Annotated in this window: 85 protein-coding genes (2 of these 85 only partly in view); 59 read left to right on the forward strand and 26 right to left on the reverse strand. The window is 68.8% G+C overall.

Annotated elements, in window-relative coordinates:
* Positions 1-217, reverse strand: the beginning of a protein-coding gene (locus tag OHB23_RS07475; protein WP_231476216.1) for an acyl-CoA dehydrogenase family protein. The gene continues 959 nt to the left of window position 1, outside the view; the window shows 217 of its 1,176 coding nt (coding positions 1-217); it begins with the start codon at positions 215-217; its stop codon lies beyond the left edge, outside the window.
* A 299-nt stretch (positions 218-516) separates the two neighbouring features.
* On the opposite strand from OHB23_RS07475, the gene OHB23_RS07480 reads away from it, so the two are divergent.
* Both OHB23_RS07480 and OHB23_RS07485 read left to right on the forward strand, forming a co-directional pair.
* A complete protein-coding gene (locus tag OHB23_RS07480) occupies positions 517-1,803 on the forward strand; it encodes an aminotransferase class I/II-fold pyridoxal phosphate-dependent enzyme (protein ID WP_081821120.1) in 1,287 nt (428 codons plus the stop codon).
* Between the two features lie 4 nt (positions 1,804-1,807).
* Positions 1,808-2,314, forward strand: coding sequence for a DUF2505 domain-containing protein (locus tag OHB23_RS07485; protein ID WP_307091273.1), 507 nt, complete (start codon positions 1,808-1,810; stop codon positions 2,312-2,314).
* A gap of 6 nt (positions 2,315-2,320) precedes the next feature.
* On the opposite strand, the gene OHB23_RS07490 is transcribed toward OHB23_RS07485, so the two are convergent.
* From OHB23_RS07490 to OHB23_RS07500, 3 genes are read right to left on the reverse strand one after another with little or no spacing between them, the layout of a single operon-like run.
* Positions 2,321-3,961 carry an NAD-dependent epimerase/dehydratase family protein gene (locus OHB23_RS07490; protein WP_222645483.1) on the reverse strand — a complete coding sequence of 547 codons (1,641 nt, stop codon included), beginning with the start codon at positions 3,959-3,961 and terminating at the stop codon, positions 2,321-2,323.
* Complete coding sequence (locus OHB23_RS07495; protein WP_056441696.1) at positions 3,958-5,592, reverse strand: MFS transporter; 1,635 nt, start codon at positions 5,590-5,592, stop codon at positions 3,958-3,960. Before OHB23_RS07495 ends, OHB23_RS07490 begins: the two co-directional genes overlap by 4 nt.
* Positions 5,589-7,295, reverse strand: a complete 1,707-nt coding sequence (locus OHB23_RS07500) for an MFS transporter (protein WP_307108257.1) — start codon at positions 7,293-7,295, stop codon at positions 5,589-5,591. The genes OHB23_RS07495 and OHB23_RS07500 overlap by 4 nt, the downstream gene beginning before the upstream one ends.
* 455 nt (positions 7,296-7,750) lie before the next feature.
* On the opposite strand from OHB23_RS07500, the gene OHB23_RS07505 reads away from it, so the two are divergent.
* The 14 genes from OHB23_RS07505 (at position 7,751) to OHB23_RS07570 (ending at position 28,524) form a co-directional block, all read left to right on the forward strand.
* The gene (locus tag OHB23_RS07505) at positions 7,751-8,974 is read left to right on the forward strand and encodes an ABC transporter ATP-binding protein (protein WP_051613163.1); all 1,224 of its coding nucleotides are present in this window, start codon (positions 7,751-7,753) and stop codon (positions 8,972-8,974) included.
* A 9-nt stretch (positions 8,975-8,983) separates the two neighbouring features.
* A complete protein-coding gene (locus OHB23_RS07510; RefSeq protein WP_027504566.1) occupies positions 8,984-9,778 on the forward strand; it encodes an MlaE family ABC transporter permease in 795 nt (264 codons plus the stop codon).
* A 3-nt stretch (positions 9,779-9,781) separates the two neighbouring features.
* Entirely contained in the window at positions 9,782-10,642 is an 861-nt protein-coding gene (locus tag OHB23_RS07515; RefSeq protein ID WP_027504567.1) for an MlaE family ABC transporter permease, read from the forward strand.
* Positions 10,639-11,970 (forward strand): MCE family protein, encoded by a 1,332-nt coding sequence (locus tag OHB23_RS07520; RefSeq protein ID WP_027504568.1) that lies wholly within the window; start codon positions 10,639-10,641, stop codon positions 11,968-11,970. Before OHB23_RS07515 ends, OHB23_RS07520 begins: the two co-directional genes overlap by 4 nt.
* On the forward strand, positions 11,967-13,031 hold the full coding sequence (locus OHB23_RS07525) for an MCE family protein (RefSeq protein ID WP_222639268.1): 1,065 nt from the start codon (positions 11,967-11,969) through the stop codon (positions 13,029-13,031). The genes OHB23_RS07520 and OHB23_RS07525 overlap by 4 nt, the downstream gene beginning before the upstream one ends.
* Complete coding sequence (locus OHB23_RS07530) at positions 13,028-14,047, forward strand: MCE family protein (protein ID WP_037184706.1); 1,020 nt, start codon at positions 13,028-13,030, stop codon at positions 14,045-14,047. Before OHB23_RS07525 ends, OHB23_RS07530 begins: the two co-directional genes overlap by 4 nt.
* 56 nt (positions 14,048-14,103) lie before the next feature.
* Positions 14,104-15,333, forward strand: a complete 1,230-nt coding sequence (locus OHB23_RS07535) for an MCE family protein (protein ID WP_442973035.1) — start codon at positions 14,104-14,106, stop codon at positions 15,331-15,333.
* Between the two features lie 2 nt (positions 15,334-15,335).
* Positions 15,336-16,598 (forward strand): MCE family protein, encoded by a 1,263-nt coding sequence (locus OHB23_RS07540; protein WP_328811209.1) that lies wholly within the window; start codon positions 15,336-15,338, stop codon positions 16,596-16,598.
* Entirely contained in the window at positions 16,595-17,845 is a 1,251-nt protein-coding gene (locus tag OHB23_RS07545; RefSeq protein ID WP_027504573.1) for an MCE family protein, read from the forward strand. The genes OHB23_RS07540 and OHB23_RS07545 overlap by 4 nt, the downstream gene beginning before the upstream one ends.
* A 70-nt stretch (positions 17,846-17,915) precedes the next feature.
* Positions 17,916-18,662: a hypothetical protein gene (locus OHB23_RS07550; RefSeq protein WP_222649764.1), complete on the forward strand. Its 747-nt coding sequence runs from the start codon at positions 17,916-17,918 to the stop codon at positions 18,660-18,662.
* Between the two features lie 60 nt (positions 18,663-18,722).
* A complete protein-coding gene (locus OHB23_RS07555) occupies positions 18,723-19,484 on the forward strand; it encodes a hypothetical protein (RefSeq protein ID WP_328811210.1) in 762 nt (253 codons plus the stop codon).
* Between the two features lie 440 nt (positions 19,485-19,924).
* A complete protein-coding gene (gene rpoB / locus OHB23_RS07560) occupies positions 19,925-23,431 on the forward strand; it encodes a DNA-directed RNA polymerase subunit beta (protein ID WP_027504574.1) in 3,507 nt (1,168 codons plus the stop codon).
* A 97-nt stretch (positions 23,432-23,528) separates the two neighbouring features.
* Positions 23,529-27,485, forward strand: a complete 3,957-nt coding sequence (locus OHB23_RS07565) for a DNA-directed RNA polymerase subunit beta' (RefSeq protein WP_027504575.1) — start codon at positions 23,529-23,531, stop codon at positions 27,483-27,485.
* Positions 27,486-28,134: 649 nt separating this feature from the next.
* Complete coding sequence (locus OHB23_RS07570) at positions 28,135-28,524, forward strand: VOC family protein (protein WP_307108261.1); 390 nt, start codon at positions 28,135-28,137, stop codon at positions 28,522-28,524.
* Positions 28,525-28,540: 16 nt separating this feature from the next.
* Here OHB23_RS07570 and OHB23_RS07575 read toward each other — a convergent pair whose 3' ends face one another.
* The gene (locus OHB23_RS07575) at positions 28,541-28,867 is read right to left on the reverse strand and encodes a hypothetical protein (protein ID WP_027504577.1); all 327 of its coding nucleotides are present in this window, start codon (positions 28,865-28,867) and stop codon (positions 28,541-28,543) included.
* A gap of 99 nt (positions 28,868-28,966) precedes the next feature.
* Here OHB23_RS07575 and OHB23_RS07580 point away from each other — a divergent pair, with 99 nt between their 5' ends.
* A complete protein-coding gene (locus tag OHB23_RS07580) occupies positions 28,967-30,604 on the forward strand; it encodes an alkaline phosphatase D family protein (RefSeq protein ID WP_328811211.1) in 1,638 nt (545 codons plus the stop codon).
* Here OHB23_RS07580 and OHB23_RS07585 read toward each other — a convergent pair.
* Positions 30,601-32,184: a GMC oxidoreductase gene (locus tag OHB23_RS07585; protein ID WP_328811605.1), complete on the reverse strand. Its 1,584-nt coding sequence runs from the start codon at positions 32,182-32,184 to the stop codon at positions 30,601-30,603. The genes OHB23_RS07580 and OHB23_RS07585 overlap by 4 nt on opposite strands.
* Positions 32,185-32,389: 205 nt before the next feature.
* Between OHB23_RS07585 and OHB23_RS07590 the strand changes: the two genes are divergently transcribed.
* Entirely contained in the window at positions 32,390-33,352 is a 963-nt protein-coding gene (locus tag OHB23_RS07590; protein ID WP_328811212.1) for an MsnO8 family LLM class oxidoreductase, read from the forward strand.
* 4 nt (positions 33,353-33,356) lie between these two features.
* Here the strand turns inward: OHB23_RS07590 and OHB23_RS07595 are convergent, their stop codons facing one another.
* The 3 genes from OHB23_RS07595 to OHB23_RS07605 all read right to left on the reverse strand — a co-directional run bounded on the left by OHB23_RS07595 (position 33,357) and on the right by OHB23_RS07605 (position 36,443).
* The gene (locus tag OHB23_RS07595; RefSeq protein ID WP_328811213.1) at positions 33,357-34,463 is read right to left on the reverse strand and encodes an endonuclease/exonuclease/phosphatase family protein; all 1,107 of its coding nucleotides are present in this window, start codon (positions 34,461-34,463) and stop codon (positions 33,357-33,359) included.
* 64 nt (positions 34,464-34,527) lie between these two features.
* Positions 34,528-35,877 (reverse strand): MFS transporter, encoded by a 1,350-nt coding sequence (locus OHB23_RS07600; protein ID WP_027504582.1) that lies wholly within the window; start codon positions 35,875-35,877, stop codon positions 34,528-34,530.
* A 182-nt stretch (positions 35,878-36,059) separates the two neighbouring features.
* The gene (locus OHB23_RS07605) at positions 36,060-36,443 is read right to left on the reverse strand and encodes a VOC family protein (RefSeq protein ID WP_328811214.1); all 384 of its coding nucleotides are present in this window, start codon (positions 36,441-36,443) and stop codon (positions 36,060-36,062) included.
* A 153-nt stretch (positions 36,444-36,596) separates the two neighbouring features.
* On the opposite strand from OHB23_RS07605, the gene OHB23_RS07610 reads away from it, so the two are divergent.
* Positions 36,597-37,490: an SDR family oxidoreductase gene (locus OHB23_RS07610; protein WP_027504584.1), complete on the forward strand. Its 894-nt coding sequence runs from the start codon at positions 36,597-36,599 to the stop codon at positions 37,488-37,490.
* On the opposite strand, the gene OHB23_RS07615 is transcribed toward OHB23_RS07610, so the two are convergent.
* Genes OHB23_RS07615 through OHB23_RS07635 form a run of 5 tightly spaced genes read right to left on the reverse strand, consistent with a single transcriptional unit; the run spans position 37,469 to position 42,008 of the window.
* A complete protein-coding gene (locus OHB23_RS07615) occupies positions 37,469-37,966 on the reverse strand; it encodes a SixA phosphatase family protein (protein ID WP_328811215.1) in 498 nt (165 codons plus the stop codon). The genes OHB23_RS07610 and OHB23_RS07615 overlap by 22 nt on opposite strands.
* Positions 37,967-37,975: 9 nt before the next feature.
* Positions 37,976-38,773 carry a glycosyltransferase family 2 protein gene (locus OHB23_RS07620; protein WP_328811216.1) on the reverse strand — a complete coding sequence of 266 codons (798 nt, stop codon included), beginning with the start codon at positions 38,771-38,773 and terminating at the stop codon, positions 37,976-37,978.
* 30 nt (positions 38,774-38,803) lie between these two features.
* Positions 38,804-39,796 carry a hypothetical protein gene (locus OHB23_RS07625; RefSeq protein WP_328811217.1) on the reverse strand — a complete coding sequence of 331 codons (993 nt, stop codon included), beginning with the start codon at positions 39,794-39,796 and terminating at the stop codon, positions 38,804-38,806.
* Positions 39,793-40,926 carry a glycosyltransferase gene (locus tag OHB23_RS07630; RefSeq protein ID WP_328811218.1) on the reverse strand — a complete coding sequence of 378 codons (1,134 nt, stop codon included), beginning with the start codon at positions 40,924-40,926 and terminating at the stop codon, positions 39,793-39,795. The genes OHB23_RS07625 and OHB23_RS07630 overlap by 4 nt, the downstream gene beginning before the upstream one ends.
* Entirely contained in the window at positions 40,923-42,008 is a 1,086-nt protein-coding gene (locus tag OHB23_RS07635) for a hypothetical protein (RefSeq protein ID WP_231476217.1), read from the reverse strand. The genes OHB23_RS07630 and OHB23_RS07635 overlap by 4 nt, the downstream gene beginning before the upstream one ends.
* A 194-nt stretch (positions 42,009-42,202) precedes the next feature.
* On the opposite strand from OHB23_RS07635, the gene OHB23_RS07640 reads away from it, so the two are divergent.
* Genes OHB23_RS07640 through OHB23_RS07655 form a run of 4 tightly spaced genes read left to right on the forward strand, consistent with a single transcriptional unit; the run spans position 42,203 to position 46,710 of the window.
* Positions 42,203-43,156, forward strand: a complete 954-nt coding sequence (locus OHB23_RS07640; protein WP_328811219.1) for a WcbI family polysaccharide biosynthesis putative acetyltransferase — start codon at positions 42,203-42,205, stop codon at positions 43,154-43,156.
* Positions 43,153-44,151, forward strand: a complete 999-nt coding sequence (locus OHB23_RS07645) for a glycosyltransferase (RefSeq protein WP_328811220.1) — start codon at positions 43,153-43,155, stop codon at positions 44,149-44,151. Before OHB23_RS07640 ends, OHB23_RS07645 begins: the two co-directional genes overlap by 4 nt.
* Positions 44,148-45,479 carry a glycosyltransferase family 2 protein gene (locus OHB23_RS07650; protein ID WP_328811221.1) on the forward strand — a complete coding sequence of 444 codons (1,332 nt, stop codon included), beginning with the start codon at positions 44,148-44,150 and terminating at the stop codon, positions 45,477-45,479. The genes OHB23_RS07645 and OHB23_RS07650 overlap by 4 nt, the downstream gene beginning before the upstream one ends.
* 40 nt (positions 45,480-45,519) lie before the next feature.
* Positions 45,520-46,710: an NAD(P)/FAD-dependent oxidoreductase gene (locus OHB23_RS07655; RefSeq protein WP_328811222.1), complete on the forward strand. Its 1,191-nt coding sequence runs from the start codon at positions 45,520-45,522 to the stop codon at positions 46,708-46,710.
* 1 nt (position 46,711) lies between these two features.
* On the opposite strand, the gene OHB23_RS07660 is transcribed toward OHB23_RS07655, so the two are convergent.
* On the reverse strand, positions 46,712-47,341 hold the full coding sequence (locus OHB23_RS07660) for a TetR/AcrR family transcriptional regulator (RefSeq protein ID WP_328811223.1): 630 nt from the start codon (positions 47,339-47,341) through the stop codon (positions 46,712-46,714).
* 89 nt (positions 47,342-47,430) lie between these two features.
* Between OHB23_RS07660 and OHB23_RS07665 the strand changes: the two genes are divergently transcribed.
* Positions 47,431-48,774 carry a cytochrome P450 gene (locus tag OHB23_RS07665; RefSeq protein ID WP_222649754.1) on the forward strand — a complete coding sequence of 448 codons (1,344 nt, stop codon included), beginning with the start codon at positions 47,431-47,433 and terminating at the stop codon, positions 48,772-48,774.
* Here OHB23_RS07665 and OHB23_RS07670 read toward each other — a convergent pair.
* Positions 48,716-49,144 carry a DUF1707 SHOCT-like domain-containing protein gene (locus OHB23_RS07670; protein WP_328811224.1) on the reverse strand — a complete coding sequence of 143 codons (429 nt, stop codon included), beginning with the start codon at positions 49,142-49,144 and terminating at the stop codon, positions 48,716-48,718. The two genes, OHB23_RS07665 and OHB23_RS07670, sit on opposite strands and share 59 nt — an antisense overlap.
* A 115-nt stretch (positions 49,145-49,259) precedes the next feature.
* On the opposite strand from OHB23_RS07670, the gene OHB23_RS07675 reads away from it, so the two are divergent.
* Positions 49,260-49,778, forward strand: a complete 519-nt coding sequence (locus OHB23_RS07675; RefSeq protein WP_328811225.1) for a PadR family transcriptional regulator — start codon at positions 49,260-49,262, stop codon at positions 49,776-49,778.
* Positions 49,779-49,838: 60 nt separating this feature from the next.
* Here the strand turns inward: OHB23_RS07675 and OHB23_RS07680 are convergent, their stop codons facing one another.
* Together OHB23_RS07680 and aroQ are read right to left on the reverse strand one after the other, a co-directional pair.
* The gene (locus tag OHB23_RS07680; RefSeq protein ID WP_442973027.1) at positions 49,839-50,663 is read right to left on the reverse strand and encodes an acyl-[acyl-carrier-protein] thioesterase; all 825 of its coding nucleotides are present in this window, start codon (positions 50,661-50,663) and stop codon (positions 49,839-49,841) included.
* Between the two features lie 14 nt (positions 50,664-50,677).
* Positions 50,678-51,172 carry a type II 3-dehydroquinate dehydratase gene (gene aroQ, locus OHB23_RS07685; protein WP_056441753.1) on the reverse strand — a complete coding sequence of 165 codons (495 nt, stop codon included), beginning with the start codon at positions 51,170-51,172 and terminating at the stop codon, positions 50,678-50,680.
* 32 nt (positions 51,173-51,204) lie between these two features.
* Here aroQ and OHB23_RS07690 point away from each other — a divergent pair, with 32 nt between their 5' ends.
* On the forward strand, positions 51,205-52,497 hold the full coding sequence (locus OHB23_RS07690; protein WP_328811226.1) for an MFS transporter: 1,293 nt from the start codon (positions 51,205-51,207) through the stop codon (positions 52,495-52,497).
* On the opposite strand, the gene OHB23_RS07695 is transcribed toward OHB23_RS07690, so the two are convergent.
* Positions 52,445-53,662, reverse strand: a complete 1,218-nt coding sequence (locus OHB23_RS07695) for an MFS transporter (RefSeq protein WP_027504599.1) — start codon at positions 53,660-53,662, stop codon at positions 52,445-52,447. The two genes, OHB23_RS07690 and OHB23_RS07695, sit on opposite strands and share 53 nt — an antisense overlap.
* Positions 53,663-53,710: 48 nt before the next feature.
* Here OHB23_RS07695 and OHB23_RS07700 point away from each other — a divergent pair, with 48 nt between their 5' ends.
* The 4 genes from OHB23_RS07700 (at position 53,711) to OHB23_RS07715 (ending at position 57,215) form a co-directional block, all read left to right on the forward strand.
* The gene (locus OHB23_RS07700) at positions 53,711-54,739 is read left to right on the forward strand and encodes a LacI family DNA-binding transcriptional regulator (protein WP_261781494.1); all 1,029 of its coding nucleotides are present in this window, start codon (positions 53,711-53,713) and stop codon (positions 54,737-54,739) included.
* A gap of 112 nt (positions 54,740-54,851) precedes the next feature.
* Positions 54,852-55,811, forward strand: coding sequence for a lysophospholipid acyltransferase family protein (locus tag OHB23_RS07705; protein ID WP_222630405.1), 960 nt, complete (start codon positions 54,852-54,854; stop codon positions 55,809-55,811).
* Positions 55,812-55,827: 16 nt separating this feature from the next.
* Positions 55,828-56,211, forward strand: a complete 384-nt coding sequence (locus tag OHB23_RS07710; protein ID WP_056441761.1) for a MerR family transcriptional regulator — start codon at positions 55,828-55,830, stop codon at positions 56,209-56,211.
* 8 nt (positions 56,212-56,219) lie between these two features.
* Positions 56,220-57,215 carry an aldo/keto reductase gene (locus OHB23_RS07715; protein ID WP_328811227.1) on the forward strand — a complete coding sequence of 332 codons (996 nt, stop codon included), beginning with the start codon at positions 56,220-56,222 and terminating at the stop codon, positions 57,213-57,215.
* 92 nt (positions 57,216-57,307) lie between these two features.
* On the opposite strand, the gene OHB23_RS07720 is transcribed toward OHB23_RS07715, so the two are convergent.
* The gene (locus OHB23_RS07720; RefSeq protein WP_156380458.1) at positions 57,308-58,048 is read right to left on the reverse strand and encodes a giguanylate cyclase; all 741 of its coding nucleotides are present in this window, start codon (positions 58,046-58,048) and stop codon (positions 57,308-57,310) included.
* A 245-nt stretch (positions 58,049-58,293) separates the two neighbouring features.
* Between OHB23_RS07720 and OHB23_RS07725 the strand changes: the two genes are divergently transcribed.
* The 14 genes from OHB23_RS07725 to tuf all read left to right on the forward strand — a co-directional run bounded on the left by OHB23_RS07725 (position 58,294) and on the right by tuf (position 73,953).
* Positions 58,294-59,106, forward strand: coding sequence for a TIGR03084 family metal-binding protein (locus OHB23_RS07725; RefSeq protein WP_328811228.1), 813 nt, complete (start codon positions 58,294-58,296; stop codon positions 59,104-59,106).
* A 5-nt stretch (positions 59,107-59,111) separates the two neighbouring features.
* Entirely contained in the window at positions 59,112-60,815 is a 1,704-nt protein-coding gene (locus OHB23_RS07730) for an acyclic terpene utilization AtuA family protein (protein ID WP_328811607.1), read from the forward strand.
* The gene (locus tag OHB23_RS07735) at positions 60,812-61,960 is read left to right on the forward strand and encodes an acyl-CoA dehydrogenase family protein (protein WP_328811229.1); all 1,149 of its coding nucleotides are present in this window, start codon (positions 60,812-60,814) and stop codon (positions 61,958-61,960) included. The genes OHB23_RS07730 and OHB23_RS07735 overlap by 4 nt, the downstream gene beginning before the upstream one ends.
* A complete protein-coding gene (locus OHB23_RS07740; RefSeq protein ID WP_222639320.1) occupies positions 61,957-63,555 on the forward strand; it encodes an acyl-CoA carboxylase subunit beta in 1,599 nt (532 codons plus the stop codon). The genes OHB23_RS07735 and OHB23_RS07740 overlap by 4 nt, the downstream gene beginning before the upstream one ends.
* Before the next feature lie 5 nt (positions 63,556-63,560).
* Positions 63,561-65,531, forward strand: a complete 1,971-nt coding sequence (locus OHB23_RS07745; RefSeq protein WP_328811230.1) for an acetyl/propionyl/methylcrotonyl-CoA carboxylase subunit alpha — start codon at positions 63,561-63,563, stop codon at positions 65,529-65,531.
* Positions 65,528-66,688, forward strand: coding sequence for an acyl-CoA dehydrogenase family protein (locus OHB23_RS07750; protein WP_027504609.1), 1,161 nt, complete (start codon positions 65,528-65,530; stop codon positions 66,686-66,688). The genes OHB23_RS07745 and OHB23_RS07750 overlap by 4 nt, the downstream gene beginning before the upstream one ends.
* Before the next feature lie 62 nt (positions 66,689-66,750).
* Complete coding sequence (locus tag OHB23_RS07755) at positions 66,751-67,536, forward strand: enoyl-CoA hydratase family protein (protein ID WP_328811608.1); 786 nt, start codon at positions 66,751-66,753, stop codon at positions 67,534-67,536.
* Between the two features lie 5 nt (positions 67,537-67,541).
* A complete protein-coding gene (locus tag OHB23_RS07760; protein WP_328811231.1) occupies positions 67,542-68,216 on the forward strand; it encodes a TetR/AcrR family transcriptional regulator in 675 nt (224 codons plus the stop codon).
* A gap of 65 nt (positions 68,217-68,281) precedes the next feature.
* Positions 68,282-68,815 (forward strand): DUF3558 domain-containing protein, encoded by a 534-nt coding sequence (locus tag OHB23_RS07765; RefSeq protein WP_307091346.1) that lies wholly within the window; start codon positions 68,282-68,284, stop codon positions 68,813-68,815.
* Positions 68,812-69,333, forward strand: a complete 522-nt coding sequence (locus OHB23_RS07770) for a DUF3558 domain-containing protein (RefSeq protein WP_222645506.1) — start codon at positions 68,812-68,814, stop codon at positions 69,331-69,333. The genes OHB23_RS07765 and OHB23_RS07770 overlap by 4 nt, the downstream gene beginning before the upstream one ends.
* Before the next feature lie 291 nt (positions 69,334-69,624).
* Positions 69,625-69,999 carry a 30S ribosomal protein S12 gene (gene rpsL, locus OHB23_RS07775; RefSeq protein ID WP_027504614.1) on the forward strand — a complete coding sequence of 125 codons (375 nt, stop codon included), beginning with the start codon at positions 69,625-69,627 and terminating at the stop codon, positions 69,997-69,999.
* Position 70,000: 1 nt separating this feature from the next.
* Positions 70,001-70,471, forward strand: a complete 471-nt coding sequence (rpsG, locus tag OHB23_RS07780; protein WP_027504615.1) for a 30S ribosomal protein S7 — start codon at positions 70,001-70,003, stop codon at positions 70,469-70,471.
* A 90-nt stretch (positions 70,472-70,561) separates the two neighbouring features.
* Positions 70,562-72,664: an elongation factor G gene (fusA, locus tag OHB23_RS07785; RefSeq protein ID WP_027504616.1), complete on the forward strand. Its 2,103-nt coding sequence runs from the start codon at positions 70,562-70,564 to the stop codon at positions 72,662-72,664.
* A 98-nt stretch (positions 72,665-72,762) separates the two neighbouring features.
* Complete coding sequence (tuf, locus tag OHB23_RS07790) at positions 72,763-73,953, forward strand: elongation factor Tu (protein ID WP_027504617.1); 1,191 nt, start codon at positions 72,763-72,765, stop codon at positions 73,951-73,953.
* A gap of 61 nt (positions 73,954-74,014) precedes the next feature.
* On the opposite strand, the gene OHB23_RS07795 is transcribed toward tuf, so the two are convergent.
* Complete coding sequence (locus OHB23_RS07795; protein ID WP_328811233.1) at positions 74,015-74,680, reverse strand: hypothetical protein; 666 nt, start codon at positions 74,678-74,680, stop codon at positions 74,015-74,017.
* A 100-nt stretch (positions 74,681-74,780) separates the two neighbouring features.
* Positions 74,781-75,065 carry a hypothetical protein gene (locus tag OHB23_RS07800; RefSeq protein WP_027504619.1) on the reverse strand — a complete coding sequence of 95 codons (285 nt, stop codon included), beginning with the start codon at positions 75,063-75,065 and terminating at the stop codon, positions 74,781-74,783.
* 113 nt (positions 75,066-75,178) lie between these two features.
* Between OHB23_RS07800 and OHB23_RS07805 the strand changes: the two genes are divergently transcribed.
* Genes OHB23_RS07805 through OHB23_RS07815 form a run of 3 tightly spaced genes read left to right on the forward strand, consistent with a single transcriptional unit; the run spans position 75,179 to position 78,357 of the window.
* Complete coding sequence (locus OHB23_RS07805) at positions 75,179-75,943, forward strand: glutamate racemase (protein WP_328811234.1); 765 nt, start codon at positions 75,179-75,181, stop codon at positions 75,941-75,943.
* A 51-nt stretch (positions 75,944-75,994) separates the two neighbouring features.
* Complete coding sequence (locus OHB23_RS07810) at positions 75,995-77,212, forward strand: MFS transporter (RefSeq protein ID WP_328811235.1); 1,218 nt, start codon at positions 75,995-75,997, stop codon at positions 77,210-77,212.
* Between the two features lie 44 nt (positions 77,213-77,256).
* Positions 77,257-78,357 carry a HoxN/HupN/NixA family nickel/cobalt transporter gene (locus tag OHB23_RS07815; protein ID WP_056441783.1) on the forward strand — a complete coding sequence of 367 codons (1,101 nt, stop codon included), beginning with the start codon at positions 77,257-77,259 and terminating at the stop codon, positions 78,355-78,357.
* 10 nt (positions 78,358-78,367) lie between these two features.
* On the opposite strand, the gene OHB23_RS07820 is transcribed toward OHB23_RS07815, so the two are convergent.
* The gene (locus OHB23_RS07820) at positions 78,368-79,870 is read right to left on the reverse strand and encodes a UDP-N-acetylmuramoyl-L-alanyl-D-glutamate--2,6-diaminopimelate ligase (RefSeq protein ID WP_328811236.1); all 1,503 of its coding nucleotides are present in this window, start codon (positions 79,868-79,870) and stop codon (positions 78,368-78,370) included.
* 65 nt (positions 79,871-79,935) lie between these two features.
* On the opposite strand from OHB23_RS07820, the gene OHB23_RS07825 reads away from it, so the two are divergent.
* Both OHB23_RS07825 and OHB23_RS07830 read left to right on the forward strand, forming a co-directional pair.
* Complete coding sequence (locus tag OHB23_RS07825) at positions 79,936-80,445, forward strand: GNAT family N-acetyltransferase (RefSeq protein WP_222639331.1); 510 nt, start codon at positions 79,936-79,938, stop codon at positions 80,443-80,445.
* Positions 80,442-81,188: a GTP pyrophosphokinase gene (locus tag OHB23_RS07830; protein WP_081821128.1), complete on the forward strand. Its 747-nt coding sequence runs from the start codon at positions 80,442-80,444 to the stop codon at positions 81,186-81,188. Before OHB23_RS07825 ends, OHB23_RS07830 begins: the two co-directional genes overlap by 4 nt.
* Here OHB23_RS07830 and OHB23_RS07835 read toward each other — a convergent pair.
* Positions 81,162-82,748 (reverse strand): NCS1 family nucleobase:cation symporter-1, encoded by a 1,587-nt coding sequence (locus tag OHB23_RS07835; RefSeq protein ID WP_056441786.1) that lies wholly within the window; start codon positions 82,746-82,748, stop codon positions 81,162-81,164. The genes OHB23_RS07830 and OHB23_RS07835 overlap by 27 nt on opposite strands.
* 133 nt (positions 82,749-82,881) lie before the next feature.
* A complete protein-coding gene (locus OHB23_RS07840) occupies positions 82,882-83,583 on the reverse strand; it encodes a GntR family transcriptional regulator (protein WP_056441789.1) in 702 nt (233 codons plus the stop codon).
* A gap of 436 nt (positions 83,584-84,019) precedes the next feature.
* Between OHB23_RS07840 and mftF the strand changes: the two genes are divergently transcribed.
* From mftF to OHB23_RS07860, 4 genes are all read left to right on the forward strand, one after another.
* Positions 84,020-85,426 carry a mycofactocin biosynthesis glycosyltransferase MftF gene (mftF, locus tag OHB23_RS07845; RefSeq protein WP_027504628.1) on the forward strand — a complete coding sequence of 469 codons (1,407 nt, stop codon included), beginning with the start codon at positions 84,020-84,022 and terminating at the stop codon, positions 85,424-85,426.
* A gap of 118 nt (positions 85,427-85,544) precedes the next feature.
* Positions 85,545-86,807, forward strand: coding sequence for a transcriptional regulator (locus tag OHB23_RS07850; protein WP_222650055.1), 1,263 nt, complete (start codon positions 85,545-85,547; stop codon positions 86,805-86,807).
* 104 nt (positions 86,808-86,911) lie between these two features.
* On the forward strand, positions 86,912-88,435 hold the full coding sequence (gene adh, locus OHB23_RS07855; RefSeq protein WP_027504630.1) for an aldehyde dehydrogenase: 1,524 nt from the start codon (positions 86,912-86,914) through the stop codon (positions 88,433-88,435).
* Positions 88,436-88,491: 56 nt separating this feature from the next.
* A complete protein-coding gene (locus OHB23_RS07860; protein ID WP_037184728.1) occupies positions 88,492-88,986 on the forward strand; it encodes a DUF779 domain-containing protein in 495 nt (164 codons plus the stop codon).
* A 21-nt stretch (positions 88,987-89,007) separates the two neighbouring features.
* Here the strand turns inward: OHB23_RS07860 and OHB23_RS07865 are convergent, their stop codons facing one another.
* Entirely contained in the window at positions 89,008-89,871 is an 864-nt protein-coding gene (locus tag OHB23_RS07865; RefSeq protein WP_328811237.1) for a type IV toxin-antitoxin system AbiEi family antitoxin domain-containing protein, read from the reverse strand.
* Between the two features lie 166 nt (positions 89,872-90,037).
* On the opposite strand from OHB23_RS07865, the gene eat reads away from it, so the two are divergent.
* The 6 genes from eat to OHB23_RS07895 all read left to right on the forward strand — a co-directional run.
* Positions 90,038-91,468 carry an ethanolamine permease gene (gene eat / locus OHB23_RS07870; RefSeq protein WP_222649740.1) on the forward strand — a complete coding sequence of 477 codons (1,431 nt, stop codon included), beginning with the start codon at positions 90,038-90,040 and terminating at the stop codon, positions 91,466-91,468.
* Positions 91,465-92,877: an ethanolamine ammonia-lyase subunit EutB gene (locus tag OHB23_RS07875; protein ID WP_328811238.1), complete on the forward strand. Its 1,413-nt coding sequence runs from the start codon at positions 91,465-91,467 to the stop codon at positions 92,875-92,877. The genes eat and OHB23_RS07875 overlap by 4 nt, the downstream gene beginning before the upstream one ends.
* Entirely contained in the window at positions 92,874-93,599 is a 726-nt protein-coding gene (gene eutC, locus OHB23_RS07880) for an ethanolamine ammonia-lyase subunit EutC (protein ID WP_328811239.1), read from the forward strand. The genes OHB23_RS07875 and eutC overlap by 4 nt, the downstream gene beginning before the upstream one ends.
* Positions 93,600-93,625: 26 nt before the next feature.
* Positions 93,626-95,131, forward strand: a complete 1,506-nt coding sequence (locus OHB23_RS07885; RefSeq protein ID WP_328811240.1) for an amidohydrolase — start codon at positions 93,626-93,628, stop codon at positions 95,129-95,131.
* A 500-nt stretch (positions 95,132-95,631) separates the two neighbouring features.
* Positions 95,632-104,214 carry a non-ribosomal peptide synthetase gene (locus tag OHB23_RS07890; protein ID WP_328811241.1) on the forward strand — a complete coding sequence of 2,861 codons (8,583 nt, stop codon included), beginning with the start codon at positions 95,632-95,634 and terminating at the stop codon, positions 104,212-104,214.
* Positions 104,215-104,425: 211 nt separating this feature from the next.
* A protein-coding gene (locus OHB23_RS07895) for a non-ribosomal peptide synthetase (protein ID WP_328811242.1) crosses the window boundary here: on the forward strand, positions 104,426-115,343 show its 5' portion. 9,275 nt of this gene lie beyond the right edge of the window; the window shows 10,918 of its 20,193 coding nt (coding positions 1-10,918); it begins with the start codon at positions 104,426-104,428; the stop codon falls past the right edge of the window.

Below are 115,343 nucleotides of genomic sequence, written 5' to 3' on the forward strand. Positions count from 1 at the left end.
GCGAGGTGGGTGCGATGAGTCCGCACCCGCCCGCGTCGCGGAACGTCGCGATGGCGTCGCTGCCGGGCGCCTCGAGCACGGACAGCGGCGTGGCCTCGAGGTAGGTGGCGAGGGCGGGCAGCAAGCGACGGAGCGTGGCGCGTTCGGTGGACATGAGCCGCGACGGCTGCGCGGTCCCGTCGGACGCGAGAGCTGCTCTGTCAGCGAGAACGGACACGTACCGGCCTTTCGTCGAAGAAGGGTGACCGTGGCTGGGACGGGTGTGGGACACGTGCCAGCACGTCACTCGATACCGCAGTATTCGGGGTCGGCGACGGCCTCGATGGCGCCCGTCTCAACTGCTGTTGCATGACACAAGTGCAGTCGTGTTCGTTGGCAACTACTCACAGGTCGCGGCACCCTCGGGCCGCCTGTGCTGACCGTAGGCTCGAATCACAGACGTCTCCCGTCGCACGGGTCTCCCGGACCGGCGAGCGCACTCGCGTCACGTACCGATCCCCCAATCTTGGAGCGAACATGAGCTCGCAGAGAATGCTCGACCGAATCCGCCACGACAAGAGGATCTGGGCCCATCGTGTGCTGACGAAGCACGACCAGAACCCGTTCTTCCGCGTCATGAAATCGGTCAACGCGCCGGTCGTCGACGTGGAGGACCGCAGCGTCATCATGCTCGGTTCCAACAATTACCTCGGCCTCGCCGACCACCCGCTGGTGCGCGCGGGAGCCGCTGCGGCACTGGACAAATACGGCGCAACGGTCACGGGCAGCCGGTTGCTCAACGGCACCATCTCGCTACACACGGAACTCGAGGAAGCACTCGCCGACTGGCACGGGACCGAGCAGGCGCTGGTCTTCACGACCGGCTACCAGGCGAACCTGGGCGGTATCAGCGCGCTGTGCGGTGTCGGTGACACCATCATCGTCGACTCGGCAGCGCACGCGTCCATCTACGATGCCTGCCGCCTCTCACGTGCGACCATCCGCGCCTTCCGTCACAACCGGGTGGACCTGTTGGAGGAGAAGCTCTCCCGCTCCACCGGCGTCGTCATGGTGGTGGTGGACGGCCTCTACTCGATGCACGGCGACCTGGCCCCGCTCGACGAGATCGCCGCGGTCTGCGAGAAGTACGACGCGGCACTGTTCGTCGACGAGGCGCACAGCGTCGCGGTCATGGGCGCGAAGCGCACCGGTGCCGCCGAGCTGTTCGGTATCGAGGACGACATCGACGCCCGGATGGGCTGCCTCTCCAAGGGACTCGGGTCCTCGGGCGGTTTCGTGGCCGGCTCGAAGGACATCGTGGACGCCATGCGCGTGCATGCGCGCACGTTCCTGTTCACCACCGCGGGCGTGCCTGCTGCCCTCGGCGCGGCGCTCGCCTCCGTGCAGCTCATGCAGACCGAGGAGGGCGCCGAGCGCGCCACCCGCACACTCGCGAACGCGCGCTACCTGCACGACGGGCTCGTGGCGGCCGGTGTCGACGTGCACGCGCCGAGTCCTCTCCCGGACGGTACGGACATGGTCTCGCCCATCGTCCCCGTGAACGTCCGTGACGACCTGCGCACCGTCAACACGTGGCGGAAGCTGTGGGACGCGGGCATCTTCGCATCCGCCGCCATGTTCCCGGCTGTGGCCCGCGACGGTGCACTCCTGCGTCTGTGCGTCCAGCCCGATCACACCACCACCCAGCTCGACTACGTGGTGGAGCAGATGGGCCTGTTCCTCGGCGAGAACTCGTCCACGTCCGAGGTGGCGTCGGCCGAGGTGGGGGCAGCGCTCGCCGCGCCGGCGCCGGCATCGGTCTGACCCGGTGGTGACACAGGTCGACCAGCGCACGACGTACGACTGTGCCGCCGCGGTGCTGCACGCGACCCTCACCGACGAGAGATACTGGCAGGACCGGATCGCCGAGATCGGTGGCGGCAGTCGAGTGGTGGAGCATCGCGTCGAGGAGGGCCTGACCACCTCGGTGGTCGACCAGGACCTCGAGGCCGCGGCACTACCGAAGGCGTTGCAGCGCTTCGCCGGAGCGTCGATGTCGGCACGGTGCACCGAGTCGTGGCAGTCGGTGCGCGAGGACGGGTCCGCGCAGGGCCACTACACCCTGCGGGTCGCCCGGATGCCCGTGGTGATCGACGGGGAACTCGAACTTCTCGCGACCGGAGCGCAGCAGTGTGTGCTCCAGTTCGTCGGTACGGTCGACGCGTCGATCCCGGTGATGGGTCCGGTGGTCGAGAAGATCATGGTCGGCGAGATCGACAAGAGTTTCTCCGCCGAGCGCGAGTTCACCCAGTCGTGGCTCGCCCTCCGGACCTGAGCCCTCTCATCTGCGGCGCGGGAGTGCGCGCAGGATCGCCTCCAGCACCTGGCGCTGACCACGGCCGGACGTGACGGTCGTTCCGCGCGGCACCGACACGGTCCGGTAGGAACCCGAGACCGGCTGTGGTGCCTGATGTTCGACTGCTCGTAGACGTCGGGGCAGGCGCGGTCCGTTCCGTGCGGCGAGCAGACCGTCCGTGCCCGGTACCGCCGTCAGCGTGTCGTCTCCCCGGCGGAGGGCCGCGGCCGTCCGTCGGGTCCTGGTGCGCGGAACCCGCACGAGGAGAACGTCGGTCCCCGCGAACTCACCGGCGGCAGCGTCGATCGCCTCGGCTCGTGCCCGGCGTCCGGCGCGCCCGCGGATGCCGGTACCGAGACCGTGGCCGGGGGCGTCGAGCAGCACCACCCGCGGGCCGTGATCGGCCAGTGTCCGTGCCAGACCGGTGGCGTATCGCGCATGGGAGCCGCGGGGCAGCGCGAGAACGACCGTCGGGGCCGAGGTGTCGGTCCCCTCGTGGATCTCGGCGTGCACCGAGCCCGTCGACGTGCGGATCTGGCGGTGCTCGCACGAGGAGACCGCGCGATCGAGCTCGGCGCTGAAGGGCTTCATGTCCGGGTCAACGTCGCCCCACGTCCGTACGCGGCGAGTGGCGCCGTCCAGGGCCGCCTCGCACACGTGATGACGGACCGGCGCGTGGCGGGTCGACAGGATGGGGCGCCCGTTGAGCAACACCATGACGGCCGCGGCCTCGGCGGACGACATCGTCGGGGTCCACCCGGTGGCGCGTTCGAAGGCCGTCGAGTCGACGGCCGCCTCGCCCGAGGAGATCCAGTGGCTGGAGAACGGCAGGATGCGGAGCGCGTACGCGAGATCGACCACGGTGCGCAGGACTCGACGCGGGATCGGCAGCACCAACTGGCCCTGCATCGCACCGAGTTCGCGCACCCCGAGCCAGTCGCGCGGACCCAGGTTGAAGGGGCCGTTCACGGGTGTCCGGACGGCCCGGTGGAAGGCGTCGGCCAGGTCGTCCTCGTGCAGGAACTGGTAGCGGGACTGCGCCGGATCGGGGAAGGCCACCACGGACTGCGTGAGGGTGTCGATGCCGTCGTTCGAGAAGTGGGTGCCCACGATGTAGGTGGGGCGCAGCATCGAGATGGTCATGCCGCCCTCGTGCCGGCGCAGCCACCACTCGACGAAGTGTTCCACCTCTGCCTTGTCGAAGAAGTAGTAGCGCAACGGATCCGACGTCGGGAACTCCTCCTCGGTGACGGGCACCGGAAGGTCCTCGCGTCCGTAAGCGCTGACACTCGAGGCGATGACCATCGACCGCACACCGGCCCGGTGCGCGCACTCGACGGCGTTGCGCGAGCCCTCCAGATTGGTCTCGTGGATCGCGGCCTTGTCGCGCTGCTCCTCCACGACGAAAGCCAGGTGGATCACCACGTCACAGCCTGCGAAGGCAGTCTCGAGTTCGGGGGAGCGGATGTCCATCGCGATCGAGCGGAGTTTCGGGTGCCGCACGCGCGGTGCCCGGCGACCCAGCCCGATGACCCGGTCGATCTCCGGATCATCCAGCAGCACAGGGAGAATGACAGCACCGAAATCGCTCGTCGCACCGGTGACGGCGACGGTCAGGCCGCTCACCGTTCGTCCGAGCTGAACTGTCGGGTGGTGTCCTGTGGGTCCGTCATGACGACTCCTGTGGTGCGGTGGTGGCGGGGAAGCAGGACCGCGACGACGACGGCGCAGGCGAAGACGGCCGCGGCGGCGAGGTAGGACGCCACCTCGGACCCGGCCATCGCGGCTTCCTTCATGGACAGGACGAGGTTGTCGCGCACCGCGGAGAACATCTCGGGGAGCGGGTACTGCTGGATCTGCTGCACGCTGAGGAAGCTGCCGTTCACGTACTCCCGGTCGCGGTCCGAGAGGATTTCCGACGGAATGGTCGCGACGAGTGGGCCGACGGTGGTGTTGTAGTACGACGCGGTCACGGATCCGAGCACCGCGACACCGAGAGTGCCGCCGAGTTCCCGCGTCGTGTCGTTCACGGCCGAGCCGGCGCCGGCCTCGTCGATGGGCACGGAGGACATGATGGACTCGGTCGCGGGACCCTGGATCACGGCGATGCCGACTGCGAGCACGATCATCGTGGGCAGCAACAGCCCGACGTACGAGCTGTCGATGCCGACCTGACCCGCCATGATCATGCCGATGCCCACCAACAGCAGGCCCGCGACGATCACCGGCATGGTGCCGATCCGCTGTGCCAGCGAGGTCGCGGTCGGTGCGCTCACCGCGAGGGCCACCGCGAACGGCAGTGTGGCGACACCGAACTCGAGCGGCGAGTAGCCGCGGACGCCCTGGAAGTACTGGGTGATGAGGAAGACGTACCCGAAGAGCGAGAAGTAGGCGACCGAGATCGCGAGCGCCGGCATCGCGAAGGGTCGCAACCGGAACAGGCGCACGTCGAGGATCGGGCTGGACACGCGCGACTGGCGTACGACGAAGGCGGACAACAGAACCAGGGACACCGCGATCCCGCCGAGCGTGGGCACGGTCACCCAACCGTGACCCGGCGCTTCGATGAGTGCGTACACCAGGAGCGAGACCCCCGAGAAGGACAGGGCGACACCGGGCAGATCGAGCGGACCGGTGGCCGCAGCACGTGATTCGGGCACCACGGCGACGATGCCGATCACCGCGACGACGGCGACCGGCACGTTCAGCCAGAACACGGAGTGCCAGGTGAAGTGTTCGATGAGCCACCCACCCGAGACCGGCCCGATCGCGATGGCGACACCGGCGATCGAGGCCCACACCCCGATGGCCACGGCGCGGTCCGCGGGAGTGCGGAACAGGTCGATGATCACCGCCAGGGTCGCGGGCAGCGCGGCGGCGGCGAAGACCCCCATCAGTGCGCGCGAGGCGATCAGTTGCGGCAGGTCGTCGGCCACCGCGCCCACCACCGACATCGCGGCGAGACCCACGACGCCGATCAGCAGCATGCGGCGCCGCCCGATGCGGTCGGTGATGTTGCCGAACGCCAGCAGCAGACCGCAGAACGTGAGGATGTACGCGTCGACGATCCACTGCAGCCCCGTGAAGCCGGCGCGGAGGTCGGTGGAGATGTCGGGCAGAGCGACGTTGACGACGGTGTTGTCGAGCACGACCAGCAGCTCGACGAGACAGATGACGAGGAAGGCGATCATCCGCCGCGGTGACGAGAGGAGGTGGGACGACGACCGCGGCGGCGGCGCGGCGTGTCGGCCGGTCATGACGGCGAGTCCGGGCCGCCGCCCGGTGCGGAGCCGACGTCCTTCGTTGCGGCGAGACGGTCCACCGCGCGCTCGTCCGAGGTCTGCGGTGCCAGCATGCCCGTGGTGCGGTACGAGGCGGGGAAGAAGAAGAAGACCAGTGCGGCACAGACGAACACGGCTCCGGCCGCCACGTACGCGGCGATGGACGATCCGCGCAGAGCGGCTTCCTTCATCTCCAGGATCAACTGTGCGCGTTGCGGTTCGAACATCGCGGGCAGGTCTCGCTTCTGGATCTCGATGACACTGAGCACGCTGGACTGCGCGTAGCCCTTCTCGGTCTCGCTCATGATGGCGGTGGGGATCCGTTCGACGAGCGGCCGCACCGTCGACACGTAGTAGGAGGCGACGATCGACCCGAGCACCGCGACACCGAGAGTGCCGCCGATCTCGCGGGTGGTGTCGTTCACCGCGGCACCGGCTCCGGCCTCGTCGAGGGGGAGCGAGGACATGATGGATTCCGTCGCGGGGCCCTGGATGATCGCGATGCCCACCGCGAGCAACAGCATCGCGGGCAGGACGAGCGTCAGGTAGGAGCTGTCGATCTCGACGCGGCCCGCGACGAGCAGTCCCGCGCCGATGAGGACGAGCCCGGTCACGAGAACCGGCATCGTGCCGATCTTCTGCGCGACGATCGTCGACACCGGGGAGCTGACGGCCAGCGCCGCGGCGAAGGGCAGTGTCGCGATGCCGAATGCGAGAGGTGAGTACTCGCGCACTCCCTGGAAGTACTGGGTGATGAGGAACAGGAAGCCGAAGAGACTGAAGAATCCCACCGCGATCGACACGGCCGGCCACGCGAACGGACGGATGCGGAAGAGCGACACGTCGAGCACGGGGGACGAGATGCGTCGCTCCCGCTGGACGAACAGCACGAGGAACACCGCGGCGAGCACGAGACCGCCGATCGTCCGCCACGACGTCCAGCCGAAGTTCGGTGCCTCGATGACCACGAACACCAGCAGGGTGACGCCGGCGATCGACAGGATCACGCCGGGCACGTCGAGCGGGCCCACCGCCGAGGCCTTCGACTCGGGGACGATCAGCACCACGAGCACGACGGCGACGAGGGCGACGGGGACGTTCATCCAGAACACCGAGTGCCAGGAGAAGTGTTCGAGCAGCCAGCCGCCCGACACCGGCCCGATCGCGACGGCCACGCCGGCGATGGACGACCACACGCCGATGGCGAGGGCACGCTCCTGCGGCTTCGGGAACAGGTTGGTGATGACGGCCAGGGTCGCGGGCAGGACCATCGCGGCGAAGACGCCCATGACCGAGCGTGAGGTCAGGACGTGGGCGAGGGAGTCGCCGAGCGCACCGATCACCGACGCGGTGCCCAGGCCCGTGAGGCCGACGACGAGGAACAGCTTGCGCCCGTACCGGTCACCGAGGTTGCCGAACGCCAGGAGCAGGCCGGAGAAGGTGAGGGTGTACGCGTCGACGACCCACTGCAGGCCCGAGATGCCCGTCGCCAACTCGATGCCGATGGACGGCAGCGCCACGTTGATGATGGTCATGTCGAGCACGATGAGGAGTTCGGCTATGCAGATGACGCCGAAGGCCGCGAGTTGGCGACGCCGACCGATCTCGGTGCGGACCCCGAACGTCGAGTGCCCCCTCGACCCGGGCGTGCCCGTGTCGTCCCTCGAGCTGCTGCCCATGGCGTGATCCCCCGTATTCCCCCCGGACCCCGCCCGCGGATGCAGCGCGGCGAGTGTCGTGCGCGAGCGCAACGCTAGGTGTCACGACGGCACTGTCGACGCTAACGGCGGGAGCGCGGGAGAAGTCGGTGTGACGTCACAGAGTTGCGTCAACGAGCCGGTGACGCCGTACGACGCTGCAGGTGGGAGCGCCCGTCCCGCGCCACGCGGCGTGAGCCCGGGCCACCCGCGCGTGCACCGCCGCCACCAATTTCGGCCTTGTCGGCTCCGTTCCCTCGTGAATCGGGCGTTCATGGGTCACACTTCTATCCGGAGACTGCGGCCAGGTCGGGGGACGTGTTACTGGGCGGTAAGGTCCGTGGTCGTTGCGACCACTCGGCTGGGTTAGAGTGACGCGACGCACACAGGTGTCGACGCGTTCGCGTCGTGTGCGACGAGCAGTGGGAGGGATCCACATGGGTGTCGAGGTTTCGGTCGAGGGATTGACCAAGTCGTTCGGTGTGCAGAAGATCTGGCAGGACGTCACGTTGACGCTCCCGAAGGGTGAGGTCAGTGCTCTTCTGGGGCCGTCCGGTACCGGTAAGTCCGTCTTCCTCAAGTCGCTCATCGGCCTTCTCCGACCGGAGGAGGGTTCGATCGTCGTCGACGGCACGGACATCATGGAGTGCTCGTCCAAGGAGCTCTACGAGATCCGCAAGTTGTTCGGCGTGCTCTTCCAGGACGGCGCCCTCTTCGGCTCCATGAACCTGTACGACAACACCGCCTTCCCGCTTCGTGAGCACACGAAGAAGAAGGAGGACGAGATCCGCAGCATCGTCATGGAGAAGCTCGAGCTGGTCGGTCTGACCGGTGCCGAGAACAAGCTCCCCGGCGAGATCTCGGGCGGTATGCGCAAGCGTGCCGGTCTGGCGCGTGCGCTCGTCCTCGACCCCGAGATCATCCTGGTGGACGAGCCCGACTCGGGCCTCGACCCGGTGCGCACCACCTACATCAGCCAGCTGCTGCTCAACATCAACGCCCAGATCGACGCGACGATGCTGATCGTCACGCACAACATCAATCTCGCGCGCACGGTGCCGGACAACATCGGCATGCTGTTCCGCAAGAACCTCGTCATGTTCGGTCCGCGCGAGGTGCTGCTCACCTCCGACGAGCCCGCCGTGAAGCAGTTCCTGAACGGCACGATGATCGGGCCGATCGGCATGAGCGAGGAGAAGGACGAGGCGCAGATGCGCCAGGAGCAGGCCCTCTCCGATGCCGGCCACAACCTCGGCGGTGTCGAGGACGTGGAGGGCATCATGCCGCAGATGGATCCCACGCCCGGCATGCCGCGTCGTCAGGCCGTGGATCGTCGTCGCGACCGGGTGCGCAGCATCATGCACACGCTGCCCGAGCACGCACAGCACGCCATCCAGCAGAGCCTCGACGAGGCGGACGGCCAGGACGGCCGTCAGGCGGAGCCGGCGTACGCGGGTGCTCAGCAGGGCTACCAGGAGTCGTACGGTCAGCAGTCGGGCCACGACCAGCAGCCGGCCTACGGCAACCAGAGCTACGACCAGGGCCAGAGCTACGACCAGGGTCAGACGTACGACCAGAATCAGGGCTACAGCAACCAGGGGTGGAGTGAGCCCGGCCAGGACCGGAACGACGGTTTTCCTTCCAGTGGCTCGCGGGGCTGACCGAAAACAATGGCTAAAACGAAGAACCCGATTCTCAAGTCGGGCACTGCAGCGCTGGCCCAGGCAGGAAACATCGTCGAACTTCTCGTCGATGTCGCGCGCAACACCTTCCGGCGCCCCTTCCAATTCCGCGAATTCATCGAACAGGCCTGGTTCATCGCCAGCGTCACCATTCTTCCGACCGCGCTGGTCGCCATTCCGTTCGGCGCGGTGGTCTCCCTGCAGACCGGGTCGCTGATCAAGCAGCTCGGCGCCGAGTCCTTCACCGGTGCCGCCAGCGTGCTGGCGGTGGTCCAGCAGGGCAGTCCCATCGTGGTGGCGTTGCTCATCGCGGGTGCGGCGGGATCGGCCGTGACGGCCGACCTCGGTTCACGCACCATCCGCGAGGAGATCGACGCCATGCGGGTGCTCGGCATCGATCCGGTGCAGCGCCTGGTCGTTCCCCGCGTGCTCGCGATGATTCTCGTCGCGCTGCTGCTCAACGGCCTGGTGTCGGTCATCGGCATCGCCGGTGGTTACTTCTTCAACGTGATCCTGCAGGACGGAACGCCCGGCGCGTACCTGGCGTCGTTCTCCACGTTGGCGCAGCTGCCCGACCTGTGGGTCGGTGAGCTCAAGGCCGTCGTGTTCGGTCTCATCGCCGGCGTCATCGCGTCCTACAAGGGGCTGCATCCCAATCCCGGTCCGAAGGGCGTGGGTGAAGCGGTGAACCAGACCGTCGTCATCACGTTCCTGATCCTGTTCTTCGCCAACCTGATCATGACGTTGGTCTACCTGCAGGTCGTCCCTGCGAAGGGAGGGTGAGCGATGACCATCGCTCGTGGTCGTGGAGACCGCACCCTGCTCCGGCTCCGTAGCGCGGCCTCGGCTCCGCTCGGTGTGCTGGACCGTGCCGGTGAACAGATGTCGTTCTACGGACGCGCGATCGGGTGGATCCCGAAGACGGCCGTGCACTACAAGAAGGAGACCCTCCGCCTGCTCGCGGAGGTGACGTTCGGTTCCGGCGCTCTCGCCGTCATCGGCGGCACCATCGGCGTCATCCTGATGATGTCCGGGTTCACCGGTGTCGTCGTCGGTCTGCAGGGCTTCGCGGCGCTCGAACAGCTCGGCAGCCAGGTGCTGACGGGCTTCCTGTCGGCGTACGTGAACACCCGTGAGATCGCGCCCATCGTGGCGTCCCTCGCGCTGTCCGCGACCGTCGGCTGCGGCTTCACCGCCCAGCTCGGCGCCATGCGCATCTCCGAGGAGATCGACGCACTCGAGGTCATGGCCGTTCCGTCCGTGCCGTTCCTGGTGTCGACGCGCATGATCGCCGGATTCATCGCCGTCATTCCGCTGTACATCGTCGGCCTGCTGTCCGCCTATCTCGCGTCCCGCTTGGTGAGCACCGTCTTCAACGGTCAGTCACCGGGCTCGTACGACCATTACTTCACGCTCTTCCTGCCCCCGGAGGACGTGCTCTACTCCTTCGCCAAGGTGCTGGTCTTCGCCTTCGTGCTCATCATGATCCATTGCTACTACGGCTACACCGCGTCGGGCGGACCCGCCGGCGTCGGGGTGGCCGTCGGTCGTGCCGTGCGTGCCGCACTGGTCACGGTCGCGGTGCTGAACTTCTTCCTGAGCCTCGCCATCTGGGGCACCACGACGACGGTGAGGGTCGCCGGATGAACCACGCTCCGTCGGCGACACGTCGTCGCCTCCTCGGAATCGGATTCCTGCTCGTCGTCGTTCTCTTCGTCGCCTGGAGCATCACGACCTTCAACAAGACGTTCAAGGACGTCGTCATGGTCGACCTGATCACCGACACCGTCGGCAACGCGCTGCCCGCCAACGCGGACGTGAAGGCGCGCGGGATGATCGTCGGCGAGGTGCGGTCCGCCACCACCGAGAACGGTGAGGTCACGTCCGAGCTGGCACTCGATCCCGGTCTCGTGGGCACCATCCCCTCCAACGTCACCGCCCGGTTGCTGCCGAAGACGCTCTTCGGCGAGCGCTACGTCGCGCTCCAGATCCCCGAGAACTCCGCCGGCGCCAGCCCTCTCGCCGAGGGCGCGGTGATCCGTCAGGACACCAGCGGCAACGCGGTCGAGGTCGGGCAGCTGCTCGACTCGCTGCTCCCGCTCCTCGACGCCATCCCGCCGCAGGATCTCGCCAACACGCTCGGTGCGCTGTCGCAGGCTCTCGAGGGCAACGGCGAGCGGCTCGGTCTGACTCTCGACCGGCTCGAGGAGATCTTCTCGGGTCTGAACGACGAGCTGCCGAACATCCAGCAGGATCTCGTCGGCATCGCCGACCTGTCGGAGACGTACTCGACCGCCGCTCCGGATCTGATCGACGCGCTCGACAACCTGCGCGTCACCGGGAACACGGTGGTGGAGAAGCAGAACGACGTCACCACGCTCCTGGCGAGCGCCACCGCGTCGTCGGGCTCGCTGGCCGACCTGGTGCAGACCAACGCCGAGTCCATCGTGTCCATCGCGGCGGACTCCCGCGAGGCGCTCGAACTGCTCGCCGAGTTCTCCCCGTCGTTCGGCTGCACGTTCACCGAGTTCGTCCGTGTCGCCGACGAGGCGAAGAAGATCCTCTCGGTCGACGACGCGTACCCCGGCGTCCGCGCATCGATCAACTTCGTCAACCCCAAGGGGCGCTACATCCCCAACCAGGACGAGCCGCGACTGTTCGACACCCGTGGCCCGTCGTGCTTCGAGAACGTGACCACACCCGGCAAGTTCTTCCCGCAGTACCCGGGCAGCGGCGTCAACGACGGCTCCTACCAGGTGCCGTCGCGCAACCCGGGCCCCGCGGTCGACCCCGGCGCACTGCCCAACCCGCTGCAGTCGCCCGTTCCGGCGGCCTACGCCGGATCGGACATCGAACGGGACACGCTGGCGGTGGTCTACGGCGGAGGCTCCGGCATCTCCCCGGACCAGGTCCCCGCGTGGACCACCCTGGTGGGCGCTCCGGCGCTCCGCGGCACGGAAGTGAGTGTGCGATGAGAGGCCTAGCGGCACCGCTGATCAAGCTGATCATCTTCGCGGTGGTGACCATTCTGGCGACGGCCGCCCTGGCGTTGACCATCGCCAACGGAGCCGGGTCCGGCAAGACCAAGTTCTCGGCCATCTTCACCGACGTCTCCTCGCTCAACGAGGGCGACGAGGTGCGCATCGCCGGCGTGCGCGTCGGCCAGGTGGAGAAGATCGAGATCCACGAGCGTGACCTGGCTCAGGTGGACTTCGCGCTGACCGAGCGTGAATGGCTGCCGGCCTCCACCACCGCGACCATCCGCTACCGAAACCTGATCGGGCAGCGCTACATCGCGCTCGAGCAGGGCACGGGCGACCAGGGCGAGAAGATCACTAGCGGAGCCACCATCCCGCTCGATCGGACGTCCCCCGCGGTGAACCTGACGACACTGTTCAACGGCTTCCGTCCGCTGTTCCAGACGCTGACGGCCGACGACGTGAACAAGCTGTCCTACGAGATCATCCAGGTCTTCCAGGGTGAGTCCGGCACCATCGGCGATCTGGTGCGGGACACCGCGAGCCTGACCAACACGGTCGCGGACAAGGATCAGGTCATCGGGGCGGTCATCGACAACCTCAACGGGGTCCTCGACACGGTGAACCAGCACGACAAGGAACTCGACCAGTTGATCGTGAACACCCAGGCGCTGGTGTCGGGGCTGTCGGCGGATCGTGACACCGTCGGCTCGGCGGTCACCTCGCTGGCCGGTCTGACCGACGCGACAGCGGATCTGCTCGAGCCGACCCGCCCGTCCATCCAGTCGGCCATCTCGTCGATCGACGGACTGTCGACCAAGATCAACAACCGGCAGCAGGACTTCGACAACATCCTGTCGAACTTCCCGGTCAAGCTCGAGAAGCTGATCCGCGTCGCCAGCTACGGCTCGTGGTTCCAGTTCTACCTGTGCGGCATCGACATCGTCGCCGGGCCGGGCTACGCGCCGCAGCTCAACCTCCCGACAGGACTGCCCACCATCAATCAGCCGCTGTACACCAACTCCGCGAAGCGTTGCGCCGCAGGAGGTATCTCGTGACGAAACGCAAGCCCGCGGTGCTGGGTGCCCTCGGCATCTTCATCATCCTGATGGCGACGCTGTCCGCGTTCTTCCTCGACTCGCTGCCGATCATCGGTGCCGGATCGAAGTACACCGCGAACTTCTCCGAAGCGGCCGGTCTGCGCGCCAGCAACGAGGTGCGGATCGCCGGCGTGAAGGTCGGCAAGGTCACCGACGTCGCCCTCGACGGCGACAAGGTGAAGGTCGAGTTCACGGTCAGTGACGCGTGGGTCGGCGACAAGACGTCGGCGTCCATCCAGATCAAGACGCTGCTCGGCCAGAAGTTCCTCTCGCTCGAGCCCAAGGGCGAGGAGCGGCTGAACCCGCGCGACGCGATCCCGATCGACCGCACGACGGCCCCCTACGACGTCATCGACGCGTTCTCCGACGCCGCCCGCACCACCGGCGACATCGACACGACGCAGCTCGCGACGAGCATGGAGACGCTGTCGCAGGCGTTCTCCGAGACGCCGGAGAACATCCGCGCGTCGCTCGACGGTGTCACGCGGTTGTCCGAGACCATCTCCTCCCGTGACGACGAGCTGAGCAAGCTCTTCGCCGCGACCGACAAGACGACGCAGGTCCTCGCCGACCGCAACCAGGAGTTCACCAAGCTGATCGGTGACGCCTCGGTCCTGTTGCAGGAGTTGAACAATCGGCAGCAGTCCATCTCGCAGCTGCTCATCGGCACGCAGCGGGTGTCCACTCAGCTGACCGGTCTGATCCGCGACAACGAGGCACAGATCGGGCCCGCACTCCAGTCGCTGGGTCAGGTCATCGACACCCTGAAGACCAACAACCAGAACATCGCCGAGGCGATCAAGCTGTACTCGCCGTTCGTCCGGCTGTACACCAACATCGTCGGTAACGGCCGCTGGTTCGATCAGGTCATCGTCAACACCTTCCCGCCCGGTCTCCCGGACATTCCGGGATACCGTGAGCCGATTCGCACCCTCGGTGTGGATCCCGTCCGTAGTCCGGGAGCAGGCCAGTGACCGCATCCACCGACCAGGAAGCCCCGTCGAACGGCGGCTTCTTCAGCCAGCGCAACCTGGGAATCATCGCTGCCGTCGTCGCTGTCGTGGTGCTGGTCGTGTTCGCGCTGTGGTGGGCCTTCACCCGCCTCGGTACCACCACCATCACGTCGTACTTCGACAAGACCGTCGGCGTGTACGAGGGCACCGAGGTTCGCGTCCTCGGCGTCAAGGTCGGCACCGTCACCAAGGTCGAGGGCCTGGGCGATCAGGTGCAGGTCGACATGCGCGTCGATCGCGGCGTCGACATCCCCGCCGATGCCCGCGCCGTCCAGCTCGCGCCGTCCGTCGTCGCCGACCGCTACGTCCAGCTCGCGCCGGCGTACACCGGCGGCGAGAAGATGGAGTCCGGTGCCGTGATCCCACGCGAGCGCACGGCCACTCCCGTCGAGGTCGACGAGCTGTACAAGAGCATCGACGAGCTGTCGGCCGCGCTCGGACCGAACGGTGCCAACCAGAACGGCGCCGTCTCCGACCTCGTGACCACCGGCGCGCAGAACCTGGCCGGAAACGGTGAGGCGCTGAACGATTCGCTGACCCAGCTCTCCGGTGCAGTCGAGACGCTCGACTCGTACCGCGGCGATCTGTTCGGCACGATCCAGAATCTGCAGACGTTCGTCAGTGCACTGTCGGCGAACGACCAGCAGGTGCGTGCCTTCAACAATCAGCTGTCCTCGCTGACGAGCTTCCTGGCGGGGGAGCGGGAGAACCTCGGCCTCGCGCTGAACCAGCTCTCGGTCACGCTCGGTGACGTCGCCACCTTCGTGCGGGACAACCGGGATCAGCTGTCCAACGATCTCGACGACCTCGCTCCGACCACGCAGTTGCTCGCCGACAACCGCCAGAACTTGGCGGACACGTTGACGCTGCTGCCGCTGGCCGTCGCGAACGTCGCGAACTCCTACAACGCCGAGTCCGGATCCTTGGACGCGCGCCTGATCTTCCAGGAGTTCCAGGATCCGATGACGTTCTTCTGCAATCTCATCGATCTGCAGAAGCTGCGCCCGGGCGATCCGCAGTTCGAGGCGCTCGGCCGTCAGATGCAGCCGATCGTCGACAACTGCGGCGCGATCATCGACCAGGCCGTCGCCGGTGTGAAGACGCCGACGCTGGTTCTGCCGTTCGGGTTGCTCAGTGCGGACAACATCCAGCGCAACGTCGAGCCCGGCACCGTGCCCGGTGTCGAATCGCCGCGGGTCGACGACCTGCAGCTTCCGGGCCTGAACATTCCTGCGGAAGGGGAGTGACGATGAGAGTGCGCTCGCGTGGCCTGATGGCCGCCTCCGGTGCCTGCGTCGTCGCCGTGACGCTCAGTGCCTGCGGATCCAGCGGTATCTACGGGATCCCGCTGCCCGGCGGTGCCGACGTCGGATCGGATCCGATCCGGTTGACGTTGCAGTTCGACGACGTGCTGGACCTGGTTCCGCAGTCGACCGTCAAAGTCGACGGTGTCCAGGTCGGCCGAGTCACCTCGGTCTCCGTGCCGAACGACTCGTGGATCGCCGACGTCGAGGTCGAGGTCGACTCGTCCGTGGACCTGCCGGCCAACGCCATGGCGTCCGTCCAGCAGACCAACCTGCTCGGCGAGAAGTTCGTCCAGCTCAGCGTTCCGGCCGACGACGCGGCGTCCGCGCGCCTCGCCTCGGGCGACACCATCCCCGTCGAGCGGACCCGCCACGCCACCGACATCGAGCAGGTGCTCGGCGCGCTGTCGATGTTGCTCAACGGCGGCGGCGTCGCGCAGCTCGCTCCGATCGTCAAGGAGCTGAACACCGCGCTCGGCGGCCGCGAGGACCGGGTGCGGAACCTGCTCAAGGAGGCCAACTCGCTCATCGGCGGCCTCGAGGATCAGAAGGCCGACATCACGCGCGCGATCGACGGTCTCGACGTCCTCACCGGCACGCTCGACCAGCAGACCGAGAAGATCGACCGGATCCTCGTCGATCTGCCGGTCGCCACCGAGGTGCTCGAACAGCAGCGTCCGCAGCTGACACAGCTTCTCGGTCAGCTCGATCGCCTCGGGCAGGTCGGGACCGACGTCATCGAGCGTTCGAAGGACGATCTGATCGCCGACCTGCGCGCACTGCGCCCGACCCTGCAGGAGCTCTCGACCTACGGCGACGAGCTGATCACGGACCTCGCGTTCGTGCCCACGTTCCCGTTCCCCGACGGCGTCGAGAAGATCACCCAGGGCAACGCGGTCAATCTGTTCCTCAGTGTGGATCTGCAGATCGGCAACCAGCTCACCGCGCTGGGCGTCGGCCAGGGCAACCCGATCTACAGCGCGCCCCGCAACGGCGATCCCAAGCCGCGGGTCGATCCGTCGAACCCGTACTACAACGGCAACGGCCCGCGTAACTCCTTCCCGACCATCTCGCTGCTGCCTCTGCCGCCCATCATCCCGTCGCCGACCCCGGCGCCGGGTGTACCCGCCGCCGCACCGTCGGCGAACCCGTTGGACGGCATCCTGCAGCAGTTCGGGATCGTTCCTCAGAACGAAGGTGGACAGTGAGATCCAAGCTGGTCAGCACACAGCTGATCCTCTTCGTCGTCATCGCCGTGCTCGGCCTGGTGTACGTCGGTGCCAAGTACGTGCGCGTCGACCAGCTGTTCGGTTTCGGCCAGTACACGGTCACCGGTCAGTTCGCCGATTCCGGCGGCATCTTCAGCAACGCCGAGGTGACGTACCGCGGCATTCCCGTGGGGCGCGTCGGTGAGCTGAAGCTGACCGAGCAGGGCGTCGACGTCGAACTGAAGCTCGAGAAGAGCGCTCCCGACGTCCCGGCCGACACCATCGCCGTGGTGGCCAACCGCTCCGCCATCGGTGAGCAGTACGTCGATCTGCAGCCGCGCACCGATCAGGGCCCATTCCTGCAGGACGGCGACGTCATCCTGCAGGACGACACGTCCATCCCGACGCCGGTGGAGAGCCTGCTCAAGAACGTCAAGACGCTCGCGGACTCCGTGCCGGTCGACGATCTGCACACCGTGGTGACCGAGCTCGGTACCGGCTTCGCCGGCACGGGTGACTCACTGCAGCAGCTCGTCACCTCGCTGGACAGCTTCTCCGAGGACGGTCTCGCCAACCTGCCGCAGACCCTCACGCTGATCCGCGACAGCCGCGTCGTGCTGGACACCCAGTCCGAGCAGTCGTCGTCCATTCAGCAGTTCAGCTCCGATCTGGATCTGGTCACCGCGCAGTTGCGGTCGAGCGATCCGGACATCCGGCGACTGATCGACAACGGTCTTCCCGCCAGCGACCAGGTCGGCGCGCTCGTCGACCAGGCCGGCCCGGGTCTGACGACCAACCTGACGAACCTCGCGGGTGTGACCAGTGCACTGAGCCCGCGCACGTTCGCACTGCGTCCGCTGCTCCAGTTCCTCCCGGCCCTGGCGCAGGGAGCGAACTCGGCGAGTCCGGGTGACGGCACCATTCACTTCGGCATCGCGCTCGAGGTGAACAACCCGCCGTCGTGCACCCAGGGTTACGAGGGCACGCAGGCGATCCTCGACGCGGAGTACGCCAAGAATCCCGACTTCGATCCGACGCAGCAGGACTTCCCGTTGAACCTCGACGCGAACTGCACTGTGCCGCAGGGATCCCTGACGGGAGTGCGCGGCGCCAACAGCGTGCGCTTCGCCGATCCGCAGACGGTGCAGCCGTGGGACGACAAGCCCAAGGTCGCGCCGGACCCCCTGGATCTGAACCCGATCGCGACGCAGCTGGCCGCACTGCTCGGTGTGACGGTCCGCCCCTGACCATCGAGTCGGGTGAGGAGAGGTGCGCGGTGATGGCAGCGAGAAGTTACCCTCAAGTAGGGTGTCTGCTGTGACGCCAACCACCTCTCCTTCCGACCCGGACCTCGACGGCACCGACACCGGTGACGGCACGTCCGAGTCCACGCCCGCACCGGCGCCGCGCACGTCTCCGGTCGCCACGGCGGTGACTGCCGCGGCCGCCGCGATCACGTTGATCGCGGCCGTCGTGCTGAGCATCTTCTGGTTCCTCGCGTACCAGGAGTCCTCGGACGCCTCCCTGCGGGACGACGCCCTCGCCGGCGCCCGGCAGGCGGCGATCAATCTGAACTCCGTCGACTCGAACGATCTGGACAAGACGTTCGCCGACATCGAGTCCTCCATCACCGGTGACGAGCTCACCAACGGTCTGAACGACACCAAGGATCAGTTCCGCCAGCAGTTCGCGGAGACCGGTGTGGTCACCACCGCGGCGGTGCAGCACGCGTCGCTCGTCGGGTTCAGTTCCGACGACGGCACCGCGCAGTCGCTCGTGGTCCTCACCACCGACACCACCAAGCCGGACGGCAACGAGCGGTACCAGAGCACCCTGCGTCTCGAACTGCAGGACGTGGACGGCACGTGGAAGGCCACGCGTATCCAGCCCATCGGGCAGCGCATCCCCCTCGAGGTCCCGGGCGCACCCGCTGCGACGGGCGATCCCGCCGCACCCACCGATCCCGCCGCCACCGATCCCGCAGCCCCGGTCGACCCCGCAGCCCCGGTCGACCCCGCCGCGCCCGTCGATCCCGCTCCCGCACCGACCGACGGCGGTCAGTGACACCTCGCTGTCACGACGCCGTCCGTCCCGCTCGCCTCGCACCAGCCAGGAGTTCTCTCTATGCCCCCCGCACGCCGTAGACCCCCCACAGGCGCTCCCCGTGTCCCCGCCGGCAGCGTTCGTCGACCCAAGGTCGCCGGACGCTCCACGGCGCCCCCCGCGGGCGGCGACGCGATCGAGGACGAGACCACGAGCACGTCCACCGGTGCGGCCTCGACCGTCGACCTGTCGAAGTCGCCGGCCGACACCGCCGCGGTCGACAGCGTTGCCACGGACTCGGTCGTGGACGAGACGACCGAGGCGGACGACGGCGCCCCCGCCGGCCGCACGGCCTGGTGGACTCCCCGCACGATGCTGCTCGCCGCACTCGCGGTGGTGTTCGCCGTGATCGCGCTCCTCGCCGTGGTGCGCCCCGGTACGTCCGAGGTGAGCAACCAGGCGTGGGTCGACACTCCGGCCACACTCGAGGTCACGTCGGCCGGGCGCGACGCCCTGCAGACGGTGTTCAGCTACAAGTTCGACACGATCGACCAGGATCAGGCGGCCGCCCGTGCGGTGCTGAACGACGAGCGCCGCGGGGAGTACGACTCCACCGCGGAGCAGACCAAGCAGGGCGTCATCCAGACGCAGACCACCACGACGGCCACGGTCACCGACATCGGGGTGTCACTGCTCGACGGTGACCGGGCCGAGCTGCTGGCCAGCATGGACATCGCCGCGACGCAGGACACGGTCGACCAGGGAACGGTGCAGACGCCGGTCTCGGTGACCATGGAACGTGTCGACGGAAAGTGGCTGCTCGCGACCATCGACAACCGCTGATCGCCCGCTTCGAGCGGATTCGGGGGACGAAACGCCGCTCTCGCTCTTGACGCGAGGGCTTCGGGAGTCCACTCTGATTACCGGATTCATCGAACGCGGGTGCGACCCCGCTGCCATGATCGAGAACGACGCCGGAGCAAATGGAGGCACCGGGCGCCGGGATCGACGGGCAGGGGCGTACGGCAGTTCGTGGATCACGGCCCGTGCAGTCTCCGGGCCGAGCGCGCTCCCCGCGCGGACGCGGTTGCCATATCCGCCGCATTGGGGTACTTTTGGACGTTGCGCTGGGTGCCTCCTGTCCACTTCCAGACTTTGCCTGAATCGACACGTGTGTCGATCTCTGCTGAGCGAGGACTTCGTACGGGTAGTGACCAGCGAAGTTCCCACACAAAGAAGCAGATTAGCGACGGTCGCGCAGTGCACGAAGCGGCCCGCGTGAGGTGCTGGAAGGACGCATCTTGGCAGTCTCCACCCAGTCCAAGGAAAACGCCGGAACTCCCGGAGCCCCGAAGAGGGTGTCGTTCGCGAAGATTCGCGAACCCCTCGAAGTACCGGGGTTGCTCGATCTTCAGACCGATTCGTTCGAGTGGCTCGTCGGCACGCCGGAGTGGCGCGCACGTGCGGAAGCACGTGGCGACAGCTCTCGCAGCGGCGGTCTCGAGGACATCCTGACGGAGCTCTCTCCGATCGAGGACTTCTCCGGCTCGATGTCCCTCTCCTTCTCCGATCCGCGCTTCGACGAGGTCAAGGCCTCGATCGACGAGTGCAAGGACAAGGACATGACCTACGCGGCGCCGTTGTTCGTCACCGCGGAGTTCATCAACAACAACACCGGTGAGATCAAGAGCCAGACGGTCTTCATGGGTGACTTCCCGATGATGACCGACAAGGGCACGTTCATCATCAACGGCACCGAGCGCGTCGTCGTCTCGCAGCTCGTGCGTTCCCCGGGTGTCTACTTCGACCACGCCGTCGACAAGACCACCGAGAAGGATCTGCACAGCGTCAAGGTCATCCCCGGCCGCGGCGCCTGGCTCGAGTTCGACGTCGACAAGCGCGACACCGTCGGTGTCCGCATCGACCGCAAGCGTCGTCAGCCCGTCACCGTGCTCCTCAAGGCACTCGGCTGGACCACCGAGCAGATCACCGAGCGCTTCGGCTTCTCGGAGATCCTCATGGCCACGCTGGAGAAGGACAACACGGCCGGCACCGACGAGGCGCTGCTCGACATCTACCGCAAGCTCCGCCCGGGCGAGCCGCCCACGAAGGAGAGCGCGCAGACCCTGCTGGAGAACCTGTTCTTCAAGGAGAAGCGCTACGACCTCGCACGCGTGGGTCGCTACAAGATCAACAAGAAGCTGGGCCTGAACTCGGGTCTGCCCATCGAGGCGTCGACGCTGACCGAAGAGGACATCGTCGCCACCATCGAGTACCTCGTGCGTCTGCACGCGGGCGAGAAGTCGATGACGGCACCCGACGGCGTCGAGGTTCCCGTGGAGGTCGACGACATCGACCACTTCGGCAACCGTCGTCTCCGCACGGTCGGCGAGCTGATCCAGAACCAGATCCGCGTGGGCCTGTCCCGCATGGAGCGTGTGGTCCGCGAGCGGATGACCACCCAGGACGTCGAGGCCATCACGCCGCAGACCCTGATCAACATCCGTCCCGTGGTCGCTGCCATCAAGGAGTTCTTCGGAACCTCGCAGCTGTCGCAGTTCATGGACCAGAACAACCCGCTGTCGGGTCTGACGCACAAGCGTCGCCTGTCGGCGCTGGGCCCCGGCGGTCTGTCGCGTGAGCGCGCCGGCCTCGAGGTCCGCGACGTCCACCCGTCGCACTACGGCCGCATGTGCCCCATCGAGACCCCGGAAGGCCCGAACATCGGCCTGATCGGATCGCTCTCGGTGTACGCCCGTGTGAACCCGTTCGGTTTCATCGAGACGCCGTACCGCAAGGTCGTCGAGGGACAGGTCACCGACGACGTCGACTACCTGACCGCCGACGAGGAGGACCGCCACGTCGTGGCGCAGGCCAACTCGTCCATCGACACCTCGGGTCGCTTCGTCGACGAGAAGATCCTCGTCCGTCGTAAGGGTGGAGAGGTCGAATTCGTCTCGTCGATGGACGTCGACTACATGGACGTCTCGCCTCGGCAGATGGTCTCGGTCGCCACGGCGATGATCCCGTTCCTCGAGCACGACGACGCCAACCGCGCACTGATGGGCGCGAACATGCAGCGTCAGGCCGTGCCGCTGGTGCGCAGCGAGGCTCCGCTCGTCGGAACCGGCATGGAGCTGCGTGCCGCTGTCGATGCCGGCGACGTCATCGTCAACGAGAAGTCCGGTGTCATCGAGGAGGTGTCCGCCGACTACGTCACCGTGATGGCGGACGACGGCACTCGCAACACCTACCGGATGCGCAAGTTCGCGCGCTCGAACCAGGGCACCTGTGCCAACCAGCGTCCGATCGTGGACGAGGGCGCACGGGTCGAGGCCGGCCAGGTCCTGGCCGACGGTCCCTGCACCGAGAACGGTGAGATGGCGCTGGGCAAGAACCTGCTCGTCGCGATCATGCCGTGGGAGGGCCACAACTACGAGGACGCGATCATCCTGTCGCAGCGCCTCGTGGAAGAGGACGTCCTGACCTCGATCCACATCGAGGAGCACGAGATCGATGCCCGCGACACCAAGCTCGGTGCCGAGGAGATCACCCGTGACATCCCGAACGTCTCGGACGAGGTCCTCGCCGATCTCGACGAGCGCGGCATCATCCGTATCGGTGCCGAGGTTCGTGACGGCGACGTCCTGGTCGGAAAGGTCACGCCGAAGGGCGAGACCGAGCTGACCCCGGAGGAGCGCCTGCTGCGCGCCATCTTCGGCGAGAAGGCCCGCGAGGTCCGCGACACGTCTCTGAAGGTTCCGCACGGCGAGAACGGAAAGGTCATCGGCATTCGCGTGTTCTCGCGCGAGGACGACGACGATCTGCCTCCCGGCGTGAACGAGCTGGTCCGCGTCTACGTGGCCCAGAAGCGCAAGATCCAGGACGGCGACAAGCTCGCCGGCCGCCACGGCAACAAGGGCGTCATCGGCAAGATCCTCCCCCAGGAGGACATGCCGTTCCTGTCCGACGGCACCCCGGTCGACATCATCCTGAACACGCACGGCGTGCCGCGTCGTATGAACATCGGTCAGATCCTCGAGACTCACCTCGGCTGGATCGGCAAGACCGGATGGAACATTCAGGTGGCCGCGGACGGAGTCCGACCCGACTGGGCCGCGACGCTGCCCGAGGAGATGCTGGCCGCCGAGGCGGACACCAACATCGCCACCCCGGTGTTCGACGGTGCGAAGGAGGACGAGCTCACCGGCCTGCTGGCGAGCACGATCCCGAACCGCGACGGCGAGCGCATGGTCGGCGCGGACGGAAAGGCCACCCTGTTCGACGGCCGTTCCGGCGAGCCGTTCCCGTACCCGGTCTCCGTGGGCTACATGTACATCATCAAGCTGCACCACCTCGTCGACGACAAGATCCACGCTCGTTCGACCGGTCCGTACTCGATGATCACGCAGCAGCCCCTCGGCGGTAAGGCGCAGTTCGGTGGACAGCGCTTCGGCGAGATGGAGTGCTGGGCCATGCAGGCCTACGGCGCTGCGTACACGCTGCAGGAGCTCCTCACCATCAAGTCCGACGACGTGGTCGGCCGCGTGAAGGTCTACGAGGCCATCGTCAAGGGCGAGAACATCCCGGAGCCCGGTATCCCCGAGTCCTTCAAGGTGCTCCTCAAGGAGCTCCAGTCGCTGTGCCTCAACGTGGAGGTGCTGTCCTCGGACGGCGCGGCCATCACGATGGCGGACGGCGACGACGAGGATCTCGAGCGTGCCGCGGCCAACCTGGGAATCAATCTCTCCCGCAACGAGTCCGCGACCGTCGACGATCTCGCGCAGTAATCGGTGACAGGCCGGCGCGAGGCGACTCGCGCCGGCCGACTCGCGATCACTCGTAGCAGCAGAAAACTATCCCTGAGAAGGGGAAAGGAAGTACGACGTGCTGGACGTCAACTTCTTCGATGAACTCCGCATCGGTCTCGCGACCGCGGACGACATCCGCAATTGGTCCTACGGCGAGGTCAAGAAGCCGGAGACCATCAACTACCGCACGCTCAAGCCCGAGAAGGACGGCCTGTTCTGCGAGAAGATCTTCGGACCTACTCGCGACTGGGAGTGCTACTGCGGCAAGTACAAGCGCGTGCGCTTCAAGGGCATCATCTGTGAGCGCTGCGGCGTCGAGGTGACTCGCGCCAAGGTGCGCCGTGAGCGCATGGGCCACATCGAGCTGGCCGCACCGGTCACCCACATCTGGTACTTCAAGGGTGTTCCGTCGCGCCTCGGCTACCTGCTGGACCTGGCGCCGAAGGATCTCGAGAAGATCATCTACTTCGCCGCCTACGTCATCACGTCGGTCGACGACGAGCTGCGCCACAACGAGCTCTCCACTCTCGAGGCCGAGATGGAGGTCGAGAAGAAGGCCGTCGCCGATCAGCGTGACGCCGACCTCGAGGCCCGTGCGCAGAAGCTCGAGGCAGACATCGCCGAGCTCGAGGCGGAGGGCGCCAAGTCCGACGTCCGTCGCAAGGTCAAGGACGGTGGCGAGCGCGAGATGCGTCAGCTCCGTGACCGCGCGCAGCGTGAGCTGGATCGTCTCGAGGAGATCTGGACCACCTTCACCAAGCTGGCCAAGAAGCAGCTCATCGTCGACGAGCTCATCTACCGCGAGCTGATCGACCGCTACGGCGAGTACTTCACGGGTGCGATGGGCGCGGAGTCCATCCAGAAGCTCATGGAGACCTTCGACATCGAGGCCGAGGCCGAGAGCCTGCGCGAGACCATCCGCAGTGGCAAAGGCCAGAAGAAGCTCCGTGCGCTGAAGCGTCTCAAGGTCGTCGCCGCGTTCCAGTCCACGGGCAACTCGCCCATGGGCATGGTGCTCGACGCCGTGCCGGTGATCCCGCCGGAGCTGCGTCCGATGGTGCAGCTCGACGGTGGACGTTTCGCGACGTCCGACCTCAACGATCTGTACCGCCGCGTCATCAACCGCAACAACCGCCTCAAGCGACTGATCGATCTCGGTGCTCCCGAGATCATCGTCAACAACGAGAAGCGGATGCTGCAGGAGTCGGTCGACGCCCTGTTCGACAACGGTCGTCGTGGTCGTCCGGTCACCGGACCGGGCAACCGCCCGCTCAAGTCGCTGTCCGATCTGCTCAAGGGCAAGCAGGGTCGTTTCCGTCAGAACCTGCTCGGCAAGCGCGTCGACTACTCGGGCCGTTCGGTCATCGTCGTCGGACCGCAGCTCAAGCTGCACCAGTGCGGTCTGCCGAAGCTCATGGCACTCGAGCTGTTCAAGCCGTTCGTGATGAAGCGTCTGGTGGATCTCAACCACGCGCAGAACATCAAGTCGGCCAAGCGCATGGTCGAGCGTCAGCGCGCACAGGTGTGGGACGTCCTCGAAGAGGTCATCGCCGAGCACCCCGTGCTGCTGAACCGCGCACCGACGCTGCACCGTCTGGGCATCCAGGCATTCGAGCCGCAGCTGGTCGAGGGCAAGGCCATCCAGCTGCACCCCCTCGTGTGCGAGGCGTTCAACGCCGACTTCGACGGTGACCAGATGGCAGTCCACCTGCCGCTGTCCGCCGAGGCGCAGGCCGAGGCGCGCATCCTGATGCTGTCGTCGAACAACATCCTGTCGCCGGCATCGGGCCGACCGCTCGCCATGCCGCGTCTGGACATGGTGACGGGTCTGTTCCACCTGACGCGTCTCGACGACAAGGCTCTGGGCGAGTTCCAGGCCTCGACGTCCGACTCGGCGGAGCTGGGCATCTACGCCAGCCCGGCCGAGGCACAGATGGCCGTCGATCGCGGCGTCCTGACCGTGCAGTCGCAGATCAAGGTGCGTCTGACGCAGCAGCGTCCGTCGCGCGAGATCGAGGCGGAGCTGTTCCCCGACGGCTGGACCCCGGGCGATGCCTGGACCGCCGAGACGACGCTGGGCCGCGTGCTCTTCAACGAGCTGCTCCCGACGAACTACCCGTTCGTCAACGAGCAGATGCCGAAGAAGCGCCAGGCGACGATCATCAACGATCTCGCCGAGCGGTACCCGATGATCGTGGTCGCGCAGACCGTCGACAAGCTCAAGGACGCCGGCTTCTACTGGGCCACGCGTTCGGGTGTCACGATCTCCATCTCCGACGTCCTCGTGCCGCCGGAGAAGCCGCAGATCCTCGAGGAGTTCGAGGCTCAGGCCGACCGCCTGGAGAAGCAGTACCAGCGTGGCGCTCTCGACCGGACCGAGCGCAACTCGGCCCTGGTCAAGATCTGGCAGGAAGCCACCGAGCAGGTCGGTAAGGCCATGGAGGCCCACTTCCCCGACGAGAACCCGATCCCGATGATCGTGAAGTCCGGCGCAGCCGGAAACATGACGCAGGTGCGGTCGCTCGCCGGCATGAAGGGTCTGGTGACCAACCCGAAGGGTGAGTTCATCCCGCGCCCGATCAAGTCCTCCTTCAAGGAGGGCCTGACGGTCCTGGAGTACTTCATCAACACGCACGGTGCTCGTAAGGGTCTGGCCGACACGGCGCTTCGTACCGCCGACTCGGGCTACCTGACGCGTCGTCTGGTCGACGTCTCGCAGGACGTCATCGTTCGGGAGACCGACTGTGGCACCGAGCGCGGCATCACCACGGTGATCGCGGAGAAGCTGGCCGACGGCTCGATGATCCGCGACGCGCACGTCGAGACCTCGACGTACGCCCGCACCCTGGCCGCCGACGCGGTCGACGCCGACGGCAACGTCATCGTCGAGCGTGGACACGACCTGGGCGACCCGGCCATCGACGCGCTGCTCGCAGCGGGCATCACGTCGGTCAAGGTCCGTTCGGTGCTCACCTGCACCACCGGAACCGGCGTCTGCGCCACCTGCTACGGCCGTTCCATGGCCACCGGCAAGCTCGTCGACATCGGCGAGGCCGTCGGTATCGTCGCGGCACAGTCGATCGGTGAGCCCGGCACGCAGCTCACGATGCGTACCTTCCACCAGGGTGGTGTGGCCGGCGACGACATCACCGGTGGTCTGCCCCGAGTGCAGGAGCTCTTCGAGGCTCGTGTGCCCAAGGGCAAGGCGCCCATCGCGGACGTCTCGGGTCGCATCCAGCTCGAGGACGGTGACCGTTTCTACAAGATCACCATCGTCCCGGACGACGGCGGCGAAGAGGTCGTCTACGACAAGCTCTCCAAGCGTCAGCGTCTGCGTGTCTTCAAGCACGACGACGGCACGGAGCGTCTGTTGTCGGACGGTGACCACGTCGAGGTCGGTCAGCAGCTCATGGAAGGTGCTGCCGATCCGCACGAGGTCCTGCGAGTCATGGGCCCGCGTCAGGTGCAGATCCACCTCGTCAACGAGGTCCAGGAGGTGTACCGCAGCCAGGGTGTGTCCATCCACGACAAGCACATCGAGACGATCGTTCGTCAGATGCTCCGCCGCGTGACCATCATCGATTCGGGCTCCACGGAGTTTCTGCCCGGATCGCTGACCGAGCGCAGTGAGTTCGAGTCGAGCAACCGTCGCGTCGTGTCCGAGGGTGGCGAGCCCGCCGCCGGACGTCCGGTGCTGATGGGTATCACCAAGGCATCGCTGGCGACCGACTCGTGGCTGTCCGCGGCGTCGTTCCAGGAGACCACCCGAGTGCTGACCGACGCGGCGATCAACTGCCGCTCGGACAAGCTCATCGGTCTCAAGGAGAACGTGATCATCGGAAAGCTGATCCCCGCCGGCACCGGCATCAACCGGTATCGGAACATCACGGTTCAGCCCACCGAGGAAGCACGTGCCGCGGCCTACGCGGTGCCGTCGTACGACGATCAGTACTACAGCGCGGACGGCTTCGGCCAGAACACCGGTGCTGCAGTGCCGCTCGACGACTACGGTTTCTCCGGCGACTACCGCTAGCCGGTAGCGCGTCAGACAAGTCCAGCCCCGCACTCCACTTCGGTGGGGTGCGGGGCTGTTCTGTGTTCGGGGGTGCCGGGTGCCGGGTGCTGATCGTGCCGGGCGCACCGTGCCGGCCGGTTGGGGCTGCCGGGCGCACCGCGCCGGCCGGTTGGGGCTGCCGGGCGCACCGCGCGGGGTTCTGCGCAGGCTACGGGGTGCGCGCAGCACCGGGCGCTGCGCGCGGAAGGTCCGGCGGGCTGCCGACGGTCCGGCGCCCCGGATCTCTGGTGCGCGTCGTGCCGGGCGCACCGCGCGGGGTTCTGCGCAGGCTACGGGGTGCGCGCAGCACCGGGCGCTGCGCGCGGAAGGTCCGGCGGGCTGCCGACGGTCCGGCGCCCCGGATCTCTGGTGCGCGTCCTGCCGGGCGCACCGCGCGGGGTTCTGCGCAGGCTGTGGGGTGCGCGCAGCACCGGGCGCTGCGCGCGGAAGGTCCGGCGGGCTGCCGACGGTCCGGCGCCCCGGATCTCTGGTGCGCGTCGTGCCGGGCGCACCGCGCGGGGTTCTGCGCAGGTTATGGGGTGCGCGCAGCACCGGGCGCTGCGCGCGGCGCCGGGCCGGGCGCACCGCACCGCGATGAGTTCCGGGCCACCGCGGAGTCGGCACCTGTATGACCGAGACTCCCAGCACCATCACGAACATCGGCGTGGCCATGTTCACCGTTGCCGATCAGGACAAGGCCCTCGACTTCTACACCCGCGTGCTCGGGTTCGAGGTGCGCGGTGACACCCGCTTCGGGCCGAACGAGGAGTACCGCTGGCTCGAGGTGGCGCCGCCGGGGTCCACGGCGCGCCTCGCGCTGAACCCGCCGATGTACGACACGCCGGGCGGCTCGTCCATCGGGGTGGAGACGTCGGACGTCCGCGCGGAGCACGCTCGCCTGAGTGCCTTCGACGGGTTCGAGATGGAACCGCTCGGTGAGGACGACGATCCGAACGTGCCGCCGATGTTCATGCTGAAGGATCCCGACGGCAACGTCATCACCGTCGTGCAGGCGTGATCCGTTCCCTCCCGGCTCAGCGCAGAGCGAGGGTCGGGAGGGACAAGCTCACCAGCATCAGCGCGAACAGCAGCCAGGCGGCGCCCTGCCAGACGGGCCACGTCCCGCCGTGGCGGTAGGAGCGGTAGCCGATCCACAGTGCGCCGATCCCACCGAGCAGACAGACACCGGGTACGAGCGCAGCGATCGCGACGCTGGACGCGCCCGCTGCGAGGAACACGGCCACCGCGACGGCAGCGATGCCGATCACTGCCCCGTCGTACGTGGCCGCGTGCCGGATCGCGCGCGGATCGCGCCACCGCTTCTCGACGTCGCGTCTGCCCATCTCTCGCTTGTCGTCCATGTCGACTGCGTACCCGATTCGGGTGGCTTCAGCGCGAGTCCTCGCGCGCGTCGTCTCCGATCCACACGGAGTTTCCTTTCGAGGGGCACCGTTCGGTCCATGAGTCGTCGTGATCTCGTCATCGGTGCCGATCGTTCTCTGTGTGCCGGCACCACGCGTCGTTCGTTCCTCACGTGGACCGCACTGGTCGGTGCGCTCGCGATGACACCGGAACTGTCGAGCGCGACGGCGCACGCGCAGCCGCAACGCGGCACCCCGGCCGACTATCCGTTCCGCCTCGGCGTCGCGTCGGGCGATCCGCTTCCGGACTCGGTGGTGCTGTGGACTCGTCTCGCGGTCGACCCACTCGCTCCGGTCGGCGGTATGCGGCCGGGTGTGGTGCCGGTGCGGTGGGAGATCGCCGAGGACGAACGGTTCGGGCGGGCGGTGAGCCAGGGCATCGAACTGGCATCCGATGCGGACGGCTGGTCGGTGCACGTGGACGTACGGGGTCTGGCTCCGGCGCGGGGGTACTTCTACCGCTTCATGGTCGGTCCGCACGTGAGCACCGTCGGGCGAACGAGGACGGCGCCCGCACCGGGATCACCCCTCGCGTCACTGTCGTTCGCATGGGCGTCGTGCCAGAAGTGGGAGGACGGGTTCTACGGCGCCTATGCCGATCTCGCGGCGAGTGACCCGGACGTCGTGTTCTTCCTCGGCGACTACATCTACGAGTACGCGATCGAAGGTACAGGCGCCCGCGCGTCGCAGCCACGGCCCGAGTCCGCGGGACGAGAGACGCTGGCACTGAACGACTATCGCGATCGGTACGCGCTGTACAAGTCGGATCCCGACCTGGCGTCGGCGCACGCAGCGGCGCCGTGGATCACCACCTTCGACGATCACGAGGTGGACAACAACTGGGCCGGGGCGATCAGCCAGGATGCCGGCACCGCCGCTCCCGGCGATCCTGCGGGTGATCCGCGGTTGTTCCTCCTGCGCCGCGCCGATGCGTTCAAGGCGTGGTGGGAGAACACTCCCGTGCGGATGGCCCAGCGACCGACGGGACCGGATCTGACGGCGTACCGCCGCTTCAGTTTCGGTGACCTGGTGGACTTCTCGGTGCTCGACACCCGGCAGTACCGCAGCGATCAGGCCAACGGGGACGGCGAACACGCGCAGAACGCGGAGACCGCGGACCCGAGTCGCACCATCACCGGAGCGGCACAGGAGAAGTGGATCCTCGACGGTTTCGGGTCCGGTGCCACGTGGAAGTTCCTCGCACACCAGACGGTGATCTCCGACCTGGCCCGCATCAGCGACGGCGAGCGGAAGGTCGGGATGGACCCGTGGAGTGGGTACGAGGCGTCACGGCACCGCATCCTCGACGGCGCCCGCGACCGGGGAATCACCCTCGCGTCCATCGTGGGCGACATCCACCGCACCATCGTGTCGGAACTGCGCCGCGACTATCAGGACGACTCCGCCCCGGTGGTCGGAGTCGAGATCGCGTCGACATCCATCGCGTCGGGCAAGGACGGTGCGGACGTCGACACGGCCGGTGCGGACATCGCGGCCGCGTCACCGCACGTCAAATTCGGCAATGTCCGACGCGGTTACCTGCGTGCGACGCTGACGCCGACGGAGTGGCGCTCCGAGGTCCGGGTCCTGGACGCGATCTCGATTCCCGGCGCGCCGGTCCGCACGGCAGCGACCGTGACGGTGCCGGAGGGTCGGCCGGAGATCGGCCTGGCCTAGCCTCCGGCGGCGATGACGGCTGCGATGTTGCGCTCGGCGAGCGCGGTGATGGTGAGAGACGGGTTGGCGGCGCCCGTGCTGCCGGGAACGAGAGCTCCGTCCATGACGTACAGGCCGGGGTGCCCCTTCACTCGTCCGTGCGCATCGGTGACGTCGCCCAGGACCGCACCGCCGAGGGGGTGCGCGGTGAAGGTGTCGTCGACGTCGCGAGTGAACGGCTCGGCGGAGACGACGGTGCGGCCGGCCTGTGCCATCCGGTTCTGCACCGCGCGCAGTGCCTCGACGGTGTCGCGGCTGCCGCCCTTGGGCCAGGTCAAGCTCATCCCGTCCGTCGCACGGTCGTAGCGGAAATCGGCCCGCAGCGGGTCGATGGTCATACCGAGCGATCCGAGGAACCCCATCTCGGTGGGAACGCCCGGGACGTACCAGTTCTCGACGCTGAGAGGCAGGACCGTGTCGTCGACGATGCGCGAGGCGCACGGCGCCCCCTGCGGTCCGCCGCCGATGGGGCCGAGCGAGCGGGTCATGAAGGCGTCGCCGTTGGTGCCCCATCCGCGTCCGACGAACTCGTTGAGCTCCGGAAGCGCGCCGGTGGCCTGTGCGCGGACCAGCAGTTCGGTGGTGCCGATGGATCCTGCGCCGAGGATCAGCGAGTCGCAGGTCAGCGTGCGCGTCTCGAGTACGTTGCCCTCGGGATCGAGGCGCCGCACCTCCACGCGGTAGCGGCCACCGCTCTCGGTGCCGATGGCGACGACCTCGTGGCTGTGACACACCACGGCGTTGCCCGTGGCCTCGGCCTGCGGGATGTAGTTCTGCGTCAGGTCGTGCTTCGCGCCGTTGGAGTTGCCGAACGTGCTGCAACCGACGGTGGCGGACGGCCGGGACCGACCCGACATCTCGTCACGCAGCACGTTCCAGTTCCAGCCTCCGTCGACGCGCTGCGGGTCGAAACCGGCGCGGCGGGCGTGGTCGTCCCACGTCCTCGAGTGGGCGAACCCGGGGGAGGCGTAGATGTCGTCGGGCATGGTCGACGGCCGGAGCACCGAGCGAGCCTTGGGGTACCACTGCGACGCCATCTCGTCGTAGTCCACGCGGCCACCGAACGAGAGATCGAAGAAGCGCTTGTCCGGGGCGATGCTGACGCCCGTGTAGACGACCGAGCCGCCGCCCACCGCGGCTGCACGCCACACCGACAGGTTCTCGTATCGCGTGGTGTCGAGGACGCCGTTGAACCAGTCGACGGGCCCGACAGGCATGCCGGTGAGGTTGGTGAACGAGCGCTGATGCCACAGGCCGCGCCCGTCGGCCGTCATGTCGGCGGTGAAGATGTCGCGGAACGGATCGCGCGGCCAGCGGAGTCCTCGTTCGAGCACGGTGACCGACGTACCGGCCTGCGCGAGCCGCAACGCCGCGGCGCTGGCTCCGAAGCCCGATCCGATGACGAGGGCGGGTGAGTGGTCCGGTGGACGCGGAGGGTCGGCGAACAGTTCGGGCAAGAGGTTCCGGATCGAGGGGACGCCGAGCGGGAGTGCGGACGCCGTCGACCGGGTGATCGCGGGCGGGACCGCGAGGCCCACCATTCCTGCTGCGGCCAGTTGCAGCAGTTGCCTGCGCTTCACGTGCACACCCACCATCGATCGAGAACAGTCGAATGGTCAGTCTCCCGTGAATGGTGCAGGTGATGGAACCACTCGACCGGATTGTATGACTGTTACCAATCTTCGTGCTGGTTTCTCGGGCGGGTCGGGGCGGAACAGGGCGGTTCCCGCGAGGGTTGTGCAGAGTATGCGTCTGTCCCTTCTCGATCGCTCCCGTACCCGCACCGATCGGTCCGCCGCCGCCGCGGTGTCGGACACGATCGAGCGTGCGCGGTGGGCCGAGGCGGCGGGTTACGAGCGGTTCTGGGTGGCCGAGCATCACGCCGTCCCCGGCATCGCGAGCGGCTCACCCGCGGTGCTGCTCGCCGCGATCGGCGCGGCGACGTCGCGGATTCGGCTGGGGTCGGGCGGCGTCATGCTGCCGAACCACTCGCCCATCGTCGTCGCCGAGCAGTTCGCGATGCTCGACGCACTGTGTCCCGGCCGGGTCGACCTCGGTGTCGGCCGGTCGCTGGGGTTCACTCCGCCGATACGCAAGGTGCTGCGGGCGGACACCGAGGACGCCGAGCGCTTCGCCGACGACCTCGCGGATCTGCAGGACTTCCTGCTCGGCACCGGTCCGGTGACCGTGCAGCCCGCGCCCGAGCGACTGATCCCGATCCACGTTCTCGCGACGGGTCACGGGCTCGCGATCGCCGCGCAGCGCGGGCTTCCCGTCGTGGTGGGCGGTCCGATGCTGTCGGGTGACCTGGCTCCGCTGGCGGCGTATCGACGCGAGTTCGTTCCCTCGGCCTTCGCGGCGCAGCCGTCCGTAACGGTGTCGCTCGACGTCCTGGTCGCCGACACCGACGCAGAGGCTCGCCGACTCGCCATGGCGGAGGCGGTGGCCATGGCGGACTCCCGCCGTACCGGGGAATTCCCACCGTTGCGGGCGGTCACCGAGATGCCCGACGGACTCACCCCGCGGGCTCGGGAGTCGGCTCAGCGCTCCCTCGACGGCAGCGTGCACGGCAGTCCGGCGACGGTGCGCCGCCGGCTCGAGGAGCTCGTCGACCGCACCGGTGCCGACGAGATCCTGTCCTCGGCATCGACGTTCGACCGCGACGCTCTGCGCGCGTCCGACGAGGCGTTGGCCGCACTGCTGCGCTGACGGGTCAGACCTGCAGGTCCACCCACACCAGTCTGTGATCGCTCGCCGACAGCAGCTCGGCGCCCGGCTCGCCCGGCGCGGGCCAGAAGACCCCCGATCCGGTGACCGTCAGATCGGTGCTCGGCAGGACGTAGTCCACCCGCAGGTCACCCGGCACGGGATCGGCGAAATCCGCCGTGTCGGTGCCGGCGGTCGGCGAGGTGGGCGCCGGGTCCTGCAGCGCCGGGCTGTCGAGCAGTTGCGCGATGGCCCCCCGGTAGGAGTCCCCGTCGACCGGATCGCTGTTCTGGTCCCCCAACACCACGAACGAGGAACCGTTCGGCAGGCCGCCGGCGAGTCCGGTGTCGTCGACGAGGTAGTCGGCGCCGGCGATGTAGTCCGCGGTGAGCCGGATCTCGTCGTGGTTGCGTCGGCCGTTGCGGTCCTCGGGCCCGTCGAAGGAGGGCGGCGTGGGGTGCGAGACGAGCAGGTGGATCACCCGCCCGTCGATGTCCACGGGCACGTCCCAGTGCGATTTGCTCGACAGGCGCAGGGCGTCCGAGTTCGCGCCGTAGTACTCGCGCGGCAGCAGGTTGTCGGGCATGTCGGCCCAGCGGAAGGTCTGGAACGTGCGGACCGCGGCGGCGTCGAGGGGGAACTTCGAGAGGACGACCATGCCGTACTGGCCGGGGAACTGCCCGAAGCCCCAGGCATCGTTCGGTCCGTCGGACCGCCCGTCCCCGTCGAGGTCGAGCCCGGACGGCTCGCCGGTGTTGACGGGCGCCGTGTACGCGAACGGGTAGTCGATCGGTGCGTCGCCGACGGCGAGGTAGTTGTCGCGGAAGAGGTCGACGGCGCCGTCGGAGTAGTCGAATTCGTTGAGTAGCAGCATGTCCGGGGCGTTGCGCTGAACGACGTCGGCCACCGACCGGATCTGCGGATCCGTTCCGGACCGCAGTGCGGCGACCAGATCGCCGGCGGCGGGGCGGTTCATGCTGGCGTTGTACGTCGCGACGCGGACGGTACGCGGGTCACCGGGCGGCTCGTCGGCGGCAGGCGCGCTGCAGGCGGTCAGGGTGTGGACGGACGCGGCGAGGACGGACGCGGCGAGAAGCACGCGGGTGAGTCGCATGGTGCGGGACGCTATCGCGCCGCCCTGACACATGGGCGAACACGAGAGGGCGGGCAGGGGCGCGTCAGGCCACGCCGTCCAGCACCCGCTGCGCGTCCGGCGACACGTACGGGTAGGCGCAGAGGGCGAGCACGCCCCCGATCAGCAGCAGGGGCAGCAGCGGAACCATGCCGGTGGTGAGGGAGCCGTACGCGTCGGACACCGCGCCGACGAGGAGCGGTCCGACGGCGCCGCCCACGGTCGCGGCGATCTGCAGCAGTCCGTAACCCAGTCCGCGGTCGCGCGGGGCGAGCACGTCGGCGACGCACGAGGTTAGGGTGGGGATCGCCCAGGCGGTGAAGAAGCCGAACACGGTGAGCAGCACCGTGAAGGGCAGCCAGCTCTCGGAGGCCAACGCCCCGGCCATGGCCGCGGTGCCCAGCAGGATTCCGGTGCCGCCCACCAGGACGCGCCACTGCGACGGCGTCGAGAACAGGGTTCGCCGGGTGAGCAGGGATCCGACGAGCGTGCCGCCGACGATGCCGATCAGTGTCAGACCACCGCCCGCGGACGCGGCGGCCGCTTCGCCGAGGCCGAATCGGCGTTGCAACAGGCTGGGCACCCAGAACGTCAGGCCACCGACCGCGAGGCTCATGACGGTGAGCGCGCCGCCGGTGAACCACAGCGTCCGGATCGGTGCGACGCGGCGGAGTTGGACCGGCATCGGGTCGGTGGTGGCCTCCGGCGCAGGCGTGTCCGCGCTGCCCGCGGCCAGTCTGTCGGCGTACCCCCGTTCGGGCTCGCGCACGCGTGACATCAGGACGGCGACCACCACACCGGGAATCGCCATGACGAGGAAGGCGCCGCGCCACCCGAGCCACTCGGCGAGCACTCCGCCCAGCACGATGCCGGCGCCGCCGAGGTAGGCCGCGGTCCGCCACCACCCGAAGGCCGTCGGGCGGGTCGCGGGTGGGTGGAAGTCGGCGAGCATGCTGGCGCTGGCCGGGTTGTCGATGGCCTCGGCGGCGGCGAGGCCCATGCGCACCAGGTAGAAGACGGCGAAGGTGGGAGCGAGCGCGGAACCGACCGTCGCCAGGGCCCACAAGAACACGACGACGGTGATGATGCGGCCGCGGTCGTGGCGATCGGCGAGGTAGGCGGCGGGCATCGCGAGGAGGCCCGCGGCGACGGCGGCCGCGGTGGGGATGGAGCCGGCGGCGGTGTCGCCGAACCCGAACTCCGCCTGCAGCTGCGGCAGCACGGCGGCGACCAGACTGAACTCGATGCGGTCGACGAGGGAGACCAGCACCAGCACGATCGCGGGTCCCCACCCGTACGGGAGGGTGAGGGAGTCGCGCCGCGCCCCGATCGTGCGCCACCGCGGTGCCCGCGTCGCCGCCGCACCCCGCTCGGTCCGATTCTCGGTCTCCGTCACTGCCGCCCCCGTCCGACCGGCGCGCCTGCCGATTCGGGCGCAGCCTATTCCGGCGAAACGCCCGGGTACCGTCGTCGGGAGAAGCTTGGGCGGACCCACCATCGGGCCCGCCCGGACCCTTGCTCCGTCACCCCCGTGCGCCTTGTGCGTATCCCTGGATGCGCGAAAGGCGCACGGGGGCGTCAGCCCACCGGCAGTTGCTGCACCGCCCACCTGTTGCCGTCCGGGTCGGCGAAGTACGTGAACAACCCCCAGCCCTCGTCCTTCACCGGGGTGGCCTCGACGCCGGCGGACAGCAGCATCTCGTACGCGGTCTGCGCGTCCTGCACGACGACGAGCATGCCCTCGACGGATCCGGGTGCGGCGGATGTGATGTTCTTCCCGATCGCGATCGAGCACGCGGAACCGGGTGGGGTGAGTTGGACGTAGCGCACGTCCGGGAAGGGAGTGGCGTCGTGATCGGCGTGGAAGCCGATGCGCGTGTAGAACTCCTTCGCACGGTCGACGTCGGTGACGGGCAGCATGACGAGCTGGATCTCCATGGTGAGCGGGTGCGTGGCGGTCATGGTCGGCCTCTCCTCGTGTCGGATGATGACCGAGATTCTGCTTCCGATCGAGGACGATCACGGTCCGCAATGCGCCGCCGATTCCGAGGAACAGTAGGTGTCATCTCCGGTCACAGGTACTGTGACCGGACATTCGTCGTCAGGAGGACTCACATGGTCAGCGTGCGCAACAAGGTCGTGCTCATCACCGGCGCGGGCCGCGGTATCGGCGAGGCGACGGCGCGGGCTCTCGCGGCCAAGGGCGCGAAGCTGGTGCTGACCGACGTGGACGAGGCGCCGCTGACGGCACTCGTGGCCGATCTGGGCGACGTCGCCGTGGGGGTGCGCGCCGACGTACGGGATCTGGCGGACATGCAGGCCGCTGTGGACGCGGGAATCGCGCGATTCGGAGGCATCGACGTGGTCCTCGCGAACGCCGGCATCTCGAGCTACGGGTCGGTGCTCAACGTCGATCCGGAGACGTTCAAGCGCGTGATCGACATCAACACCACGGGCGTCTTCCACACCGTCCGCGCGGCGCTGCCCTCGCTCATCGAGCGCAAGGGCTACGTGCTCGTCGTGTCCTCGCTCGCCGCCTTCACCGCCTGCCCCGGACTCGCGTCGTACAACGCGAGCAAGGCGGGAGCCGAACACTTCGCCAACGCCCTGCGCCTCGAGGTGAAGTACCAGGGTGTGGACGTCGGCTCCGCCCACATGGCGTGGATCGACACTCCACTGGTGCAGGACGCCAAGTCCGACCTCACCGCGTTCCAGGATCTGCTGTCCGTGCTGCCCTGGCCGCTCGGTCGCACCCTGCCTGTCGAGGCGTGTGTCGACGCCTTCGTCCGCGCGGTGGAGCGGCGGTCACGCCGGGTCTACGTTCCCGGCATCGTGGGCGGCATCGGCTGGGTGCGCTCCGTGCTCACCACTCGGCTCGGTGAGGCCACGACGTTGCGCCACGTGCCGCGCATCCTGCCGAAGATGGACGCCGAGGTGAAGGCGCTGGGTCGCTCGGAGAGCGCGCGCAATCGCGCTGTGGTGGAGGGTCAGTCGACGCGGAGCGCGTGAGTCAGGCGGGCGCGCCCCGGCCCGAGATCCGACCAGTCGCCGGTGAACTCCAGCACCGCCAGCGCGGAGGTGGGGTAGCCCTGTCGGATCCACACCGCCGCGCCCGACTCCTGATCGTCCGCGAGTTCCAGTGCCGTGAAGGGGATTCCGGGTGCGTGGCCCACCACCAACACGGTGGCCGCCGAGTCGTCGGTCGCGATGATCTCGCGGACGATGTCGTCGGGGGAGCCCCCGTAGACGGTGCTTTCGAAGCGCACCGGCGCGTCGACGGCCGTGCGCTCGAGAGTCTGGCGAGTACGCGTCGCCGTCGAGCAGATCACCGCGTCCACGGCGCCGACGTTCGCCCGGATCCAGTCGCCGGCTGCGGCGGCCTGGCGACGGCCCCGCTCGTCGAGCGGCCGGTCGTGGTCGTCCACCCCGTCCGGGTACGAGGACTTGCCGTGGCGCATCAGGATCAGGGTGCGGGTGTCGGACATCGCTCGATGCTAGTGCCCGACCGGGCGGCGAGCGATGCTGCTGCCCTCGGGCGTCCAGTCGATGTCGCCGCGCTCGCGAAAAGCGTTCAGCCACCCGATCATCGGCCAGTGTCCCCATCTATCGTGGAAGATGGCGGCGTTGGTCACGATGTCGTCGAGATGCTCGATCGGCGGCGAGGACACGGGGTGCCACTGATGGTGCGCGTGCGCTCCGCCGACCCACAGTAGATCCAGACCCGATCGTTCCGCGACGCGGCCGACGTCGGTGTCCTCGCCGCCGTAGCCCGTGTAGTCCTCGCAGAACCCCCCGAGCGTGTGCCACGTCGCCGACGTGACCGCGAACGACAGCGACCAGAACAGATCCCAGTTCGTTCCGATCTCGACGTGCCCGGGCGCCGGATTCGGGCGCGCCGCATGGGGATTCGTCCATCCGTCGAGGTCGTCCGGGTACCCACCGGAGACCTCGGGCAGGTAGGTGACCGGCCCGCACAGCACGGCTCCGTCGCGCGCACGACGGACGTACCGGTCGATCATCCCGCGGCTCGGGATGCAGTCGACGTCCAAGAAGATCAGCAGATCGGCACCGGCCTCGAGGGCGAGGCGGGCACCCTCGTTGCGCGCCCGAGCCAGGGGGAGCGCGTCGCCGACGCGGGGAACGACGGCGGTGGCGTCCACGACCGTCGGGTCACCCATCGACACCACGACGTGCAGATCGGCTCGCCGCGTCGAGCGAGCGAGACCGCGGCGTTGCGCAGCGAGGTGCTCCGCGCGACCCGACACGATCGTCACCACGGCCACCGAAGTCATGTAAGCACCGACGTCATGTAAGCACCGACGTCACGCCCACACGTCCTCGATCGCCGCTGCCGCACGACGCGCTGCGCCGTCCACCTCGGTCCGTGCCCGGATGTCGCCGGTCAGCGCACCGGCACGGTTCAGGATCTCGGGCCACCGGTCCGGATCGGGCCACGACTCGAGCGAGATCGCCAGCCCCGCGGCCCCCAGCGCGCGAGTGGTCGCGAGTTGCTCCCCGTGCGGGCGACTCTCGGCCACGACCACCGCGGGGGCACCCGATGCGGCCACGTCGGCCACCGCGTTCTGCCCGCCGTGCGTGACCACCACGCCGGCACCGGTCAGCAGCGGCCACACGTCGTCCACCCAGGGGGTGCCGGGCGCGCCGACACCGCGCCAGGTGCGGGTCGGCGTGGCAGCACCCGCTCGGGCGAGGTGGTCCGGGGTGAGAGCTGAGCCCCCTGCGCCCGCGAGCACGACGACGGACGTCGGGTCGCGGTCGGTTCCGGCGCGGGCACGATCGGCGTGGGCACTGATCGAGCCGGCGTACACGGTCCTGTCCTCGAACTCGCGCAACCACTCCGGCCGGTACACCGAGGCCGACCACGGAGCGACGATGCGGTCGGCGATGCGATAGGCCAGCTGATGGGGCGCATCGGTGCGCTCGCCCGGCATCGCGAACACGACCACCCGAACACCCATGAGTCGCACGAACATCGCAACCTCGACGGACACGTCCACGACGACGCATCGGGGGCGAAGCTCGTCCACGAACCGCGCGAGGGCGGCCATGCGGTCGGTCATCCCGGGGACCGAGATGGGCGCCCAGTGGACGACCCCGTGAGCGGTGGGGTCGTCCGGATCGTCACCGCCGTCGGGTGTGTCTGTGGGAAGTGTGATCCAGCCCGCGAACGGGTCGATGTCCGACGGCCGGGGCCGCGAGGACAGCACCGTCACCGGCTCGGCGAGCGCCCGTGCGACGGACCGGGCGCGGGTCAGATGCCCCACGCCGTGGTGGTGGACGTAGTACCCGATCATGCAGGGACGGCGGCGGTTCGGCCCGACGTCGTCAGCAACTCGCGGTAGAGGTCGAGATAGCTGTCCACCATCGTCGCGTCCGAACAGATGCGCTCCGCGCGAGCGCGGGCGTGCGCACGGGGGAGGCGCGCAGCATCTCCGATGGCCCCGGCGAGAGCGTCGATGTCGTCGGCGGGCACCATCCGGCCACACGTGTCGTCGAGGATCTCCGGGATGCCGCCGCGACGGAAGGCCGCCACCGGTGTGCCGCACGCGAGTGCTTCGGCGACCACGAGCCCGTACGGCTCGTCCCACTGCGGCGTCACCAGTGCGACGGCGGCTCCGCCGACCAGATCGGCGAGTTCCTTCTGCATCAGGTGACCCTCGTAGGTGACGCCGTCGCCGAGGCGGGGCTCCACCGCCGTCCGGAAGTAGTCGTCGTCGGCTGCCGGTCCGGCGATGCGCAGGTGGTAGCCGGCGCGCCGGGCGGCGTCGATGGCGAGATCGACCCCCTTCTCGGGAACCAACCGGCCCGTCCACACCGCGTACTCGCCCGCCCCGCCGCGATCGCCGGTGCCCTGGCCGAACGGCCACCGGTCGAGCGGGATCCCGTTGGGAACCACGGGGATCGGACCCGCGACGGGTAGCCACTGCTGCGCCGTGTACTCGCTCACCGCGGCGTACCCGGTGTTCGGATTGAGCGGCACCGCGGCCGCCGACTCCAGCCAGGCGAGCGGTGGCGTGTGCAGCGTCGTGAGCATGGGGACCGGCACCATCGAGGACATCGCGATGGGCAGGTAGTGGAGGCTGTGATTGTGGATCACGTCGAACGACTGTGCCAGGGGCCCGGCCAGTTCGAGCATGACCGACAGATAGGCGTGATGCTCGTGCACCACCCACGACGGTCCCATGTGTTCGGTCCGCGCGTGCGGACTCATCTGGAACGTGTGGACGTCGATGACGTCGTGCGCGACGTCGGTCGACGTGCCTTCGGCACCGAAGAGCGTGACGCGATGGCCGCGCTCGGTGAGGGCATGGGCGAGATGCCACACGTGTGCCTCGAGGCCACCCGCGAACGGTTGCGCGATGGGGAAGCGCGACGATCCGAGAAGGGCGATGCGCAGTGGACGTGCGGTGGCGGCGACCGTCATACGAGCACGGCTCCGTCCGCGCGGCCCGAGGCGACGGGAGCGGACAGGGCACGGTAGAGCGCGGCGTGCTCGGCGGCGATCGCGCTCTGCTGATGGCGTCGGTAGTCGGCGAAGTCCGGGCCGGTCGGCTCGGTGCGCAGCGCCTCGCCCACCGCGGCATCGAGCGACGCGGGATCGAAGAGGCCGGGTCCGAACACGAAGGTGGGGCACGGGAACTGATCGGCGAAGTGGCCGATGTCCGGGACGACGGGGACGACGCCGAGGTCGCGGCACGCCTCCATCCAGCCAGAGTGCGTACCGAAGCGGTACGGAAGCACGGACACGTCGATCTCGGACAGGTACTGCCACAGCTCCGCGTCGGTGAACCGACGATGCACCCGCACGTCGACGTCCGGGTGATCACGGAAGGCCAGCAATCGCTCGCCGCGCTCCGGTGCGTACCAGTGGCTCGTGTGGTCGAACACGTCGTCGTCGATGTCGAGACGCACCACGGCGTCGCGTGCCGACGCGGCCGCCACGACGGTCGCCATGACCGCCTCGGGATCGAGGTTCGCGCGCAACGACTTGGCGTGCACGGCGACGACTGCGCGCTCGTGCGCCGTGGTGTCGCGTGCGGTGATGACGTCGAGCGGTGCGACGTGCGGATGCGGGATCACCATTGCCGAGCGGCCCCACAGACGTTCGATCTCCCGAGCGGCGCGGTCGGTCAGCGTGATGACGGCGGCCGCGGCGGGGACGAGGACGTCGAGCTGGGACCGGTGCATGTCGAGCTCGGCGAAGTGTGGATTGTGCAGGTCGTGCACCGTGAGAACCAGGGGGGTCGACGACTCGCGCAGCACGGAGACGACGTCGGCGAGACGGTCCGGTGTGGCGGCGTCGAAGCCGAAGTGCAGGTGCACCACGTCGATGTCGTCGATGTGCGCGCGGAGATAGTCGGGCTCGAGCAGGCGCGGCGGCCACCACTGCCCGGGCGTGGTCGCCTCGAGGGGCCGGGGATCGTCGAGCAGAAGAATGTCGTCGCCCGTGGCGACGACAGCGGCGACGTACGGGTGCGCAGCAGGGATGGATGCGACGGCGATCACGGCTCGGGTCATCCTCTCGGGGGCAGACGCGCGCGCCCGAGGGGTGGGCAGGGCGGCACGGGTGTACGAACAGGGATCGGGCCGCCTTCTGGACCACGACAAAAGAGGAATGCCCCGGGGGGCTCGTCCACAAACGCGGTGTCGTGCAGGTCTCTCACCGCTTCGCCTGCGCGCTGTGCGGGTAACCCGACGCCATGCCTCACTCTGCGTCGACCGAGCCGGACGGCCGGACGCGTCACTACGGCGAGTTCTACGGTCTCGACCCGGTGCCCGACGATCCACCGCTGTGGATCGTGCTCGGGAACTGCCAGGCCGAGGCCGTGCGAGTGATGCTCGACGAGGTGCCGGACGCGCCGTTCCGGACCGTGCGCATGCCGCCGGTGCACGAACTCGACTCGGCCGACGTGCGGCACCTCGCCGAGCTGGCCGGCCGGGCCTCGGTGTTGCTGGCGCAGCCGGTTCGCGACGACTACCGCGACCTGCCGATCGGGACGAACCAGGTGGCGTCGATGCTGCCGGAGCACGCCCGGGTCGTGCGGTGGCCGGTCTTCCGGTACAGCGGGCTGTACCCGTTCCAGGTGATCGTGCGGCACCCGAGCGACCCGTCGGCGTCTCCCGCCGGCGCTCCGTACCACGATCTGCGCACGGTGCTCGTGGCCGCAGGCAGGGTGGCATCCGAGGAGTGGCGCGCCGCTCCCGTCGCCCCTGACGCGCTGCGCGCGAACGCCGAGGCGAGCATCGCCGAACTCGCACGACGCGAGCGCCGGGACTGCGACGTCGCGATCTCGGACGTCCTGACCGCCCTCGGAGCGGACGCCGCACACACGATCAACCACCCCGGCAATCCGGTGCTGCTCGAGCTGGCCACGCGCATCCTGTCGGCAGCCGGTGTCGACGCTGCGGCGGCGGATCCGGGCCGCGTACTGCTCGATTCGGTGCACACGCCGCTGGAGTCCGCTGTCGTCGACGCGCTCGACCTCGGCGCCGCGCCCCGGCCGGACTGGGTGATCGGCGGCTCCGTCGTCGATGCCGAGGACATTCACCGTCGCCAACTGCAGTGGTACGCCGAGCATCCCGCGTTCGTGGACGCCGCGCTCACCCGACACGCGGACACACTCTCGCTGCTGCTACCGGAGGTCGCCTCGTGACGTCGGTCGCGCATCTCGTCATCGGTCCCGAGCGACACGGGGTGGTGCAGTTCGCGCTCCGCATCCGCGACGGCATCACCGACGCCGGTCTCGAGTCGACGCTCCTGCGTCACGAGTCCGCGAGTGACGTCACGTCGATTCCGGACGTCGACGTCGTGCACCTGCACGTGACGGACCGGTTGTTCGGGTCACCGGCGACGGCTGCGGCCGGGGTGGTCGAGGACCTGGCGCGGCGCATCCACGCATCGGGTTCCGCGTTCGTGGTGACGCTGCACGATCTGCCGCAGCCGTCCGACGGCCGATCCGCGTCCGCGCGCGTCGAGTGCTACCGACGGGTGGTCGCGTGCGCGGACACGGTGATCGTCAGCAGCGAGCACGAACGAGACCTGGTGCGCGAGGCCGGTATCGGTACCCCGTCCGTCGTGATCCCGCTTCCCGTGGCGACGGGGGTCGGCATCCGCACGGACAGCGGCGAGGTGACCGTCGGCGTCCTCGGGTTCCTGTACCCGGGCAAGGGACACGCCGAGGTGCTGGACGCGCTGCCCCCGGGCGCGCACCTGCTGGCACTGGGAACGCCGTCGCCGGGACACGATCATCTGCTCGACGAGCTGACCGAGTCCGCAGCGGCACACGGCACCACCGTGCGTGTCACCGGCTACATCGACGACGCCGACCTTCCGGTCGAACTCGGCCGCGTCACCGTTCCCGTGGCGCATCATCGGCACATGTCCGCGTCCGGGTCGATCAACACCTGGATCGAGCACGGCCGCCGACCGCTGGTGGTGGCCGGCGCGTACACCCGTGAGTTCGCCCGGCGCTCGCCCGGCACCGTGACCCTGTACGAGGAAGACCGTCTCGCCGAGGCGCTGGCCGACGCGGCGGGTGACCCCGAGTCGACGTGGCTGGAGGACGGGGTCGTCGCGCACCCCACGCGCGCGGAGGTCGGCGCCGCGCACGTGCGGGTGTACGCGGAGTCGGCCGTGGTGCACGCGTGATCACCACCGCCGTCCCCACCCCGCTCGGCCACGCGGTGCCCGGAAACAGGTGGGACCTGCTGCGCGACATCGATGCTCCGCGCCCGTCGGTCAGCGTCGTCGTGCCCTATTTCGAACAGCAACGGTCGCTGGATCTGGTTCTCGCGGCGCTCGAGCAGCAGACGTACCGCGCGTTCGAGGTGATCGTCGCGGACGACGGCTCGGCCACGGCGCCGCTCGTCCGCAGTGCGCTCGACGTCACGGTGGTCTCGCAGGAGGACCGTGGCTTCCGTGCCGCCGCGGCGCGCAATCTCGGGGCCCGTGCCGCGTCCGGTGACGTGCTCTGTTTCCTCGACGCCGACACGGTTCCCGAGCCCGGGTACCTCCAGGCGCTCGTGCGTCTGCCGTCGCTGGTTCCCGATGCACTCACCGTCGGTCGACGGCGACACGCGGACCTGTCCGCGCTGGGCCGACTTCCGGGGCCGGACGACGAGATCCTCGGCGAGCCGCGCTGGTTGATCGACGCGTACCGCGGTTCGCGAGATCTGCTCGATGCCGATCATCGCTCCTATCGCCACGTCATCAGCGCGGTGATGTGTTGCACCGCAGCATTCTTCGAGGAGATCGGCGGCTTCGACGAGTCGTTCGGCGGATACGGCGGAGAGGACTGGGAGCTGGCCAATCGCGCCTACCTCGCCGGCGCCCTGATCGCGCATGTGCCGGACGCCGTCGCCTGGCACGACGGTCCCGACTGGGCCGGCCGACCCGGTGAGCAACGCACCGAGCAGAAGAACACGGAGGCCCTGTCCCTGCTTCCACTCGTCACCGACCCCGCTGCGCGCACCCACGGCGTCCGGTACGCCGTTCCCGACCTCACGGCCGTCGTGCACGCCGACGGACACAGTGCCGCATCGCTGTTGGTGACGGTGGGATCGGTGCTCGCGCAGGGGGACGTCACCGTGTGGGTGGACGGGACGGACGCCGCGGATCTCGTCGCGTCGTGGCGGACCGACGACCCGCGAATCCGCCTCGGTGTCCCCGGCGGCGACGACGTACGGCGCAGCCGCTTCGGGCTCGACCTCGTCGGTCCGGTCGTCCTGGCCCCGGATGCAGCGCGGACGCTGGCGGCGTCGACGCCTCCGCAAGGCCCCGGTCTGGTGCGGTCGACCGTGCCCGGCGGCAGTGTGGAGTGGTGGTCGTGGCGCGCCGTGCGCCGGGCCCGCCGGTGGGCCGACGCACTGGATCGCACCCCGCAGCAGGCCCTCGCCGACCTGTTCGGCATCACGGACGTACCGGCCGACGAGGTCGGCATCGCCGCGGGTCCGCATCAGCCGGACCTGTCGTGGTGAGACCCCCGAACCATTCGAGTCACAGGACACCGGAGGCATCATGACCACCGAGCACGACATCGTCATCATCGGCGGGGGCAACGCGGGCATCAGCGCCGCCGCCCGTTTCCTGAACAAGGGCGTCTCCGACGTGGTGGTCATCGAACCGCAGGAGGTGCACACCTATCGGCCGCTGCTGTCCTACGTCGGCGGCGGGCAGGCGTCCCTCGCGTCCGCGCAGCGCCCCCAGCGCTCGGTGACACCGAAGGGCTGTACCTGGATCCAGGAGCGTGTCGTCTCGGTGGACACCGTGACGCGGACGGTGCGCACCGAGTCGGGCACGGAGGTGCGCTACCGCGACCTCGTCGTGGGATCCGGTCTCGTGCCCGATCACGACGCACTGCCCGGAATCGACGCGGCGCTCGCGTCGTCGTCGGTGGCGAGCAACTACCTCGACGAGGCGACGCGCACCTGGCACCTCGTGCAGACGATGCGTCCCGACGGGCACGCCGTCTTCACGGTTCCTCGTGCGCCGGTGAGCTGCACCGGGACCACCATCAAGCCGCTGTTCCTCGCCGCCGCGCACTGGCGGAAGGTGGGTGCCGCGCCGTCGATGACGCTGGTGGTCGACCGCCCGGATCTCGTGGGAGTGCCGGCGCTCGACGCCCGGCTGCGGAAGTACCTGCGGGAGCTGGATGTCCGAGTGCTTCACCGCACCGCCGTGACGGCGCTCGCGCCGGGCGAGCGATCGATCACGGTGACCGGCGCGGACGGTCGCACCGAGCGGATCGGCTACGACATGCTGCATCTGGTGCCGCCCTACCGCGGACCGCGGTGGGTCGAGGAGACCGGCCTGGCGAGCGCTGATCCCGGCACGCACGCAGTGGTGGACGTGGATCCGCGGACCTTCCGGCACCGCACACACGAGGGCGTGTGGGCCGTGGGCGACGGCGCGTCCATCGACACCGATCCCTCGGGCGGCGGACTACGGCGCCAGGTGTCGATCCTCGTCGACAACGTGCTGGCGCAACGATCGAACGAGGCGCTGGGGGAGTACGACGGCTACACGGTGGCGCCGATCCCGGTGGACGCGCGGCGTCTCATCGCGGCCGAGTTCGATCGCACCGGCGAGATCACGTCGTCGTTGCCGTCGTTCCTGGACCCGCTGAAGCCCCGTCGGCTCTCGTGGGCGGGCGACCGGTTCGGCCTGCCGTTCACGTACTGGCACCTGTTGTTGAAGGGCCATCTCTGAGTCAGCTCGTCGGGCGCAGCATTCCGGTGAGGAACAGTTGCGTCGCAGCATCGACGATCTCGTCGGGGGTCGCATCGATGTGGTCCTGCAACCGGGCGGAGACGAGTTCGGAGCAGGCGCCGATGAACATCAACGCCATGAGCCGGTCCTGCGGCGGCGGGAGTGCGCGGTCGGCCCAGAGTTCGTGCGAGCGTTCGACGACCACGTCCGCGACGGCGTCGATGGTCGCCTGACGTCGAGCTCGCAGGGTCGGTGACGCCATCGACTCGACGAACGCGATCCGGCCCTTGCGGGGGTCGGACAGCATGATCGACACCACGGCGCTCAGAGCGGCCCGCACGCGGTCGGCGACGTCTCCGTCCGTGGACGAGACGGCATGGATCGCAGCGCTTCTCACCTCGTCGGCAACGCTGTCGAGCACGGCGAGCAGCAGGTCCGACTTGGTGCGGAAGCTCTCGTAGAAATACCGCTCGGTGAGCCCGGCGGCCGCGCAGACCGCGGTCATCGTGGTCTTGTCGGTGCCCACCGAGGACATGAGGTCCAGACCCGCCTCGATCAGTGCGGCCCGGCGGCGGACGGCGCGGTCCGCCGCGTCCACTCCGCCGTAGGTCCTGCTCGCGGGTTCCGCCATGCCGTCAGTCTCGCAGGTCTTGACGAGCGCCTCTCCTGTGACGCACACTACATCTGACAGGACGCCCTGTCAGATACTCAGGAGGCCCCATGGCTCACGCGCTCGCCGCCCCACCGCTCGGCTCCGATCTCCGTCCCGTCATGGGCAGCGCGGGCATCCCCTACGTCGGCCGTTCGATGCAGTACATCCGGGACCCCCTCGCCCTGTGGCGGCAGCAGGAGCGGCGCTACGGGCAGGTCTCGTGGCACACGATGGCGGGCCGGCGCGTGGTGCTGGTGCTCGGCGCCGACGGGTGCGAGGAGATCCTGACCAACCGGGACAAGGCGTTCAGCAACGCACTCGGCTGGCGGCCGCTCATCGGGCCGTTCTTCGACAACGGGCTCATGCTCATGGACCTCGGCGAGCACCGCCACCACCGGCGGCTGCTGCAGCAGGCGTTCACCAAGGACCGTCTCGCGTCCTACGCCGCGGCGATGGAACCGCTGATCGCCCGCACCGTGCAGGAGTGGGACTCGTCGGAGCACTTCGAGATCTATCCCGCCGTGAAGTCGTTGACGCTCGGCCTCGCGACCGAGGTGTTCATGGGCGGGGTGCGGGACGGTGACACCCGGCTGGACGCCGTCAACAAGGCCTTCGTCGACTGTGTTCAGGCGGCGACGTCCATCGTCCGGCTCGACGTGCCCGGTGGTCGGTGGCGCCGGGGTCTGAAGGGTCGACGCTTCCTCGAAGACTTTCTGCGGGACTATCTTCCGGATCGGCGGCGCGGCGACGGCCGAGATCTGTTCTCGGTGCTCGCCCACCTCGAGGACGACGACGGCGAGCGCTTCTCCGACGACGCGATCATCGACCACATGATCTTCCTGCTGATGGCAGCGCACGACACGTCGACCATCACCATCTCCACGATGGTCGATCAGCTCGGCCGACACCCGCAGTGGCAGGAGGAATGTCGCCAGCAGTCGCTGGCTGCGGGCCCCGATGTCTCCGCACCCGAGGCGCGGGCGGGTCTGACGGCACTCGACGCGGTGATGAAGGAATCGCTGCGCATGCTCGCTCCGCTGCCCACCATGGCGCGATGGACGGTGCGGGACACGGTGATCCGCGGCCATCACGTGCCTGCCGACGTGATGGTGGTGGCCACGCCGCACTACACGCATCACGATCCCACCTACTGGTCGGACCCTGAGGTCTTCGACCCCACCCGCTTCGACGGTCGCGCGCTGCCCCACAAGTTCGCGTGGCAACCGTTCGGCGGCGGGGTCCACACGTGCCTGGGTCAGTTCTTCTCGGCCATCGAGATCACGATGGTGCTGCACCACCTCCTGCGCCACCACACGTGGTCGGTGCCGGCCGATCGTGCGACACCGATCGACTTCACCTCCCTGCCGTATCCCAAGGACGGGCAGCCCGTGCGGCTGCAGCGCCGCAGCTGACGGTGCCGAGGCCCTGTGTCGCCGCGGCGATGCTGTGTACGAGCAGCACCATGCCCCACGGCCCGGCCACCCAGACGGGCCAGGGGTACAGCATCGATCCCGAGGCGACGCAGGTGATCACGTAGATCGCGCTGCACAGCGCGACCACCGACGCCCACCGCAGCCACGCGGCCGCGGGCACGGTCGTCGGATGTCCGGGTGTGGACGGCGCTGGATGCAGATCGGCGGTGACGGCGGCCAGGTCTGCATCGGAGCGGGCCGAGACCACGGCCGCGGAGCGGGTGTCGAACTCGTCCAGGGTCAGGCGCCCGTCTCCCACCGCGGCGGTGAGGAGTGCGAGTGCCTGCTCGTGTGTCTGCGGTGCGGTCATCGAACGCTCGATTCGTCGGGGTGGTCGAGATCGGGGGTCGACAGTCCACTGTGGAATGTCCGATCTCAGACTGCACCGTCCACTGTGGACTGTCAAGGTGTGGGACGATGACGCCATGGCCGACACTCGTGGCACCACCGTCAACGCGACGGCGGCCTCTCTGCTGGGATTCCTGCACAGCGGGCCCATGTCCGGATGGGACCTCGTCGCCACGGCGCAGGTCTGCATCGGCGGCTTCTGGACGGTCACGCGCTCCCAGGTCTACCGCGAACTCTCCGGCCTCGCCCGCGCCGGACTGGTGGAGGAACTCGAGACGCAGGCGCGTGATCGCAAGCCGTACCGCATCACCGACGCGGGGCGAACCGAGTTCGCCGCCTGGATCTCGGTGCTCCCCGAGCCGGAGGTCATTCGTCATCCGCTGCTGCTGATGATCTCCTTCGGCGAGCACGTGCCGGCGTCCGTGCTGAGCGAGGCAGTGGCGGCGCACCGGAGCACGCACGAGGAGAACCTGCGCCGGTATCGCGAGCAGAAGGACGCCGCGCTCGACGATCCGTACGCCGCGGCCACCCTCGATTTCGGCATCGCCTACGAGACGATGGTGCTGAGCTGGCTCGACGGCCTGCCCTGGCAGTAGGCGACCGGCCTCCGGGGTTTCTGCTCTCCTCGCGCCGCCTGCGAGCGGGATCCCGCCGATTCAGTCGGTGAGAGGAGCAGAAGCGCCGCTCGCGCCGGCGCGCGCCACCACGCACGCGATCGTGCGCACCGTGTCGTCCATCATGAACCACACCGTCACCGCCGGTGCACCGTCCACGTCGTGCCGACGCCAGCGGAGCGTGACGTGATCCGGCGCCATGATCGGCGAGAGATACTCGATGACCGCGCGGTGCGGTCCGCCGGTGATCTCGCCGGACTCCGCGCGGGCGAGCACCTCCTCGACGGCCTGCCAGTAGGCGGCGTTGTTCACGTGGTTGAACGCGTCGACGTCGGTGATGCGCAGCGGGAACGCGAGATCTGTCAGTGAGGGCTCCGGGGCCGGATCGCGGAGCCACTGCTTCCACTTGAGTCTGGTCTCGCCCGCCGTGCGGGTGAGCAGCGCGAGGCCCTCGTCGGAGATGCGCGTCGGCATGCCCGTCGTCGACGAGATGCTGATCCAGAATCCCTCGGTGCGGATGTGCGCGCCCTTGTCGCCGGTGATGTCGACGCGCATGTTCGACCATCGCGTCGACAGACCGGAACACCAGCGCCGCAACGTGATCCGCTCGGGCCACACCGACGGTCGGTCGATGTCCATGACGGTGCGGCGCACGATCCAGAACGGATCCGTCTCCCCGAGTCCGGAGGCGTCGAGGTTGTCCGACCCGATGTCCTGCAGGTACCGGGCGACGGAGTCGTAGCGCAGCCGGTTCGCGGTGTCGACGTCGCCGGCGCGGATGGGCCACGCGGTCTCGAACCCCTCGCCCGTCGGCGGCTGTGGTGCGAGTTCGTGGCTGGTGACGGGGGAGAGGTCCATGGTGCTCATTTCCGACGTGATGGTCAGGACGTGCGGGCGCAGATCTCGTCGACGGCGTAGCGGTACCCGCGGACGCCGCACCCGGCGATCACCGACACGGCGATCCCCGAGACGAAGCTGTGGTGTCGGAACTCCTCGCGGGCGTGCACGTTCGAGATGTGGATCTCGACGACGGGGATCTCGGGCACGACCAGAGCATCGCGCAGAACGACGGACGTGTGGGTCAGACCGCCCGGGTTGATGACGATTCCCGACGCCGTCCCGCGCGCCTCGTGAATCCAGTCGATCAACGCGCCCTCGTGGTTGGACTGCTCGGCGCGGACAGTGCGTCCGTGGCGTTCCGCGGTCTCGCGGCACAGCGCGACCACGTCGTCGAGCGTCTCGGTGCCGTAGACCTCGGGTTGGCGGGTTCCGAGCATGTTCAGGTTCGGACCGTTGAGCACCAGGATGGGCAGCGGGGAGGCCGGAGGCCGGCCGTCGTCAGGCAGCGTGTCGTGGTGGGCGTGACCGTGGGTCATGGGTGCGGACTCTACCCGGGAGACTGAGCAGCATGCGCGCGTGGATCGTCTGGGGAACAGGTGTCCTCGCCTACATCGTCGGGGTCCTGCATCGCACGTCGTTCGGTGTGTCGGGGCTCGACGCGGCGGATCGGTACGCCGCGAGTCCGTCGGTGCTGTCGTCGTTCGTCGTCCTGCAGGTCGTCGTCTACGCGGCGATGCAGATTCCTGCGGGAGTGCTGCTCGACAGGGTGGGTCCGCGCGCCATGATCGTCACGGGAGCGCTGGTCATGGCGTCGGGGCAGATGATCCTGGCATTCACCGACTCGCTGCCGGTGGCGGTGGCGGCCCGTGCCGTCGTGGGTGTCGGTGATGCGCTGACGTTCATCTCGGTGCTGCGGCTGGTGCCGAAGTGGTTCGCGCCCCGCCGGGTTCCGCTGGTCTCGCAGCTGACGGGCATCTTCGGGCAGGTCGGGCAGGTGCTGTCCGCGGTGCCGTTCCTGACGCTGCTGCACGGCGGGGGGTGGTCCGTCGCTTACGGCGCGGCCGCGGGCAGCGGGGTGGTGGTCGCGCTGGCCGCGTTCCTCGCCGTCTCGAACTCGCCCGATCCCGGACCCGGCAGCGCGCCGCGGGTGACGTTCCGCGAGACGGTGCGCAACATCTCCGTCGTCTGGTCACGGCCCGGTACCCGGCTCGGCTTCTTCTCCCACATGGGGACGCAGTTCTCCATCACCGTGTTCGCGCTGATGTGGGGAGTGCCCTACCTCAGTTCGGCGCAGGGGGTGTCGTCCGCAGTGGTGGGCGCGCTGCTCACCACGTCGGTGGTGTCGGCCATCGTGTCGGGCATCGTCGTCGGCATCCTGACGGGGCGTTATCCCATGCGTCGGTCGTGGATGGTGCTGGCGATCATGGCCAGCAACGCCCTCATGTGGGCGTTGGTGCTCGCTCTTCCGGGACCCGCGCCGACGTGGTTGCTCTTCGTCCTGGTGATCGTCATCTCGGTCGGTGGCCCGGGGTCGGCCATCGGCTTCGACTACGCGCGCACGTTCAACCCGTCGGTCGCGCTCGGCACCGCCCAGGGCATGGTGAACATCGGCGGATTCCTCGCGTCGCTGCTGGTGATGCAGGCCATGGGCGCCATTCTGAACGCGATGGGCGGGTACACCTTCGAGGCGTTCCGCGTCGCGTGGCTCACGCAGTACGCGGTCTGGGCCGTGGCGGCGACGGGTGTGCTGGTGGCCCGCCGCAAGACCCGGCGCGACGCGGGGATCTCGCCCCGGACCTGGCGCGAGGTCAGGGAGCGGATGCGGTCGCAGCGACCGGCACGGGAGCCGTCGGAGCCGTGAAGGCCGACCGCCCGGCGAGGACGCCGAGCAGTGCCAGCAGCATGGTGACGGCCGCGAAGACCAGCACCGCCGTCACCGACAGGGTGTCGACGATGCCGCCGCCCACCAGGGCACCCGTCGCGATGGCCACCTGGAAGGTCACGACGTAGATCGCCGACGCGCGGTCCGCCGCGGCCCCGGCCGGTGCCGAGTGCAGGACGGCCGACTGGATGCACACCGGGATGGTGGTGAAGGCCATGCCCCACAGAGCGATGGCGACGATCGCCAGCACGCCGGATCCGGTGGACAGCGCCAGGACCAGCGCCGCGAGCGCGGTGGTGATGGCGGTGAGGACGACGATCGTCGAGCGCCACGGACCGCGGTCGTACGTGCGACCGATGAGCCAGATGCCGGCGACGCCGGCGAGTCCGTAGACGAACAGCATGGTCGAGAGCACGCTCCCCGATGTGCCGATGCCCTCGCCGACCACGAGCGCGAAGTACGTGTAGCCGGCGAAGTGGCCCAGCGCGGCGAGGAACGTGATGCCGCACAGCAGGACGAGCACCCGGCTGATGCCGGGGCGCGACGTGGCCGTGGTGGCGACCGGAGTCGCGACCGGGAGAGCGGGCAGCAACCGGGTCAGGGCGACGGTGATGGCCAGCGCGACGACGCCGAGCGTCGCGGCGGCGACGCGCCAGTGCGTCCACTGTCCGAGGGCGGCGGTCAGCGGATTGCCCGCGACGAGTGCCAACGACGTCCCGGCGTAGACGAGCGCGATCGCCTTCGCGCGCTTGCCCGGTGCGGCGAGTGACGCCGCGACCGGAGCCACCACGGCCCAGAACACACCGTGGGTGGCCGCGCAGATCAGTCGTGCTCCGACCAGCATCGGATAGCCGACGGACACCGCCGACACGAGTTGCGACACCGCGAGTGCGCCGGCGGTGATGACGACGACCTTGCGACGGTCCCACGACTTCACCGCCGCCATCAGCGGCAACGTGATCACGGCGACCGCGTACGCGTAGAAGGTCAGCAGCAGCCCGATGGCCGATTCGCCGACACCGAGGTCGGCGGACATCTCGGGGAGCAGTCCCACAGGCAGCGTCTCCGCCGTGACGTAGATGAACGCGGTCGCGCCGAGGACGAGCAGAGCGGGCGTGTTCGCGCGCGGAGGTGCCGTGGACATGCTGTGTAACGATACACACGGACGGGGGTGGGCGATAGAGTGGCGATGATGACCTCGCACACACGCGTCACCATGGCCGACGTCGCGGCGGCGGCCGGCGTCTCGGTCATGAGCGTGTCCTACGCGTACGGGCGGCCGGAGCGGGTCTCGGACGAGACGCGGGCGAAGGTGTTCGACGCCGCCGAGCGACTCGGCTACACCGGCCCGCACCGGGGCGCGCAGTCGCTCCGCAGCGGCCGCAGCAACAACCTCGCCGTGCTTCTGACGGAGAAGCTGACGTACGCGTTCGACGACCCGCAGGCTCGCCGGTTCCTGTCCGGAGTGGCCGACGCGTGCCTCGACACCGACACCGGCCTGGTGATCCTGCCGAACACGCGCGTCGCCCGCGACGTCGACCGGGTGCGCGACGCCGCCGTGGACGGGTACGTCTTCTGGACCACGGTCACCGGGGACCCACTGCTCGACGCGGCCGTCGCCACCGGGCGACCCGTGTGCGTGCAGGGCGGTCCGGAGCACGACGGCACGACGTTGGTCAGCATCGACGACGCCGCCGCGGCCGAGGCGGTCGCCCTGATCGCCCTCGCGGGTGCCGCGCGACCGCTGGTGCTCGCTTTTCCTGCCGACGAGCATCGGGAGCGGCGCCTCGTGCACGGACCGGATCCGGAGACGATCGACTTCCCGGTGACGAGGAACCGTCTGCGGGGCTACCGCGCGGCTGCCGAGGCGCTGGGGCTCGACTGGTCCGCGGTGCCCGTCGCGTTCGGCACCGGCAGCTTCCGCTCGGAGGGGACGCGCGCGATGCAGGATCACCTGGACGCGCTGCCGGACACGGTGCTGGCGATGAGTGACGAGATGGCGCTCGGGGCATTGTCGGTGGTGCGGGACCGCGGCCTGCAGGTGCCGGGCGACCTGGCGATGGTCGGGTGGGACGACACCGAGGAAGCGGCGGGCGCAGGGCTGACGACGGTGGCCCAGTCGCTGTACGAGCAGGGGCGCAGCGCTGCGCGGGCCGTGCTCGCGGGTGAGCCGGTCGCGACACCGGAGTGGCACGTCGTGCGGCGGACCTCGACGAGGTGAGGCGTGCGCAGGCTGCACACGAACCACCGCCCCGGGGCCGGATGTGCTGATTCGTCACGGCCTGTGTGCAACCGGGGTACGGCGCATCTGACCGTGCAGTAGGTTCGGCCTCATGAGTGGCGCCGATCACACAGACGTTTCCCCTGCCGACCATCGCGATCCCGAGCTGCAGGACCAGGCCGAGCGGGTCGCCGCCGCGGCCCGGCTGAAGATGAAGGACAAGCGCGAGAACGCGTCCGGTGGACTCAGTGGCCTGGTCGCCTCGCGCGCCGGCGACTGGGACCTCACGGACCAGGACGTCGACAGCATGCGGCGCCAGGAGAAGTTCTGGAACCCGCTCGTCGACAAGTACTTCCGCATGGAGATCGACGGGTGGGAGACCATCCCGCCGCCACCGGTGCTGCTGGTCGGCGTGCATTCGGGTGCACCGTTCGTGTGGGACGCCTGGACGGTGGGGGCGCAGTGGTGGCGACGGTTCGGCCCGTCACGCACGCTGCACGGCACCGCGCACGATGCGCTGATGGCCTTCCCTCTCATCGGCACGGTGTTCCGTTCGATGGGTGTCCTGCCCGCTGCTCCCGACTCGATGTCCACGGCACTGGCCGAGGGGCGCGACGTCATCGTGTGGCCCGGAGGTGAGGTCGACTCGCTGCGACCGTGGAGCGAACGTGACGTCGCCACCCTCGGCGGGCGCACCGGCTTCATCAAGCTCGCCATCCGCTGCGGGGTGCCGATCGTGCCGATCGCCACCGTCGGCGGCGCCGACGCCATGCCCGTGCTGGTCCGCGGTGACAAGCTCTCGAAGATGCTGGGACTGGACAAGATCGCGCGACTCAAGGTGTTCCCCATTGCCGTGTCGCTGCCGTGGATCATCGCGCCGGCCGCACTTCCGCAGATCCCGCTGCCCGCCAAGATCCGGACCCGCTTCATGCCGCCCGTCGAGGTGGATCACGATCTCGCCCGCGTGGACGACGAGGAGTACGTGGAGGCCAAGTACGAGGAGGTGCGGCGCTCCATCCAGTCCGGCATGGACGCGCTCGCCACCAAGAGGAAGTTCCCGCTCTTCCGCTGATGCCTAAGCTGACGGGGTGAGTCACAGCATCGCGGAGGCGTCCGAGCAGACCGGGCTGACCATCGACACGCTGCGGTACTACGAGCGCGACGGGTTGCTCCTGCGCGCGGTGCCGCGGTCGTCCACCGGACAGCGCCGCTACAGCGACGACGACATCACGTGGATCGTCCTCATCACCCGACTGCGTGCGACCGGGATGTCGATCGCGGAGGTGCGGCACTACGCCGACCTGGTGCGTCAGGGCGAGGGGACGGAGCAGCAGCGGCTCGACGCCCTCCGCGCGCATCGGGAACGGGTGCTGGCGCAGCTCGCCGAGGTGACCGGTCATCTGCGCGCGATCGACCACAAGATCGAGCTCTACGTCGGCAGGCTTGACCTGGAGCGCACTCCAGCACGTTGAGTGGGGGCATGACGCTCACCTCACGCACCCTCGGTACGCAGTCCCCTCTCACCGTCTCCGCCCTCGGCCTCGGCTGCATGGGCATGTCCGAGTTCTACGGCGACACCGACCGCGCCTCCGGCATCGCCACCATCCACCGCGCTCTCGAACTCGGTGTGACCTTCCTCGACACGGCCGACATGTACGGCCCGTTCGTCAACGAGGAGCTGGTCGGCGAGGCCATCGCCGGCCGTCGGGACCAGGTGGTGCTCGCCACCAAGTTCGGCAACGAGCGACTCGCCGACGGCACCCGTCTCGGCATCAACGGCACCCCCGAGTACGTCCGCGCGGCCTGCGACGCGTCGTTGTCGCGGCTCGGTGTCGACCACATCGACCTGTACTACCAGCACCGCGTCGACAAGTCGGTCCCCATCGAGGACACGGTCGGCGCGATGGCGGAACTGGTGCAGGCGGGCAAGGTGCGCCATCTCGGGATGTCCGAGGCGTCGGCCGCGACCATCCGTCGGGCGCACGCAGTGCACCCGATCACGGCTGTGCAGACCGAGTACTCCCTGTTCACGCGGGGTCTCGAGGAGACTGTGCTCCCGACGCTCCGTGAGCTCGGCATCGGGTTGGTCCCGTACTCGCCGCTCGGTCGCGGGCTGTTGACCGGCGCCATCGCGCACGAGTCGGAGTTGGCAGAGAAGGACTCGCGCCGCACCGCGTACTTCCCGCGGTTCCAGGGCGAGGCGCTCGAGGCGAACCTGACGCTCGTGGCGCGCATCCGTGAGATCGCGGACCGGCTGGGATGCACGCCCGGTCAGCTGGCTCTGGCGTGGGTGCTGGCGCAGGGCGAGGACGTCGCGCCGATCCCCGGAACCAAGCGCGTGCGCTACCTCGAGGAGAACGTGGCAGCGGCGGACGTCGCGGTGACGCAGGAAATCCTCGACGAACTCGAGGCAGCGGTGCCCGCGTCGGCCGTGGCCGGAGCACGCTACGGAGACATGTCCAGCATCGACGAGTGAGCCCCGAGGCCACCCCCCCACCGCGAGTACGTCGACAGTGTCGTGATTTCACTCGCGATCACGACAGCACGGACGTACTCGCGGAGAGTGGCTCAGGACTGGTCGAGCCGCACTGCTCGCACGAACGTATAGAGCAACGCGGGAACGGCGATGACCAGTGACATGACCGGTGCCCACACGACCAGCGCGCCCAGCGGGGGGACGTCCTCGAACAGCATGTTGTAGCCGATGATGGACGTGACGGCGACACCGGCGATCGCGATGTGAGTGGCCAGCATCCAGCGGTCGAGGAAGACACCGGCGAACAGGCCGAGCACCACGAAGAAGGTGGTCTTCCCGACGGCGTAGGCGGGCGGCATGTCGGCGCTCAGGTTCGCGGCGAGGATGCCCAGGTTGGACAGGACGACGAAGGCGAAGGCGGTGTGCAGCCGCGGCCACGAGGTCACCGTCCACCAGAGAGCGGCGGCGAACGCGAAGGCCGCGCAGCCGATCTGCACGCCCACCGTGAACGTGGTGGTGCCGCCGAAGCCGTACAGGATCTCGAGGGTGGCGCACACGCCCATCGACGCGGTGAAGAAGGCGATGATCCACCGCACGACGCGCTGATCGGTGAACGACGACATGAGGCCGACGATCCACTCGTAGCGAGCCTCGAGTTCGCCGATCGGCTCGTCGTCGTCGTACCGGGGTTCGTCGTACCCGGTCTCGTCGTGCCGCACCGGTTCCGGCACCGGGTACTCGGCTCGGGGTCCGACGCCCGGACTGAAGGCCGTGGTGAAGGCGCCCGGCGCGCTGTAGGCCTGCCCCGGTCGTCCGTCTCGTGCACTGACCATGTCGGGTCCCGTTCCCTTCGGTGCCCGCATTCGCGGGCGGCCTCGTCCCGCCCGGCGTGTCGCGAGCGTCGTGATGGGTGTCGTGCGGTAAAGCGTCCAACCGCCTGTGGGATTCACCGTAAACCAGGCTTTCGGACCTGCGCTGCGGATGGATGGTGCCACGGATTGTTTTGGAGTTCGTCACAACGTCCAAGAACAAGCAAGCATGCTTGCTTTTTTGGCCCGTGGGTGCGACCGTTCCAGGCATGGCTGCTCTCGAGGTGTTGCTGCAGGACCTGCGTGCGGAGGGCGACGCGCTGGACGCGCTGGTCGCCGATGCCGACGACGCCGCGTGGCGCACGGACACCCCGGCGGCCGGCTGGACGGTGGCGCATCAGATCGCTCACCTGCACTGGACCGACCACGTCGCCGCGCTGACGACGGCCGGCGCCTCCGGTGACGAGGACGCCGAAGCGGCCTTCGACGCGGTGATCGCCGACGCGATGGGCAGTCCGGACTCGTTCGTGGACTCCGCTGCCGACGCACTCGCCGGAGAGCAGGTCAGCACCCTGTTGTCGCGATGGCGGCTCGGCCGAGTGCAACTGCTCGACGTCCTGACACACGTGCCCGACGGCGTGAAGATCCGCTGGTTCGGCCCGCCGATGAGCGCGATGTCGATGGCCACCGCGCGCATCATGGAGACCTGGGCACACGGTCAGGACGTCGCGGACGCCCTCGGCGTGGTTCGCGAACCCACGGCTCGGCTGCGTCACGTCGCGCACATCGGCGTACGCACCCGCGACTTCGCCTACGCGATCCGCGGCCTGACGCCGCCGTCGGCACCGTTCCGCGTCGTGCTCACCGCTCCCGACGGGAGTGAGTGGTCGTGGGGGCCGGAGGACGCGGAGCAGACTGTCACGGGTTCCGCTCCGGACTTCTGCCTGCTCGTCACGCAGCGCGTGCACCGTGACGACACCGACCTCGTGGCCGTCGGCGACGACGCGGCGACGTGGCTGGGTCTCGCGCAGGCGTTCGCGGGGGCTCCCGGCGGTGGCCGGGACGTGCGGGTGGCGTCGTGACGGAGATGATCAGGGTCGGGAACTGCTCCGGCTTCTACGGTGACCGGGCGTCGGCCATGCGCGAGATGCTCGACGGCGGTGATCTCGACGTCCTCACGGGCGACTACCTGGCCGAGCTGACGATGCTCATTCTCGGACGCGACCGGATGAAGGATCCGACGCGCGGCTACGCCAGGACGTATCTGCGGCAGCTCGAGGAGTGCCTGGGCACTGCGCTCGACAAGGGCGTCACCCTGGTCAGCAATGCCGGTGGGTTGGCGCCCGCACGACTGGCGCACGAGATCCGGTCCCTCGCCGACCGTCTCGGTCTGACCGTCTCGGTCGCCCACGTGGAGGGAGACGATCTGCACGACCGCGCCGAGGAACTGGGCCTCGGCTCCCCGCTGACCGCCAATGCCTATCTCGGCGCCTTCGGTGTCGCGGCGTGCCTGGACGCCGGGGCGCAGGTCGTGGTCACCGGACGCGTCACGGATGCGTCGGTGGTGGTGGCCCCGGCGATCTCCCGGTTCGGGTGGACCCGCGATCACCTCGACGAACTCGCGGGCGCCGTCGTCGCCGGCCACATCATCGAATGCGGAACCCAGGCGACCGGCGGGAACTACTCCTTCTTCGGTGAGATCGAGGATCTGCGTCGACCGGGGTTCCCCCTCGCGGAGATCCGGTCGGACGGGTCGTCGGTGATCACCAAGCACGAGAACACCGGCGGCGCCGTGACGGTCGGAACGGTGACGGCGCAGTTGATGTACGAGATCACCGGCCCGCGCTACCTCGGCCCGGACGTGACCGCGCGGCTCGACACGGTGCGGGTCTCGCAGGACGGACCCGACCGCGTGCTGGTCACGGGGGCTCGCGGCGAGGCGCCGCCGCCCACCCTCAAGGTCTCCCGGAACACGCTCGGCGGGTTCCGCAACGAGATGACCTTCGTGCTCACCGGGCTCGACATCGAAGCCAAGGCCGACCTGGTGCGCACCCAGATGACCGAGGCGCTGACGCCGCCGCCGCGCGACGTCGACTGGACTCTGGCGCGCACCGACCACCCTGACGCCGGCACCGAGGAGGCCGCCAGTGCGGTGCTCCGTGTCGTCGTCCGCGACGCTGATCCGCAGCGTGTGGGTCGCGTGTTCAGCGCAGCCGCAGTGGAACTCGCGCTGGCGAGCTACCCCGGTTTCTGTGTGACGACGCCTCCGGGTCAGGGATCGCCCTACGGCGTCTTCGAGGCCGGGTTCGTCGATCAGGCGGTGCCGCGGCACGTGGCGGTTCTCGCGGACGGCACGCGCGTCGACGTCGCACCGCCCACCGTCACCACGGCTGTCGAGGCGGACCCGTCCGACGCGCCCGCAGGCCGCCCGCCGGCCGAACCCACACGCACGCTGCCGCTCGGCACGGTGGCGGCGGCGCGCAGCGGTGACAAGGGCGGCAGCGCCAACGTCGGGGTCTGGGTGCGCGGCGACGCCGCGTGGGCCTGGCTCCGGTCGACTCTCACCACCGAGCTGGTCACGACGCTGCTCCCGGAGACGGCGGGCCTGCGCGTGCACCGGTACGAGTTCCCGCACCTGCGGGCCGTGAACATCGTCGTCGACGGGATTCTCGGAGAGGGCGTCGCATCCGGCGCCCGCTTCGATCCCCAGGCCAAGGGCCTGGGGGAGTGGCTGCGATCGCGGCACGTCCCGATACCCGAATCAGTACTCGCAGAAAGTGGACTCGCATGAGCACCTGGGGTGGCCCCGACCGAGCGCAACTCCGTAAGACGGTCCGGGGGTTCGTGGACCGGGAGGTGCTGCCGCACCTCACCGAGTGGGAGCGTGACGGCGAGATTCCCCGCAGCCTGCACCGCGCGGCAGCCGAGATCGGTCTGCTCGGGGCGCCGTTCCCCGAGGCGGTCGGCGGTGGCGGCGGCTCGCTGGTCGACGCCACGGTCATCTGCGAGGAGATGCACGAGGCGGGTGCGTCCGGCGGCCTGTTCGCGTCCTTGTTCACCTGTGGGATCGCGTTGCCGCACATGGTCGCTGCGGGCAACCCCGACCACCTCGAGAAGTGGGTCCGGCCCACGCTCGACGGCGAGCTGATCGGGTCGCTGGCCATCACCGAGCCCGGCGGCGGATCCGACGTGGGACACCTGCGCACCCGAGCGGTGCGCGACGGGGACCACTTCGTCGTCAACGGCGCGAAGACCTACATCACCTCGGGGTGCCGGGCCGACTTCGTGCTCACCGCCGTCCGCACCGGGGGAGACGGCGCGGCCGGCGTCTCGCTGCTCGTCGTCGAGCGCGGCACACCGGGATTCGAGGTGTCCCGCAAGCTCGACAAGATGGGATGGCGGGCCTCCGACACCGCCGAACTGTCGTACACCGACGTGCGCGTGCCCGTGGAGAACCTGGTGGGCCCGGAGAACTCCGGGTTCGCCCAGATCGCGCAGGCCTTCGTCTCCGAACGCGCTGCGCTGGCCGCGCAGGCCTACTCCTCGGCGCAGCGGTGCCTCGATCTGACGGTGGCGTGGACGCGGGACCGCTCGACGTTCGGCAAGCCGCTCATCGCCCGTCAGGCGGTGCAGAACACGCTCAGCGAGATGCACCGCAAGATCGACGTGGCCCGCACGTACACGCACGCACTGATCGATCGCCACGTCGAGGACGGCGACGACTGCATCGCCGAGGTGTGCTTCGCGAAGAACACCGCGGTCGAGGCCGGTGAATGGGTCGCCTCGCAGGCGGTACAGCTGTTCGGTGGACTCGGCTACATGGCCGAGAGCGAGGTCGAGCGTCAGTACCGCGACATGCGCATCATCGGCATCGGCGGCGGCACCACCGAGATCCTCACCTCGCTGGCCGCGAAGCGACTGGGGTACACCGCATGACGACTCTGACCTCCCGACTCGACAGCTCCGGTGACGCGTACGTCTCGGCCGCCGACACCATGATCGCGAAGCTCTCCGAGGTGGAGACCGAACACGCCAAGGCACTGGGCGGCGGGGGCGAGAAGTACGTCGCACGGCACCGCGGCCGCGGCAAGATGACCCCGCGCGAGCGCATCGAGATGCTCGTCGACCCGGACTCGCCGTTCCTCGAGCTGTGCCCGCTCGCGGCCTGGGGCACGGACTTCCCGGTCGGCGCCAGCGTGGTCGTCGGCATCGGTGTCGTCAGCGGCGTCGAGTGCCTGATCGTCGCCAACGACCCCACCGTGCGGGGCGGCACGAGCAATCCGTGGACCCTGCGGAAGACGCTGCGAGCGAACGACATCGCGATGCAGAACCGGCTGCCGGTCATCTCACTGGTCGAGTCCGGCGGTGCCGACCTCCCCACGCAGAAGGAGGTGTTCATCCCGGGTGGCCGCATCTTCCGTGATCTGACGCGCCTCTCCGCGGCCGGCATCCCCACCATCGCCCTCGTGTTCGGCAACTCCACCGCCGGCGGCGCCTACATCCCCGGCATGTCCGATCACGTCGTCATGATCGAGGAGCGGTCCAAGGTGTTCCTCGCCGGACCGCCGCTGGTGAAGATGGCCACCGGCGAGGAGACCGACGACGAATCGCTCGGCGGCGCCCGCATGCACGCCCGGACCTCCGGTCTCGCAGACCATCTCGCCGTGGACGAGAAGGACGCCATCCGCATCGGCCGCGGCATCGTGAAGCGGCTCAACTGGCACAAGAAGGGTCCGGCGCCGCGCACCGAGGTGCTCCCGCCCCGGTACGACGAGGAGGAACTGCTCGGTATCGTGCCGGCCGACCTCAAGATCCCGTTCGACCCCCGCGACGTCATCGCGCGCATCGTCGACGACAGCGACTTCGACGAGTTCAAGCCGCTCTACGGCTCGTCTCTGGTCACCGGATGGGCGGAACTGCACGGGTATCCGGTCGGCATCCTCGCCAACGCCCGCGGCGTCCTCTTCAGCGAGGAGTCCCAGAAGGCGACGCAGTTCATCCAACTGGCGAACCGTTCGAACACGCCACTGCTGTTCCTGCACAACACCACCGGCTACATGGTGGGCAAGGAGTACGAGGAGGGCGGGATGATCAAGCACGGGTCGATGATGATCAACGCCGTCTCCAACTCCACCGTCCCGCACATCTCGGTACTGCTCGGTGCGTCGTACGGCGCCGGGCACTACGGCATGTGCGGTCGTGCCTTCGACCCGCGCTTCCTCTTCGCCTGGCCCAGCGCGAAGTCCGCGGTCATGGGCGGTGCCCAACTCGCGGGCGTCATCTCGATCGTCTCCCGCGCCTCCGCCGAGGCCCGCGGACAGGCGTTCGACGAGGAGGCCGACGCGGGTCTGCGCGCGATGATCGAGCAGCAGATCGAGGCCGAGTCGGTTCCCATGTTCCTGTCCGGACGCCTGTACGACGACGGCGTGATCGACCCCCGAGACACCCGCACGGTGGTGGGGATGTGCCTGTCGGCCATCGCCTCCGCCCCGATCGAGGGCACCGCCAACTTCGGTGTCTTCCGGATGTGACCGTCATGACCATTTCGTCAGTACTCGTTGCCAACCGCGGCGAGATCGCCCTCCGCGTGTTCACGACCTGCCGCGCAGAGGGCATCGACACGGTCGCCGTGTTCTCCGATCCGGACTCCGCGTCACCGCACGTCGCCGACGCCGACGTCGCCGTCCGGTTGCCCGGTTCCGCGTCGTCGGAGACGTACCTCCGCGGAGACCTGATCATCGAGGCGGCGCAGCGCGCCGGCGCCGACGCGATCCACCCCGGTTACGGGTTCCTGTCCGAGAACGCGGAGTTCGCGCGCGCCGTGCAGGATGCGGGCCTCACCTGGATCGGTCCGCCGGTGAAGGCGATCGAGTCGATGGGGTCGAAGGTCGAGTCCAAGGCCATGATGCAGAGCGCCGGTGTGCCGGTGCTCGATCGGCTCGACCCCGCGTCCGTCACGCAGGACGATCTGCCGGTGCTCGTGAAGGCGTCCGCCGGTGGTGGTGGTCGCGGTATGCGCGTGGTGCGTGAACTCGACGCACTGCAGGACGAGATCGACGCGGCGTCGCGGGAGGCGCTGTCCGCCTTCGGTGACGCGACGGTCTTCTGCGAGCGCTATCTCGAGACGGGCCGCCACATCGAGGTCCAGGTCATGGCGGACCGCCACGGCACGGTGTGGGCGGTGGGCGAGCGAGAGTGCTCCATCCAACGACGCCACCAGAAGGTGGTCGAGGAGGCGCCGTCTCCGCTCGTCGAGCGCGTTCCGGGTATGCGGGAGAAGCTGTTCGAGGCGGCGCGCATCGCCACCGAGGCGCTCGACTACGAGGGGGCCGGCACCGTCGAGTTCCTCAGCGACGAGCGCGGCAACTTCTACTTCCTCGAGATGAACACGCGCCTGCAGGTCGAGCACCCGGTGACCGAGTGCACCACCGGTCTCGATCTGGTGGCACTGCAGATCCACGTCGCCGCGGGCGGAGCGCTCCCGGCCGAGCAGCCCACCACGCGCGGACACTCGATCGAAGTGCGTCTGTACGCGGAGGATCCGGCGCGCGACTGGCAGCCGCAGAGCGGCGTCGTGCACCACGTCGAGTTCGACGGAGCGCGAGAGTTCGAGGTGCTCACGCGGACAGGCCTGCGGGTGGACTCGGGCATCGTCGACGGCAGCGTGGTGGGGACCCACTACGACCCGATGCTCGCCAAGGTGATCTCGTACGCGCCCACCCGGGAGCAGGCGGCCGGAATCCTGGCGAAAGCGCTGCTGCGCGCGCGCATTCACGGGGTGCGCACCAACCGCGACCTGCTCGTCACGGTGCTTAGACACCCCGCGTTCCTCGCGGGCGACACCGACACCGCGTTCTTCGCGACGCACGATCTCGCGGTCCTCGCTCGGCCGCTCGTCGACGACCGGGGTGTGCGGCTGTCCGCACTCGCCGCAGCGCTCGCGGACGCCACCCGATCGAGAGAATCGGCGACGGTGGGCCGATCCCTCCCCAGCGGCTGGCGCAACCTCGCCTCCGTGCCGCAACGCAAGACGTACGCGGTGAACGGCACCGAGATCGTCGCCGAGTACCGGCTGTCGCGCGGAACGCTCGTCACCGACGTCGACGACTGCGCGCTGGTCCGGGCCGAGTCCGACCGGGTGGTGCTGCTGGCCGACGGTGTGCGACGCGAGTTCCACGTCGCGGTCCACGGCGACGCCGTGTTCGTCGACTCGTCGCTCGGACCGGTACGGCTCGAACGGGTTCCGGTGTTCGTCGATCCGAGCGAGATCGTCGCCGCCGGATCGCTGCTGGCACCGATGCCCGGCAGCGTCGTGCGGATCGGTGCTGCCGTCGGCGACACCGTCACCGCCGGCCAACCGATCCTGTGGCTCGAGGCCATGAAGATGGAACACACGATCACCGCACCCGCGGCGGGCGTGCTGACCGAGCTCACGGTCACCGTGGGACACCAGGTGGACGTCGACGCCGTACTGGCGGTCGTCGCAGCAGAAGGAGATCAGGCATGAGCTTCATCGAGACGGACGAGCAGAAGAGCCTCCGCGCCGCGGTGGCCGGACTGGGCAAGCGCCACAACTACATCGACTACGTGCTGCCCAAGGCACGCAAGGGTGAGGCACTCACCGAACTGTGGCACGAGGCCGGGCAGTTGGGCTTCCTCGGGGTGAACCTCCCCGAGGAGTACGGCGGCGGCGGTGCCGGCATCTACGAGCTCGCACTGGTCCAGGAGGAGATGTCCTCGTTCGGTGCGGGCCTGCTGCTCGTGGTCGTCAGCCCGGCGATCTGCGGCACCATCATCGCGAAGTACGGCACCCCCGAGCAGAAGCAGTCCTGGCTGCCCCGCCTCTCGGACGGCTCCGCGATCATGGCGTTCGGCATCACCGAGCCCGACGCCGGCTCCAACTCCCACCAGATCACCACCACCGCGCGACGCGACGGTGACGAGTGGGTGCTGCGCGGCAGCAAGATCTACATCTCCGGCGTCGACCAGGCCGACGCGGTGCTCATCGTCTCCCGTACGGAGGACGCGAAGACCGGGAAGCTGAAGCCGGCGCTGTTCATCGTGCCGACCGATGCACCTGGCCTGAACAAGACGCAGATGCGCATGGACATCATCGAGCCCGATCATCAGTTCACGCTGTTCCTCGACGACGTCCGGCTGCCGGCCGAGGCGCTGGTCGGTGAGCCCGACGCGGCGTTGATGCAGTTGTTCGCGGGTCTCAACCCCGAGCGCATCCTCGGTGCGGCGATGGCCGTCGGCATGGGCCGCTACGCCCTCGACGCCGCCGTGAAGTACGCGAACGAGCGCACCGTGTGGAAGAGCCCCATCGGGGCGCACCAGGGAATCGCGCATCCGTTGGCGCAGTGCAAGATCGAGCTCGAACTGGCGAAGCTGATGATGCAGAAGGCCGCGGTGCTCTACGACAGCGGTGACGATTTCGGTGCGGCGGAAGCGGCCAACATGGCGAAGTACGCGGCCGCCGAGGCCAGCATCAAGGCCATCGACCAGGCCATCCAGACGCACGGCGGCGCAGGCCTGACCGAGGAGTACGGCCTCGCGTCCATGCTCGGTGCGGCGCGCATCGCCCGCGTGGCTCCCGTCAGTCGGGAGATGATCCTGAACTTCGTGTCCCAGCACTCGCTGGGCCTGCCGAAGAGCTACTGATGGCGGGCAGGCCGGAGGCCGGTCGGGGCCAGGGCAGGCCGGAGGCCGGGCGGGGCGACGGAATATCTGTGCGGGTCGATCGGTCGGAGGGCGTGGTGACTCTGACACTCGACACCCCGCACAACCGCAATGCCCTCTCCACCGCCCTGGTCGACGACCTGACGGCGGGGCTCCGCGACGCGGGCGCGGATCGGGACGTCCGCGCCGTGGTCCTCACTCACACCGGCGGAACGTTCTGTGCTGGTGCCGATCTCACGGAGGCGGGCAGTTCGGTCTCCTCGCGCACCGAGCAGATGCTGACGCTGCTGCGGGCGATCCTCGAGACGCCGAAGCCGGTGATCGGCAGGATCGACGGGCATGTGCGTGCCGGCGGTATGGGCCTCGTGGGCGCGTGCGATCTGGTGGTGGCCGGGCCGAAGAGTTCGTTCGCGCTGACGGAGGCGCGGCTGGGGTTGGCCGCGTCCATCGTCTCCTTGACGGTGGTGCCGAGGATGACCTCGCGTGCGGCGAGCCGGTACTTCCTGACGACGGAGACGTTCGGCGCGCACGAGGCGGAGGCCATCGGGCTCGTCACCGAGGCTGCGGCCGACACCGGGGCCACGGTGGCCGAACTCGTCGCGGCGATCCGTCCGTCGTCACCGCAGGGTCTCGCGGCGTCGAAACGCCTCACCACCGCCGCGATGCTCGAGGAGTTCGACCGCCGGGGCGCGGACCTGGCGGAGGAGTCCGCGAGGCTGTTCGCATCGGACGAGGCGCGGGAGGGGATGATGGCCTTTCTGCAGAAGCGCAGCCCGTCGTGGGCCGCACCGGCGGAGTCGTCCGGTGCCGCTGTGGGGAAGGAGACGTGACGGCCATGACCGTGCCCACTCGTCACCGGGTCGGTGACACCCGCAGCCCGAAGCAGGATCGCAGCCGCGCCACGCGACTGCGTCTGCTCGAGTCCACGATCGACGCGCTCGCCACCGAGGGATGGGCGGCGACGACGGTCGCTGTCGTGGCCGAGCGGGCCGGCGTCTCTCGCGGTGCCGCCCAGCATCACTTCCCGACGCGGGAGGACCTCATCACCGCGGCGCTCGAGTACATGTTCGACACGCGCATGGGGGAGGCGCGAGCCGAGAGCAGTGCGCTCCCGCAGGGCGCCGGGCGGACCGAGGCCGTGGTCACCCGGCTGGTCGACTACTACACGAGCCCCATCTTCCGTGCCGCGCTGCAGGTCTGGACCGCCGCGGCCGCGGATCCGGAGATGCGAGCCCGGGTCCTGCCCCTCGAGGAGAAGTTCGGTCGCGTGGCGCACCGCACGGCGGTCGATCACCTCGGCGCCGACGACAGTGATCCGCGCACCCACCGACTCGTACAGGCCACCCTCGACCTGGCCCGCGGGCTCGGTCTCGCCGACGTGCTCAGCGACGACTCGCGCCGCCGCGCCGAGATCGTGAAGGTGTGGGCCTGGGTGCTCGACGCGTCCCTCGCCCTCGATACCCCCACCACCAGCACCAGCACCCCCGCGAGTACGTCCGAACTGTCGTGATCGGCGCTCGCATCACGGCACTTTCGGCGTACTCGCGACAGTCCGCACTCCGATAGGCTGCCGCCATGAACTCCGTGCGGTGGGCCGGCGTGGCAGCAGTGGTGCTGCTCGGGCTCACCGGTTGCGGATCCGACTCCGACGCCGCCACCGACGACGCGCCGTCCACGTCCGCGTCGCAGGGACCCGGCCCGTTCTTCGGCGTCTGCGGCGGTCTGTCCGACGAGGAGGTCCGCACTGCGTTCGCCGTGCCGTCGTTCGCGATCGTGACCCGCAACTCGGTGGGCTGCGAGTGGGAGGTGTCGGGTCCGACCGGCCCGTCGGTCAGCTTCTCCTGGTACCGCGGGAGCCCGATCGGGCGTGAGCGCATGGGGTCGGAACTGATCGGCCGACCGGCAGCGGACATCGAGATCGAGGGTCGGCCGGGGTTCGAGGCGCGATCCGAGAACGCGACGGGTGTGACGTACCTCTGCGAGAACGGTCTGCAGTACGGCGACGACTTCGTCCACTTCTCCGTCATGTACGCCGACAGCGCTCCCACCGCGGATCCGTGCGCCGTCGCCGAGAGGCTGATGACGCTCGTCGCGGAGCGCGCGCAGTGAGGGCCGGACGCGTGCTGGCGGCGCTGTCGGTCACCGCGGTGCTCGCCGGATGCGGGTCGACCATCGAGGGCACGCCCGTGGCAGCGGGCGTGAGTGGCGCGGACGGCGAGTTCCGCTCGCTCCTCGAGGAGTGCGACACGGTGACGCCGGAGCAGATCGCCGATGTCGTGGGCGGCGACGCCATCGACCAGGGCTTCATCGGCGCCATCTGCCGGTGGGACCTGACCGGCCCGGGCGGCGCGGTCAAGGTGACGTTCGACTGGTTCGAGACGGGGTCGCTCGCGGCCGAGCGCGAGGCGAACGAACGTATGGGGTGGACGGTGAGCGACGTCGAGGTGTCCTCGCGGAAGGCCCTCGAGATCCGTCAACCGGACGATCCGGCATCGTGCGGCGTGGCGGCGCAGTCGCCCGATTCCGGGGTCATCGGCTGGTGGGTGCAGTATCGGCCGGGGAACCCGACCGACCCCTGTGAGTCGGCCACGCGGTTGATGCAGCTCTCGCTCAATCTGTCGGCGTGACGACGGAAGGGTGAACTCCTGTACCCGATGCAGGGGCGTTTTGACCATCAGGCGCGCCGCCGGGTACCGTTACAGGTCGTGCCCGGCCCAGCCGGTACGTCTGTGTGCCTATGCGAGGTACAGCCGTGTTCGAGTTCACCATCGAGCAAGAACCGCGGCTGCCGTGTGGGGGTATGCGACACACCCGACCGCGGGGTGCACGAAGCCCGCGGAAGCACTACTGGGTGAGGGGCAGCGTTCTCTTGCCCCAACTGCTAGATCCCTGTTTCTCGACACGAAGAAAGCCGGTTCATGCCAACAATCAACCAGCTGGTCCGCAAGGGTCGCACCGACAAGGTCGCGAAGCTGAAGACCGCTGCCCTGAAGGGCAGCCCGCAGCGCCGTGGCGTGTGCACTCGCGTGTACACCACCACCCCGAAGAAGCCGAACTCCGCGCTTCGTAAGGTCGCTCGCGTCCGCCTGACCACGTCCGTCGAGGTCACCGCCTACATCCCCGGTGAGGGCCACAACCTGCAGGAGCACTCCATGGTGCTCGTGCGCGGTGGTCGCGTGAAGGACCTCCCGGGTGTCCGTTACAAGATCATCCGTGGCTCGCTCGACACGCAGGGCGTGAAGAACCGCAAGCAGGCTCGCAGCAAGTACGGCGCCAAGAAGGAGAAGAGCTGACATGCCACGTAAAGGCCCAGCACCCAAGCGCCCGCTGATCAACGATCCCGTCTACGGTTCGCCGCTGGTCACCCAGCTGGTCAACAAGATCCTGCTGGACGGCAAGAAGTCGACCGCGGAGCGCATCGTGTACCAGGCTCTCGAGCAGGCACGCGAGAAGACGGGCACCGATCCCGTCGTGACGCTCAAGCGCGCACTGGACAACGTCAAGCCGGCCCTCGAGGTCCGCAGCCGTCGTGTCGGTGGCGCCACCTACCAGGTTCCGGTCGAGGTTCGTCCGGGCCGCTCCACCACGCTGGCTCTGCGCTGGCTCGTCTCGTTCTCCCGCGCTCGTCGCGAGAAGACGATGGTCGAGCGTCTGGCCAACGAACTCCTCGATGCCAGCAACGGTCTCGGCGCAGCAGTCAAGCGTCGCGAGGACACGCACAAGATGGCGGAAGCCAACAAGGCATTCGCGCACTACCGCTGGTGATCGCGTCTCGGGGGCGCCGGGAAACATCCGGCGCCACCCGAGCGTTGAACCTTCGACTCACTTCTTCCAACACCAAGGCGGGATGAATTCGTGGCACAGGACGTGCTGACCGACCTGAACAAGGTCCGCAACATCGGCATCATGGCCCACATCGATGCCGGTAAGACCACCACTACCGAGCGCATCCTCTTCTACACCGGTATCTCGTACAAGATCGGTGAGGTCCATGACGGCGCAGCCACCATGGACTGGATGGAGCAGGAGCAGGAGCGTGGCATCACCATCACGTCTGCTGCCACGACGTGCTTCTGGAACGACAACCAGATCAACATCATCGACACCCCCGGGCACGTCGACTTCACGGTCGAGGTGGAGCGTTCGCTCCGCGTCCTCGACGGTGCCGTCGCCGTGTTCGACGGCAAGGAGGGCGTCGAGCCCCAGTCCGAGCAGGTGTGGCGTCAGGCCGACAAGTACGACGTGCCGCGCATCTGTTTCGTCAACAAGATGGACAAGCTCGGTGCGGACTTCTACTTCACCGTGCAGACCATCAAGGATCGCCTCGGCGCCAAGCCGTTGGTCATCCAGTTGCCGATCGGCGCAGAGGACAGCTTCGAGGGCATCGTCGACCTGATCGAGATGAACGCGAAGGTCTGGCGCGGAGAGACGAAGCTCGGCGAGACCTACGAGACCGTCGAGATCCCCGAGGAGCTGAAGGAGCGGGCCGAGCAGTACCGCACCGAGCTGCTCGAGACCGTCGCCGAGTCCGACGAGGCACTGCTGGAAAAGCACTTCAGCGGTGACGAGCTGACCATCGACGAGGTCAAGACCGCGATTCGCAAGATGACGGTCAACTCCGAGCTGTACCCGATCCTGTGCGGTTCCGCGTTCAAGAACAAGGGCGTCCAGCCGATGCTCGACGCGGTCATCGACTACCTCCCGTCCCCGCTCGACGTCGCCGAGACCATCGGTCACGCCGTGGGCGACGAGGAGAAGGAACTCACCCGCAAGCCGTCCGCCGACGAGCCGTTCGCGGCGCTCGCGTTCAAGATCGCGACGCACCCGTTCTTCGGCAAGCTGACGTACGTGCGCGTGTACTCGGGCAAGGTCGACTCCGGCTCGCAGGTCATCAACTCGACCAAGGGCAAGAAGGAGCGTCTGGGCAAGCTCTTCCAGATGCACTCCAACAAGGAGAACCCGGTCGCGACCGCCAGCGCCGGCCACATCTACGCCGTGATCGGTCTGAAGGACACGACGACGGGTGACACGCTCTGCGATCCGCAGAACCAGATCATCCTCGAGTCGATGACGTTCCCGGACCCGGTCATCCAGGTGTCGATCGAGCCGAAGACGAAGTCCGACCAGGAGAAGCTCGGCACGGCCATCCAGAAGCTGGCCGAAGAGGACCCGACCTTCTCGGTCAAGCTCGACGAGGAGACCGGCCAGACCGTCATCGGCGGCATGGGCGAGCTCCACCTCGACATCCTCGTCGACCGCATGCGTCGCGAGTTCAAGGTCGAGGCCAACGTCGGCAAGCCGCAGGTGGCCTACCGCGAGACGATCACCAAGATCGTCGAGAAGCAGGAGTTCACCCACAAGAAGCAGACGGGTGGCTCCGGCCAGTTCGCGAAGGTCATCATCGGCCTCGAGCCCTTCATCGGCGAGGACGGCGCGACCTACGAGTTCGAGAACAAGGTCTCCGGCGGTCGTATCCCGCGCGAGTACATCCCGTCCGTGGATGCCGGCGCGCAGGACGCGATGCAGTACGGCGTTCTCGCCGGCTACCCGCTGGTGAACGTCAAGCTGATCCTGCTCGACGGCGCGTACCACGACGTCGACTCGTCCGAGATGGCGTTCAAGATCGCGGGTTCGCAGGCCTTCAAGGAAGCTGCCCGCAAGGCCGGTCCGGTCATCCTCGAACCGCTCATGGCGGTCGAGGTGATCACGCCCGAGGAGTACATGGGCGACGTGATCGGCGATGTGAACTCCCGCCGTGGCCAGATCCAGGCCATGGAGGAACGCAGTGGTGCCCGTGTCGTCAAGGCGCTGGTTCCGCTGTCGGAGATGTTCGGTTACATCGGTGACCTGCGGTCTCGCACCCAGGGCCGAGCGAACTACTCCATGGTCTTCGACTCCTACGCAGAGGTTCCCTCGAACGTCTCGAAGGAGATCATCGCGAAGGCCACCGGAGAATAGTCTCCGAAGCTGGACCCGGTACCACCGTCACACCGCACCACCCGTAAGTACATCCGTAATGCTGCATAACGCAGGCAATAACAGTCCAGGAGGACACAGTGGCCAAGGCGAAGTTCGATCGGACCAAGCCGCACGTCAACATCGGCACCATCGGTCACGTTGACCACGGTAAGACGACGCTGACGGCTGCAATCACCAAGGTTCTGCACGACAAGTTCCCGGACCTGAACGAGGCGTCGGCCTTCGACCAGATCGACAAGGCTCCGGAGGAGAAGGCTCGTGGTATCACGATCAACATCTCCCACGTCGAGTACCAGACCGAGAAGCGTCACTACGCACACGTCGACGCTCCCGGCCACGCCGACTACATCAAGAACATGATCACCGGCGCGGCACAGATGGACGGCGCGATCCTCGTCGTCGCAGCGACCGACGGCCCCATGCCCCAGACGCGCGAGCATGTCCTGCTCGCTCGCCAGGTCGGCGTGCCGTACATCCTCGTCGCGCTGAACAAGGCCGACATGGTGGACGACGACGAGATCATCGAGCTCGTCGAGATGGAGGTGCGCGAGCTCCTCGCCGCACAGGAGTTCGACGAGGACGCTCCCGTCGTCAAGGTCTCCGCTCTCAAGGCACTCGAGGGCGACGAGAAGTGGGCCGAGTCGGTTCTCGAGCTCATGCAGGCAGTGGACGACTCGGTTCCGGACCCCGTCCGTGAGACCGAGAAGCCCTTCCTCATGCCCGTCGAGGACGTCTTCACCATCACCGGTCGCGGCACCGTCGTCACCGGCCGTATCGAGCGTGGCTCGGTCAACGTCAACGAGGATGTCGAGATCGTCGGCATCAAGGAGAAGTCGACCAAGACCACGGTCACCGGCATCGAGATGTTCCGCAAGCTGCTCGACTCGGGCCAGGCGGGCGACAACGTCGGCCTCCTCGTCCGCGGCATCAAGCGCGAAGATGTCGAGCGTGGACAGGTCGTCGTCAAGCCCGGCACCACCACTCCCCACACGGAGTTCGAGGGCCAGGCATACATCCTGTCGAAGGACGAGGGCGGTCGCCACACCCCGTTCTTCAACAACTACCGCCCGCAGTTCTACTTCCGTACCACGGACGTGACGGGCGTCGTGACCCTCCCCGAGGGCACCGAGATGGTCATGCCCGGTGACAACACCGAGATGTCCGTCGTGCTGATCCAGCCGGTCGCCATGGACGAGGGCCTGCGCTTCGCGATCCGCGAGGGTGGCCGCACCGTCGGCGCCGGTCGCGTCACGAAGATCAACAAGTAAGACCGCCTCACACCGAACGGCGCTCACCCTGCGGGGTGGGCGCCGTTCGGCGTGTGTGGAATCAGGGCAGCACGACGACGTCGGCGGGAGAGCGCGGATCGATCTCGTAGTGGTCCTCGTACTGGCTGCTCATGCCGGTGACGCGCAGTGTCTGCCCCGCGCGGATCGCGCTCACGTCGATGCCCGTCTGCGTGTTGACGAAGACGATGGTCTCCCCGGTCCGGTCCGCGATCGTGAACTTGTACCCGTACGGCAGATCGTCCACCACGGCGCTCGTGACGCGTCCGACGACCGTCACCAGCGACGCCTCGGTGGACTCGCCGACCACGCGGACCACCACCGGTCTGGGTGCCACCGCATCGACCGGTCCCAGCGACACGATGCTCGTCGGTCGCACCACCAGAAGTCCGGACTGGTCCGCGAGCGACCCCGTGACACGCACCGATGTACCCGGCACGACGTCGGTGGGAGCCGAGGCGCTGATATAGATGCCGGCGGTGCGGTCCTGGATCCCGAACCCGACGTCGAGGAAGCTCGATGCGAAGGCGCCGGGCGGTGTGGTGACCGTGCCGACCACGGTGACCGTGTCGCCGGCGGAGAGAGTGCGCACCTGAGCGATGGGCGGAGCACCGCCCGGAGCGGCCGATGCAGGGGATGCTCCGAGCGTGAGTGCCACGAGGGCGGTGAGGGTCGTGCCGACAGTGCGGCGAAGGATCGTGCGCATCATGTGAGTTCCGTTTCCGCGCCGATCCCGCGTCGGCGCGCGCGCAACCCTCGTCCTCTCGGGTCGCGACGGCAACCGTGCCGAAAAGCGTTGTGACGCCGACTCACTCGACGGCGAAATCCTCCACCGTGACCACAACGGGAATCCGGACGACACGCGCGAGCGTCTCCTGGACGGCGTGGACGACGGAGTCGGGATCTCCCGGACAGCGGACCGTGATGTGCACGGCGCAGGACTCGTGCCCCACCACCACGCCCTCGATGCGTCGACCCGGCAGCAGCGTCACGGCCTCACCGAAGAGGCCGGAGTGCAGGCCGGCCACACCGGGGACCGCGAGCACCGCCGCGGCGATGAGGTCGGCCTCATCGGGCTCGAGCGGAGCGGTCATCCGCTCAGTCTGCGCTCTGTCACATTCCGACCGGCCTCCGGCCTTCCCGCATCCATCGTGGCCGCGCGCCGACGTCCGGAGGTCGGCCGGTGCCGGGGCGGTAGATTGTCACCGTGAACGTCGCGCTGATCGACTCGGGCCTGGGGTCGTTGCCCACGGCAGCCCGCCTGCGTCGACTGCGCCCGTCGCTCGACCTTCATCTGTACCTCGACCCGGACAACGCGCCGTGGGGACCCAAGCCCACTGCGTGGACGGAGGCGCACGTCGTGGAGACGGCGCGGCGCGCCGTCGACGGTGGAGCCGAGGTGGTGGTGCTGCCGTGCAACACCGCCAGCGTCATCGCGCTCGACGCGACCCGCGCGGCCCTGGGGTCCACCCCCGTGGTCGGGACGGTTCCGGCCATCAAACCCGCTGCACTGCAGTGTGACTCGATCACGGTGTGGGCGACGGCGGCGACCACCGCGTCGTCGTATCAGGCGCGCTTGATCGCGGAGTTCGCGTCGGGTCGCACGGTGTCGGCCGTCGCGTGCCACGGGCTCGCCGATGCCATCGACCGCGGTGATCTCGCGGCCGTCAGCGCGGCCATCGCGTCGGCAGCGGCGCGGACGCCGGACGACGTGCAGGGCATCGTCCTGGGGTGCACCCATTATCCGCTGGTAGCGGACGAGATCATGGCGGCGCTGCCGCCGGGTGTGCGGATGTTCGACAGCGCCGAGGCCGTCGCGGCCCAGACTCTGCGCCGCCTCGACGAGGTGTCGTCGCCGCGTGAGGGACACGGGAGCGTGTCGGTGACCCTGTCGGGACGCGACGGTCCCCTCCCCGACAGTGCGTTGCGCTTCGCGGCCGGGCGATCGCTCGCGGTGCCCGCGACGCTCTGACGCCGTCACCGTCCCGGGAATGAGGAGTCGGTGGGGGGAGTTGGACCCACGGTGACGACGACCGAGGTGCGACCCCAGTCCTGGATGACCCCCGTTCGCTCGTTCTGGGTGGTGGCCCTCGTGTTCTTCACCGTCATGGGATCGTCGGCGGCGCCGTCCCCGCTGTACCCCGTGTACCAGTCCCGATGGGGATTTGGCGCGTCGACGCTGACCATCGTCTTCGCCGTGTACGTCTTCGCACTACTCGCCGCCCTGTTGACCGTCGGGTCGCTGTCCGACCACCTCGGCCGTAAGCCCGTGATCGTGACGTCGCTGCTCGTGCTGATCGCCAGCCAGGTCGTCTTCGTGTTCGCCGACGGGGTCGGCTGGCTCATCGCCGCGCGCGTCGTGCAGGGTCTGGCGGCCGGCGCGGCCATGGGTGCCCTGACCGCCGCGATCATCGATCTGCAGCCGACCGACCGTCTCGGCCCCCTGGTGAGCTCGGTCGCACCGGCCTTCGGGCTGGGAGCAGGCGGTATCGCGGCCGGACTGCTGGTGCAGTTCGCGCCGTTCCCCACCACGCTCGTGTACGTCGTGATGATCGTCGCGCTGGTCGTCCTCACGGCGCTCGTCGTGGCGGTGCCGGAATCCGCGGTCCGGGCAGGCTTCGACGACCGTCGACACGTCGTGCGGGTGCTGACGCCGACCCTCGGGCTGCCCGTGTCGATCCGCGCCCACTTCTGGCCGGTCGTCCCCGCGCTCGTCGCGACGTGGTCGCTGGGCGGGTTCCACCTGTCGCTGGGGCCGTCCATCATGGGCACGGTCTTCGATCTCCGCGGCGCCGTCGTGGGCGGGCTGGACATCTTCACGATGTTCACGGCCGGAGCGATCGGTGCCGCGTGCGCTCGTACTCTTCTCCCGCGCACGGCCATGACCGCCGGTGCACTCACTCTCGCTGCGGGCATCGTGGTGAATCTCGTCGGGCTGCACATCGCGTCGGCGCCGCTGTACTTCGTCGGGACCGCGGTGTCCGGGTTCGGCTGGGGCGCGACGTTCCTCGGCGCGATGAGCATCATCGGCGCTCTCGCACCGCCGGAGCATCGCGGCAGTGTCTTCGCCACGACGCTCGTGCTGAGTTACCTCGCCTTCAGCGTGCCGGCCATCGTCGCGGGTGTGGCGATCCACTCGGCCGGTCTCCTCGTCACCGCGACGGTCTACGGAGCGGTCGTCGTGGCGCTGGCGTCGGTTGCCGTCACGACGACGGTGCTCCGCTCACCCGTGCGCGTCTGACCCAGCACTGCGCGGACGGGTTCCATGAGGAATATTGGTGTCCCATGACGTCTGCCGACACCGTGACCGGACGTGCGCGTTTCACGCGCGACGAGATCCCCCGGCTCCTGGGCCTGGCAGCAGTGCTCGTGGCGCTGCACGTCGTCGGGTGGGGCCTGTTCCTGCACTACGACTCGATCCCGGCGATCCACGGCCTCACCGGCGCGGACGGCACTCTCGTCTACGCGGGCGCCGGGGTGTTGGCCTACACGTTGGGCATGCGGCACGCCTTCGACGCCGACCACATCGCGGCCATCGACGACACCACCCGACTGCTGCTGCAGAAGGGCAGGCGGCCCCTGGCGGTCGGACTGTTCTTCTCGCTCGGGCACTCGACGGTCGTGTTCGCGTTCGTCGCCGCGATCGCGTTCGCCGCATCGCGCGCGACGGACTTCCGGGACGCTTTCGCGGACACCGGCGGCATCATCGGCACCCTCGTCTCCGGCACGTTCCTCTACCTCATCGCGGCTCTGAACCTGGTCGTCCTCGTCGGCATCGTGCGCATGTGGCGTGCCGCGCGGCGCGGACAGTTCTCCGACGAGACGCTCGACGATCTCCTCGCACGTAGAGGACTGCTCAATCGGATCTTCCGCGGCCGCTACGACCGGATGATCAGCCACTCGTGGCAGATGTATCCGCTGGGGCTGCTCTTCGGCCTGGGGTTCGACACCGCCACGCAGGTCGGTCTGCTCGCCGTGGCGGGCACCAGCGCCATCGCCGGTGGCCTGCCGCCGATGGCCATCATCGCGCTGCCGGTGCTGTTCGCGGCCGGCATGTCGACGATGGACACGCTCGACGGCGTCTTCATGTCCAAGGCGTACGGCTGGGCCTTCGTCACGCCGGTCCGGAAGATCTACTACAACATCACGATGACGGGCCTGTCGATCTTCCTCGCCCTCGTGGTGGGCACCGTGCAGATCCTGTCGTTGCTCGGTGAGGAACTCGGACTGTCCGGCGGCATCTGGGACGCGGTGGCCGCAGTGGATCTCACCCTGGCGGGCCAGATCGTGGTGGTCGTGTTCGTGGTGGTCTGGATCGGCTCGATCGTCTACTACAAGGCGGCGCGCATCGACGACCGGTTCGAGCGGGAGACGCCGGCGAGCTGATCCGCGGGAGTCATCGGGCGACGATCGCGTCGTGCAGTTCGGCATGATCGTCGAAGTACACGGTTCGGCTGCCGAAGTGCTGCCAGGTGTCGCTGCCTCGCCCCGCCACGACGACGGTGTCCCCGGCCGCCGCGTCCGCCACGGCGTGGTGGAATGCTGCGCGCCGGTCCGCGATCTCCACCACGCGGACGCCCCGATCACCGGACCGGGCGCCGCGGACGACGTCGGCGCGAATCGAGTGCGGATCCTCGCCGTTGGCACTCTCGTCCGTGACGACGATGTCGTCCGCGTAGGCCGCGGCGACCGCGCCCAGCTCGACGCGCTTGCCCACGTCACGGTCACCGGTCGCCCCGATGACCAGGATCAGGCGCCCCGGGGTGATGCGCCGCAGGTACGGCAGGATCGCGCGCCGGCCGGACACGTTGTGCATGTAGTCGACGAGGGCGGTGAAGTCCTGGCCGGCCGACACGGTCTCGCACCGGCCCGGAATGCTGTGCAGCGCCGAGATGCCGGCGGCCGCACGCTCCGCGTCCACCCCGCCGGAGACGAGGGAGGCGAGTGCGACCAGAGCGTTCGCCACCTGGTGGGGGCCGAGAACCTGCAGTGAGAGCGGGATGTCGCCCACCGGGGTCCGGGCGAGGAATCGGGTGCGATGCGTCGTGCAGTCGATGCGATCGGCGCGGAAGTCCGCCGAAGGATCGGACACCGAGCACGTCACCGTCGGCACCGCGCACTCCGACGCGAGCCGCCGCCCGTACTCGTCGTCGATCATGACGACGGCCCGTCCGGTGCGGTCAGGGGTGAACAGTGAGGCCTTGGTCCGGTAGTACTCCTCCATCGAGCCGTGGAAGTCGAGGTGGTCCCGGCCGAGATTGGTGAAGGCGGTGACGGCGAACTCCACCCCGTCGACGCGGTGCTGGGCGATGGCGTGCGAGGACACCTCGAGGGCGGCGGCCGTGCATCCGTTGTGGACGAACGTCGACAGCGTGCGTTGGAGCACCGTCGCCTCGGGAGTGGTGCGCACCGGGGCCTCGTCGCTGCCGGCGCCGCTGACCGCCACCCCGGAGATCATCCCCGCACGATGACCCGCGGCGCGCAGGCCGGCGTGGTGGAAGTGCGTCGTGCTCGTCTTGCCGTTGGTGCCCGTCGCTCCGAACACGGCCATCGACGAGGACGGGCTCCCGTGGAACCATGCGGCCAGCGGACCGACGACGACCCGCGGATCCGCGACCACGATGCTCGGCAACCGGGTGCCGGGCCGATCGCTGAGCACGGCCACCGCGCCGGCGCGCTGGGCGTCCTCCTCGAAATCGAGACCGTGCCAGCGTGTTCCGGGGAGCGCGACATACAGATCGCCGGGCCGCACCGCACGCGAATCGTCACAGAGATCGTCCACCGTGACCGGCTCGGCGGGACCTGTGACCGATCCGCCCGCGCGGTCGGCGACGTCGAGGAGGGACCGCGCCGCTTGGCCACCGGCATGCCGGATCGGACGGCGGGACACGACACTCACCAGGATGCGGTACCCGAAAGTAGAACGCTCAACCACCTCGGTGCGGCACCCGGGACACTGGAGGGGTGAGCGCAGCCGACGGAGACTCCACGCAGGCCCGAGTGGTGCTGAGGACCATGCCCGACGATCGACTTCCCGAATGGGTCGAGCGCAGCCGCGGCGACTACCGCGCCGATCGCGTCCGGGCGGGTGACACCCTCGAACAGGCGACCGACAACGCCGAGCAGAGTTTCTCCGCTTACTTCCCCGACGGTCGTCCGGCTCCGCATCATCAGGTGTACGACGTGCTGGACGGCGAGACCGTGGTGGGGTCACTGTGGATCGGGCCCCAGTCGATCGCGACCACGACCGACTGGTGGGTCTGGGACGTCGCCATCGACGAGCGGTACCGGGGTCGCGGTCTCGGCCGGGCGGCGATGCTCCTGGCGGAGGACGCGGTACGGGAGAACGGCGGAACGGTGCTCGGGCTCAACGTGTTCGGCTTCAACACGGCGGCGCGTCGGCTGTACGAGTCGCTGGGGTACGACACCGCGTCCCTCCGGATGCAGAAGGTTCTCCGGGAGGACGCGCGATGAGCGTGGACGAGCCGGTGGTGTTCGACCTCACCGCGGCGCGCGACGAGTTCACCCGCTTCATGATGTCCTACCGCTTCGGCATGCAGGAGCTCACCACCAAGATCGACATCCTGAAGGACGAGTTCACGCACCTGCATTCCTACAGCCCCATCGAGCACGTGGTGTCGCGGCTGAAGACGCCGCGCAGCATCGCCGAGAAGGCCGTGCGCAAGGGGATTCCGTTGACGTTCCAGGCGATCCGCGCCGGTCTGTTCGACATCGCCGGCGTCCGGATCACCTGCAGTTTCATCGCCGACACCTATGCGGTGAAGGAGATGCTGGCGTCGCAGAGCGACATCCGAGTGCTCGAGTTCGAGGACTACATCGCGAATCCGAAGCCCAACGGGTACCGCAGTCTCCACCTCACCATCGAGATTCCGGTGTTCCTGTCCGACCGCACGGAGCACGTCTTCGTGGAGCTGCAGATCCGGACCATCGCGATGGACTTCTGGGCGAGTCTCGAACACAAGATCTTCTACAAGTACGACGGTGAGGTGCCGCAGCGCCTGCGGGACGAGTTGCGCGAGGCGGCGATGGCCGCGGGCACGCTCGACATCACGATGGAGCGACTGCACGCCGAGGTGGTCCGTCTCGGCGACGCCCGCACCGACGCCGGCCCCGACTACGAGGAGCTGTTCCTGCGCTCGCTCATGCCGGGACTGGCGCCGGATCCGCGGTCAGGCGGGGACGTTCCGCACCCGTAGCGAGGTCTTCGTCGCCAGCACCCAGTAGAGGGCGAAGCCGATGCCGCAGCCGATGAACCAGCTGTACTGCGCCGCGGTGTGCATTCCGGTGAGGGTGCCGCCCGTGAGCACGGGGAACATCGCGAAGACGGCACCGACGGCGGTGGCGATCAGCGCGGCCGGGTTGTAGCCCTTGGCGTAGTGGTACGTGCCGCTCTCGTCCATGGTGAACAGGTCGTCGACGATGACCTTCTGCTTGCGGATGAGGTAGTAGTCCGCGATGAGGATGCCGAACAGCGGTCCGATGAACGCTCCCAGGGTCTCGAGCGTGTAGTGGATGACGTCGGGATTGTTGTAGAGGTTCCACGGCGTGATGAGCACGGAGCCGACGGCGGCGATCATGCCGCCGGCGCGCCAGCTGATCTTCTGCGGGCTGACGTTGGAGAAGTCGAAGGCCGGCGAGATGAAGTTCGCGACGATGTTGATACCGATCGTGGCGATCGTGAAGGTCAACGCGCCCAACACGATCGCGAAGGTGCTGTCGATGCGCGCCACCGTCGTGACGGGGTCGGTGATGAGCTCGCCGAAGACGGGAACGGTGAGGGACGCGGTGACGACGACGAGGATCGAGAAGAGCAGGAAGTTGACGGGCAGGCCCAGGAAGTTGCCGCGCTTCACGGCGGCGTAGCTCTTTCCGTAGCGCGAGAAGTCGCCGAAGTTGAGCATCGGACCCGAGAAGTAGGAGACGACGAGCGCGATCGCGCCGAGCATGACGGGCACCGCGGCGAACCCCGTGTAGGTGACGTCGCCGAGGTTCAGGTCGATGGCGCTCCAGCCGGCTTCGTGAATCAAGTAGCCGCACAACAGGAACATGACGACGTAGACGGCCGGGCCGCAGAAGTCGATGAACTTGCGGATGGACTCCATGCCGCGCCAGAAGACCGCCGCCTGCAGGACCCACAGGAGCATGAAGCTGCCCCACCCCAGAGTGGACAGTCCCGCGAAGCCGTGGAGGTCTCGGTCCGCCCACGGACCGAGCGCCGGGAACAGCTTGATCAACACGATGTCGAGCGCGGCGGAGGCCAGGAAGGTCTGGATCCCGTACCACGCCACCGCGATCAGTCCTCGGATGATGGCGGGAACGTTGGCCCCGAGGACGCCGAAGACCGATCGACAGATCACCGGGTACGGGACACCTGCGACCTGACTGGGCTTGGCCACCAGGTTGCAGAAGACGTAGACGATCGAGATGCCGACGAGGAGACAGACGAGCACCTGCCAACTGGCCAGTCCCAGCGCGAAAAGGCTGCCCGCGGTGACGTATCCGCCCACGGAGTGCACGTCGGACATCCAGAACGCGAAGATGTTGTAGGACGACCAGGTCTGCTTCCGCAGCGGGGCGAGGTCCTCGTTGGTGAGCCTCGGGTCGTACCCCTCCTTGATCACTCCACCCCCCACCGGATGTCCCTCTGCTGTCGACCCGCCTCCGGCGTACCCGTGTGCCTCGATCAGATCGTTCACACCGGAGCGGGACCCGGGAGGCGGGTCGAACGGGCCGGTGTGCGGAATGGTGTCGGTCATCGTGTCTCCGTCGCTGGTGCGGACCGTGGTCGGTGCTGCGGAGAAGTCTGAGCCCGTTGTATTTCCGTGTCGTGACGAAACCGATATATCTCTTTACCGGCAGGTTTCCGGGTCCGGTCTGTCCGGTTCCGGCTCAGGAGAGCAGGCCGGAACCCGCCGGAAGCGTCGCGATGACGTCGTTCAGCCGCTCGTTGTGGTGCCCTGCCGCCGCCAGGAGTGCCGCCGAGTCGCGGTCGACGAACGCGCGGACCATGACGCTGTGATCGTCGTTCAACGCCGCGCGGTCCGCACCCTTCACGTGCACCATCGGTTGGACCGGCTCCGTGACGTTCCACGCGACGTCGAGCATGTGGAGCAGGCGGTACATCCGGGACGGCGCGGTGAGGGCGACGTGGAACTCGCGGCTCAACCGGTGGTAGCGCTGGGGATCGTCGTCCGCGATCGAGGATCGGAGGTCTCGCTCGATCTGTTCGGCACGACGCCGTTCCCCGTCGGTGGCGGCCTCGGCCGCCACCGCGAGGGCGGCGTTCTCGAGCACCTCCCGAACGATGTACATCTCGCGCAGTTCCTGAGACGTCAACTGCGCGACCGTGTATCCGAGGTTGGGTCGATGCGACACCAGATTCTCGCCGATGAGGGTCTTCAGCGATTCGCGCACCGGGATGCGGCTGACTCCGAACACGTCGGCGACGTCGCCCAGGGGAATGGGCGTTCCCGGCGGGGCGTCACCCGACAGGATGACCCGGCGGAGTTCGGTGAGGATCTCCTCCTGTGAACCACCCGCGACGTCGCGGGACAGTTTCGCGAGCAGGGCCGAGCGGCGACGCGGCGGCATCGTGACCCCTTCTGCGAACCGGGACGGGACATGGCGACTCTAACCGGGGGAGTCGTCGGACGCTCGCGTGTCGCCGCATCGGTGCGACGAGAGTTGGTGAACGTTCACGTCGGCGGACGCCGGTCGATCGATCCGCTGCCGGGCAGTCGGCTCGCCTGCCCGAGCTCGCGGCGCGGGCTCCCCGGTGCACGTCGATCTGCCGTGGACGATCCGGTCGCAGCCGCTCGATCCGAGCGAACCTCAAGTCTCGCTTGACAGTCGAGACCAGGCACGCCGACCGGTCGGGGTCACGGCGCGCCGAGCAGCGCCGATGCACGGTGCGCGCGGGGCGGGTGTCCCTCGAACGGACCACAGCGCGATTCCCGCGTCGGCGGGTGTTCGGGCCGATCCTGCCCGACTTATGACAAATACCGAGAGAGGCCCTTACGATGACCCGATGCGCGACGGTCGTCTTCCCGATGGATTCGGAGTGCGTATCGATCCTCGAGTGCGGACTCTCTCGAACGGTCGAGTTCTCCTCGGCGGATCGCCCACCAGGATGGTGATGCTGGCACCCGCCGCGGCCGCGATGATCGGCGACGGATTCCTGCGGGTGTCCGATCCCGACTCCGCCACGGTGGCGCGTCGACTGCTCGACTCCGGTGTCGCGAACCCCCGGCCGATGAGCACTCCGTCCGCCGCGGACGTGACGGTCGTGATCCCGGTCCGCGACAACCACGAGGGACTGCTGCGGCTGATGCGCGCGCTGCGTGGACTCCGCGTGATCGTCGTGGACGACGGGTCCCGCGTTCCCGTCCGGCACGCCGAGATCGCCGTGGACGAACTGTGTGCCTCGGTCGCGGTGGTGCGGCACGACGCCCCGCGGGGACCGTCCGCGGCGCGCAACGCCGGCCTCGCCGCGGCCACGACCGACTTCGTCGCGTTCCTCGACTCCGACGTGGTGCCGCGCAAGGGCTGGCTCGAAGTCGTCCTCAGTCATTTCTCCGACCCCTCCGTCGGGCTGGTCGCTCCGCGCATCGTGGCGCTCGAGCCGGAGGGCAGTGCGCTCGCCCGCTACGAGCGCGCACGGTCCTCCCTCGATCTCGGTCGCCGGGAGGCCCCGGTGTTCGCGGGTGGCCCGGTGTCGTACGTCCCCAGTGCGGCGGTCGTCGCCCGGCGACGGGCCGTGCTCGACTGCGGAGGCTTCGACGAGGCGATGCACGTGGCCGAGGACGTCGATCTGTGCTGGCGACTGCAGGACGCGGGATGGCGCCTGCGGTACGAGCCGGTGGCCCGCGTCGCCCACGATCACCGCGTCACTCTGCGAAAGTGGTTCGGCCGCAAGCTGTTCTACGGTACCGGTGCCACCGAGCTGGCCTCCCGCCACCACGGGAAGGTGCCGCCCGTGGCCATGGCGCGGTCGACCCTGCTCGCACTGCTGCTGGCCGCCTCGGGGACGCGTGCGGGCATGGTCGGTGCGCTGGTCACGCTGATCACCACGGTGGTCCGCCTACGGCGCCTGTTCGTCGATCTGGATCACCCCACTCGCCTCGCCGCGGTGTTCGCGGCACGCGGAACCGTCGGGGGCGCTTGGCAGTTGGCCTCCGCGGCGGTGCGGCACTACTGGCCGGTCACGCTGGTGGCCGTGCTGTTCTCCCGGCGCATCCGACGTCTGGCGCTGGCCATCGCGGTGGCGGAGGGTGTGCGGGACTGGGTCGAGCACCGGGAGCCGGGCGGCCTCGGTCCGGTGCGCTACGCGGCGTACAAGCGCATCGACGACGTCGCCTACGGCACCGGACTCTGGGTGGGTGCCGTGTCGCACCGCGACCCCCGTGCTCTGGTGCCGCGTCTCGGCAACCAGTAGTCCCTGCCACCCGCTCTGTGAGCTGGGTTACAGTGGAGGCCGGTCGAGTGTGCCGACCTGCCGGGCGAGGCTGTTGACGGAAGCGGGGTCTGTGGTGACGGTCAATCCGTGGGTCGCGATGAGGCCCGGGGACGACGCCGCCACGCTCGCGCGCTCCGTCTCCCGCGCTCACGAGACCTTCGTCGGGCCGGGCCTGTCGACCGTGGGACTCGCCCGTCCCGTCGATCCCCAGTCGCCCGTGCGGTCCGTCGTTCTCGACTCCTGGCTGCGCAGCCGCGACATGGGCGTCGACCCCGATCGTGGTGCGGACGATCTCCTCGACGACGTCACGCTCGCGCAGTACCGCGCCGATCACCCGATGTCCGTCATCCGACCCGTGGTGCGCAAGCTCCTCGTCGAGGACGCCGCCGACACCGGCCTTCTCGTGGCCATCACCGACGCGTCGGGCCGGCTGCTGTGGGTCGAGGGCGACACCGCGGCGAAGGATCGCGCGAACGCCATGAACTTCACCGAGGGCGCCGACTGGAGCGAGGGGCGGATGGGCACCAACGCCCCCGGCACCGCGTTGGCCATCGATCACTGCGTGCAGATCTTCGCGGCCGAGCACTTCTCGCGGCCCGTGCACGAGTGGAGTTGCAGTGCGGCTCCCGTCCATCACCCCGTCACCGGCCGCATCCTGGGGGCCATCGACATCACGGGCGGTCCGCGCGTCGCGGTTCCCGAGGTGCTCTCGTTGGTCCGCGCGACGGTGGCGGCGGCCGAGTCCGAACTGCGATTGCATCTGCTCGAGTCCCCGCGTCCCGATCTCGACACCGGAGTCCGGCTGGAGGTGCTCGGAGCCGGGCGCCCGTCGTTGGTCCGCGGCGGTGAACGCGTCGCCCTGTCCGGACGGCACGCCGAGATGCTGCTGCTGTTGCGGGCACATCCCGAGGGGCTGAGCTCCGACCATCTCGCCGCGCTGCTCGACGAGAACGAGCTGGACTCGGTCACCGTCCGAGCCGAGATGTCGCGCCTGCGCAAGGTTTTCGGTGCCGATGGCGTGGCCTCGCGGCCCTATCGACTGGTGGCGGAACTGTCGTCGGACGTCGAGGACGTGCGGGCGGCTCTCGACCGCGGGGACGTCGACGCGGCGCTGCGGCTCTACTCCGGCGTGGTGCTCCCGTCGTCGTACGCCCCGGGTATCGCGGAGATCCGCGAGGAGTTGCGAGTGCGCGTCCAGGCGGCGCTGCTGCGGTCCGGTGACCCGGTGCTGCTGGCGCGGTGGACGGCGTCGGTGCACGGCCGCGAGGACGCCGCCGCGTGGTCGGCCTACCTCGCCACGCTCAGCCCGTCCTCGGCGCTGTACGGGCAGGTCCAGGCTCGCCTCGCCCTGCTGGGCTGACCGAGTCGGCTCTGCAACGGTCATGCAACCGTCGTCATTCTAGTGTCCTGCATCACAGCCCCCGATGACCGTGGGGGTGGATCACCGATGAAGGAGCATGTTCGATGACTGTCTTCGCTCGCCCGGGTACGCCCGACGCCGCCATGTCTTTCGAGGCCCGCTACGACAACTGGATCGGCAACGAGTGGGTCGCTCCGGTCAAGGGTCAGTACTTCGAGAACCCGACGCCCGTCACGGGACAGAACTTCTGCGAGATCGCGCGCTCCACCGCCGAGGACATCGACCTCGCCCTGGACGCCGCACATAAGGCCGCGCCGGCGTGGGGCAAGACCTCGCCCGCCGAGCGCGCCGTCATCCTGAACAAGATCGCCGACCGCATCGCCGAGAACCTCGACTCCATCGCGCTCGCCGAGTCGTGGGACAACGGCAAGCCGATCCGCGAGACGCTGAACGCCGACATCCCGCTCGCGATCGATCATTTCCGCTACTTCGCCGGATGCATTCGTGCGCAGGAGGGTTCGCTGTCCGAGATCGACAGTGACACCGTCGCGTACCACTTCCACGAGCCGCTCGGCGTCGTCGGCCAGATCATCCCGTGGAACTTCCCGATCCTGATGGCCGTGTGGAAGCTCGCCCCCGCACTCGCCGCCGGTAACGCCGTCGTCCTCAAGCCGGCCGAGCAGACACCCGCGTCGATCATGTACCTGATCAGCGTCATCGGTGACCTGCTGCCTCCGGGCGTGCTCAACATCGTCAACGGCTTCGGCACCGAGGCAGGCAAGCCCCTCGCGTCGAGCCCGCGCATCAAGAAGATCGCCTTCACCGGTGAGACCACGACCGGGCGCCTGATCATGCAGTACGCCTCGCAGAACCTCATCCCGGTGACGCTCGAGCTCGGTGGCAAGAGCCCCAACATCTTCTTCTCCGACGTGCTGTCGCAGAACGACGACTACCAGGACAAGGCCCTCGAGGGCTTCACGATGTTCGCCCTCAACCAGGGCGAGGTCTGCACCTGCCCGTCGCGGTCGCTGATCCAGCAGGACATCTACGACGACTTCCTTGCACTCGCCGCGATCCGCACCAAGGCCGTCCGCCAGGGTGATCCGCTGGACACCGAGACGATGATCGGCGCCCAGGCCTCGAACGACCAGCTCGAGAAGATCCTGTCGTACATCGAGATCGGCAAGGGCGAGGGCGCCAAGATCGTCACGGGCGGCGAGCGCGCGCAGCTCGGCGGCGACCTCAACGGCGGCTACTACGTGCAGCCCACCATCTTCACCGGCAAGAACAACATGCGCATCTTCCAGGAGGAGATCTTCGGACCCGTCGTCTCGGTCACGTCGTTCACCGACTACGCCAACGCCATCGAGATCGCCAACGACACGCTGTACGGCCTCGGCGCCGGTGTCTGGTCGCGTGACGGCGGCGTCGCCTACCGCGCCGGCCGCGACATCCAGGCCGGTCGTGTGTGGACCAACACGTACCACCAGTACCCGGCCCACGCGGCCTTCGGTGGCTACAAGCAGTCGGGCATCGGCCGCGAGAACCACAAGATGATGCTCGACCACTACCAGCAGACCAAGAACCTGCTGGTGAGCTACGCCCCGAAGGCTCAGGGCTTCTTCTGATGCTCCCAAACCACGGGTCGGCACCGCCTCCGAGGCTCAAAGCAACCGCCGGGGCAATGGAGCTTCTCCGTCGCCTCGGCGGGCTCCACGGCGCGCTGATGATGCATCAGAGCGGCGGATGCTGCGACGGGTCGTCGCCGATGTGTTACCCCGCAGGCGAATTCATCGTCGGGGACCGCGACGTCCTGCTCGGGCTCCTCGACCTGCGCGCGGAGGTCGGCACCGTCGCGGACGACCTGCCGAGCGACGGCGACGCCGTTCCGGTGTGGATCTCGGGGTCGCAGTTCCAGGCGTGGAAGCACACCCAGATGGTGCTCGACGTGGTGCCGGGTCGGGGTAGCGGCTTCTCCCTCGAGACGCCGGAGGGGTTGCGGTTCCTCAGTCGTGGGCGCGCCTACACCCCCGAGGAGAACGCGGAACTCGAGTCGCAGGACCCCATCACCGGCGCGCAGTGGGAGGAGGGCGCTCGCCCGCCCGTCCCCACCGAGTCCATCGTCGTCGCCGAGGCCGTCGACGCCTGCCCGGTGCCGGGGATGGCGATACAGGGTTGAGTCGGGTGCGCTGAGCCGCGGTCACCGCGGTTCAGCGCACCGTCGGAGCGCCGCTCGGACTTCGGCGATCACCTCGTCGGGTCTCTGGGTGAGGTCGCGCCAGGTGTACCGCAGCACCGTCCACTCCTGAACGACGACGTTCTGCCGAGTTCGGTCTCGGTGAAAGGCGGTGGGGTCCGAATGGAAGGCCCAGCCGTCGATCTCGATGCAGACGCGTTCGTCGAGGAACACGAAGTCCAGCACGTACCCGCGCCACGGGAAGTTGACCATGAACCCCGTGATGCGTCCACTGCGCATCACGGTGACGAAGAGGCGCTCGGCTTCCGACCGAGTTCCTCCCTCCGCTGCCACGAGAAGCTTCTCGGCCGCGGGGGCGCCCCGTCGCCGGGGATTTCGATCGTGTGCGCGCCGGAGCACCGACGGCGACTTCCGCCCGCGCAGGGCGACGTCGATGATGCCCATCCCCAACTCCTCGGACGCTTCGAGAACCGTGAGACCCGAGGCCGTGACGCGGATTCCGCGGATCGCCACCACATCGGCAGGGTCGAGGTTCCGTCGCCGCACCCGAACGCCCGACGGTGCGCTGCTCCGTCCTCCGCGCGGGACCGTGACATCGACGATGCGTGGTGCAACCGAAACGAGTCCGTGCCAGTACGCGGCACTCACCGATGTCACGACGGCCCCGTCGCCGGCCCAGTACGCGGCGCACCGCACCCGAGCGGCGTCCGTCCACGGTCTGTCGCAGGCGACGTAGACACCGCGCGTGACCCGGCGCCAATGGCCCGCTCGGACGCGCCGATCGATCGCGTCCTGGCTCATCCCGGCGTCGTGAGCCTGCGTCGCGGTGATGACACCGTCGTGGAGCGCGAGAAGTCGATCGATCACAGGCGTTGGACGGCCGCGTCGGCTCTCCTGGTTCCGCCGGGTGCGCGGGGCCGCGGTTACCGCGGGTCAGCGCACCGTCCAGTGGAAAAACAATCGCAACGTCCCCGCAACACGGCAGTCCTAGCCTCACCCTCACACCCGCCCACACTCCGAAAGAGGCTCACCCATGGCCGTGAAGGAACCGCGCCCCGTGGCGTCCGATTCTCAGGCAGAATCGTCCGACTACCTGGCCAAGCGCACGCTCAAGACCGGCAGCGCGGGGTGGGTGCTGCTGGCAGGGTTGGGCGTCAGCTACGTCATCTCGGGTGACTACTCGGGGTGGAACTTCGGACTCGAGCAGGGTGGGTTCGGTGGTCTGCTGATCGCGGGCATCCTGATCGCCGGCATGTATCTGGCGATGGTGCTGGGCATGGCGGAGATGTCGTCGGCGCTCCCGGCCGCGGGCGGCGGATACACGTTCGCCCGGCGCGCGCTCGGGCCGTGGGGCGGATTCGCCACCGGCACAGCCATTCTCATCGAGTATGCCATCGCCCCCGCGGCCATCGCGACCTTCATCGGCGCCTACGTCGAGTCGCTCGGCCTGTTCGGGATCACCGACGGGTGGTGGGTGTACCTCGCCGTCTACGCCATCTTCATCGGCGTGCACCTCGCCGGTGTCGGTGAAGCGCTGAAGGTCATGTTCGTCATCACCGGCATCGCTCTCGTAGGCCTCGTCATCTTCGCTGTCGCCGCGATCTTCCAGTTCGACGCCTCCAACCTCACCGACATTGCCCCGACGGATGCCGCGGGCGCCTCGAGTTTCCTGCCGATGGGGTACCTGGGGATCTGGGCCGCGGTGCCGTTCGCGATCTGGTTCTTCCTCGCGATCGAGGGCGTGCCGCTCGCGGCCGAGGAAGCGAAGGATCCGGCGCGCAACGTGCCACGCGGCATCATCGCCGCCATGGCGGTGCTGCTGGTGACCGCCACCGCCATGCTGATCCTCGTGACGGGCGCCGGCGGAGCCGACGCGATGCAGGCGTCGGGCAACCCGTTGGTGGAGGCGCTCGGCGACAGCGGCGCCGCGACGGTGGTCAACTACATCGGCCTCGCCGGTCTGATCGCCAGCTTCTTCTCCATCATGTACGCCTACTCCCGGCAGCTGTTCGCGCTGAGCCGCGCCGGCTACCTGCCGAAGTCCATGTCGGTGGTCAACAGCCGGAAGGCGCCGACGCTGGCACTGATCGTGCCCGGCGTCATCGGCTTCGCCCTGACGTTCACCGGCAAGGGCTCGATGTTGTTGAACATGGCCGTCTTCGGGGCAGCGCTGAGCTACGTTCTGATGATGGTGAGCCACATCGTGCTGCGTCGCCGCGAGCCCGACATGCCGCGCCCGTACCGCACCCCGGGCGGCACGGTCACGACCGGATTCGCGCTCGTCATCGCGGCCTTCGCCGTGATCGCGACGTTCCTCGTGGACAGCCAGGCGGCGCTGTGGTGCCTGGTCGTCTTCGCGCTCTTCATGGTCTACTTCGGCGTCTACAGCCGCCATCACCTGGTGGCCAATTCTCCGGACGAGGAGTTCGCGGCGCTCGCCGCTGCCGAGGACGAACTCGGGTGAGCACCTACCACCAGCAGATCTCGGGATCGACCTACACCTTCGACGGTCTCGTCGAGGTCATGGCGAAGGCCACCCCGGCGCGATCGGGCGATCAACTCGCAGGCTGCGCGGCGGAGTCGGACGCCGAACGTGCCGCCGCCGCCTGGGTTCTGGCGGATCTCCCGCTGCAGACGTTCCTCGACGAGCAGGTGGTGCCGTACGAGAGCGACGAGGTCACCCGCCTCATCATCGACAGCCATGACGCGCAGGCATTCGACGCTGTCTCGCATCTGACGGTGGGCGGTCTGCGGGACTGGTTGCTCACGGTCGCAGCGGAACCCGACAGCGCCCGGACACTGCGGGAGGTCGCGCCGGGGCTCACCCCGGAGATGGTGGCCGCGACGAGCAAGATCATGCGCAACCAGGATCTCATCGCGGTGGCGCGGGCGGCGACGGTGATCTCGGCGTTCCGCACCACCATCGGTCTGCCCGGAACGATGGCAACCCGGCTGCAGCCCAATCATCCGACGGACGACCCGCACGGTATCGCCGCGGCGACGCTCGACGGTCTGCTGATGGGCTCGGGCGACGCCGTCATCGGCATCAACCCGGCCACCGATTCACCCGCCGCGACAGCGGATCTGCTGTACCTGCTGGACGAGATCCGGCAGCGTTTCGAGATCCCGGTGCAGTCGTGCGTGCTGTCCCACGTCACCACCACCGTGGATCTCATCGGCAAGGGTGTCCCGGTGGATCTCGTGTTCCAGTCCATCGCCGGAACGGAGGGGGCGAACTCCAGTTTCGGGGTGACGGTGCCGATGCTCCTCGAGGCGAACGAGGCGGGAAAGTCGTTGCACCGCGGCACCGTCGGGAACAACGTCATGTACCTGGAGACGGGCCAGGGTTCGGCGCTGTCCGCGAACTCGCACGTCGGTACCGGGGGCAAGCCGGTCGATCAGCAGACGCTCGAGACCCGCGCGTACGGGTTGGCGCGGGCGCTCGATCCGCTGTTGGTTAACACCGTCGTGGGCTTCATCGGACCCGAGTACCTCTACGACGGCAAGCAGATCATCCGCGCCGGCCTCGAGGACCACTTCTGCGGCAAGATTCTCGGCCTGCCCATGGGTGTCGACGTCTGCTACACCAACCATGCCGAAGCGGACCAGGACGACATGGACATGTTGTTGACGCTGCTCGGTGCCGCGGGCGCTGCCTTCGTCATCGCCGTGCCGGGTGCCGACGACATCATGCTCGGCTACCAGAGCCTGTCCTTCCACGATGCCCTCTACGTCCGGCAGGTGTTGGGCCTCAAGCCCGCTCCCGAGTTCGAGGCGTGGATGCACCGGCTGGGGATGACCGACGACGCGGGGCGGGTCCTGCCCGTCGACGCCGCGTCGTCGCCGCTGCGAGCACTGACGACGCCGGCATGAGCACACCGGACTTCTGGACCGACCTGCGCGTGACGACGCAGGCGCGCATCGGGCTCGGCCGGGCGGGGGACGCCCTTCCGACGACGCGGGTGCTCGAGTTCCGGGCCGCCCACGCCGCGGCGCGGGACGCTGTCCACATGCCGCTCGACACCGACAGCTTCGCTCGGGAGATCGCGACTGTCGGACTCGGGGATCCGGTGGTCGTGTCCAGCAAGGCGTCCACCCGCAGCGAGTATCTGCGTCGTCCCGATCTGGGACGGCAACCCGACGACCTGTCCGGTGTCGACACGGTCGACGCGGACATCGGAATCGTGTTGTGCGACGGGCTCTCCCCGCGCGCACTGATGGATCACGGCGCAGGATTGCTCGCTGCGCTGAAGGAGTCGCTGGGTACGTTCACGATCGCGCCTCCGGTGATCGCGACCCAGGCCAGGGTGGCGCTGGGTGACCACGTGGGCGCTGCGCTCGGGGTGTCCACGCTGATCGTCGTCATCGGCGAGCGTCCCGGCCTGTCGGTGGCGGACAGCCTCGGCATCTACCTGACGCACGGTCCGAAGCCGGGCCGCAACGACTCCGAGCGCAACTGCATCTCGAACATTCACCCGCCCGGCGGCATGCACTACGACCATGCGGCGCGGGTGACGGCATCGTTGGTCGCGGGTGCGCGCACGCTCGGGCGGTCCGGCGTCGATCTCAAGGACTCCTCTCGCGAACTGACCTGACCCGCGCACCGTTAGGGTCTGACATCGTGCTGCTGCAACGTGTGCGCGTCGATCCCGCGCGGGACGACCTCTCGGACGTCCGCATCGTCGACGACCTGGTGAGCGAGATCTCGGCACCCGGGGAGCGCCTGACTCCCGCCTCCGCCGAGACCGTCGTCGACGGGCGCGGGGGAGTGGTGCTGCCCGGGTTCGTCGACGGGCACCTGCACATGGCGCAGTGGGCACTCGCGCGCCGCCGACTGGACGTCGGCGCGGCCACCAGTGCACGGCACCTCGTCGACCTGCTGGTGGCGTCGGGCCTCACCGGCGACGTTCGTGCACAGGGCTTCCGGGGTGCCCTCTGGCCGGACGCACCGCACAAGGACATGCTCGAGGCCGCGCTGCCGGGTGTGTCCGTCGCGGTGACGAGCATGGATCTGCACACCGTCTGGCTCTCCCCGGCGTTGCTGCGCGAGCTCGCGGTCGATCACCCCACCGGTGTCTTCCGCGATCACGACGCCATCGCGATCGCGAGTGCCGTCGACGCGCGTGTCGGTACGGGCGTGCTCGACGAGTACGTGTGCGAGGCGACCGAGGATCTCGCCGCGCGGGGCGTGACCGAGGTCCTCGACTTCGAGTTCGACGACAACCTCACCGCGTGGACGCGGCGCTTCGCCTCCGGTCGTCCGGCGGTGCGGGTGAGCGCGTCGACGTGGCCGACGTGGCTCGACGAGACTCTGGCGGCCGGACACCGGACCGGCGACGTCGCCGCGGACACGGGCCGCATGCTCCGCATGGGGCCGCTGAAGATCATGGCCGACGGGTCGCTCAACACGCGGACGGCCTGCTGCCACGACCCCTATCCCGACGCGGGGCACGCGGCGCCGGCGACGCACGACGCCGAGGCACACGGGCTGCTGCTCGTCGACCATCCGGAGCTGGTGCGATTGATCTCGCGCGCGGCGGGCGGTGGGATCGCCGCCGCGGTGCACGCCATCGGAGACCGCGCCAACACCGTCGTGCTCGACGCCTTCGAGACCGTGCGCGCGCTCATGGACTCGGGTGCTCTCCCCGTCGTCGGTGGACGCGTCGAGCACGCGCAGCAGGTCCGCCCGGAAGACCTGGACCGGTTCGCGGCGCTGGGCGTCGTCGCCTCTGTCCAGCCTCAGCACGCGGTGACCGACCGCGACGTCGCCGACGTGCTGTGGTCCGGCCGACGATCGATCGCGTACGGCTACCACTCGCTGCACCGCCACGGCGCGCTGCTGCAGTTCGGGTCCGACGCTCCCGTCTCCCCGCCCGATCCGCGGTCGGCCGTCGCCGACGCCGTGTTCCGCACCGACGACGAGCGACCGTCCTGGCATCCGGGCGAGGCGGTGCCGATGGACGTCGCACTGCGGGCGGCATCGGGTGGGCGCGCAGGTGTCGACGTCGGATCCGCCGCCGACCTCGTCGTGCTCGCCGAGTCCCCGTACGTCCTGTCGAACGCCGACCTGCGGTCCGTTCCGGTGATCGCCACGATCAGCGGTGGGCGCGCGACCCACGTGTCCTGAGCCTTCGCCACCGTGTCGGAGACACACGCGGTGGCCGAGCAACCCGACCCGTGTCGCTACCCGGCGGTAGTGTCGATGTGTGAGGTATGAGTACGCCGCGATGTCGTTCACGGCGGCGTGGACAGCAGAGCCCATCGCCGCGAGTGATTGGGTGGGACTCGTCACCGTCAACTAACATGAAAGGCTGCCCGACAACGAGAGGATCGTCATCGATCACGCATTTTCATCGCCGCTGTTCACAGCCGTGGCAGCTGGCGGGGTCGTGACGGCAGCTCTGATGTGTAACGAACGACCGGGTGAGAGCGACGGGCACGACGTCGAGTGCGGACGACGAAACGGGGGAATCGTCGTCTGGACGGCCATGAAGGCGGACTCGGTCTGCCGGGGTGCCGTGTGTCAACACGGGGCCACGAGAGATCACGGGGAGTAGACGAGTGGATGACGGTGCACGGTTCGATGGCGGACCGGCCGGCGAAGGTCCCCTGACGAGTGATGGAACGGTGCTTCCGGACGGTGCGTTCCCGCTGTCCGGAGCGCAGCGCGGTATCTGGTTCTCCCAGCAACTCGCCGGTGACGTCCCGATTTCCATCGCGCACTATGTCGAACTGAACGGAAGCCTCGACCTGGACGTTCTCGAGTACGCTCTCGACCGGGCCGGGCGCGAGTTCGGATCGGGCTACCTGCGTCTCACCGAGGTGGACGGCGAGCCGTACCAGTACGTCGATCTGAGCATGCGCGACCACATCTCCTATTTCGATCTGCGCTCCGAGTCCGATCCGGAAGCAGCGGCGATGGAGTGGATGACACGCGAGTACAGCGCACCCGTGGACATGCTGGTCGACCGACTGGTGGTCTCCCACGTCCTCCGGTTGAGCGATGAGCGCTGGTTCTGGTACTCCCGCATCCATCACGTCGCGCTGGACGGTTTCGGCGCGATGACGATGATCCAACGTACGGCTGCGCTGTACACGGCTGCGATGGACGGCGAGGAGCCCGAACCGTCCAAGGCCGTCGATCTTCACAACCTGTACGTCGACGACGCCAAGTACCGATCGTCGGACCGCTTCGAGAAGGACGCCGCGTATTGGGCCGAGAAGGTACGCAGCCTCCCGGACCCGCCGTCGCTGTCATCCGTCACAGCGCCGCCGACGTCGCCCGCGTTGATCGCCGGTGGTTTCGTGTCCACCGATCTGGCCGAACGGCTCGACGCGCGCGTGACCTCGCTCGGGACCGCCTCGGCTCCCTTCGTCGTCGCTGCCTTCGCAGCGTTCGTCTCCCGCATGACCGGAGCCGAGGACACGGTCCTGAGCCTCCCGGTGTCAGCGCGCACGACCGCGGTCATGCGCCGGTCGGGTGGCATGGTCTCCAACGTCGTGCCGCTGCGTCTGGCACTGCCGCCGAGCTGCACGGTCGCCGAGTCCGCATCCCAGGCGCAACTCGAACTCACCGGCGCCCTGCGTCGTCAGCGATACCGCCACGAGGACATCCGCCGAGACAGCGGTGAGTCGGCCACCCAGCGTGGACTGTTCGGTCCGTCGATCAACATCATGCTGTTCCACGACGAATTGCGGCTCGGCGCCGTCAACGGTTCGTACAACGTGCTGACCACCGGTCCGGTGGAGGATCTGGCGCTGAACATCTATCCCGGCGCGGACAGTCGGGAGCTGCGGATCGACTTCGAGGCGAACCCGCTGCGGTACACGCAGGACCAGCTGAACGCGCATCGTGCCCGCTTCGTGCGCTTCCTCGACGCCCTGATCGGTGCCGAACCCGATGCTCCGCTCGGATCACTCGAGGTGCTGACCGACGACGAGCGGCAGCGTTTCGTTCCCGCGCTGGGCGGCGAAAGCTTCCCGCAGGTCACCTTCGGCGCCATCATCGCCCGCGCCGTCGACGCCGCCCCCGACACGGTGGCCGTCACGTGCGGGTCGGAATCGGTCACGTACGCCGAACTCGACGCGCGCTCCAACCGCCTGGCCCGGTTGCTGATCTCGCGGGGCGTCGGACCGGAGAGCGTCGTCGCGGTCGCACTCGGTCGATCGGTCGAGATGATCCACGCGACGTGGTCGATCGTGGCATCCGGTGGCGCGTTCCTCCCGATCGACCCGGCCTATCCCGTCGAACGCATCGCGCACATGTTGGGTGATTCCGGCGCACGGATCGGGCTGACCACACGCAGACACGTGAAGGACCTCCCGGACACGATCGAGTGGCTCGTCGTGGACGATCCGGAGTTCGGCGACGATCTGGCCGTCTGCTCGCCCGCACGGCTGACCGACGCCGACCGCACGGCGCCGGTGCGATCGTTCACGGCAGCATGGATGATCTACACCTCGGGTTCCACCGGTCTGCCGAAGGGCGTGACGGTCGGTCACGACGGTCTGTCGAACATCATCGGCGAGATGACGGTGACGTACGGTGTGTCGACGAAGTCCGTCGTCCTCGGTGTCGCCTCCCCGAGCTTCGATGCGTCGATCTTCGAGCAGTTGATGGCTCTGTCCGCCGGCACGACGCTGGCGTTGGCTCCGTCGGGAGTGTTCGGCGGCGAGGACCTGGCGGACTACATCCGCGAGAAGAGAGTCACGCACGTCGTGATCACGCCTGCGGCACTGGGATCACTCGAGCCGGAGGGGCTGGAGCAGATCGAGTCCATCATCAGCGCCGGTGAGGCACTGCCGTCCGAGGTGGCGGCACGCTGGGCTTCCCGCACCGCGCTGCGGAACGCCTACGGCCCCACCGAGACCACCATGATCGGGTCGATCTCTGACCCACTGGAGCCCGGTGCGCCCGTGACCATCGGTTCCCCTATCCGTGGAACGCGACAGGTGGTGTTGGACAACCGACTTCGGCCAGTACCCGTGGGTGTGGTGGGCGAACTGTATCTCGCCGGCGTGGATCTCGCCCGCGGCTACGCCAACCGATTCGCCCTCACCGCCACGCGCTTCGTGGCCGGGCCGTGGGCCGAGTCGGGCGGGCGCATGTACCGCACGGGCGACCTGGTCCGGTGGACCGAGGATCGGGACCTGATCTACGTCGGTCGCGCCGACTCGCAGGTGAAGATTCGCGGCTTCCGCATCGAACTGGGCGAGATCGACGCGGTGCTCGCGGAGCATCCCAGTGTCCGTACCGCCGTCACCGTGGCGCACAAGCAGTCGTCCGGGGCCACGGTGCTCGCGGCGTACATCGTGCTGCGCCCGGACATCACGCTCGAGCACTCGGAACTGCTCCGCCACGCCGCGCAGCATCTACCGTCGCACATGATCCCCGCCGCGGTGGTGGTGCTCGATCATCTGCCGGTCACCGTCAACGGCAAGATCGATCACCGCCGTCTGCCCGAGCCGGTGCTGGCGACACGCGAATTTCGCGCGCCGACGACTGTCGTGGAGGAGATCGTCGCGACAGTGTTCACGCAGTTGATGGGCGTCGAGCGGGTCGGACTCGACGACGACTTCTTCGCTCTCGGCGGCAACTCGCTCATCGCGACGCGCGCCGTCTCCCGCCTCGGCGCAGCTCTGGGAACCCAGGTCTCGGTGCGCACCCTCTTCGAAGCGCCCACCGTCGAGTCGCTCGCGTCCCGGTTGCAGCAGGGTGCGCGCGGCGAGACCCGCATGCCGCTCGTGCGCCGTGAACGGACCGGTCCTGTGCCCTTGTCGCTCGCACAGCGGCGTATGTGGTTCCTCAATCAGTTCGACCCGTCGTCCGTCGCCTACAACATCCCGCTGGCCCTGCGTCTGGAGGGCGATCTCGACATCGCCGCGCTGCAGGTCGCGATCATGGACGTGGTCGACCGTCACGAAGCGCTCCGGACGTCCTACCCGGACACCGAGAACGGACCGGTCCAGGTCACCCACGAGCCCGAGGCCGTGGTACCGGATCTGACACCCGTACCGGTCGACGCGGACGACCTGCACGGCGTGCTGATCTCCTTCGCGATGACCACCTTCCAGGTCACGGAGCACGTCCCGCTGGTCGGTCGTTTGTTCCAGATCAGCGAGACCGATCACGTGCTCGCGATCGTGGTGCACCACATCTCCGCAGACGGTGCGTCTCTGACGCCCCTCGCGCGCGACCTGATGGCGGCCTACAGCGCCCGCATCGCGTTCTATGCGCCCACGTGGACCCCGCTGCCCGTGCAGTACGTCGACTACACGTTGTGGCAGCGGGAGGTGCTGGGGTCCGAGGACGATCCCACGTCGCTCATCGCGCAGCAGGAGCGCTACTGGGTCGAGACCCTGCGCGACGCACCGGATCTGCTGCCGCTCCCGATCGACCGGGCTCGTCCGTCCCGGTCGTCGCTCAGCGGAGGAGCGCACGCGTTCGAGATCGACGCCGAGCTCCACGCGAAGATGATCGACCTGGCCGGCCGCCATCGCACCACGCTCTTCATGGTGGTGCACGCGGCGCTGGCCGTGACGCTCGCCAAGATCAGCTCGACCGACGACATCGTCATCGGCACCCCGGTCGCGGGACGCGGCGACGCGGCGATCGACGACCTCGTCGGCATGTTCGTCAACACGTTGGCGCTGCGCACCACCGTGGGCAGCCGCCAGCCGTTCGACGCGCTGCTGGACCACGTCCGCGAGCGTGACCTGCAGGCGTTCGCCAACAGCGACGTGCCGTTCGAGCGCCTCGTGGAGGTGCTGTCCCCGGCGCGGTCGGAGTCGCGTCACCCGATCTTCCAGGTGATGCTGGCGTTCGAGAACATGGGTCACTCGACGGTGGAACTCACCGGACTGCGCCTGTCCACGGTCGATCTCGATCTGCAGGTGGTCAAATTCGATCTGCAGCTGACCATGACCGACCGCACCGACGACGCGGGCCGTCCTGCCGGTATGCCGGCCACGTTCTCGTACGCGTCGACACTGTTCGACGCCTCGACCATCGAGGCCGTCACACGCCGGTTCGTGCAGGTGCTGACCACGATCGTCGACGATCCCAGTGTGTCTGTCGCCGACATCGACGTGCTCGACGCCAGTGACCGCGTGGTCGCCGAGAGGTCGATCCAGCGAGTGTCCGAGGGCCGTCCCGTGGGCGACGACACCATCGTCTCGCGGGTGCTCGATCACGCGGCGAGCCACCCCGAAGCGAGTGCAGTGCGGTTCGGCGAGGTGTCGATCACGTACGGCGAGTTGGACTCTCGTTCGCGCGCCGCTGCAGCGAGGCTGTACGCGCTGGGGGTGCGGTCCGGCGATCGGGTCGCGGTGGTGTGCGACCGGTCGGTGGATCTGGTCGCCGTGCTGTTCTCCGTCATGAGGGCAGGCGCGACCTACGTGCCGATCGACCCCGAGTATCCGGGCGACCGGGTCGACTACGTCGTGGCCGACTCCGGTGCGCGCTTCGCCGTGGTCTCCGCTCGGCTCGAGGACCAGGTGCGGCGCGACGGCCTGACCGTCGTCGTGGACACCGATGTCGTAGCGGCGGAATCGGATTCGGAGTCGGGGTCCACCGCGCTGCTGCCCGTGGCGCGGCCGGACGACGTCGCGTACATCATCTACACCTCCGGATCCACCGGTAACCCCAAGGGTGTGGCGATCCCGCACACCAACGTGGTGACGTTGCTGACGAACACCGAGCAGTACTTCGGCTTCGGACCCGACGACGTCTGGACGATGTTCCACTCCTACGCCTTCGACTTCTCGGTGTGGGAGTTGTGGGGCGCGCTCACCACGGGCGGCAGCGTCGTCGTGGTGGACCACTGGACCGCTCGCTCGCCGGGCGACTTCCTCGACATGCTCGCCGACCGGGGCGTGACGGTGCTCAACCAGACACCGTCGGCGTTCTATCAACTCGCCGAGGCCGAGCGCGACCGTGCGGGCACCGAGCTGTCCCTGCGCCACGTCGTCTTCGGCGGTGAGGCGCTGGATCTGTCGCAGCTGCAGCGCTGGTACGCGCGGCACGCGGACGACAGTCCCCGGCTCGTGAACATGTACGGCATCACCGAGACGACGGTGCACGTCACCTACCAGGAGTTGACGGCGGCATTCGCGGCCGCGGCCCAGGGCAGCGTCATCGGCGTTCCCGTCCCGGGTCTCGGCGGCATTGTGCTCGACGACGCCCTGCGGCCCGTACCCGTCGGGGTTCCAGGTGAGCTCTACGTCCTGGGTGATCAGTTGGCGCAGGGCTACGTCGGTCGCCCCGACCTGAACGCGACGCGTTTCGTGGCCAACCCGTACCTGGCCGGTCAGCGGATGTACCGCTCCGGCGACGTCGTGCGGTGGAACCGCGACGGCGCGCTGGAGTACCTCGCACGTGCGGACGCCCAGGTGCAGATCCGCGGATTCCGCGTCGAACTGGGCGAGATCGAGACCGTCGTGGCGTCCACGCCCGGTGTCGCGGGCGCCGCCGCGTCGGTGGTGCGGCGCCCGGCCGGCGACGTCCTGGTCGCGTTCGTGGTGCCCGAATCGGGCTCCACGGTCGACGCGGCGGCAGTCACCGAACACGTCGCCTCGCTGTTGCCGGCGTACATGGTTCCCGCGCGCATCGTCGAGCTGGACCGTCTGCCGCTGACCGTGAACGGCAAGCTCGACCGCAAGGCACTGCCCGAGGTCACCGAGGACTCCGATCGCACGTACCGCGCACCCGAGACGCGGGTGGAGAAGGCGATCGCGGGTGTCTTCGAGGACATCCTCGACGTCACACCCGTCGGCCTGGACGACGATTTCTTCGGACTCGGCGGCAACTCGCTCGTCGCGACCCAGGTCGCGTCCCGCATCGGTACCGAACTGGGCGTGCACGTTCCGGTCCGCGCCGTGTTCGATGCGACCACCGTCTCGCGTCTCGCGGCGGTCGTCGCCGAGCTCGGTGCGTCCGATCGACCCGCGCTCGTCGCGGGTCCCCGTCCCGATGTGATTCCGCTGGCACTCGCACAGCAGCGCATGTGGCTGAGCAACCGGCTCGACCCGTCGTCGCCGATGTACAACCTGCCGTTGGGTATCCGGCTCGAAGGCCGTCTCGATCTCATGGCACTGCGTCGTGCTGTTCGTGACCTCGTCACGAGACACGAGATCCTCCGCACCGTGTACCCGCAGACGGACGGCGTACCGCGGCAGGAGATCCTGACGGTCGACGAGGCGGGCGTCGAGCTCGCCGTCCAGGATGTTCCGTCCGCGCGGTGGATCGACGAGTTCGTCGCCCTCGCGACGCGCGGCTTCGACGTCACCACGGCGGTCCCGCTGCGGCTCGCGGTGTTCCGAGATCCGGAAGTCTCCACCAAGGCCGTGCTCGCGATCGTCGTGCACCACATCGCCGCGGACGGCGTGAGCCGCGTGGCGCTGACCCGCGACCTCGTCACCGCCTACCTCGCACGCACCGAGGGCGCCGACCCCGCGTGGGCTCCGCTCCCCGTCCAGTACGCGGACTACGCGGTGTGGCAGCGCGACGTCATCGGCTCGCCCCGCGACGCCGAGTCGGTCGCGTCCGCACAGATCGCCTACTGGAAGCAGGCTCTCGACGGCCTGCCCCCGGAGCTGGATCTGCCGCGTGACCGGGAGCGGCCGGCGTCGCCCACCCGCGAGGGTGCGTCCGTCCACTTCGCCGTGGACGGGTTCGCGGCGGACCGGGTGGAGGCACTGGCGCGCGACCACAACGCGACGCGATTCATGGTGGTGCACGCGGCACTCGCCGTCGTCCTCTCCCGCCTGTCCGGATCGACGGACATCGCGATCGGCACCGCTCTGGCGGGCCGCGGAGATCCGGCGCTCGACAACCTGGTCGGCATGCTCGTCAACACGGTGGCCCTGCGTCTGCGGGTCGACGAGGATCTGAGTTTCGCCGAACTGGTGGCCGCAGCCCGTCGCGTGGACGTCGACGCGTTCGCGCACTCGGAGGTGCCGTTCGAGACCGTCGTCGACGCCGTCGCGCCGCAGCGCACGGGATCGGTGCCGCCGCTCTTCCAGACCGCACTGGCGTTCCGCAACATCACGCCGGCCCGGGTGGAGCTGCCCGAGATCACCGTGTCCGAGCTGGAGAATCCGTTCGAGCCCGCCAACTTCGATCTGTTGCTCACGGTCGACGACGACGGCTCGCGGAAGCCGGGCGGCGACATGACGATGATGTTCACGTACTCGACCGAGCTGTTCGACGAGGAGACGGTGGAGACCTTCGGCCGGCATCTGGCGTCGGTGCTGCGGGCCGGGGTCACCGAACCCACGCGCATCGTCGCCGATCTGCCGCTCGCCGAGGTGGTCACCGCGGCGGCCGAGGTGGAGACCACGGCTCCCGCGGTGTACTCCGGGCCGTCGGTGGTCGCGTCGTTCGCGTCGGCCGTGGAATCGGATCCGGACGCCCCCGCCGTCGTGATCGGCGAGAACGAGGTCAGCTACGCCGACCTCGACGCTCGTTCCAACCGCCTGGCGCGCTGGCTCGCGGGGGCAGGAGTCGGTGCCGGGTCGACGGTCGCGGTCCGGTCCGGCGACTCCGGCCTCGACACGGACACCCTGGCCCTGTGGTGGGGGATCCTCAAGGCAGGCGCGGCGTTGGACATCGGCCGAGTCGCACCCGACGTGATCGTGCTGTCCGGCGCATCCCGCAACGGGAGTCGGGCGCCGCTGATCCTGTCGGTGGACGACGCCGTCGACGACGTCGCGCAGTTCTCCGCGCGTCCCGTCACATACGCGGATCGGGCACGCCCGCAGAACGGAGCCGACCCGGCGCTGGTCCTGCCGACCGGGACGGGCTCGGTCGGCGTGCTCACGTTCGACCAGCTCTCCGGCATCGTGTCCGCCGAACTCGATCGACTCGCCGTGGACTACGAGTCCCGGTTGTTCGCGACGGCGGCGGTCTCGACCGTGTCGCAGGCGCTGCGGGCGCTGGTCGCCGGTGTCGCGGGCGCCGCTGTGCTGGTGCAGGACGGTGCGGCGGAGTCGCTGACGGACGTGCTGCTCGATCAGTGGGTGACGCACCTGTTCGCCACCCCGTCGGACCTGTCGGCGGTGGACGCCGGGGAGTTCGAGGATCTTGCCGTGGTGGTCACCGACGCGGGCCGGGGCGACAGCGAGTCGTGTGACGGCTTCGCCGACGGCACCGAGATCGACGTCGTGCCGTTGACCTCGACGGGTATCGGGCTCGCCATGCGGAGCTCATGACGGGATCCGTCCACACCACGGTGACGGGCGCCGTTCACACCACCCGGGTGAGCGACGCGCGCGCCGCCCTGCTCGATAGGGTGGATCAGATGGGGCGTTGCCCCATGAAGCACGCGTGCGCGCATCCGCGGGGAGTGTCGCGAGTACGCAGCGGGATCGTCGGTGGGCAACCACGGGCGAGGCTCGGTATCGATTCACGAGGAGCACGACGATGACGGATGGCACTCCCGACGAGACCTCGAACCAGGACCGGTCGCGGGCGGAACGTCCGGGACGCGCGGGGGCACCCCGCCGCGAGCGTCCGACCAGGGAACGCCCGCGTCGCCGACAGCGTCCCCGCGCGGCCACCCTGCCCCAGATCCTCGCGGCCGCCGTGGAGGCGAACGCCGACGGTGTGGCCCTCGTGTTCCGCGACGAGTCCGGCGCGACCACCGAGTGGACCTACCGCGAGCTCGACGCGGCGTCGTCGAAGCTGGCGCGTGAGCTGATCGCGCGCGGCATCGGTGCCGAGGACGTGGTGGCGCTGGCCGTCACGCGGTCCGCCGCGTCGATCCTGTCGATCTGGGCGGTCGCCAAGACCGGGGCGGCATACGTGCCGGTCGATCCGAAGTACCCCGCGGACCGCATCGAGTACATGCTCACCGATTCGGGGGCCACTCTCGGGATCACCACCTCGGAGCACCGCGAGACCCTGCCCGAGGGAGTGGGCCCCAGCTGGCTCGTCCTGGGCGACGCCGACCTGGACGCCGCCGTCGACACACGGTCCGCCGAGCCGGTCACCTACGCCGATCGCGTGCGGGTGCTCGGCCCCGCGAACACGGCCTACATGATCTACACGTCCGGATCGACGGGTCGACCCAAGGGCGTCGAGGTGACGCACGCCGGCCTCTCGAGCCTGGTCGCCGAGCAGCGTGAGCGCTTCGGTATCGACGCGTCCGCCCGCACCCTCGCCGTCGCGTCCCCGAGCTTCGACGCCTCGGTCTTCGAACTGCTCATGGCCGTGGGGTCCGGAGCGACGATGGTCGTCTCGCCGCCCGACGTCTTCGGCGGCGACGATCTGACGGCTCTGCTGCGCGAGCAGCGGGTGACCCATGCTGTCATCACCCCGTCCGTGCTGGCCTCGGTCACGCCGTCGGAGTTGCCCGATCTGCGGGTCGTGGTCACCGCCGGTGAGGCGTGCCCGCCGGAACTGGTGTCGCGCTTCGTGACCGACACCCGCCGCATGTTCAACGGCTTCGGTCCGACCGAAGCCACCATCATGACCAACTGCGCGGAGCTGTTCCCGGACGCGCCCGTCTCCATCGGCGGCGCGATCCGCGACTTCCGCACGCCCGTGCTCGACGGCCGCCTGCGCGACGTCCCGGCCGGTGTCGCCGGTGAGCTGTACGCGGCGGGTCCCGGTCTGGCCCGCGGGTATCACGGTCGGCCGTCGCTCACGGCGGAGCGTTTCGTCGCGGACCCCTTCGGTGAACCCGGCTCGCGCGTGTACCGCACGGGCGACCTCGCCCGCGTGCGCAGCGGCGGCGCGGTCGACTACCTGGGTCGCTCCGACTTCCAGGTGAAGGTCCGTGGGTTCCGCATCGAACTCGGCGAGATCGACGCCGCCCTGACCGCGCACCCGGACGTCCGCTTCGCCGCGGCGGCCGGACATCAGCTGCCCGACGGCTCGACGGTGCTCGTGGCCTACGTGCAGCCCGAGCCGGGCCACGAGATCGACGTCGACGACGTCACGGCCTTCGTCGGCCGCAGCCTCACCGCGTACATGGTGCCGTCCGAGATCATCGTCATCGACGCCGTGCCCCTCACACCCGTCGGCAAGCTCGATCGCGCGGCGCTGCCGCAGCCGACCATCGGCACGTCGACGAAGGAGTACCGGGCTCCCGAGACGCGGACCGAGATCACGGTGTCCGAGGTGCTGGCGGACCTGTTGTCGGCCGAGCGCGTGGGTCTGGACGACACCTTCTTCGAACTCGGTGGCAACTCGCTGCTCGCGACCCAGGTGGTCGCCCGGATCAACCAGGCGGCGCAGTCCCGCATCGCGGTGCGGGACGTGTTCGAGGCGACCTCCGTCGCGGATCTCGCTGCGCGGGTCGATCTCTCGCTCGGTGCCCCGGAGCGGCCGCCGCTCGTGCGTCGTGATCGCTCGGGTGACCTGCCGCTGTCCTACGCCCAGCAGCGGATGTGGCTCACCAACCAGTACGACGTGGCGTCGCCCGCGTACAACCAGCCTGTCGTGCTGCGGATGACGGGTGCGCTGGATGTCGAGGCGCTCGGCCACGCGTTCGAGGATCTCATCACGCGGCACGAGACGCTGCGCACCGTCTACCCGCAGACCGACAGTGGTCCGGTGCAGCGCATCGAGCCCGCGTCGTCGGTGTCGGTGGTGCTCGATCCGGAGCGGATCGACGAGAGCTCGGTGTACGAGCGACTGACCCCGGTGGTGCTCGACGGCTTCGACGTGTCGTCCTCGGTGCCCTTCCGTGCCAAGCTCTTCCAGATCGCGGACCAGGACTACGTCCTCGCCGTGGTCATGCACCACATCGCCAGTGACGGTGGATCGCTCGCCCCGCTGGTACGCGATCTCACCACGGCCTACGTGGCGCGCAGCGCCGGTGCGGCTCCCGAGCTGCCCGAGCTCGAGGTGCAGTACGCGGACTACGCGATGTGGCACCGCGAGCTCCTCGGCGACGAGAGCGACCCCGAGTCGTTGAGCGCCAAGCAGATCGACTTCTGGACGCGCGCCCTCGCCGGCACTCCCGAGGTCATCGAACTCCCCACCGACCGGCCGCGACCGGCGCAGCCGTCGTCCCGCGGTGCGACGGTGCCGTTCCGACTCGAGACGGACGTCGTCGAGGGTCTGAACGACCTCGCGCGACGCACCAACTCGACGCTGTTCATGGTGGTGCACGCCGCTCTGGCCGTGCTGCTCTCGCGCATGGCCGCCACCGACGACGTGTCCGTCGGCACGCAGATCGCGGGCCGCGGCGAGCAGGCGCTCGATCCGCTCGTCGGCATGTTCGGCAACACGCTGGTCCTGCGATCGCATCTGGAGCCGGGGGAGTCGTTCGAGGACTTCCTGCTCCGCACCCGCACCGCGGACCTCGATGCACTGGGCAACTCGGACCTGCCGCTGGACCGGCTGGTCGAGATCCTGCGACCCCAGCGCTCGCTCGCCTACGCGCCGCTGTTCCAGGTACTGCTCATGCTGCAGAACTTCGAACGCACCGAGATCGAGCTGCCCGACGTCACCATCGGTCTCCTCGACTCGGACGTGCCGGTCGCGAAGCTCGACCTGACGCTGACGCTCATGGAGCAGGTGAACCCCGACGGGTCGCCCGGTCCCATCGACGGATCGCTGCTGTACGCCACGGATCTGTTCGACGAACCCACCGCACGCACCATCGCGGAACGCTACGTCGGCATCCTCGCCGCCGTCGTGGCCGATTCCTCCACCGCCGTCGGCGATCTCCCGCTGACCACCTCCGGCGAGCAGACGCAGCTCGCCGCGCTGCGCGGCATCGACGCTCCGCTGCCCGCCGAGCCCCTCGTCGACGCGTTCCGCCGCGGCGCCGCACAGGATCCGAGTCGGACCGCGCTCGTGTACGAGGGGACCTCTCTCACGTATGCCGAGTTCTCCACGCGGGTGAACCGGTTGGCACGGCACCTCGTCGCACTGGGGGTCGGTCCCGACGCCCGCGTGGCCGTCGGCATGCGCCGCTCGCTCGAGATGATGATCGGGATCTACGCGGTGCTCGAGGCCGGTGGCGCCTACGTGCCGGTGGATCCGGACCACCCGCACGAGCGCACCGAGTACGTCCTGTCCAGCGCCGCACCCGTCGTCGTGCTGACCACCACGCGCGATCACCGCGACCTGCCCGAGCACCACAACGTGATCGACGTCGACGCGGTCGATCTCGCCGACGTGTCCGCGGAGCCGCTGACGGACGCGGAGCGGACGGGCACGCTCGTGCCGTCCAACATCGCCTACATCATTTACACATCGGGCTCGACCGGCCGCCCCAAGGGTGTGGCGGTCTCGCACCGCTCCGTCCTGAACCAGATGCTCTGGATGCACGAGACGTACGACCTCACGGTCGGCGACACGATGCTGCAGAAGACGCCGGTGACGTTCGACGCGTCGGTGTGGGAACTCTTCCTGCCCTTGCAGCTCGGAGCCACCCTCGTCGTCGCGCGTCCGGACGGTCACCTCGACGTGCAGTACCTGCTCGACCAGGCGCGCTCGCACGGCATCGCGATCCTCGAGTTCGTACCGTCCATGCTCGAGCTCTTCATGTCCGATGCCGGTCTGGCCCTGCCGGGATCGCTGCGCTACCTGTCGGTGGGCGGCGAGGCGTTGTCCGCCGATCTGGTGCGTCGGTTCGCGGCCTCGTCGGCCGCCGAGCTCGACAACACGTACGGCCCCACCGAGGCGACGGTCACGTCCACGCTGCACCGGACCACCGACGCCGACGTCCGTACCGTGCCCATCGGTCGCCCGATCCGTAACACCGGTGCGCGCGTGCTGGACTCGCGTCTGCACGACGTTCCGGTCGGTGTCCCGGGAGAGCTCTATCTCACGGGCGCGCAGCTGGCTCGTGGGTACTTCGGTCGGCCCGACCTCACCGCCGATCGCTTCGTCGCCGATCCCCGCACGACCGGTGAGCGAATGTACCGAACCGGCGACCTCGTCTCGGTCACCGCGTCCGGTGAGTTGGAGTTCCTCGGCCGCACCGACTTCCAGGTCAAGCTCCGTGGTCTGCGCATCGAGCTCGGCGAGATCGAGTCCGCTCTCACCGCGCACCCGGACGTGGCCCGCGCCGTGGCCATCGTGCACTCCGACGAGCGCACCGGCGAAGCTCTGGTGGCGTACATCGTGCCGGAGGCCGGGCGCGCACCGGAACTGGCGAATGTCCTCGACCTGGTCGCCGAGCGCGTCCCCGCGTACATGGTGCCGTCACACCTGACGGTGCTCGACGAGATCCCGCTCAGCCCCAGCGGCAAGCTCGACCGCCGCGCTCTGCCCGAGCCCGTGGACGTGTCCGGACCGCGGGAGTACCGGGCTCCGGAGACGGTGTCCGAGAAGGTCGTCGCGGACGTCTTCTCCGCACTGCTCGATGCCCCGCGCGTCGGCATCGACGACTCGTTCTTCGAGCTCGGCGGCAACTCGCTGGTCGGCATGCGCGCCGTCGCGCGGGTCAACGAGGCGCTGTCCAGCTCCATCGGCGTCCGCGATCTGTTCGAGAAGCCCACGGTGGCCGCGCTCGCCGCCCGGATCGACGCCGCGGCACACACCGGCCGTACCCGGCCCGTGCTGGCGCCGAGGGAGCGCCCGGAGCGAATTCCGCTGTCGCTCGCGCAGTCCCGCATGTGGTTCGTCAACCAGTTCGACACCGAGTCGGCGGCCTACAACATCCCGCTCGTCATCACGCTGCGCGGTGCGCTCGACGTGGACGTGCTGCGCGCGGCCGTCGGCGACGTGCTCGAGCGCCACGAGTCTCTGCGTACGCTCTACCCGCAGGTGGACGGCACGCCGTACCAGGTGATCCTGCCCGCCGACCGGGTCGCCGGACAATTCGCCGTGACCGAGGTCGCCGCGGACGACGTGCAGGCGCGCGTCCTCGACATGGTGACCTCCGGCTTCGACGTCACCGCGGAGGTGCCGCTGCGCGGCGCACTGCTGCGGACGTCGGACACCGAGGCCGTGCTGGCGTTCGTCGTGCACCACGTCAGTGCCGACGGATTCTCGATGGGCCCGCTCGCCCGCGACGTCATGACCGCCTACGCGGCACGTCAGGCCGGCACGCCGGCGTGGTCCGAGAACGGCCCGCTGCGTCCGCTGACCGTGCAGTACGCGGATTTCTCCCTGTGGCAGCGCGAGATGCTGGGCTCCGAGTCCGACCCGGAATCACTGGCGTCGCAGCAGGAGTCGTACTGGGTGACGCAGCTCGACGATCTGCCGGAGGTGCTCACGCTCCCGTCGGACCGCCCGCGTCCCGCGGTGTCCACCGGGGCCGGGTCCGCGGTCCACCACACGATCGATGCCGAGATCCACACTCGCGCGGCAGACTTCGCACGCGCCCACGACGCGAGCCTCTTCATGGTCGTGCACAGTGCGCTCGCCGTCGTACTCGCCCGACTGTCGAACACCACCGACATCGCCGTCGGTGCCCCCATCGCCGGTCGCGGCGAGGAAGCGCTCGACGACCTCGTCGGCATGTTCGTCAACACGCTCGTGCTGCGCACGCAGGTCTCGCCGCACGCCACGTTCACCGAGCTGCTGGCCGAGACGAAGACCGTGGACCTCGGCGCCTTCGGTAACGCGGACATCCCCTTCGAGCGGCTCGTCGAGGTCCTCGCTCCGGAGCGCTCGACATCGCACAACCCGCTCTTCCAGGTGGCGCTGGCGTTCCAGAACCTCGAGCGCACGACGTTCGAACTCGGCGGCCTCGAGGTCGCCCGGTACGACGCCGGCATCCACTCCGCGAAGTTCGACCTGTCCATCGAGATCACGGAAACGGTGGAGGACGGCGGGCAGGCCGGAGGCCGGTCGGGTGACGGGCAATCGGCGGGAATGACGATGGAGGTGACGTACTCCACCGACCTGTTCGATGCGGAGACCGTCACGCTGTTCTGCGAGCGCTTCGAGCGCGTGCTGGCCGCGGCGATCGAGACGCCCGACCGCGCCGTCGGCGACATCCCACTGCTCGACTCCGCAGAGGCGGCGGCGTTGGCGCCCGTCACCGGGGACGACGCGGTGGCGGAGCGGACGCTCGGCGACCTCCTCGTCGATGCCGTCGAGAGCAACCCCGACGGCCCGGCACTGGTCTTCGACTCCGCGGTCCTGTTCGACGGGACGTCGGTGTCCTACCGCGAACTCGGCAAGTTCTCGGCTCGACTCGCCCGCGTGCTCATCGACCGGGGCATCGGAGCCGGATCCGCCGTGGCGCTGTCCGTCCCGCGCTCCGCGGAGTCGGTCGCGTTGATGTGGGCGGTGACCCGTACGGGTGCGGCCTTCGTCCCGATCGACCCCAACTACCCGGCCGATCGCATCGAGCACATGGTGACCGACTCGGGCGTCCGTGTCGGCCTGACGCTCGGCGTGCATCGGGCGTCCCTGCCCGACGAGATCGACTGGCTCGTCGTCGATACCGACGAGATCCGGGCACAGGTCTCGGCCGCGTCGGCGGATCCGATCACCGACGCCGACCGCCGGACGGCCGTCACGCCGGCCGACCGCGCGTACATCATCTACACCTCCGGTTCCACCGGTCTGCCCAAGGGCGTCTCGGTGTCCCATCGTGGTCTGGCGAATCTCGCAGCCACCCAGGCGGAGACGTATCGGGTCGATCGGCACTCTCGGGTACTGCACTTCGCCTCTCCGAGCTTCGACGCCTCCCTGCTGGAAGTGCTGTTGTCGTTCTCGTCGTCCGCGGCGATGGTGGTCGCACCGACGTCGATCTACGGTGGAGAGGACTTCGCACAGTTCATCCGCCGACACGAGGTGACGCACGCGTTCATCACCCCGGCGGCGTTGACGTCGATGGATCACCAGGGCCTTCCGTCGCTGCAGACGGTGGCGGTGGGTGGAGAATCCTTCGATCGGAACCTCGTGGCTCGGTTCGCGCCGGGCCGTCGGATGTTGAACGCGTACGGCCCCACCGAGACCACGATCGTCTCGCACCTGGGCGGCCCGCTGAGTCCGGACGGCCCGGTGTCCATAGGTGGCCCGATCCGCGGCGGTCGTGCCATGGTGCTCGACAGTCGACTGGGCCCCGTTCCGGTCGGTGTTCCGGGTGAGCTCTACACCGCGGGACCCGGTGTGGCGCAGCACTACCACGAGCGCCGGGCACTCTCGTCCGAGCGCTTCGTCGCCGACCCGTACGGTCAGCCCGGAACCCGCATGTACCGGACCGGCGATGTCGTGCGCTGGTGGCGACGTCCGGGGACGGACGAGCTCGAACTCGAGTACGTCGGCCGAGGTGACTCGCAGATCAAAGTTCGCGGCTTCCGCATCGAGCCCGGCGAGATCGATGTCGTCGTCTCCTCCCATCCCGAGGTGCAGTTCGCGGTGACCACCCCGTTCACCACGGCAGCGGGCTCGACGGTGCTGGTCACGTACGTCACGCTCACTCCCGGATCTCGTCTGCGGGAATCGGACGTCACCGAGTGGGCTGCGGAATCGCTGCCGGCTCACATGGTTCCGTCGGCCGTGGTCCTCATGGACGAGGTGCCCCTGGGCGCCACCGGCAAGGTCGACCGACGGTCTCTGCCGACGCCCGAGTTCGGCACCGACACCGACACCTACCGCGAGCCCGGCACCGAGACCGAGCGTGCCCTCGCTGCTGTGTTCTCCGATGTTCTCGGGGTCGAGCGCGTGGGCGCCGACGACGACTTCTTCGCCCTGGGCGGCGACTCCATCGTCTCCATCCAGCTGGTGTCGCGTGCTCGCGCCGCCGGACTGTCCCTCAGCCCGCGTGACGTCTTCGAGCGTCGCACCGTCGCCGCGCTGGCGGCCGTCGTGTCGTCGGGGGAGAACGCCGTCCGCATGCTGCCCGAACTCAAGGGTGGCGGCGTCGGATCGCGTCCGCTGACCCCGGTGGAGCACTTCATGACCCGCCGCGGCGGCGCCTACGAGCGCTTTTCGCAGAGCGTCGTACTGGACCTGCCGGCGGGTATCGACGAGCCCGGCATGACCGCGACACTGCAGGCCGTGGTGGACCGTCACGACATGTTCCGCGCGCGCCTCACCGGGTCGCTCGACGACGGCTTCGAGATCGTCACCGCGGCACCGGGTTCGGTGGACGCCGCGTCGCTTCTCACCCGAGTCGACGTCGATGCCGACGTCACGGGCGACGACCTCGAGAAGGTGGCTCGCACGGCACTCGACTCGGCGCTGGATCGCCTGTCGACGGCCGAGGGTCGTCTCGTGCAGTTCGTCTGGCTGGACCGGGGGCCGTCGACCGGCGGCCACCTCGTCGTCGCCGGCCATCACCTCGCCGTCGACGGTGTCTCGTGGCGCATCATCGTGCCGGACCTGGTCACCGCGTGGTTCGGCGTGTCCTCCGGGACCGAGCCGACTCTGCAACCGGTGGGCACGTCGATGCGTACCTGGGCGCACGCGCTCGTGGACCAGGCGCCGTCCCGTCGCTCGGAACTGCCGTTCTGGAGTTCCGTCGTGCGGTCCGAGGACGTGCTGCTCGGCGACCGCGATCTCGACCCCGCCGTCGACGTGCAGGCCACGCTCGACAAGGTGCGCGTCACCGTCCCGGCGGACGTCACGACCGCCGTCGTCACCGCTCTGCCGCAGGTGTTCCGGGGCGGCGTGAACGACGGACTGTTGTCCGCACTGGCTCTGGCCGTGGCGAAGTGGCGCCGTGAGCGCGGCACCGAGACGTCGTCGTTGCTGCTGCGCCTCGAGGGCCACGGCCGCGAGGAGGACGTGCTCGGCGACGCCGGACTCGCGGATCTGTCGCGGACCGTCGGCTGGTTCACGTCGATCTTCCCCGTGCTGCTCGACCTCACCGACGTCGACCTCGACGACGCGTTCGCCGGTGGCGCCGCGGCCGGCCGAGCTGTCAAGGCCGTCAAGGAACAGCTGCTCGCGGTGCCCGATCGCGGTATGGGCTACGGCATGCTGCGCTACCTCGACGAGACGGGACGCTCGGTTCTCGCGCGATCCGTCGGCCAGATCAGCTTCAACTACCTGGGCCGCCTGTCCGCGGGCGAGCTGCCCGAGGGTGCGGAGGGTCTGGGCTTCCTCCCGTCGTCCGACATCACCACCCTCGCGGACGTGCCTCTCGATGCCGACATGCCGGCGATCGCCGTGCTCGACATCAACGCAGTCCTCGCGGACGAGCAGCTCGGTGCCACGTTCGCCTTCCCCCGCGGCATCCTGTCGTCGGAGGACGTGTCCGCGCTCGGCACCTACTGGGTCGAGGCGCTCACGGCGCTCGCTCAGCACGTCGGGAGCGGCGATGCCGGCGGCCTCACGCCGTCGGACGTACCGCTGGTGCCGGTGTCGCAGAAGGACATCGAGGTCTTCGAGAACGAGATGTCCGATGCCGGGTCTCATCTCGAGGACGTCTGGTCCCTTGCTCCGCTGCAGGCGGGTCTGCTGTTCCACTCGTCGATGCAGCCGGCCGGCGCTCCCGACGTCTACGTCATGCAGGTCGTGATGGACCTGACCGGCGACGTCGACCGGGACCGGTTCGTCGCCGCGGCCGGTGCGCTGCTCGCGCGCTACGACGGGCTGCGGACATCGTTCCGCACCACCGCGGACGGTCGTGCGGTGCAACTGGTTCCGAGTTCCGCCGAGGTTCCGTGGGTCGATGTCGACCTGCGCGGCCACGACGACATCGAGGGCGACCTGCGCGTCGAGCTCGAGACCGAGCGGGACCGCCGGTTCTCGATGGACAGCGCGCCGCTGGTGCGCTTCCGGATGATCCGCACCGCCGACGACGCGGTCACGCTGTCGTTCATGGCGCACCACATCGTCATCGACGGATGGTCGATGCCGCTGGTGCTCAAGGATCTCCTCACGCTGTACGCGCTGCGCGGAGATGCGTCGCTGCTTCCCGAGGTCCGGTCCTACCGTTCCTTCCTGGAGTGGCTGTCGGTCCGCGACCGCGCCGTCTCGGTCAAGGCGTGGACCACGGCTTTCGCCGGGGCGGAAGAGCCGACACTGTTGTCGGGCATCACCGACACGTCCGGGGTCTCGACCGACACGGGTCGGGTCGAGGTCGTCATGGACGAGAAGGTCACGTCCGAGCTGACCGATCTGGGGTCGCGTCTCGGTGTCACGCTCAGCACGATCGTGCAGGCGGCGTGGGGCCTCGTGCTCGCGCGCCAGCTGGGCCGCGACGACGTCGCGTTCGGTGGAACGGTCTCCGGTCGCCCCGCCGACCTCGAGGGCGTCGAGACCATGGTCGGCCTGTTCATCAACACGCTGCCCGTCCGCGTGCGCATCGACGAGTCCGACAGCATCGAGTCCTTCCTGCTCCGGTTGCAGGAGGAGCAGACGGCGTTGCTCGACCACCACTACCTGGGGCTGGCGGACATCACCACCGCTGTCGGCCCGGGCGCGGTGTTCGACTCGATCACCGTTCTCGAGTCCTACCCGGTGGACGAGG

The organism is Rhodococcus sp. NBC_00294 (assembly GCF_036163995.1).
Lineage (GTDB): Bacteria > Actinomycetota > Actinomycetes > Mycobacteriales > Mycobacteriaceae > Rhodococcoides.

Bases quoted from the DNA above. Each gene is read 5' to 3' on its own strand.
- OHB23_RS07480 (WP_081821120.1), top strand. From the start codon at position 517: ATGAGCTCGCAGAGAATGCTCGACCGAATCCGCCACGACAAGAGGATC.
- OHB23_RS07495 (WP_056441696.1), bottom strand. From the start codon at position 5,592: ATGACCGGCCGACACGCCGCGCCGCCGCCGCGGTCGTCGTCCCACCTC.
- OHB23_RS07500 (WP_307108257.1), bottom strand. From the start codon at position 7,295: ATGGGCAGCAGCTCGAGGGACGACACGGGCACGCCCGGGTCGAGGGGG.
- OHB23_RS07505 (WP_051613163.1), top strand. From the start codon at position 7,751: ATGGGTGTCGAGGTTTCGGTCGAGGGATTGACCAAGTCGTTCGGTGTG.
- OHB23_RS07510 (WP_027504566.1), top strand. From the start codon at position 8,984: ATGGCTAAAACGAAGAACCCGATTCTCAAGTCGGGCACTGCAGCGCTG.
- OHB23_RS07515 (WP_027504567.1), top strand. From the start codon at position 9,782: ATGACCATCGCTCGTGGTCGTGGAGACCGCACCCTGCTCCGGCTCCGT.
- OHB23_RS07520 (WP_027504568.1), top strand. From the start codon at position 10,639: ATGAACCACGCTCCGTCGGCGACACGTCGTCGCCTCCTCGGAATCGGA.
- OHB23_RS07525 (WP_222639268.1), top strand. From the start codon at position 11,967: ATGAGAGGCCTAGCGGCACCGCTGATCAAGCTGATCATCTTCGCGGTG.
- OHB23_RS07540 (WP_328811209.1), top strand. From the start codon at position 15,336: ATGAGAGTGCGCTCGCGTGGCCTGATGGCCGCCTCCGGTGCCTGCGTC.
- OHB23_RS07555 (WP_328811210.1), top strand. From the start codon at position 18,723: ATGCCCCCCGCACGCCGTAGACCCCCCACAGGCGCTCCCCGTGTCCCC.
- OHB23_RS07570 (WP_307108261.1), top strand. From the start codon at position 28,135: ATGACCGAGACTCCCAGCACCATCACGAACATCGGCGTGGCCATGTTC.
- OHB23_RS07575 (WP_027504577.1), bottom strand. From the start codon at position 28,867: ATGGACGACAAGCGAGAGATGGGCAGACGCGACGTCGAGAAGCGGTGG.
- OHB23_RS07580 (WP_328811211.1), top strand. From the start codon at position 28,967: ATGAGTCGTCGTGATCTCGTCATCGGTGCCGATCGTTCTCTGTGTGCC.
- OHB23_RS07585 (WP_328811605.1), bottom strand. From the start codon at position 32,184: ATGGTGGGCCTCGCGGTCCCGCCCGCGATCACCCGGTCGACGGCGTCC.
- OHB23_RS07590 (WP_328811212.1), top strand. From the start codon at position 32,390: ATGCGTCTGTCCCTTCTCGATCGCTCCCGTACCCGCACCGATCGGTCC.
- OHB23_RS07595 (WP_328811213.1), bottom strand. From the start codon at position 34,463: ATGCGACTCACCCGCGTGCTTCTCGCCGCGTCCGTCCTCGCCGCGTCC.
- OHB23_RS07605 (WP_328811214.1), bottom strand. From the start codon at position 36,443: ATGACCGCCACGCACCCGCTCACCATGGAGATCCAGCTCGTCATGCTG.
- OHB23_RS07610 (WP_027504584.1), top strand. From the start codon at position 36,597: ATGGTCAGCGTGCGCAACAAGGTCGTGCTCATCACCGGCGCGGGCCGC.
- OHB23_RS07615 (WP_328811215.1), bottom strand. From the start codon at position 37,966: ATGTCCGACACCCGCACCCTGATCCTGATGCGCCACGGCAAGTCCTCG.
- OHB23_RS07620 (WP_328811216.1), bottom strand. From the start codon at position 38,773: ATGACTTCGGTGGCCGTGGTGACGATCGTGTCGGGTCGCGCGGAGCAC.
- OHB23_RS07625 (WP_328811217.1), bottom strand. From the start codon at position 39,796: ATGATCGGGTACTACGTCCACCACCACGGCGTGGGGCATCTGACCCGC.
- OHB23_RS07630 (WP_328811218.1), bottom strand. From the start codon at position 40,926: ATGACGGTCGCCGCCACCGCACGTCCACTGCGCATCGCCCTTCTCGGA.
- OHB23_RS07640 (WP_328811219.1), top strand. From the start codon at position 42,203: ATGCCTCACTCTGCGTCGACCGAGCCGGACGGCCGGACGCGTCACTAC.
- OHB23_RS07655 (WP_328811222.1), top strand. From the start codon at position 45,520: ATGACCACCGAGCACGACATCGTCATCATCGGCGGGGGCAACGCGGGC.
- OHB23_RS07660 (WP_328811223.1), bottom strand. From the start codon at position 47,341: ATGGCGGAACCCGCGAGCAGGACCTACGGCGGAGTGGACGCGGCGGAC.
- OHB23_RS07665 (WP_222649754.1), top strand. From the start codon at position 47,431: ATGGCTCACGCGCTCGCCGCCCCACCGCTCGGCTCCGATCTCCGTCCC.
- OHB23_RS07670 (WP_328811224.1), bottom strand. From the start codon at position 49,144: ATGACCGCACCGCAGACACACGAGCAGGCACTCGCACTCCTCACCGCC.
- OHB23_RS07675 (WP_328811225.1), top strand. From the start codon at position 49,260: ATGGCCGACACTCGTGGCACCACCGTCAACGCGACGGCGGCCTCTCTG.
- OHB23_RS07680 (WP_442973027.1), bottom strand. From the start codon at position 50,663: ATGAGCACCATGGACCTCTCCCCCGTCACCAGCCACGAACTCGCACCA.
- aroQ (WP_056441753.1), bottom strand. From the start codon at position 51,172: ATGACCCACGGTCACGCCCACCACGACACGCTGCCTGACGACGGCCGG.
- OHB23_RS07690 (WP_328811226.1), top strand. From the start codon at position 51,205: ATGCGCGCGTGGATCGTCTGGGGAACAGGTGTCCTCGCCTACATCGTC.
- OHB23_RS07695 (WP_027504599.1), bottom strand. From the start codon at position 53,662: ATGTCCACGGCACCTCCGCGCGCGAACACGCCCGCTCTGCTCGTCCTC.
- OHB23_RS07700 (WP_261781494.1), top strand. From the start codon at position 53,711: ATGACCTCGCACACACGCGTCACCATGGCCGACGTCGCGGCGGCGGCC.
- OHB23_RS07705 (WP_222630405.1), top strand. From the start codon at position 54,852: ATGAGTGGCGCCGATCACACAGACGTTTCCCCTGCCGACCATCGCGAT.
- OHB23_RS07715 (WP_328811227.1), top strand. From the start codon at position 56,220: ATGACGCTCACCTCACGCACCCTCGGTACGCAGTCCCCTCTCACCGTC.
- OHB23_RS07720 (WP_156380458.1), bottom strand. From the start codon at position 58,048: ATGGTCAGTGCACGAGACGGACGACCGGGGCAGGCCTACAGCGCGCCG.
- OHB23_RS07725 (WP_328811228.1), top strand. From the start codon at position 58,294: ATGGCTGCTCTCGAGGTGTTGCTGCAGGACCTGCGTGCGGAGGGCGAC.
- OHB23_RS07730 (WP_328811607.1), top strand. From the start codon at position 59,112: ATGATCAGGGTCGGGAACTGCTCCGGCTTCTACGGTGACCGGGCGTCG.
- OHB23_RS07735 (WP_328811229.1), top strand. From the start codon at position 60,812: ATGAGCACCTGGGGTGGCCCCGACCGAGCGCAACTCCGTAAGACGGTC.
- OHB23_RS07740 (WP_222639320.1), top strand. From the start codon at position 61,957: ATGACGACTCTGACCTCCCGACTCGACAGCTCCGGTGACGCGTACGTC.
- OHB23_RS07745 (WP_328811230.1), top strand. From the start codon at position 63,561: ATGACCATTTCGTCAGTACTCGTTGCCAACCGCGGCGAGATCGCCCTC.
- OHB23_RS07750 (WP_027504609.1), top strand. From the start codon at position 65,528: ATGAGCTTCATCGAGACGGACGAGCAGAAGAGCCTCCGCGCCGCGGTG.
- OHB23_RS07760 (WP_328811231.1), top strand. From the start codon at position 67,542: ATGACCGTGCCCACTCGTCACCGGGTCGGTGACACCCGCAGCCCGAAG.
- OHB23_RS07765 (WP_307091346.1), top strand. From the start codon at position 68,282: ATGAACTCCGTGCGGTGGGCCGGCGTGGCAGCAGTGGTGCTGCTCGGG.
- rpsL (WP_027504614.1), top strand. From the start codon at position 69,625: ATGCCAACAATCAACCAGCTGGTCCGCAAGGGTCGCACCGACAAGGTC.
- rpsG (WP_027504615.1), top strand. From the start codon at position 70,001: ATGCCACGTAAAGGCCCAGCACCCAAGCGCCCGCTGATCAACGATCCC.
- OHB23_RS07795 (WP_328811233.1), bottom strand. From the start codon at position 74,680: ATGATGCGCACGATCCTTCGCCGCACTGTCGGCACGACCCTCACCGCC.
- OHB23_RS07800 (WP_027504619.1), bottom strand. From the start codon at position 75,065: ATGACCGCTCCGCTCGAGCCCGATGAGGCCGACCTCATCGCCGCGGCG.
- OHB23_RS07815 (WP_056441783.1), top strand. From the start codon at position 77,257: ATGACGTCTGCCGACACCGTGACCGGACGTGCGCGTTTCACGCGCGAC.
- OHB23_RS07830 (WP_081821128.1), top strand. From the start codon at position 80,442: ATGAGCGTGGACGAGCCGGTGGTGTTCGACCTCACCGCGGCGCGCGAC.
- OHB23_RS07835 (WP_056441786.1), bottom strand. From the start codon at position 82,748: ATGACCGACACCATTCCGCACACCGGCCCGTTCGACCCGCCTCCCGGG.
- OHB23_RS07840 (WP_056441789.1), bottom strand. From the start codon at position 83,583: ATGCCGCCGCGTCGCCGCTCGGCCCTGCTCGCGAAACTGTCCCGCGAC.
- mftF (WP_027504628.1), top strand. From the start codon at position 84,020: ATGCGCGACGGTCGTCTTCCCGATGGATTCGGAGTGCGTATCGATCCT.
- OHB23_RS07850 (WP_222650055.1), top strand. From the start codon at position 85,545: ATGAGGCCCGGGGACGACGCCGCCACGCTCGCGCGCTCCGTCTCCCGC.
- adh (WP_027504630.1), top strand. From the start codon at position 86,912: ATGACTGTCTTCGCTCGCCCGGGTACGCCCGACGCCGCCATGTCTTTC.
- OHB23_RS07860 (WP_037184728.1), top strand. From the start codon at position 88,492: ATGGAGCTTCTCCGTCGCCTCGGCGGGCTCCACGGCGCGCTGATGATG.
- eat (WP_222649740.1), top strand. From the start codon at position 90,038: ATGGCCGTGAAGGAACCGCGCCCCGTGGCGTCCGATTCTCAGGCAGAA.
- eutC (WP_328811239.1), top strand. From the start codon at position 92,874: ATGAGCACACCGGACTTCTGGACCGACCTGCGCGTGACGACGCAGGCG.